Genomic DNA, 115343 nt, shown 5'->3' on the forward strand with positions numbered 1-115343 from the left:
GACGAGTTCAAACTTGCTGTTGATGGACTCTTCTAGATAGCTGACTTTTTTGCGTGTAAACTCATCAAGAAGAAATAGTTCACGTTCTGCATCTTGATTCTGAGCTTTCAAACTAGCATCTTCTTTTTTCAGTTCATCGATACGATTTTCATAGTCTGACAAACTGGCCAATCGCTGAAACTTCGCTTGTGCTTCTGCGATAAGTTGACGCTTTTGGCGAATCTGTTCTTTTAGTTCCTGTTCTTCAACTGCAGTATCAGTAGTTGCATTCAGAATCTTTTGCTGAACAATCTTAATCTGATTTTGGATTTTTTTATAAGGATCCGTATCTTCGAATTTCTGTGTCGAGCTTTCGATGAACACTAGCTCTGCATTGATTTTATTGAGCGTCTCCTCCGCTTCTACTAGCTTTTGTGACAACCGATTATACTCGCTTACGATTTCAGCGAGTTCCGTCTCTGCAGCGTTTCTACGATCCCTAGCCGCCTTGCCCTGTGCAACATTTTCTTCCAAATTTTGAGATTTCTTTTGTTCAAATGTAGCAACCATAGATTTAACTTGATCAGCAGGCAATCCTTGCGCACAGGTTGGGCAGACTTTTTGATGCTCATCAAATGTTTGATTTTTTAGTGCGTAATATTCTTTTAAGTGATCCTCGATAAAGGCGGCCATTTCATCAATATGGGTGGATAAAAGGCTCTTTTTATGTTCGGCCTCAGCTACCAGAGATCGAATTTCGTTGACTATCCGCTGTTGCTTGTTCAGATCATCTTGCAGGGATCGCGTCTCCATGTTGGTACTGGATAAATAAGCGGATTGCGCTTCTGCTAGCTTGATTTTTAAGTTTGATAGCTCTTCTTGGTGATCAAGCGCCGCATTACCTGCAGCAATAGCATTCAATTTGCTTTGCAGTTCCGATACATCTGCCTCGTATTCAAATACTTGTTCTTGGATCTCGTCTGCAGATTGATCACCGATATCGGCTTTTGCCTTTGCAAACATTTCAGTAACTTCTTGAATTCGTGCTGGCAAGCCGTCGATTTGCCGCTTGATCTCTTTTTTTCGTGAAGCAAGCACTTTGCGGTAATCATCAATTGAATACTCCTTGATGATTTTTTCGATACCCTTCAACTCTGGATCTTTGGCAATGATCTCTTCGTCCGTCAATCCAGTCATGTTGACCAAGATTTCTCGGCGGTTTTTCCAGTTCATTTTCATAAAGTAGGTGGAATCAAATAGCATCTGCAGGATGTTCTCTGCTCCAATAGTTTCGAGGTATGCCTTCCATTCCTTTTCCATCTTAGGCACGCCATCAATTGTGTACTTCGTTGTATCGTTACCACGGACTTTTTCGAGTTGTCCTCGCGGTGTGTTCCATTTTTCTTCTTGGACACGTTTTAGCGTAACCATGGTCTCATTGATGATCAACTCTGCTTCAACAGTTGGCCCCAATCCTAACAACTCGTTGTTGTTCTGATCTAACGGCTTAGGATTTAATTTTGCGCCTCGTGTATCTTTCCCAAATAGCAGCCATAGCAGAGCATCGGCCAATGTCGTCTTTCCTGATCCGTTCTGGCCACTTACTGTGGCGTTATTGCCTAATGGCTCAAATTCAAATGTTTCAATTCCTTTAAAGTGTTTCAATGATAATCGGTTCAAGATAATTTTTTTCATGTCAGATCACCTCGCAAGAATGCAGCGAGCTTTTCCGTAAACTCGTTCACATTATTTTCTAGATCATGCTCATCTGGTTCCTCTTCATACAGTTCCTTTAGTCGTGACTTGCACTCAAGGCAGCCACAACTTTTCATATTCTTTTCCAACTGTTCCAATTGGTTGGCTATGGCCAGTTCTAACCGAGGATTAATCCCAACTTGCGTAAGAGCTCCATTACCTGTTTCATCAATTGCTGCTAAAGATAAAGTGACGTCTTCCTTACGACATTCCAATGCTAGTTCTGTGATCATTTTTTGAATTTTTCCGTTCATGATGTTATAATCTCCTTGAATGAATTTAATTAGTTATACTTTTGCCTTCACTAGCGGTAACTGGTGTTGGCTCTTTTTTTGCACCTTTATATAGAATGGCTAGGCTATAGTGATAGTCGTTTGCTTCTCGCAATGCCTTTCTTGCATTTAAACTGCAGGTTGTTCGATCAGGCATTACACCAATATCACCCGACTTGCGCATTACAGAGATTTTTCTTCCGACTTCTCGCTTTGGCCGCCCAATAATTCTGGCCAACTCATCTACGTTGGCTACATAGCCAAACCTATCAAATCTGACGTTCTCTAATAATTCTTCTTTTTCTTTTTTTGACCAAGGTTCACGGTGATAGGAAAATTCTTCTTTTTTTCGCAATCTTGATATCCTTAATTGAATTGCTCTAAAACTGCGGCCTAGAGCCTCTGCAATTTCTTGGTAAGTGGCGCCACTTAGGTATGCATTTTTGATAAATTTATCTTCTTGCTTCGAATATGACTTCCTCACAGGAAAAAGAATGTCATCATAATAAGGACGTGCCAACTTTCCTTGAGCACGAAGTTCCTTAATTCTAGTTTGAGTTCCCTTTTTCGAACGACCTATTTTCTCAGATACTTCTAAAGCATTTACTACAAATCCTCGATCATCAACTTGAACCATTTCGATAATAGTTTTATCTTCCTCCTCGGTCCATTTAACATATGACATTTTTTCCACCTTCCTTTAGTTTGTCCTTGGCTCCATCAATGCTTCCGCTTCGTAATAACATTCCTTCCAATCAATTGTCCGGTAAAATAAGTCTAAAATTTCTAATTTAGTCATTTTCTTTCCACCTCCGAGAACGGTGCTCAAAGATCGCTTCATCATATGCAATCAGCCAAATCATCACGGCTGATGGATATAAGATTTTTAACCACGTAGGAACTTCTCCTGCAACCAATGTTCCCATTGCGAAGACAGTAAGTAAAAACGCTGTACGTCTAAGCCAATAGATTTTTCGCATATACTCCTCCTGTATATTTATTTGGCGATTAGGCCTATTGTGATACTGCAGTTCTTGATCGAATCTATAAGTCATTTCTTCCCACCTAAATACTTCCCAAGTTCTTCATCGATAAATTTGATGAGCCCTTTAGCGTTGAACAACCAACGATCACTTTGAGAATGCGGATAGTAAACGAAACCTCCATTTTCGATATTCAATTTCTTTACCAATTGAGGATTGTTCAAAATATTATCCTTTAACCATTTACTCGATCGGTTACTTCGTTCAGCAAAATCTTTCATAGTAAAAATTTTTCCAGCGAACTCGTTGGCTTCCAACTCTTTCAAACGAGTCTTGTTTATCAGTATCATTTCTTCTGGTATAGGAATTTTTATTGACAATTCTGCTTCTAATTGCTGCATTTTACTCGCCTCCTATCAAAGTCCATATGCTTGTAGCAGCTTAGAAATAATGATATTTGATTTTGGATTGGTACGTGCTCCAACCACAGCTTGATATACTTCTGATTTATTCTCTTGAATCAGATTAGCCATAGTTTGATATGAAAGTTTTTCTCTCTCTTTGAAATCCAAAATCTTTTTACGCAAATCTGTTGTATCAGGCATTTCTCATACCTCCTTGCCGATTAAATTGTTAGCAAATTCGTTAGCAATTTTAATTCACGTTGACTTTTTTACGCAAATGTTTTAAAATCTAAACATAGCTAAATAAGCGCAATGAACCTATTTTTACGTTGGGGAACGGTGATTAGGTCTTTTTAGTTGCTTTTATTTTGCTAACGAATTTGCTTACATGAACTATATTAAAACATATGCATAATTTTGTAAAGTATTTTTAAGCATATATTTTAATTAGTTTATGCAGCATTAAGGAGAATGCTGATATGACACTATTTGAAAGATTAAAATTATTAGCAAAAAAACAAGGTAAGTCTATAAACGATATCGAAGAAAATATGGGATATTCAAAAAACACTTTGTACAGATTAAGAACAACAAATCCAAGTGCAAAAAAACTACAAGAACTAGCTGACTATTTTTGTGTATCTACAGATTATCTTTTAGGTAGAACAGACAATCCGTCTTTGGATAAAGACAAAAAAGATGAAGTCGCGGCCCTATTTCGAATAAACACAGCAAACATGGATCCAGATACAGTAGAAGAGATCGAAGAAGAGCTAAAAAACTATTCTGAATTTTTAATTCAAAAAGCTTTGGAGAAGAAAGCACGTAGAAATAAAAAGTAGGTGATGGGCAGTGTATTATGTTGATGAAGATATTTACTTTGAGGCATCAGAATTTGCAAATAATTTAGCAAATGAAGTTAGTTTCTATACTGACTTGCCAATCTATAGAGTAAAGTGTATGCACGTGAAGAAGTACATGCAAAACATAGAAGATGTTGATTTTTTAGAAATTGAATTTGAGGAACATCTAACAGAATTAATAATTGGATCAATAGCTAAGATATATGGGGAAGTTCTTATCACTATAAATAAGAACACTATGTATGAAAGAAAATGGTTCACAACTATGCATGAGGTGGCTCATTACTTCTTTGATTTAATAACATTAGAAGATGGCATGTCACTATCGGATATGGTTACAGATGAGGGATATCTACCTGAAGATCTACCACGTGAATATCGGGCTAATGTTACAGCTAGTATTTTAATGGCTAACGATGAAGCCTTGGCTTATGCCATTAATAAATTCAAATGTTATCATTCAGTCTGTAATTATTTCTATATGAGTAAAGCCGCTCTGCAAAACAGATTAGTAGAACACTTAGTCTACGTTAAGAATTGCTCCCCGCAGTATGCTTTTAATCTAGTAAGCAATTATAGATATTCAGATGGAACACAATTAAAAAAAATATTCTTTAATCGACAGGACACTGTACAAATCAGCGAATAAAAATATCTTAAAATAAACATGATTGGAGGTATTTGAATGTGGCCATTTAAAAAGAGACAACTAAACAGCACCTCAATTGATAGTGACATAATTAAAGAAAACGAGATTTTTGAGCACAAAAAATATATAAATGAACTTGTGAAGTATCAAGATTCTTTGGAAGAAGAAATATCGACTCTTGAGCGTGAGGCAAAAGAATCGTTATCTGAAATTTCAGTTGCCATTGATAATTCGCTAAAAAAAATTAAAGCTATAATTGAAGAAGAAAAGCAGCTTAAGAAAATACTGATAAAAAATGAGATGGAGATTCTAGATCAATCTACCGGCCTCGAATTTGAAAATGAAATTGCTAAAATTCTTCCTTTAGTCGGATTTGAGGAAGTTACAGTTTCAAAGGGTAGTGGTGATCAAGGCATAGATATTTTCGCAAAGAAAGATGGAGAGAACTTTGGTATTCAATGCAAGAACTATTCGTCTTCAGTGGGAAATAAGGCTGTTCAGGAAGTTATTTCAGGTAAAGAATTCTTCAACTTAGATAAAGCCATAGTCATAACAAACAGTTCTTTCACAATTAGTGCAAATGAATTAGCTCATAAAGCGAATGTTACACTCTGGAATAGATTGAACATCGAACAAATCATTTCAGAAAATTTAGTTGATAAAAGAATAGGTACAATATTAGCCACTCTATCAGGAATTCAAGTAACATCCAAAGATTTGGGTATGTCAAATAATTTTGCAACCCATTCGCAAGATATAAGCAACTATGGTAAACCACAAGATGACCTTTTTGAAGATGCCAAATGTCTTGTTATAGAAATGCAAACCGCCAGCGTTTCACTCTTACAGCGTAGATTTCGAATCAGCTATAACCGGGCTGCACAGTTAGTTGATGAACTTGAAGTTCAAGGGGTTGTCGGTCCTTCTGAAGGCAGCAAGCCACGGAGAGTCTTGATTGAACAGCAAGTGGAATCACTATCTATTCTTGATGAACTACAAATGCAACGAAAAAGGTTAATAAAATAAAAAAACATCCTACCGATCAGAGTGAGAGTGTGAACTGAAATAAACAGAAAAAATTTTTACACATATTTTTGTATATTAGTTGATTTGTGATATAGAAACCTATAGAATGAACTTAAGAGATCAGTGTTGGAATCTCCACGGGGACCAACGCGAAAACCTTCATTCTATTAGGATGGAGGTTTTTTTGTTGAAAAATTTTGAATACTTACATGGACAAATAGCAATTCTTAATAGCCGCGGACTTATTGTACCTGATTACAAACAAGCCAAACAATACCTACTTACAAATAATTACTACAACATAATTAATGGATATAGTAAATACTTCATGAATGGTCAAAATACTTATATAACGGGTGCTACTTTTGACGAAATAACCCATCTTTACTATTTTGACAAAGAGATTAAATATACTCTTTTCCGTGCTATCACTGAGGCGGAAAACCATATTAAAAGTATCTTGGCTTATAGATTTTCCGAAGTTTATAACAATAAACCATATGCGTATCTTGATATTAATTGTTATGATAACTCAAAAACATTAGAACTTGGATGGTTAATCTCGAGACTAACTAGAATTATAAACAATAATAAGAATAGTAAAAATAATAATTCTATAAAACATCATGTAAAAAAACATAACGATGTCCCTATATGGGTTCTTATAGACTATCTTGATTTTGGTGAAATGAATGCATTAATAAAAAATTTACCAGTCTCAGTACAAAACAATATAGCAAAGAATAGCTGTAGTTTCGTATCAGACAACATTTCTATGACTACTCCATTTACTCCTGAAACAATGATTTCTTTTACAGAAAACATAAGACAAGTTCGTAATATTTGTGCTCACAATAACAAATTACTAGATTCTAAGTGCAAAGCTGATGTTAAATTTTATCCTGATCTACATTCTATTTATGGAATTAGTAGGAACTCAAAAAGAAACGATGTTTACAATGTTTTTATTAGCTTGCAGTGTTTTCTCAGCAAAACCCAATATGCTCAATTACACAATACTATAAGGAAACGGATAATCACACTAGACAATAGATTAAATACTATCAAGGTTAATACTATTTTAAATAGCTTAGGTTTCCCGAAAGACTGGCATAGAAAAACACCATCTTTAAAGCAAAATTAAAAAGACACGCCCCACCGACCAAAGCGAGAGCGTGTACTGAAATAAACAATAGGTCTATTTGCTATGCCTATTGTATCAAAGAAAGTGAGTCGATTCAATCATGGCTAGATATATAAAGCGAGGTAACTCATGGCAATATGAGATTTCTTACAAAGACGACGATGGAAAATACAAAAAACTTAGAAAAAGTGGCTTTCCCAAAAAGATAGATGCTATTGCAGCCGCTGCAGATATTGAATCAAAACTAACCAAGGGGCTACGCGTTACTACAAAAGATATCTTTTTATGCGATCATTTCGAGCAATGGATGAACGTATACAAAAAAGGAAAGGTTTCAAATGTCACTTTCAGAAAATACGAAAATACCTTGATGAATATCAAAAAGTATTTTCCAAACGACACTTTAAAAAATCTAACAAGAACATCGTATCAAGCAAAATTAAATAGTTTTGCTCTAAAACACGCAGATGCTTCAGTAGAGAGATTTAATATTCAAATCAGGGCAAGCCTTAGAAATGCAGTAGACGAAGGTGTCATCCCCTATGATTTTACACAAAGAGCAGTAATCAAAGGACATGCCCCATCAGTACGAGAAAAAGACAAGTTTTTGAATTACCAAGAGTTTGAGCAACTTATAAACCTAGCTTCACAGAAACTGGATCCAAGATTTGCTTCGAGATTTATGTTGGTCGTTGCTGGTGCAACTGGACTACGCTTTGCCGAGTTATTGGGCTTAACATGGGATCGTGTTGATCTTGATCATGGAATTATCACAGTCGATCGTACATGGGATTATATGGATACAAAAGCATTTTCCTCGACTAAGAACGAACAATCAAATCGTAAGGTCCCAATAGATCAAAAGACTGTCCGCATCATGAAAGTCTTTAAGAGTGCCCAGAAACAGCTCTTTACTAGTTTAGGTGTCAAACCAAAGTTTGACTTTGTTTTCTACAATGTTAAAGAAGGCCTCATTTCAAATAATGCAGTAAACAAGAAATTGAAAGAATTACTACGCCAATTAGATATAGACACGCCATTGACTATCCACGGATTAAGACACACTCATGCCTCAGTATTGATTTACAAAAGTATAAATATAATGGCAGTATCGAAGCACCTCGGTCATAAAAATTTGGCTGTTACCATGGAAACTTACAGCCATGCTATCAAAGAGTTGGAAGAGCGAGAAGACGAAAAAATAAAGCTAGTATTTGATGATTTGTATAAAGATAAATAGCGTTTGGCACATCGTTGGCACAAAAAAAGCCCTAAAACCTTAATAAAACAAGATTCTAGGGCTAATTTAAATGCCAGCTGCAGGATTCGAACCTGTGACCTACGCGTTACGAGTGCGTTGCTCTACCAACTGAGCTAAGCTGGCGTTGTATGGCACAAAGAAAATTATATGCAAAAACGGTTGTTTTGTAAAGAGGTCTGCTGAAAAAAATCTACTTACTGAAATTTTCCGAAAATTGTGATATAATAGAAGTATCAAGGAGGTTTTTACATGGCAACATTTGGTAAATTCGAAACAACAATTGTCCCGTCACAAGAAGGTTCAACGTTTGAGGTCGCTACTCCTGTCATGTTCACGTTCCATGGGAAGAAACAAACTGGTACCATCACAAAGCAGTTGAAAAACTCTGCGGTGGTCGAGCTGAACGAAACCCCAGAAAACCAGAAATTAGTTTCGCAAAGTAATGGTGTATTGATCATCAATTACAAACAATTAACCAAACTATAACCCGTTTAATGCAAGGAGAAAATCAGTTGATTTTCTCCTTTTTTCATTGTCTGTTTTTTTGAAAAACGCAAAAAAAGCCATGGATAACCGATCGAACCGTTTTGGCTGTCGATCTTCTTCCATGGCGTCATTGACGAGGCAAAACTTGAAGCAGTTGCCGTTGTCGTATTTGTATTGATTTATTTTGTACCGAATAGACGGTCACCGGCATCGCCCAAACCAGGAACGATATAGCCGTGTTCATTTAGGCGTTCATCAAGATTTGCAGTGTAGATGTCAACATCTGGATGGGCATCTTGCAATGCTTTCACGCCTTCTGGTGCAGCAACTAAGCAGACGAATTTCATGTTTGAAGCACCACGTTTTTTCAGTGCATCGATCGCCATGATCGCTGACCCACCCGTAGCTAACATTGGGTCAACGATAAATAATTGACGTTCATCGATATCTTCAGGTAATTTTACGAAGTATTCGTGTGGTTCTAGCGTTTCTTCATCACGGTACATCCCGATATGACCAACTTTTGCGGCTGGGATCAATTCAAGGATACCATCAACCATGCCTAGACCTGCGCGCAGGATCGGAATGATCGCTACCTTTTTACCAGATAGTGTTTTTTGTGTTGATTCTTCAATTGGTGTTTCAATCACTAGATCTTCAAGCGGCATGTCGCGAGACACTTCATACGCCATCAACATTGCGATTTCATTAACAACTTCACGGAAAACCTTTGTTCCACAGTTCTTGTCGCGGATCATTGTTAATTTGTGTTGGATCAGCGGGTGATCGATTACTTGAAATTTACCCATTTAAAAAAATCTCCTTTGGTTTTTCTCTTATTTTAAAGCAAATCGGCTCTTGTTACAACCATCTGCCCCAGGCAATGCTGCTTTTCCTCAAAAAAAGGATTGTGTTAGAAGGAAGGAGACAAGACGGCATGTAACACGCCTCTACGTTCATTCTAGCCCCTTTTTCACTTTTGGTGATCAAAAAGAGCTGGAGCGCAGGAAAAACGCGTGAGACGTCTTGTCTGACCTTAACTTCTGTCACAGTCCCATTTTATTTGTTTTTGTAAAGTGGATAGTTGTCCGTCAATTCTTTGACTTGCGCCGCTACTTCTGCCAAGACGGCTTCATCATTTGGTTTTTCTAAAACTTTGACGATCAATTTCGCTACTTCGACACAATCTTCTTCTTTAAAGCCACGACTAGTGATCGCTGGTGTCCCCACGCGAATCCCACTCGTTTTGAAAGGACTTAATGATTCGAAAGGAATCGAGTTTTTATTGACGGTAATATTGACTTGATCCAGCAAGGCTTCTGCTTCTTTTCCGTTCAAATCAAAGCCACGCACATCGATCAATAATAGGTGATTGTCTGTTGCACCAGAGACCAAGCGGGCTTGTGGTGCTTGGTTGAAGACTTTCGCCATTGCTTGCGCATTGCGGATGACTTGTTCAGAGTACTCTTTGAACGACTCATCTTGTGCTTCTTTAAAAGCGACAGCTTTCGCTGCGATCACGTGCTCTAATGGTCCGCCTTGGATGCCAGGGAAAACGGCACTATTGATTTTTTTCGCTAAGTCTTCATCATTTGTTAAAATCAAACCGCCTCGAGGGCCGCGTAATGTTTTATGGGTCGTAGAAGTCGTGATGTCCGCATAAGGAACTGGGTTTGGATGAAGACCAGCCGCTACTAAACCAGCGATATGCGCCATATCCACCATCAATTTTGCGCCAACTTCATCAGCGATTTCACGGAACTTCGCAAAATCGATTGTACGTGAGTAAGCACTGGCACCAGCAACGATCAGTTTCGGTTGATGCTTGCGCGCCAAAATACGAACGACATTGTAGTCAATGACTTCTGTTGCAGGATCAACACCATAACTAACAAAATTATAGGTCTTGCCGCTGAAATTCACTGGTGAGCCATGGGTCAAATGACCGCCTGCGGAAAGATCCATCCCTAATACTGTATCGCCTGTTTCGATCAACGCTAAATAAGCTGCTGTGTTGGCTTGAGAACCAGAATGCGGTTGAACATTGGCATATGCCGCACCGAAAATACTTTTCGCCCGTTCAATTGCTAAGTTTTCTACCACATCAACAAATTCACAACCGCCATAGTAACGACGACCTGGATAACCCTCAGCGTATTTATTTGTCAAAATACTACCTTGCGCAGCCATTACACCTTCTGAAACGATATTTTCAGACGCAATCAATTCCAAATTGTTTTGTTGACGATTCGTTTCTTTTTCGATCGCTTGCCACAATTCGGGATCAAACGTTTGATAATCCATGCTTACAACACCCCTTTACCTTAATGGTAGCATTGTATCACATTTCTTCATAAGCTACCTATAATGAATTCTGGTTTTTTGCTAATTTTCTTGAAAGAAACTTTGATTTGCAGCTTTTTTCAACCGATTCATATAAGCAGCCCCTAAGCCGCTTTCTGGAAACGTGGGTGCAAATAAGATATCTAGCTCAGCAATCGATTCATCTAACGCCCGTAACCCCGCAAACAGCCCTTTTGTCGCGGCTTCCACACTGTCATCAAAAAATAAATAAATGGCTGCCGCTTCAAAGCGGACTTGCTCGGCGATCGTCGGTCCAGCTAAAACACCTACCTTAAGCTGCTGTTCTTTTGCCCAAGCCATGGCTGCCGACCAATCTTGGTCATTGACCATCATGACGTTAGTATTCGGTGCATAGTGCTTGTATTTCATGCCCGGCGCTTTGGGTGCTTCACTTTCTGTTACTAAGTGCTGATCGACGAGGACTTTCGTTTGTAAGACTGCTTCAAGCTGTTCTTTAGAGATCGCACCAGGACGTAAGATGATCGGCGGCGCCTTTGGGTCACTCAAATCTAAGACTGTTGATTCGACACCGATCTGCGTCACCCCATCATCCAAGATGCCAGCGATTTTGCCTGCCAGATCATGCTGAACATGCGCAGCTGATGTTGGGCTTGGTTTACCAGATGTATTCGCGCTAGGACCAACCAATGGCTGTTGGGCTTGTTTGATCAACGCTAACGTCTTGGTGTTGTTGGGCATCCGAAACGCCGCTGTGGATAAGCCGCCAGTAACGATGCTAGGTAAACTGTCTTTTTTGATAGAAAAGATCAAGGTTAAGGGCCCCGGCCAGAAAGTTTCCATCAATTTATCTGCGAAGGGATGCTTGTTATCCACAAACGGTTCCAACTGCTCTGGCTCGGCAATATGAACGATCAAAGGGTTGTCACTAGGTCGTCCTTTGACTTGATATACTTGCGCAACAGCATTGGGCAAAAGCGCGCTAGCCCCTAGTCCATAGACGGTTTCCGTCGGGAACGCCACTAATCCCCCCTCAGCTAAAATAGCTGCTGCTTCGTTTAACTGTGATTGATCAAAAATTTTTGTTTCCACAATTTATCCACATCCTTTTTTGAGAAGTTTCCACACTTATCAACATTTTCTGGTTTCTTTTCCACATTTTGTGGATAAGTCGTTTGTCAAGTGTGGATAACCCTGTTTATAACTCGGTTTATTTAGAAGTCGTTCATTTCATAAGGTTTTTGCAATTTTTCCTGTGTAAAAAAAAATTATTTATCCACATCTTGTGGATGACTGACGAACACCATCCGGTCTTGACCCGCAAGATCTTTTACTACGGTGACTTCTTTGTTGGGAAAAGCGGCTGCAAACAGTTGTTGAACGGCGGGTCCTTGCTGAAAGCCGATTTCTAGCGCCATTTGCCCACTTGGCGCCAAACACCTCGGTGCTTGCTGTGCTAATTGCTTATAGATCGCTAATCCTTGTTCTTGAGCAAAAAGCGCCATTTTAGGCTCTTTTTCCCGTACGCTGATATCCATCAGCGGCCACTCTTCAGCGCTGATATACGGCGGGTTGGAAACGATCAGATCCCATTGCTGATCTGCCACAGGCTCTAAGGTATTTCCTTGGAAAAAGCGGATCTCTGCGCCTAAGGTTGCCGCATTTTCTTTAGCAACGGCTAATGCCTCTGCTGAAAGATCCACGGCACTTACGGCCCACTGGGGACGTGCCAATTTCAAGGCAATGGCGATCGCTCCAGTACCTGTGCCGATGTCTACGACTCGTAGTGGCTGATCTGCTGGTAATTTTGCCAAACACTTTTCCACCAGCTCTTCGGTTTCTGGACGCGGGATCAAGGTTGCAGGAGTCACTTTTAAGCGATGCCCATAAAATTCTTCATACCCCAGTAAATATTGCGGGGGTTCATGCTGTAGCAACTGTTCAAGATCTGCTGCGATCTGTGCCTCATCTTCCCTTAGGATGGGTTGGTCCATCTGCAGCAGCCAATCGAGTTGCTGCCAGTTTTTTCGCTGTAAAAACAGGTATTGGATCGCATACCCGTCCAGCCCTTTCGTTTCTAAAAAAGAAGAAGCCCGTGAAAGGACTTCTCGATAGGTTTTAGCCATTTTGCATCTCATCTAATTTTGATGTTTGATCGTAAACGATCAGTGCATCAACAATTTCATCGAGTTTTCCAGCTAAAATTTGATCCAATTTTTGAATAGTTAACCCGATACGGTGATCTGTTACGCGGTTTTGTGGGAAGTTATAGGTCCGAATCCGTTCAGAACGATCGCCGGTACCCACTGCTGATTTACGGTTTGCATCGTATTCGCTTTGTGCTTCTTGCTGCATTTGGTCATAGACCCGTGCCCGCAAGACTTTCATCGCTTTCTCACGGTTTTTCAGCTGTGAACGCTCATCTTGCATCGCAACAGCGATCCCTGTTGGCAAGTGCGTCAAACGAACAGCAGAAGCTGTTTTGTTGACGTGCTGACCACCAGCACCAGAGGCATGGTAAATATCGGTTCGAATATCTTTGTCTGCGATATCGATTTCGACTTCTTCAGCTTCAGGCATAACCACGACCGTTGCCGTAGACGTATGGATTCGGCCTTGCGATTCGGTAGACGGTACCCGCTGCACTCGGTGGGCGCCGCTCTCATATTTCAATTTTGAAAAGACGTTGTCGCCAGTGATCATCATGATGACTTCTTTGTAGCCGCCGATTCCAGTGACGTTGGCATCCATGACTTCGACTTTCCAACCTTGGTTTTCCGCATATTTTTGATACATATTGAAAAGATCGCCAGCAAATAAGGCTGCTTCATCGCCGCCTGCTGCACCACGGATCTCCATGATGATGTTTTTGTCATCATTCGGATCTTTTGGCAATAACAAAATTTTGATGCGTTCTTCTAAAACATCTTTTTCTTTTTTCAAATCAGAGAGTTCTTCTTTGGCCATCTCTGCCATTTCCGCATCAAGGTTTTCCCCCAGCATTTCTTCGGTATCCTTGATTCCCTCAACGACTTCTTTGTAACGTCGGTAGACTTCCACCGTTTCCCGTGTATTGGCTTCTTCTTTTGAAAGCTGCATGAAGCGTTTGGTGTCAGAGATCACGGCTGGATCACTTAGTAATTCGCCTAATTCTTCGTAACGGTCTTCGATTGCTTGTAACTGATCGTACATTGATTATTCTCCTTCTTTTTTCATTCCCGGGTGAAAGTAATGCTTGCGGCAAACTGGATAATACGCTTCATTGCCGCCGATTTGTACTTGATCGCCCTCGTAAACGGGTTTTCCGTCGATATAGTGCAAGTTCATGGTTGCTTTTTTATGACAGAACCAGCAGATGGTTTTCATCTCTTCGATTTTATCTGCGTAAAGCAGCAAGTATTTTGAGCCTTCAAATAATTCATTGCGGAAATCATTTTTCAAACCAAAGGCCATCACAGGGATACCTAACTCGTCCACGATTTTGGTGAAAGCCAGCACGTGATGCTTCTTTAGGAACTGTGCTTCATCGATTAAAATACAATAAGGTTTATAACCCAGGTCTTTGATCAAATGGAACAGATCCGTTTCATCAAAAATCGGGATCGCGTCTCGTTCTAAGCCGATGCGACTCGAAACATTTCCCACGCCACTTCTCGTGTCCAATCCGCTTGTCATGATCACGACTGGTTTGTCTTGTTCTTCATAGTTGTGAGCAACTTTCAGTATCTCGATCGTTTTCCCACTATTCATTGCGCCATATTTAAAAAAAAGCTGTGCCATCTCGCCCATCCTTCCTCATACTCCTTTGGTATTATACTTGAAAAAGGAGAATTTTTACAGACTTAAATTCGACACATGCCGCCTTTTACGCAAGAGTTTTACGAAAAGTTAACGGATTTTTTTCCGCCAGCATCTCTTACTCGTTTCTGGCTTTTTGGGCCACTTCTGCCAATACCTGACAAGCCAGTGGATATTCTGGATTTTCAGCCCCATTGATATCTGTTGCAATGATCGCAAATCCAAGCTGCTGATAGAGCTTGATTGCTGCGTGGCTCCAGGTTTGCGTATGAAGGTACATTGGTTCGTTGGCTGCCTCCAAGACAGCAACGACTTGCGTGACCAAGCCGCGAGCGATCCCTTGACGCTGGGCTTGCGGCATTACTGCTACCCAATGGACTAGTGGAACCAGTGTGCCGTCTTGCTTGGCTTTTTTCCAAGCGGTAGCCGTACCGACCGGTGTACCTGATTGATCAAGGGCAAAAAACATTCGCTGTCCTAGCTGTGCTTGCTCGGGCATAAATTCCCTTTCAAAATATGCCAATGCCTCGGCCTCATTGTCAAACTCTCCGACGGATGTTTCGATCCGTGCCCAGTGCCTTTCGTCTCCTGCTTGGTAGCTGCGTAGCGAATAGTTATCGGATTGAAGGGGCTGGATCGGTGTGTTTTTGTGCGCTCGCTTCATCCAGATTTCTGCATATGGAATTGATTTATCTAACATTGGTTGTGCCTCTCTCTCATTGGTTTTTTCCTTGTTCAAAGGTTTATTTGAGAATCAATTTGGAATCAATCATGTAATTTCTTTACTAGAAAAATTTCTGTTAGCTGATTTTGCGTATGGGCGATTCTCCCAATTTCGTCATAACCCATTCGCTGATAAAAATCTGGCGCTTGAAAATCAAAGGTCGCCGTCTGACAGTTTTCACAGCCAAATGCTTTCAACTGCTGTTCAAGATCCGTAAGAATCTGCTTGCCATACCCTTTTCCCCGCTCGGATGCTTTGACCCACAGGGTGTCAAGATAGCCGATATGATACATTGAGGCGTAGGCAATGCCACCAGCAATCACCACACCCTCTTTTTTGATTACACTGCTAAAGTTCTGATAGGTCTCTGTTTGTGTAAATGGTTTTTGATGCTTTGTGTATGCTGTTAATGCTGTTTCTAACGCAGCCAATTCTTGGTCTGTTCCTTGTTCAATGATTCGCGCCATATTCAATCACTCCTTCTTGTTTCTTGATAATCTGCGATGATCTGATCGACCGTTTCTGCTATCGTTAAGCCTTCTTTGATCAGTCTTTCCTCTGAAGATCCTTTTGGGAAAAGCAAGTCTCGCTCAAGCCACCATTTACGCATCGTTTCCTCGGAAAAATAGTCTCGCTGCATTCGGGTCTGATGTCTTTTGACCGTTTCCTCGAAAGAAAGATCAAAATAATAAACTAGCTTTTTTTTGGGAAAGAGTTTCATTAGAAAGTCGAGAAAGTCTTGGTATTTTTCACGAGAATAAATCCCCTCAACAAGTATCATTGGCACTTTCCCCTTCGCATATAGGACAGCTTCTTTCATCAAACCGCTGGCTAAATTATTAGGGGTATCTTTGACACAAAAAATTTCTCGCCGAAAAACATCTTGTGAAATCAGCACTGCCTCTTCCCCAAAAACGTGCTGAACAGCTTTGGCAATAGTGGTTTTGCCGCTGCCAGAATTACCTCGAAGTAAAATCAAAATACTTTCCATGCAAACTTCCTTTCTTCATTGCCCTGTTTTCTAAGCATATCTCTTGTTTTTCTCTACTAGAAGCATACCATAGAAGCAAAGGAGGAATACCTATGAAAGATACGGCAATTTTTGCTGGCGGTTGTTTTTGGTGCATGGTGAAGCCTTTTGATTCGCTGCCAGGCATCCTCAAAGTGGTTTCTGGCTTTACTGGTGGCCATGTGCCTAACCCAACCTACCAACAAGTAACGACAGGTACCACCGGTCACACCGAAGCAGTTGAGATCACCTTTGATCCTGAAGTCATCTCTTATGAAGAATTGGTTGCCATCTATTGGCAACAGACAGACCCCACAGATGCGTTTGGTCAGTTTGCCGACCGTGGTGATTCCTATCGTCCAGTGATTTTTTACAATAGTGAAGAACAAAAAGCGATTGCGGAAAAATCAAAGGCGCAGTTGCAAGCTAGTGGCCGCTTTGACCGTCCGATCGTAACGAAGATCGAACCAGCAGAACCTTTTTATCCTGCAGAAGACTATCATCAAGATTTTTACAAAAAAAATGCAGCCCATTACAATGCTTATAGCGAAGGCTCCGGTCGAGCCGGCTTTATTCGCCAAAACTGGGCTTAACTTTTTGGGGAACGTTCATTACAATTCATCACTAACAGCCGATCTGCCTCGTCAGCAGATCGGCTGTTTTCTGTTTTTTTTTGCCAAAAGGAAATTGACAGTCAGGGCATTTTCGCGATACACTGATTAGAAAATTCTGACGATTATAAAGGAGTGTTTGTTTGATGTTAGCCAATGAAGTCCGTCCAGGTCCAAACCGTTATATTACGGGCGATGGGGTCTTAGCTGATTTGCCGGAGTATTTACGAGAGTTCCAAGAGGTAGCAGTAATTACTGGGGAGCAGTCATTCGATGTGTTTTCGAACTATTACCCTCATTCATTCGACTACCCGATCTACCGTTACGATGGATCATCGAGTTATGAAAATGCGCAAACCTTAGCTGAAGCGATCCAGCAAGCAGATGCCGTGGTGGCAATCGGCGGCGGCAAGATCGCTGATACAGCAAAAATCACCGCCCAAACCCTTGGTGCAGAATTGATCGTGATCCCTACATTGGTTTCTAACTGTGCCCCCTTCACCCCGGTGATCGTCGCCTATTACCCCGATCATACGATTTGTAAAATCGACTATGCCAAAAAAGGTGCCTACATGACGATCGTCGACACCCGTTTTTTACTAGCCACACCTGTTGATTACTTTATCGCAGGGATCGCTGATACCTTAGCCAAATATTATGAAATGGAAGCCATCGTCCGCAACATGGCAGAAGACGACAAGACTGCCTTAGTACGGCTAGGTTTCCAAAGCGCTCTTTTGATCAAAAACTTGCTGATTGCCGATGCGATCCAAGCCGTCAAAGACTTAGAAACCGGGCAGCTGACCCCCGCCTTTGCCCGCATCACCGATGCAATCATTGCTTTGGCAGGCGAAGTTGGCGGTTTTGCAGTCGAGTTTGGCCGCACGTCCGGTGCGCATGCGCTGCATGACGGCTTGTCTTATTTGAATGAGACCCATAGTGTCTTGCACGGCAACAAAGTCGCCTACTGCATTTGGGTCCAGCTTGCCTATACCAATGATTTTGATGTGATTGAAGAATTACGGCCATTTTACGAAGCTTTGCACTTGCCAATGAAGCTGAAGGATCTCCACGTGACGCGCCTTGATCGGGATTACTTCGCCTCGGTTCTGACCTATGCTGTCAAAGAAGAAGAAACCTTTGTTTTGATCGATCCTGCGATCACACCTGAAAAAGTCTATCAGGCGATTGAAGCGGTGGAGGCGCTGTAAACCGTACACATTGCTAAACAACTTTATATCAAAAAAACTGTTTCCCTAATGCATTTCGGAAACAGTTTTTTTATTTGATGAAACAGACACCCAGTAGCGATCCTGGCGGCGCATGTTCTTAGTGGGCAACCACAACTGGCGCATTGCCCATCACTGCACGGCTTCACCCAGCAACCCATTTTCTAAGCAGTATTGATAAATGCCTTCCTCGGCTACGTGACCGATCACTTCGTCGGCGATTGCTTTTAACTCGTCCGAAGCATTGGCCATTGCGAGACCCCAGCCGACTGCCTCCAGCATCTCAATGTCATTGTTGCCATCGCCAAAGGCAATGGCTTCGGATTTATCCAAGCCATAGTAAGCCAGCATTTTGGCAATGCCGCTTCCTTTTCCGCTGCTGACTGGAATAATATCGACTGCCCGATCCCACCAGGCGGTGATTTTCGCCTCTTTGGTATTTGCCATCACTTTGGCGTAGTCTTCTTTCCCTGAACCTAACATCACTTGGAAAATGTCTTGCTGTTGGATCAACTCTTCAAAATCTTCTGCCACGATCACTTCTTGGTGAGCAAAAGAAAAATACTCAACTAAATCAGCATCTTTACCATTGGCAACGGTTCGATCCTTCGTAGCGATTGCTACTGGACGCTTGAGCGCCGTGGCATTTTCAATGATTTGCTGAACATCTTTTTTAGGAATGGGGTTTTGGTGGATCCCCTCGGCTTGATTAAAACAATACGATCCGTTAAAGGTCAAAAACGCATCGAAGGTCACGCCTTCAAATTGCGGCAACGCGATGGGACTTCTGCCAGTCGCAATGCACAACAGGATCCCTTGCTTCTTCAAGGCTTTTAATGTGGCTAACATTCTTTCAGAGATTTGCTTTTTGCTCATATCGATCAGTGTGCCATCAACATCGAAAAAAATAATTTTTACGTCTTTCATGATCTTCCCCATTTCCGTCTCGATTTTCAAAAAATTTGATACGCTTTTTTGTCCGCTTTCTCGCTATTGTTCCGTGCGGATCGTCGCTGTTATCTTTTACTTCTTTTATCTTCTCATAAATTGCTAGCGATTTCTTCTGAAATCGCGAAATCCTTACTGATTTGCTTCGAGTTTTTAAGTTTCTTAAACAATCAAGCTGCCGCAAGAACCACAGCCTGATCATTTCTTCTCAACGACACTTTCCAAAAGCTTTTCCTTGCACAATTTCTGCCGCTCATAAATTCTATCCTGCTTTCTTTCAAATCTACTTGGTTCTTTGGTATACTGGGGATAGTTTATTTAGTGAGGGGTTTTTTGTAATGAACTTTACCCGCTTTGCTCGCTTGACACAGCGTAGGAGCAAAACATTTATTTCCCAGAATGTGTCTTCGATCCAAGTGATCGTTTTTTATTATATCGTGATGACGGTGGTCTCTTTGGGGCTTTTTTCACTCCCCTTTTTTCGAGAACCCGGCTCTCATGTCGCGTTTATCGATCTGTTCTTTATGGCAGTCAGCACGGTCAGTGTCACAGGGTTGACCACCTTCCCGATCAATGACGTATTTAACGACCGCGGGGTCATTTTACTGGAAGTCCTCTTTCAAGTCGGTGGTTTAGGGATCATGATGATCTCGACCTTTTTTGCGATCGTTTCACGGCGCAAAATCAGTTTAAAGCAGCGCCAGTTGATCATGACGGATATGAACCAGCCGAAGCTTAGCGGGATCGTTCGGATGATTCGAACGACGTTTACCATCATTTTAGTTTGTCAGTTGGTAGCAGGTACGATCTTCGCTGTTTATTTTCATCTTTACGGGTATTATGACAATTGGCGTGACGCGATCTTTTATGGGTTTTATCAAGCGATCTCTGCTGTGACCAACTCAGGGTTTGATGTGACGGGCAATTCCATCTTGCCGTTTTCCCATGATTATTTCTTCCTGACGTGTATCATGATTTTGATTTTTATCGGGGGAATCGGATTTCCAGTGATCATGGACTTTCGGGAATGGGTCCTTTTTAAAATGAAAAAACAACGCCGCCGCTTGCCGTTTCGCTTTTCTTTATTCACAAAAATTGCTGTTTTGGCTTTTGTGATCCTCTTTGTCGGCGGCACATTGGCGATTTTTTTCCTTGAGAAAGATTATTTATTCAAAGATTACAGCTTTAGTGGTATGTGGATGAACAGCATGTTTTATTCTATGACAACGCGGAATGCTGGCTTGCAGATCCATGACTTAGGCAACTTCCAAACCACGACGTTGATCGTTTTCTCCTTGCTAATGTTTATTGGTTGTAGTCCCAGCTCTGTTGGTGGCGGGATTCGGACGACGACCATTGCCATCATTGGGCTGTACCTCTATGCCTTCTTAAAAAGTGAGGACAATATCAATATCTTTGGTCGCCGCATCGATCAAGATGACGTCCGCAAATCGGTGGTAGTCTTCATGCTTTCGATGGGCATGTGCTTCTTTTGTGTCTTATTCTTGACCGCCATCGAGGATATTCCTTTGATTGCCATCATTGTTGAAGTTTCCTCGGCCTTTGGAACCACAGGGCTTTCTTTAGGAATCACGGGCGATTTATCAACTATTGGCAAACTCGTGATTGCTCTTTTGATGTTTATTGGCCGTGTCGGTATGCTGTACACTTTGATGTTATTCGTACCAAAAGAAACACGTGACTTAGGTTACGAGTACCCAACGGAAAAAATCATTATCGGTTAAAGCAGCAGCAAACCTGACAGAAGGTTTGCTGTTTTGCTTTTCAAGCCTTTGATCAGCGCAAGTAAAAGAGCCATTTATCAGAATGGTCTTTGCAGAAATTTAAAGAATCGCAAAAGCAATTTAACCTTTTTCTTGGTATATGGTATGATAAATTGAATTTGCACAATGAAAGCATTCGCTCTAATGGAGGGTTACATTATGGGAATACGAAGTCATCTGGCTGTTTCAGTCGGTAAGACCTCTCAATGGGTATTAAAGAACTTTTTCAAAGGCGGCTCAAGCCTGCCTGGTAAATTAGCATTAAAAGTTGATCCACATATATTAGATCATTTGGCGAAAGATTACCAAGTCGTCGTGATCACAGGCACCAACGGCAAAACATTGACAACTGCCTTGACTGTCAATATTTTGCGCCAAGAATTTGATGAAGTATTGACGAACCCCACCGGCGCCAATATGGTCCAAGGGATCGTTTCAACCTTTCTATCGGCACGCCCTAAAAAAGGCAAAAAATTTGCGGTTTTAGAAATTGATGAAGCCAGTCTCAGCAAAGTAACGAAGTACATCAAACCGGAATTGTTCGTTTTCACCAATATTTTCCGTGATCAAATGGACCGTTATGGCGAGATTTATACGACCTATAAAATGATCGTTGAAGGTGCCGCAAACTCACCGGAAGCAACGATCCTCTGCAATGGGGATTCGCCACTGTTCAATTCGGTGGCAACTGTCAATCCGCGAAAATACTATGGATTTGATCATTTGCCAGATGAAGAGCAGATGGCCCATTACAATACGGATGGCGTGTTGTGTCCTGAGTGTCATCACATTTTGCATTATAAAATGATCACCTATGCCAATCTTGGAAAATACTACTGCCCAAATTGCGGCTTCCATCGACCAGAATTGGATTATAAACTGACGGAAATGACCGCAATGGACAACACCTCTGCTGATTTTGTGATCGATGGCAATGACTATCGCATCGAAGTCGGTGGGATGTACAATGTCTACAATGCGCTGGCGGCAACTGCGGTTGCGGAATATTATGGCGTAGCACCTGCAAAAATCAAAGCTGGTTTGGCCTATGACGAAAAAGTCTTTGGTCGCCAAGAAGTGATCCGCATCGGGGACAAAGAATGTACGTTAGTCTTAGTTAAAAACCCTGTTGGTTTGAACCAAGTCATTGATATGATCGGCCTGTCACCCTATCCTTTCTCGCTAGTCAGCTTGTTGAATGCCAACTACGCAGATGGGATCGACGTCAGCTGGATTTGGGATGGCGACCATGAAGCGTTTGCCGATATGGGGATTCCTCAAGTGATCGCTGGTGGTGATCGTCACAAAGATATGGCGTTGCGGCTAAAAGTTGCGGGGATCCCTGAAGAGAAAATCATTGAAACCCCTGAACTTGATGACGTCATCAAGCAAATCGCAGACTTACCTACAGAAAAAGTCTATATTTTAGCGACTTACACTGCAGTCTTGCAGCTACGCAAAAAGCTTGCGGAAAAAGGCTATATCAAAGGAGGAATGAGTCGTGACTAAGTATCAACTGAATGTTGCCCACTTGTATGGAAATCTTTTGAATACTTATGGCGACAACGGCAATCTCTTGATGCTGCGCTACGTGGCCGAAAAACTAGGCGTGACCTTCAACGCAGAGGTCGTCAGCATTCACGAGCCCTTCGATCCTGAAAGATATGATCTCGTCTTTTTCGGTGGGGGACAAGATTTTGAACAAGTGATTGTTTCACAAGATATCCAATCAAAAAAAGAAGCCTTGACCAGCTATATCGAAAATGATGGCGTCATGCTGGCGATCTGCGGTGGCTATCAATTGCTAGGTCATTACTACATCGGTGCCAACGGCGAGAAAATCAAGGGGATCGGCGCCTTGGATCATTACACCTTGAGCCAAGAAAACAACCGGTTCATCGGTGACATCGTGATCCACAATGAAGAATTCGATGAGACCTATTATGGCTTTGAAAACCATAATGGCCGTACTTTCTTAGGTAAAGGGGAAAAACCATTGGGGAAAGTCATCCAAGGACAAGGAAACAATGGCGAAGACCAAACCGAAGGCGTGGTTTACCGCAATGTGTTCGGCTCTTACTTCCACGGACCGCTTCTCGCAAGAAATGAGCATTTGGCAGAGCGCTTGATCCGCACCGCCCTTGCCAATCGTTATGGCAACGTCGAAATTTAAATACACGTACTTAGCAAACAAACCTGTTTTTCGCAGGTTTGTTTTTTTATGGGAAATTTCCCCACAGTTGCCACCTTTTCTCTTTGTTTGCTTCTACGTTCCTATGCTGCCTCGTTTTATTGTAACCGCTATCTTTCTTTTCTATACTGAGGTTGTAGTAAAAATTGAAAGGAGATGTTAAGAAATTATGATGGAAAAAGTTCAGCGGTTTGGCGGTGCGATGTTTACCCCGGTCCTCTTGTTTTCCTTTTCAGGGATCATGGTCGCGCTGTGTATTATCTTTAAAAATCCGATGCTTGTGGGGAGCATCGCCACTGAAGGCTCTACTTGGTACAACATTTGGACGATCATTGAAAACGGAGCGTGGACGGTCTTCAACCAAATGGAATTATTATTTGTCATTGGATTACCGATCGGTCTCGCAAAAAAAGCCAATGCGCGAGCGGCAATGGAAGCCTTTGTCGTCTATATTACTTGTAATTATTTTATTTCTGGCATGATCGAGTACTTTGGTAACTTCTTCGGTGTCAACTTTGCAGCTGATCCCGGCGGTGAGAGTGGCTTGAAAATGATCGCTGGCATCAAAACATTAGATACTGGTATTATCGGAGCAATTTTTATTTCGGCGATCGTCGTCTATCTTCACAACAAGTTTTTCGATACGAAGCTGCCTGATTTTCTCGGAATCTTCCAAGGCTCTTCCTTTGTCGTGATCCTCGGTTTCTTTTTAATGCTGCCAGTTGCTTTCTTGATCGCATTGATTTGGCCGAAAGTCCAAGCTGGCATTGGGTCCATGCAAGGGTTTCTAGCAAGTGCTGGGGTCTTTGGGGTCTGGCTCTATACTTTCTTAGAGCGAATATTGATTCCCACAGGTCTCCATCATTTCGTGTATACCCCTTTTGTTTTTGGTCCCGCTGTCGTCGAAGAAGGAATCTCCAAATACTGGATGGCACATTTACAAGAATTTGCCCAATCCACCAGACCATTGAAAGAGCTTTTCCCTGAAGGGGGCTTTGCTTTACATGGCAATTCTAAGATCTTTGCTGCTCCAGGGATCGCTGCTGCTTTTTATTTCACAGCCAAGCCTGAGAACAAAAAGAAGGTCTTAGCGATTTTGATCCCTGCCACTTTAACTGCCGTTTTAGCTGGTATCACCGAGCCATTGGAATTCACCTTCCTCTTTATCTCACCACCCCTCTTTGCGGTGCACGCTGTTTTAGCAGCGACCATGGCGGCAACGATGTTTGCCTTCGGGGTCGTTGGAGATATGGGGGGCGGCTTGATCGATCTGTTGGCGAAGGTCTGGATTCCGCTATTTCAAAATCATCGCAGTATGATCTTCACGCAGCTGGTGATCGGGTTAGCCTTTACTGCCCTTTATTTCCTTGTTTTCCGCTTCTTGATCCTCAAATTTAAGTTAGCCACACCAGGACGGGAAGAAAACAATAGCGAAGTCAAACTGTACACCAAAAAAGATTACAAAGAAAAACAAGCCAACACTGGAACTCCAGTGATTGCTGGTGCCAATCGCTACACCGAACAAGCCGCAGTCTACTTAGAAGGGTTTGGCGGTCGCGACAACATTGATAAAGTCACTAATTGTGCCACTCGCCTAAGAATCACCGTCAAAGATCAAGACCAAGTGCTGCCAGATGATATCTTTAAAGGCGCTGGTGCCCATGGTGTCGTTCGCAACGGCAACGCCTTCCAAGTGATCGTTGGCCTGGATGTGCCACAAGTGAGAGAACAATTCGAAAAATTATTAGCTGTATCAGACTAAGGAGGAAACAAAAATGAAAAAATTTTCAATCGTGATCGCCGGAGGCGGCAGTACTTTTACCCCAGGAATCGTCTTGATGCTTTTGGAACACTTGGATCGTTTTCCGATTCGCCAAATCAAGTTTTACGACAATTTGGAAGAACGACAAGAAAAAGTGGCACAAGCTTGTGAGATTTTATTGAAAGAACGTGCACCCGAAATCAGCTTTTTAGCAACCACTGATCCCGAAACCGCGTTTCAGGATGTCGATTTTGTGATGGCGCATATCCGAGTTGGCTTGTATGCAATGCGCGAAAAGGATGAAAAAATCCCTTTGAAATATGGTGTGGTCGGCCAAGAAACTTGTGGTCCTGGCGGGATCGCTTATGGGATGCGTTCTATCGGCGGTGTATTGGAGTTAGTCGATTATATGGAAAAATATTCTCCTGATGCGTGGATGTTGAATTATTCCAATCCTGCAGCGATCGTCGCAGAAGCTACTCGTAAATTACGCCCTGATGCTAAGATCATTAATATTTGTGATATGCCAGTGGGAATCGAAGAGCGGATGGCGCAAGCGATCGGCTTAGCTTCTCGCAAAGAATTGGTGGTTCGCTATTATGGCTTGAATCACTTTGGCTGGTGGACAGATATACGAGACAAAGCTGGCAATGATTTGCTGCCACAGATCCAGGCGCATGTGGCAAAATACGGCTATTCATTGCCAGAAGAAATCGAAGCGAGCCAACATGCTGATGCCAGCTGGATGCACACCTTTGCCAAAGCAAAAGAAGTGTACGAGGTTGATCCATCCACTTTGCCAAATACCTACTTGAAGTATTACTTTTTCCCTCAAGATGAAGTGGCGCACACCAACCCATCTTTTACACGGGCAAATGAAGTCATGGCTGGCCGCGAAAAACACGTCTTTGGTGAATGCCAACGCATCGTAGAAAACCAAACAGCGACTGACACCACGCTTGAAGTGGATGAACACGCCAGCTACATTGTTGACCTTGCACGAGCGATTGCTTATAACACGCAAGAACGGATGCTGTTGATCGTGCCTAACGAAGGAGCGATCGTCAACTTTGATGAGCAAGCAATGGTAGAAGTGCCTTGTATCGTCGGCAGTAACGGAGCAGAACCAATCACACAAGGCAAGATCCCTCGCTTCCAAAAAGGATTGATGGAACAACAAGTAGCCGTAGAAAAATTAGTCGTGGAAGCTTGGGCAGAGGGTTCTTATCAGAAGCTATGGCAAGCACTGATTCTTTCAAAAGTGGTCCCAAATGCCCGTGTAGCCAAAGAATTACTCGATGAATTGATTGAAGCAAATCAAGCCTTTTGGCCAGAATTACACTAGCCAGCGTTCTTCGCCTCCCCTCCTGGCTTTTCAGCTATACTTAATCCATAAGGAGGGGTTTTTGTGAAATTACAGTATTTGATTCAACAGCACCAATCGGAGTTAAGTGAACTTGATCGTGGCATTCTGAACTATATTCTTTCCAACGGCGATACCGTTTTATCTATGGGGATCGTCGAGCTATCCGAGCAGGTTCACGTCTCAAAGTCATCTATTTTACGGTTGACGAAAAAACTTGGTTTTTCTGGCTATTCCGAGTTCAAATATTTTTTACGGCATCAGCAAGAACAGATAACAACGATTTCGCAGCAAAAAACGATTTTTGAAAAACAACAAGAGGATATTTTCGCCACCCTCAACTATTTAAAAACGGTAGACTTAGCTGCCCTCAACCGCTTGTTTGACCGCAGCAAAACCATCTACTGCTACCCAACTGGGTTTTCCCAAAAGAAAGCACTGGAGGAGTTTTCCAAAATGATGCTTTCTATGGAAAAACGAGTGATCGTATTGCCGAACAAAACGGAATTTGATATGGTCATGCCGATGATCACTGCCGAAGATTGTGTGATCATCGCCTCACTCAGCGGCGAAACAGAAAACGTCAAAGAGAATCTGACGACTTTTGCGATTCGTCAGATTCCCGTTTTGACATTGAGTGCGCCAGGAGATAATTATTTTGCTCGCCATTCAACGTTCCATCTGACCTATTATTGCGATTTTTTTCAAATCGGCCGCAAGAAAATCCCTAGTCAGTCTTTGATCGGACTGAGCTGCTTGATTGATTATTTAATCCGTTCCTACGGACTATTCACTTTACAGGAGGGCAACTATGACTAAACGAAAATGGGCGTTTCCATTGATTTTACTGAGTTATTGGCTTTTGATCGCCGGTGCTTACTATCTTTATCTTTCCTTGACTGCCTTCAACCATGGGATGACCTTTGCCCAGTACCTCAACTCGCAACCGTTAGCCGCTTTAGGGGTCTTGTTAAGTAGTCTCCTTTTGCTACAAGGGGCTTGCCTGTACTTTATTCAACGGTTTTCCATGAGTAAAAAAGGCCTTTTGGGACAGTATTTATTCCTGATCTTCTTCCAGCAGTTACTGACAGCGAATGTCATCGGCGCAGGACTCGTCTTTTTTACAAGAAGAAGTCTTTCGAGTCAGGAGGAAAACGCAACTTGGGGCGAAAAGAGTTTTACCTATGGGGCATTAGCATTCATTCTTTTATTGAGTTTATTCTTTTTCCTCCTTGTTCGATCAGCGATTTAACTTCCCCAAAAAGAAAAGCAGTGCCGGTTGGGTTGGCACTGCTTTTTGCTGTCGTTTCTGCTAGTTTGGCTCTGTTTTTGAAGCAAAAACCACTTTGATTCCAAAGTGATCGCTGACGATCGGAGTACGCGTTCCGTCAAAAACGACTTCATATTCCGTTGCTTGCAGGTCATTTGAAGCAAAAACATAATCGATTCGCAACGCTTCTCGATTGTCTTACCAACCATCAATGGCTTTAACGACAGAGGCTTCCCCGATCGTTTCAGCAGCCGTTAAAAAGCTGTCTTGCAGCTGTAAGGAGCTGTCAAGGACCAGTTGATGCCCAGAACTGGCGGCATCGTTGTTGAAATCACCTAGGATCAATAAGGTATCAGCCCGTTCTGCTAAAAATGCTTCTGTCTGTTGCCACTCGTAGGCAAATTTACCGTCTTGCCACCAAGAAAAATGACAGCTAATGACTTGTACGATCTGTCCATCGGCTTCAGTCACGCCGCTCAGGTTTTTGCGTGTGGTATGATCCCAGACATCCGTGGCTTGTGAAGCAAGGTATTCTTTGGCAATGATGGGCTGTTTGGACAATAAGGTATTGCCTTCGTGGTAAATGTCATAGCCTACATGACTGTAAGTCCATGACCAATAGTAATCACAGTCTAACAGTTGCAGTTCTTCCACTAGGCGTAAAGCAAAATTGTCCTCCTTGATTTCCACCAGCGTATCTGTTGGGCAATAAAGCCCATCAGGAACGATGGCTTGAGCAGCGATCGTTTGGTTGACTTCTTGCAAGGCGATGATGTCATAGTCGCCTGTTGCAATCTCTTGTGCGATCATTTTGCATTTTTCTAGCTGATTTTCTTCTAACCAGCTATGGGTGTTCAATGTTAATACCTTCATGAATAAGGCTCCTTCTCTCGGTTTGCTTGTACGATTCCATTTGAAAATAAAAGAGAGCGGGTCAACAAAAGAGTCGACCCGCTTGTCATTTTATTATAGTTTTACGATTCCAACAACTGCGGCTGCTTGTTGCTTGCCGATTTGGGTCAATTCAAAGGAATCGATTTGATCGCTGTTGGTCAACACTACAACGATGGTGGTATCTTTGCCAGCAGCACTTACTGCAGCGAGATCCATCTCCGCTAACTTGTCACCCACCGCCACTTGTTGTCCTTCAGTGACAGCTACCGTAAAGGGTGCACCGTTTAAGTCAACGGTATCTAATCCCATGTGAACCAATACTTCGATGCCTTCATCAGAAAGCAAGCCGATCGCATGTTTCGTAGGGAAGATGTTGGTGACTTTCCCGCTGATTGGTGCGACAACTGTCGTCTGCTCTGGACGTATACCATAACCGTCACCCATCATTTTTTCCGCAAACACTTGGTCTTTGACAGAGGTAATCGGCATCACTTCTCCAGTGGCAACAGCAGCTAGTTCAGCGGTCACGCCTTGGCTTTGATGGGTAGTCGTTTCTACTGGTGCTTGACTAGCAGTCGGTTCGGGAATCGTGACACCAGAATCTAAGATATCTTGAATGTCTGATTTTAAGACATCTGCTTTCGGTCCATAGACTGCTTGCACGCCATTGTCTTTTACGATCAAGCCTAACGCCCCTGCGGCTTTCCACGCTTTTTCATCGCCGACCGCTTCTCGATTTTTCACAGAGACCCGTAAACGAGTCATACATGCATCAACGTCGGCGATATTTTCACGTCCACCTAATAAATGAATGATTTTCACGACTTGCGAATCTGGGTTCAAATTGCCATCCGCCGAAGCAGTTGCTGGCGCATCGCTGGCCCCTTCTGTTTCATAGTTGCCGTTTCTACCTGGTGTTGCAAAGTTGAATTTTTTGATCAAGAAGTTTGCCAAGAAATACATCCCGACACCAAAGACGATGGTCACTAACACAAAGTTGATCAAATCTTGTCCTAAACCGGCATTGATCGCCATTGGGGTACGGGTCAACAACTCGATATTCCCAAAAGAATGGACCCGTAAGTTGACGATATCCGCCATCGCAAACGCCGCCCCTTGTACGACTGCATAAACGATGTAAAGCGGTACGGCAGCAAACATAAACATGAACTCCAACGGTTCCGTTACCCCTGTCAAGAAGACAGCGATGGCAGCTGATAAATACATAGAGGTATATTTGTGACGTTTGTCCGCATCGACATTGCGATACATGGCATAAGACAAGCCCATCAAGATCCCAGATGAACCAATCATTTGTCCAACTTTAAAGCGGGCAGGAACAAAGTTTTCCAATAAAAATTGATATTGTGACGTATCGCCAGCATTGCGCATGTTCACTAGATCCGTTGCCCAAGCAAGCCATAAGGGGTCTTGTCCAAAGACTTGTGTGCCGGCTTGTGCCCCAGAAAGAATCGTGTAGGTTCCACCTAATTCGGTGTAATTGATCGGGATCGTCAACATGTGATGCAGCCCGAATGGTAAGAGCAGCCGCTCCAAGGTTCCAAACAAGAACGGTGCTAAAACTGGCGCACTTTCTTGTGATTGCGCGATCCATAAACCGAAATTATTGATGCCGGCTTGAATGTAAGGCCAAACGATCGATAATACTAATGCGACGACCACTGAACGGGCAATCACCACGAAAGGGACGAAGCGTTTGCCGTTAAAGAAGGAAAGCGCATCCGGTAATTTGCGGAAATTATAGTATTTGTTGTAAGCTGTTGCCCCCACAAAACCAGCGATGATCCCGACAAAGACGCCCATGTTCAAAGCCGGTGCTTCTAGTACACTAGTAAAGAAGCCGTCGATCATGATCTTTGTCCCAAACAACGTATGGGTGAAGGCGCCTTCTTCGGTTAACATCGCGCTTGTCACGCCAAAGATCGAACCAGTGATCCGGTTGATCAAAATAAAGGCGATCCCAGCAGCAAATGCCCCACCAGCTCGCTCTTTTGCCCAACTACCACCAATAGCTAATGCAAATAATAAGTGCAGGTTACCAATAATTGCCCAACCAATGTTTTCAATGACGCCTCCTGTAGTGATCAAAAATGCCCAGTCGGCATTGATCATTGGGATCGTTTTCCCAATACTGATCATCAAACCAGCGGCTGGCATAACAGCGACAACCACCATTAGCGCTTTTCCGAATTTTTGCCAAAATTCGAAGCTCAATAATTTTTTCATCTTCCTTCTTCCTTCCCTGAATCGATTTACGCAATCGGTTTCTTAATGATTTCATTCTAACGGAGAAAAAAGATTTTGTAAACCCAGAAATATCAAAAGGTATTCTATTCGCTTTTTCGCCTTTATCTAACTGAATCTTTCCTTCTCTATGTTTCCCAACAGGAAAATCTACAAACGCAACAACTTTCACTTGACGATGCAATCGTTTGCGCTTATGATAGAGATATCAAAAAGATTCTGGAGGGACTTTCATGAAAAAAATCCAACGATTGTTCGAGATCGATCCATGGAAAATCGCGACATCTACCTTAGATAAAGAAAATCGTCGACTGCAAGAGTCGCTAACAAGCATCGGGAATGGCTACATGGGAATGCGCGGCAACTTTGAGGAACAATATAGCGGCGACCATCACTTAGGTACTTATATCGCAGGTGTCTGGTACCCAGACAAAACCCGTGTTGGCTGGTGGAAAAACGGCTATCCTGATTATTTTGGCAAAGTGATCAACGCGGTCAACTTTATTGCGATGGACCTATTTGTCAACGACCAGTTAGTCGACTTAGCAAAAATCAGCCCAAGTGATTTCTATTTAGAACTAGACATGGAAACTGGGATTTTGCGCCGTAACTACACTGTGTCTTTGGCAGGTGCAACGGTTAAATTCTCTTTTGAACGCTTCTTGAGCATCGTAAAACGTGAACTTGCCCTCATTAAGATGGATGCTGAGATCATTGAAGGCGACGCTGAGATCAAAGTCGTTTCTAAACTAGATAACAACGTCCATAACGAAGACAGCAACTACGACGAACGTTTCTGGGAAGAATTAGATCATGGCCAAACCGAAACCTTCCATTACTTGACCACTCGGACTGTAGAAAATAATTTTGACATTGAACGCTTCACTGTCACTTCTGCTATGCGTCATAGCCAAACACCGATTGATTCCGTGAAAAGCGAACTTTGCGTCGCTGATACCTTTGCCTTTTCTGGGGCAGCCGGTGACACCTTCTCATTGATCAAAGAAGTCTTGATCGTTACGAGTCGTGATGTTCCCGCTCATGATCATCCAGCAAAAGTCACCGAATTAGGCACTTTATACAAAGCAGATTATGATGCGTTGCGTGCAGAACAAGTCGCTGCTTGGAAAGCCCGCTGGGATTTAGCCGATGTGATCATTGAAGGCGACGCTGCGGCGCAACAAGGGATTCGTTTCAACCTGTTCCAATTGTTCTCAACCTATTATGGTGAAGACGAGCGTCTGAACATTGGACCGAAAGGCTTTACTGGTGAAAAATATGGCGGTGCGACTTACTGGGATACCGAAGCCTATGCAGTCCCATTGTATTTGGCATTAGCAAAACCAGAAGTGACCCGCAACTTGTTGAAATACCGTCACAACCAATTGCCGCAAGCCCATATCAATGCGCAAAAACAAGGCTTAGCAGGTGCCCTTTACCCAATGGTGACCTTCACTGGGATCGAATGCCACAATGAGTGGGAAATCACTTTCGAAGAAATCCACCGAAATGGTGCCATCGCTTATGCCATCTACAACTATACGAATTATACTGGCGATACAAGTTACCTGAAAAAAGAAGGATTAGAAGTGTTAAGCGCGATCTCACGTTTCTGGGCAGATCGTGTCCACTATTCAAAACGCCAGCAAAAATACATGATCCATGGCGTTACAGGACCAAACGAATACGAAAACAATATCAATAACAACTGGTACACCAATAAAATGGCTACTTGGGTCTTAGCTTATACCTTAGCCAGCTATGAAGCCTTCAAAGACGAAGCGACTGTCACGATCTCAGACGAAGAACAAGCTAAATGGCAAGACATCATCGACAATATGTACTTCCCAGAAGACCAAGAGCTTGGTGTGTTCGTCCAGCATGATACCTTCTTAGACAAAGACTTGATGCCCGTTTCCGATCTTGATCCAAAACACTTGCCGTTAAACCAAAATTGGTCGTGGGATCATATCTTGCGCTCTTGCTTTATCAAGCAAGCCGATGTTTTGCAAGGGATCTACTTCTTCGGCGATCAATTCAGCAAAGAAGAAAAACAACGGAACTTTGATTTCTATGAGCCGATGACAGTGCATGAATCTTCCCTTTCCCCAAGTATTCATGCGATTTTGGCAGCGGAATTAGGTATGGAAGAAAAAGCGTTGGAAATGTATGAGCGGACTGCTCGTCTTGATTTGGACAATTACAACAATGATACCGATGATGGCTTGCACATCACTTCTATGACCGGCAGCTGGTTAGCGATCGTTCAAGGCTTTGCTCAAATGAAAACCGATCACGACCACTTAGGGTTTGCGCCATTCTTACCTAAAACGTGGAGCCGCTATGCCTTCCACATCAACTATCGTGGACGTCTGCTCTTCGTTTCCGTCAATGGGTCGACGGTGACTTTGAAAAAAATCAGCGGTGAGGCATTGCCAATCAAGGTGTATGGCAAAGACTATGTTTTAGAAGACGAAATCAGTACAGCGATCAACTAAACAAGCCTTCTGAAAGAAGAAATGTCTGCATTTCTTCTTTCTTTTGATTGGCTCTACCCTTGTGCCGACACTTTGTGATACTATAAGCTAAAAAAGGAGGGAAATCAGTGAGCATTACGGTCAAAGATGTCGCCAAAAAGGCTGGCGTCGCTACATCCACGGTTTCTCGTGTCGTAAACGATCATCCCAGCATTTCTGAAGATACCAAGAAGAAAGTGCGCAAAGTAATGGCAGAAATGGGCTATGTCCCCAATCTTGCAGCTCGAAATCTCGGCAAACAGATATCCAGTGCCATCGGCGTGATCTTGCCGCCTCTTGATTCGAAAGAACGACTAGGAAACCCCTTTTATTTAGAAACGATCGAAGCCATCAATGAAGAGGCCCGCCATCATCAAATGACGGTTGCCGTTGCCTCCGCCCGTGACTTTGCTACATTACTAAAAAACGTGGAACGGATGCACCTGCAAAAACAAGTAGATGGCTTTATTTTGGTCTATTCCGATGAAAAAGACCCCATCATCGATTATCTGGTCGAAAAAGAAGTCCCCTTTACCTTGATTGGTCAACCATACAGCAATGAAGACAAAATCGTTTTTGTCGATAATGACAACCAGTTGTTAGGCAAGCAAGCAACCGAGCATCTGATCGCCCAAGGGCATACGAAGATTTTATTTGCTACTAATACGACCCATGAAAATCTGTATTTCGAGCGTTTCTTCGGCTACCAAAAAGCCATGATGCTGGCAAATCTTCCCTTTTATCCAGCATTGACCTTTGAAAAAGCAGAAGATTACGTCACGTTTGAAGAAACGATCAAAGAATCCCAAGCAACGGCCATCGTCGTGATCGATGATCTGTTTGCTGTGCGGATTATTCAATTAGCGACGATGTATGGCTACAAAGTTCCCGACGATTTATCCATCATCAGTTTCAACAATTCGATCTTTGCTACTTTGACCCATCCGTATTTGACTAGTATCGATATCAACGTGTTGTCCTTAGGAAAAATCGCTACCGAACGGCTGATGGCGCAATTGAATCATGAAGATTCAAACGGCGTACAGCTGGTCGTACCACATAAGTTGATCAAACGAGAAACAGTCTTGAACCGCAACCAGTTGAACTGATCCGCTGGGTCTGGTCCACTTCCCCCACACGCAAAAGCACCCGCTGTCCCTAGGGATAGCGGGTGCTTTTCATATTTTTATTTATACTCTTTGCTTTCCAAGCGGAACAATGGACTCATTGGTGTATTTTCGTGAATGCGGCGAACGGCTTCCCCCATCAATTCAGCACAAGAAATGTAGTGCAGTTTTTCTGGATGGCGTTCTTCGCTAGTCCAGCAAGAATCGGTGACACAAATCCTTTCAATCGCTGATTGATCCAAAATTTCTTTAGCTGGCGGTGAAAGCAAGGCGTGAGAGACACAAGCATACACTTCGCTGGCACCAGCTTCCTTCAACAAGTCTGCCGCTTTTGCCAATGTATGGCCGGTATTTAAAATATCATCAACCAAAATACATTTTTTCCCAACAACATCACCAATCACATAGCCGCCATCGGCTTCATCTTGATCGACGATCGCGATCGCTGTATCTAGGTATTCTGCCAAACTACGGGTCCGTTGAACACCGCTGTTTTTTGGTGAAACCACGACATAGTCGTCACCAGTCATTTTTTGTTCGCGATAATAATGGGCAAACAATGGAATCGTAAAGAGATTATCCACTGGGATGTCGAAAAAGCCTTGAACTTGGACGGCATGCAGATCAAGCGTCAAGATCCGAGAAGCTCCTGCTTCCACCAGCATATTGGCAATCAATTTTGCAGTGATCGGCTCATGCGGGTTGGCAGTTCGGTCTTGCCGTGCATATGCGTAATAAGGCAAAACGACATTGATGGTCTTCGCACTAGCCCGTTTCATGGCATCGATCATGATCAGCAACTCTAAATAATGATCATTGACGGGTTCATTCGTCGATTGAATGATATAAATATGGTCGCCCCGCACACTTTCTTCAATATTGATGGCAATCTCTCCATCACTAAACTGTGTCACTTTTGACTTCCCTAGTTCTGTACCGAAAACTTTCGCAATGTTTTCTGCTAATGGTAAATTTCCATTTAAACTAAAAATTTTCAACGAACTATCTTTATAACTTTCGCCCATGATTGCCTCCAATGAATGTGGTTGTTTTCTTCTATTCTAGCACAAAGTGACTTTTTTTTTAACCGTCTCGTTCAAGGAAGTGTGACGGTACCGTTTACCCAACTGGCGGGAATCACTTTTTTGTAGTTGCCCCAGTTGTCATGAACTTTAAAATAGCGTTCTCCGCTGGCGGTTTCAGCGTAGGCGTAAGCCACGACCCAATGATTGCCATATGTGCTGCCTAAAGGCTTCAAAATACCGATGATCACCGGTTTGCCTTCGTCGATTCGTTTGCACGCTCGATGCCAACCGCCAACAACGGTCGCACGTCCGCGGTAAGGCAATTGGAATTGATCGAAAAACCGAGTCAATCCATGACTGACTTGCCAAGCGATCGTCGGCAACCCAAGAGGCTGAATCAGCACACGCAGCATTTCCGTCACTACTGTCAGATCCCGCTGTTTTTTTCTGCGAAACGCTTTCGGGATGATCGTTTCATCGATGTAATCTTGATAGTAGGCCAAAAAGACGGCTGCCGCATAGGTGCCGCATAAATACCCTGAAGGAGTGACCCACTGTTTATACGGACGAAACCGCTCTTCGGCGATCCCTTTCCACTCTAGTTGTTCCATCTCGTTCACCTGCCTTTTTTCTTATTATACCTTAGATTCTCCTCCTATTTGGATCAAAACCCTTTTTCGTCTAGAAAACTTTTCTTTGCGTCCTTACAGATTTTGTTTCATAATAGTAGAAAGCGAGAGGAGCGAAAGACATGACAACCTTGTTAAAAGATGATTTTTATGACTATGTAAATGGCGAGTGGCTGGAGACCGCTGTTATTCCAGCAGATAAACCCGCTACGGGTGGATTCCAAGATCTCGTTGACGGAATCGATTCCTTAATGATCGCAGAATTTGAAAATATGGCACACGATCCCCATGCTACGCCAAAAGGCCGTATGAAGGATGCTGTGGCTTTTTACCGCTTAGCCAGCGATTTTGCCCAACGAGAGGCAGCGGGCGCTACTGAAGCAAATGCACTATTAGCAAAAATCGAAGCGTTGCGTTCTTATGAGGAATTGAATCAGCAACTGGCAAGTTTCGTTTTAGATGGTATTGCCTTGCCTTTTCAACTAGATGTCGATGCAGACATGAAAAATGCGCAAATGAATACTTTATCGGTCTATCCGCCTGCTACTATTTTGCCGGATAAAACCTATTACACAGAAAATCCCCAAGCAGGCGAAATGCTGCAAGTCTACTTTGAGATGGCCGTCAACGTGTTAGTTGCTTACGGAAAAGACCAAGCAGAAGCGGAAGCGTTGGTAGAGCAAGCGATCGCATTTGATAAATTGATCGCCCCTCACGTCCGCAGTGCGGAAGAAAGTGCGGATTATAGCAAAAACTACAATCCTCGCTCCTTGGAGGAATTTGCAAAGCAAGCTAGCAAGATCGATTTTAGACAACTCTTGACGGCCCTTTTACCAGGTACACCGGAAGAGCTGATCGTAACGGAACCCGCTTACTTTGAAGCCTTTGACATTATTGTTTCTGATAGCCATTTCGAACTCTTGAAAGGCTGGATGATCGTCAACCAAAGCTTGCGCTATACTAGCTATCTGAGTGAAGAATTGCGTCAGTTAGGCGGAACCTACAGTCGCTACTTATCAGGGATCGATGAAGCGGCTCCCCAACAAAAAGCGGCTTATTACTTAACGATGGGTCATTTCAGTCAAGTGATCGGTGATTATTATGGACGCAAGTACTTTGGGGAAACGGCGAAAAAAGACGTCAAACACATGGTGGAAACAATGATTGCTGTCTACCAAGATCGTTTGCGCAACAACACGTGGTTAAGTGAAGAAACCCGCCAAAAAGCGATCATCAAATTGAATCGTTTAGGCATCCATGTCGGGTACCCTGATCAAGTTCCTGTCATTTATGACCAGTTGCATACCGATGAAGAGAAAAGTCTGCTGGCAAATGCCCTGCATTTCAATCGTTTGTTCCGAGAAGATGCCTTCAAAAAATGGCAGCAGCCCGTGGATCGCGAGGAATGGGAAATGTCCGCCGCTACCGTGAATGCCTACTATCACCCATTTAAAAACGTGATCGTTTTCCCAGCGGCAATATTACAAGCACCCTTTTATAGTTTGGAGCAATCCACCAGCGCAAATTATGGGGGGATCGGCGCGGTCATTGCTCATGAGATCTCCCACGCCTTTGACAACAACGGGGCAAAATTTGATGAATATGGTAATTTAAACAATTGGTGGACAGAGGAAGATTTGGCCCACTTTGAACGCTTAGCTCAAGCGATGATCGACGAGTTTGATGGCCTGCCCTTTGCCGGCGGTACCGTCAACGGCACATTGACTGTTTCTGAAAACATCGCCGACGCAGGCGGACTAAGCTGTGCGCTAGAAGCCGCGCAAAAGGAAAGCGATGTTTCTTTACCAGACTTCTTCACCAATTGGGCGAAGATCTGGCGTACAAAAGCCAAAGAACAATACCAACAGCTCTTACTGTCGATCGATGTCCACGGACCAGCTAAACTACGGGCCAATATCCAAGTTCAAAATATCGATGAATTTTATACAACCTTTGATATCAAACCTGGTGACCCTATGTATCGCGCGCCGGAAGATCGTGTGCAGATTTGGTAAACAAAAGCGCAAGCAGATTTTTCTGCTTGCGCTTTTTCTTCGCCAATTGTTTATTTCTGCAAAGCTTTTTTCATCATACTGATCACAGAATCGAATTGAGAATGCTCATTGACGACTTGATCGGCTTTTTGCCGATTGGGGCGGTCTTTTAGAAAGTCGAAGATTTGGTTTTCATTCTGGATGCCTAATTTAGCCATAAACTCATCCAAGTTCTGAAAATCCGTATACTTTTGTAAGAAGTCATTGTTCAACAATGCCTTCACATCAAGATCTCCCTTTTGATACGCTTGATAAAGGCTAGTCAGTTCACTGAAGCTGAAATTTGCTTTTAATTGATCCATCCATCCCATTTACGCTTCCTCCTTCGCAGAAATGATTTTCGCGCCAAGGGTATTTTCAAAATGGCGCAGTGCCCATTCATGTCCGACCGCGTCAAAGCTGGCAACGGTATCTGCATCGATCACCAGTTGGTAGCCTAAATTATAGGCATCCACTGCTGTATGCAAGACACAGATATCGGTACAAACGCCGGTCAAGTACAATTCCGTGATCCCTCTTTCTCGCAGTCGGATGTCCAAGTCAGTACCGCTAAACGCTGAGTAATGGCGCTTGTCGATCCAATAGACATTTGGCGCTTCCTGATAGTTTTCATAAAGCGGGGCTAAACGGCCGTAAAGATGTCGACCTGCACTGCCCGCAAGATTATGGGGTGGGAACAAGCGGTTTTCAGGATGATAGTTGTCCGTTTCCTCATGACGATCAATGGCAAAAACGACATACTCACCGGCTTCGATAAAGGCTTGCGTGCGAGCCACTAAGGCAGCTTCAATCGCTTGCCCAGCAGCCCCCGTGGTCAATCGTCCCTCATCTGCAACAAAATCAAACGTATAATCAATCGATAGTAATGCTCTCATGCTTCCTTCCTCCTCTTACGGATCGGCTCTCCTGTTTTTTAAGTTATTTTAATGTTTCAACGAATGCCAAGACCATTTCAGCGGAACGCTTGCCAGCTTCTAAGATAAACTCATCAAAAGAGACAGTCGCTGCATGGTCGGCGGTGTCGCTGATCGCGCGCACGATCAAGAAAGGAATATTGAATTGCTGTGCGGTCTGTGCGATCGCGGCTCCTTCCATCTCACAAGCCAAGGCATCTGGAAAATGTCCTAAAATCTCCTGTACTTTTTGCGGGTCATTGATGAAACTGTCGCCGGTAACGATCAATCCCTTTTTCACGGTATGATGGGTCGCCTCTGCGGCTTTCGTCATCTCACTGATCAAGTAGCGGCTGGCTTCATAATACAAGGGCATCCCGCCAGGCAGCTGGCCATATTCATAACCAAAGCCCGTCACATCGACATCAAAATACGCCACTTTATCTGAGATCACTAAATCCCCTACTTGTAAACCGGCACCAATCCCACCAGCCGATCCAGTATTGATCACCATATTGACCCCATATTGTTGGATCAGTAAGCTAGTGGTGATCGATGCCAGAACCTTGCCGATACCTGAACGAACAACGATCACTTCATGATTGCCGATACTTCCTGAAATAAATAGTGCGCCGCCGCGTTCCCAAGAAAGCGGTGAAATCAACTGTTCCCGCAACGCCTTGATTTCTTCCTCCATTGCACCAATAATACCAATTTTCATGTGTTTGCCTCCTGCTTCTCGTTTATTTTTCATCCTTTGAAATGAAAAACAACAGAAATTCCCACGTATCTACTGACGTGTTTTTCTCCTTTCATGATAAACTAGTTTTGACGAAACGAACAGTTTTTTGTCATTATAAAAGGAGGCACTTATGTCTGAAATTTTCAACGCCATGGCAGCAAAATACGATACCCCTGAGCGAATCGCGTTAGCACACTTGGTCACCCGAACCCTTGACCCTTATTTTAAAGACAACCAGCACCAAACCTTGATCGATATCGGCGGCGGTACCGGCCTGGTAAGTCTGCCCTTAGCAGCTTATGTCCAGCACTTAGCCATCTGGGATACTGCCCCTAACATGATCGAGGTTTCTGAAAAAAAAATCAACCAACTGCAGCTGTCCAATGCTTCTGCAACTGTCCACGATCTGCTGCAAGAATCCTTGCAAGCAAAAGCAGATGCTGTGCTGCTATCCCTCGTCTTGCTGCATATTCCTGACACAGCCGCTATGCTGGAAAAACTATACGCCTTACTGCAGCCAGGAGGAACCCTTTACCTAGTGGATTTCCTCAAAAATCCCGCCGTGTCTCACCCGCTGGTTCATAATGGGTTTGACCCTGCTGCATTGACTCAACTGACAGAGGCGATTGGGTTTACCGACACTTCCTTTACCGTTTTTCATGAAGCGGATCATTTGTTCATGAATCAGCCAGCTGCCATGTTTTTAGCTATTTTGAAAAAGCCGACCGAATAACAAAAAAGCCGCACTTGCAGAAGATGCAGGGGCGGCTTTTTCTTAGTACTAGATGAATCACAACAAAAAGATCGCTAAACCGACGACGACTAACAATAAAGTGACGATCACGATGGCTTTCATTAAAAAGCGATTCAGATCCCGAGATTTTTGGTTCTCGCCCGCACGGGTCTTCGTGATTTCTTTGTTTTTCTTGCGCACTTTTCGGTAGTGGTTATCGATTTGTTTTTCTTTTTGTTTCCATTCTTTCTTGCTTTGTTTTTCTACGATTTGCTGATTGCGTTCAGCTGCCGCTTGTTCTTCTTCGCGTCGGCGTCGAAGCTCACTGCGGGTGATCAATGGTTCTTTAGGCAAGTCCGTTCCTCCGTTTCAATTCCAGCAACTCCCAAAATTGGATTGCAAACACGGTCTTCGCATCACAGATCGTTCCATCAGCGATAGCGGCTTGTGCCTGCTCTAAGTTCAATTCATAGACTTCCAGCACTTCGTCTTCGTCTTGCGGCAATGGATTTGTCACTTTTTCCAGCTCTTTCGCATAATAGACGTGCAAGATTTCATTCGCAAAGCCTGGTGAAAGGTACATAGAAGAAACGTGCTCCAGCGTTTTTGCACGATAGCCAGTCTCTTCTTCTAATTCCCGGGCGCCAGTCAAATCCGGACGAGCACCTTCTCCTGGATCGATTTTTCCTGCTGGTATCTCTAAAATCACTCGCTCTAATGGTTTTCTGAATTGGCGAACGAACAGCATCTTGTTCTCACTCGTCAAGGCGATCACGGCCACACCGCCTGGGTGAAAGACGAGTTCTCGTTTGCTGGTCCCGCCATTTGGCAAGGAGACATCATCAACCACTACATCAATGATTTTGCCATGGAAAATTTCATTTCGTTGGATCGTTTTTTCTTCAAAATCTTTAAATTCTAACATCTATCGACACCTAACTTTCCTCATACGTCTTATCTATCAAACACTTTAGCATAATTTAGAAAAAATATCTTCTTAAGAAATAGCAAGAAAGCTTATGAATTTACTAAATATCGGAAAATCCACCCCAAGTCTGATATTTTTCTTTTAGTGAACATGCTAAAATAAAGATGTCGAATAACCCAATCTACTTGTCCAAGAGATTTTTAGGAGGAGGAAAAATGAAAAAAAACATCTGGCTGATCGTTGGTGCGATCGTCCTCATCAGTATTATTTTTAACGTAGTAGGCGATTCATTTGCGAGCCTATTATTAATCGTCGGTGCGATTTTAGTCTACGTCGGTATCAGAGGACGCAAAGTTCCAGCAGCCGATCCACAAGTTTTGCCTTCTTTAACGAGAGAAAGAGAAGCCCATTACTTGAAAAGCGGGATGACTACTCGTGAGATCGAATTGTTCCGGGAAACGATGAATCAGACGAAACACCAAATCGATAAATACCAAAAAAATATCACTAGCAATAACAAGTTAAAAGCCATTGACTTGCGTCACGATGCTTTGCGTGCCTCAAAAGCTCTTTTCAAAGAACTCGTAAAAGAACCAACCAAACTGCCTTTGGCAAGTCATTTCCTTTATACCCACTTGCCCAATATGGTCGATTTGACCGATAAGTTCATTGAAATCAATAGCCATGAGATCAAAAGTCGTGAGACCTATGATAAAATCGAGGAAAGCACCCAAATCATCGAGCAAATGGCTTCCTTGATCGCCAAAGACTATTCCCAATTTGTAGCAGACGATCTTGATGACATGGATGTTGAGTTATCCATTGCCAAACAAAGCATAAAACGAGATAATGAATAGGGATAGATTCTGATTGGCAACAAGAAAAGAATCTAAAAAAAAATCTAGCCCAGGCTAGATTTTTTTCGAAAGTAGACACTTATTAGGAGGAGTTATTATGAGTGAAACACCAAATCAAGCAAAACCCGTAACGGATACGCTTGACGATTTATTGAACAACCCATTTTCAACCCCTGTCGACACTTTGACCACCACTCAACAAGCGGAGATCAGTCAGCTGAAAGAACAGCAAACAGCACCGCGTTTGATTGACAAATTACCGCCAGAGCGTCAAGCACAGGCCCAAGAATTAGCAAGTAAAATCGATGCCACTGACCAACAAGCGGTCATCACCTATGGTGCAGCTGCCCAAACCAAACTTGGAGAGTTTTCCCAATCCATGTTGAACCATGTCCAAGCAGCTGATATCGGCCCTGTGGGCGACTCATTGACGGAGTTGATGTATCGCTTGCAAGAAGCCAATCCAGACGAACTGCGTGCAGGTGAAGGCAACTTATTCAAGCGGATGTTTGGTAAAGTCAAACAATCCATTTTTGAAATCACCGCTAAATACCAAAAAATCGGTGCCCAAATCGACAAGATCGCCGTCAAATTGGATAAAGAAAAAGACGGTTTGCTAAAAGACAACCTGATGTTGGAACAATTGTATCAAAAGAACAAAGATTACTTCGATGCATTGAACATCTACATTGCCGCTGGCGAGTTGAAGATGCAAGAATTGCAAACCAAAATCATTCCTGAAGCTATGAAAAAAGCAGAAGAAACGAATGATCAAATGGACGTACAGATCGCCAACGATTATACGCAATTCCTAGATCGTTTAGACAAACGGACCCATGACTTGCGTTTGGCCCGCCAAATCACGATCCAACAGGCACCACAAATTCGCCTGATCCAAAACACGAACCAAGCGTTAGCAGAAAAAATCCAAGCTTCTGTCAATACAGCGATCCCACTGTGGAAAAACCAAGTAGTGATTGCCTTGACTTTATTGCGTCAAAAAGATGCAGTTACGGCACAGCGTCAAGTTTCTGAGACCACCAATGATCTATTGAAGAAAAACTCAGAAATGTTGAAAGTTTCTGCTATTGAAACAGCGAAAGAAAACGAGCGCGGCATCGTCGACATCGAAACATTGCAAAAAACACAAAACGACCTTGTGGAAACGATCCAAGAAACATTACGGATCCAAAAAGAAGGAAAAGAAAAACGTCGGGCTGCCGAAGTGGAATTGGGTCATCTAGAAGAAGACTTGAAAGACCGCTTATTGGATTTAACTAGCAACAAGTAAATTTCACCTATCAAAAGAGGACTTCCATTCATGGAGTCCTCTTTTTTCGAAAAATTTTATTTAAGTGAAGCAGCGATCCAATCTCAATGAAATGAAACTTCAAAGTGATTGACGCCGTCTTGATCCACCGTCAAACTGATTTGCGCCTGCAACATTTCTGTGATGGCTTTGGCGATGGCTAAACCTAACCCATAGCCACCGTCTTGATGGTTGCGAGAAGGATCCCCGCGGTAGAAGCGGTCAAAGACATAGGGAATTGTTTCTTCTGGGATCGGACAACCACTGTTGGAGACTTGCAGCACCGTTTTTCGTTGGCGTTCAACGAGTGCCACTGTGACGGTTTCTCCAGCGGGCGTGTATTTCAAGGCATTATCTACCAATATCATGGTCAATTGCCGCAAGGCTTGCTCATTGCTTTCAAGGCTCACCTGTTTAGCGATCTGTTCCTGATAGTGGATCCCTTTTTCCAGCGCAATGGCCTCCATGCTTTGATAAACACTTTGCACGACTTGACTGGCATCAATCACCGAACGCACGACTTCTTGCTCGGCACTTTCGAATTTGGTCAATAGCAGTAAGCTATTCACTAGCTCATCCATCCGTTCGGAACCTAACTGAATGTTTTCCAGCCATTTCATTTGGCTTTCCAAGGTTTCTTCTGGACTGCCAGCTAATACTTCGGCATTAACTTGAATGATTGCCAGTGGTGTTTTCAACTCATGGGAAGCGTTAGAAACAAACTCTTTTTGTTTGCGCCAAGCCAGTTCAACTGGTCGCAAGGCTCGATTGGCGACGTAAAAACTAGCGATATAGATACTGGCTAAAGCTAAAACGCCGATGAGCAAAAGCGTGTTTCTTAGATTTCTCAGACTGGTCTTATAATCGGTGACATCAAAAAACATTACTTGGTAATATGGCTCATAGCTATTGATACTGGTGGAGTACATTCCCATTGACTCATTATTGATGGAATAATGGCTGAAAGAAGCCACCAAAAAGAGGGAATAGCGCCAATAACGATCATTCAACTTCACCTCGTTTGGTACTGCTCCTTGCTTCGTTGCTGTATCGACCAAAGCGCCATACAGTTCGCTCTCATCGACACCCTCATCATCACTTTGGATCTCAACGTCGACTTGATCGCTGACAACTAAGCCAATTTCTCTGAGATCGCTGGTACTATTGATGACGGTCAAAATCATTGGATATTCTGGATCGATTAGTGATTGCCTTATTTCGTCCTCCTCTAGAGGTGCCGCACCTAAACTATTTGCTTCTTGCGAGATTAGTGATTGAATCTCATTTTCGATTTGCGTGGCATTCAAAATATAGATAAAGGTAAAGGCACCTAAGACAATAATCGAGGTCAATGCCATATTGAACCATAGCATTTTATTTCGCAATTTTTTTAACATGGCGGCTCCTTGCTCTGCAAAATGTACCCGGCATTGCGGATCGTACGAATGCCGATATCCGCTTCTAGCAGCGTCAGTTTTTTTCGCAGCAAAGATACATAGATCTCAACACGGTTTTCTTCCACATCGGGATCAAAGCCCCAAATCTTATTGATGATGGTTTCTTTTGATAAAATCACTTTAGGTCTGGCTAAAAATAGCTCCATCAGTTTCATTTCTTTTGGTGACAGCACCACTTGATTGGTCTTCGTAGCCAACTGCAGCTCATTACGCGCCAAGACCACATTGCCAAAGGCTAACTGGTCTTCTTGGTAATCCAAGTCTTTTCTTCTACCTAGCGAACGGATCCGCGCCAGCAGCTCTTTCATTTGAAAAGGCTTCGTCAAATAATCATCGGCTCCTGCATCTAAGCCAAGCACTTTGTCATCGACTTCGCTTTTGGCCGTCAACATAATGATCGGCGTCCGGATGTTTTGCTTGCGTAACGTCTTTAGCAATGTGATTCCATCGATTTTAGGCAGCATGATATCCAAAACGAGAATGTCATATACACCACTCGTAGCATAATCTAATCCGGTTTCGCCGTCAAAGGCCAAATCAACGGAATAATGGTGTTTCTTCAATAAGCTGGCAACCGCTTCTGCGATCGATGGCTCATCTTCTACGAATAAGATCCGCATCGGTCAGTCCCCCTTTTACACTCATCATTTCTTTTTTCAATCACTTTTCGGTAAGCACAATCATTCCTGTAGGATCATTCCAATTGTTCTCCAATAAAACGTTCTGTTGAAACGATCCGCATGTGTACACTTGATTGATGAATCCACATGTGTAGCAACAATGCTACCATACCGCTTAGTAAAAAGACAAACAGCTTTTTCCTAAGTTCTTGAAAATTCTCTTGATGACGCATGGGTTTCCTCCTTTTGCAGGTTGACTAAAAAAATAAAGCGACTATTCAGGATCAGATGCCGCTGGGGCTGTCTGATTGCCTAAACTGATATCAAAGGTGATCGTATCTTCTAACGGCAGAAACTGATTGAACTTGCTCATCCCCACGATCGTTCCGTAGGGTTCTGCTGAGTTGACGTAACGGACTTGATAGCTGATGTTCGCCCCTTTTGAACGGAATTCATCAAAGAAAAGCTTTTGCAGATCTCCTTCAAGGTATTCTCCTCGACGATAATCTCTGATATACGGTTGACCTGCGGAGTAGACGACGTCAATCCCTTGGTCATCTTTGCTAGTCAGGACTGTCCCGGCGGACTCGCTTTGGGAAATCAGCTGTCCGTAAGCCAGACTCTGAGTAAACTGCATCCGCACCCGTACATTGACGCCCTCAACAGCGTCTTGGGCATCATCTGGTAAAATCGTTGAAAAGTCCGGTACGGTGACTCCTTTTCCTAGGGAAATCGTTACTTGAAACGCATCCCGTTTCGCGATTTTTTCTTTTGGTGCCACGCTTTGTTCAATGACTTTGCCTTCTTCCACAGTGTCTGAAGCCTGTTCTTTGACTTCTAGGTCCAGCTCATGGACTTTCCCCCATGTTTCTACCTCTGAACGGGTTTTATCCTTAAAGTCAGGTACCTCAATATCTTTTTCAAAGGTTTCTTCGCCTTTTGAATAAAAGACTCGTCCGACATCTCGACGATGATAGTTTTCTCGCGAGACTTCCTTATTGGTAAATTCTACTCGAATCGGTGCTTTTTCCTCGATCTCATCGTGGTATTCATCGACGATCGTCAAATTGCTGGCTTGATTTTTTTCGATCCACTCTGCTGCCTCGTCCCTGGTCATTTCCATAAAGTCTGGCAACGCCAATTTCTCTTCTGGATCTGGTCCTTGGCTAACCGTTAGATGCAACGTGCTTCTTTTTCTGACTCGGCTTCTGGCAGCTTCTTCTTGGGCAATCACTTGATTGGCTGGGGCTTCATTATAGGCTGGTGTGACAGCAACCGCAAGATCATGTTCCGCCGCCCATTCCCTGACCTCTGAGATCTCTTTGTCCATAAAGTTATCCAACCGGACATACGCCAACTGGAAAAATAAAAAGCCGCTGAATATAAGGAGTCCGAGCAGGGCAGCTAACCCTAGCAGTCGTTTTTTCCGCCGCTTCTTTTTGAAGGAGGGATCGTGTTCGATCCCCTCTTCTAAAGAAGCTGAACCTTTTTCTTTGCGGGAAGCACGGGAAGAAGGTGCTTTAGCTGTAGCTGATTCCTTGTCTGGCTCTTTCGGTTCTTCTTCAAACTTCGATAAAAAATCACTCATAGGCTGTCAACGCACCTTTTTTTAAATAAAATGTCTGATCTGACTGCTTGGCGATCTCAGTCGAATGGGTCACTACGATGATGCACTTGTTGTGGATCGCCGCTAGTTCTTTAAAAATATCCACGATTTCTTGTTCCATGCCTTCATCCAAATTCCCGGTAGGTTCATCGGCTAAAATGATATCAACGTTGGTCGCTAAAGCACGAGCGATGGCGACCCGCTGCTGTTCCCCACCGGAAAGCTGATTGACGAAACGATCGGCTTTCGTGGAATTGATGCCGATATAGTCCAGCAAACGATACGCAATTTGATCGTGCTGATCTGGTAGTTTGTTGTCTGAAATCGCCATTGAAACAAGGACGTTTTCTAAAGCCGTCAAATAAGGGATCAAGTTGTAACTTTGAAAAATCAAACTGATCTTGTTGCGGCGATATTCTTCATAACCGATCGTTTTGATATTTTTTTCTTCAAAAAACACTTCCCCATCGGTTGGCTGATCCAATGCACTGATCAAGGAAAGAAAAGTGGTCTTTCCTGAGCCTGATTTTCCTAAGATCGTGTAAAATTTACCTTTTTCAAAGGAGATATTGGTTTTATCTAAAATTTTCCGGCGATTCTCGCCATCTTGGTAGTAATACGTCATGTCTTTTGTTTCTAAAATTGCCATGTTCATCGCTCCTTACAGCATGATTTTTTTCGGATTCAACCGTAAAATATACAACAGCGGCACCACTGCCGAAAGCAAGATCGTCACGATCCCAGTCGCTAAAAAGGCGATCACATAAGATAAGGTATATTGAACGCGAAACGCCTCGTTGATCGTCGCTTGGTCGATTTTCGGTGCACCCGCAAAGAATTGTTCCATCCCTGCCTGGTTTGCCTCTAGCATACTGCTGGCTAACAAAGATTCAGAAACCATCTTGCCCAGCATGTTGCCGGTGACTAAGGAAATCAACATCGCACTGATACCAATCAGCAGGAGTTCGATCACGATTTGTGCAAACACGTATTTCCGACGTTCTCCTAACGAAAGGTAGATGCCTAATTCATATTTACGATCTCGGGTAAACAACACAATAATCAAGGAGATAATAATCAAGGAAGCAATCACCGCAATCACTACGACATACGAGGAAATTTGTGATAAGCGATTCATACTGGTTCCCACACGGTCATACTCATCCGTAGAAGCATTGACCTTATAGCCATTTGGCAAGAGTGGTGTCACCTCTTGTTTGAATTGTTCTGCATCTTCTGGTTGATTCAAAATAAATTGCGGGGTAAAGAAATCCTCGTCAGAACCGGGGTCTGTCGCTGGAAACGCCGCTTGTCGCCCCACACGTTCCTCTTCAACAATCGTTTTCACAGCATCATTTGGCATATAGATCCGATTGAAGGGACTATCATCAAAAAAGGACGAACTCGAATTATCATTTTTTTCATTCGCTTTTTCTAAATTTGTGTTTTTAAAGATCCCGACGATTTCAATTGGGTAATCATTGCCTTTTTGTTTCTCTGGCTCCTCACCAGATGAATAGTCGATAAACTGTCCATCTAAGACCATGGTGTCACCAACGACTAAGCCGTTTTCCTGAGCCAACTCTTCAGAAATCAACCCCACACGTTTTCCGGTACGCTGTTCCTCTTCAGTGAAGAAGCGTCCCTGTGTTAAATTCACCGTGCCTTCTTCAAAGTCTAGCGGCTTTAAGAGATTGGTTCCTGCTAAATGGATCAAGGAAAGCATGCCCCCAACGATCATGACATTGTCATCATCTTCTTGAGGACTAAAACGATAAGGTTTGAAGTTTTCAACAGCAATCGATGCTTCTCGCAAATAGTCATACTGTTTGACTTCCGAGCGCTCGCCAATTTGTTTGATCAGCTCCTCCGGCAGCGGCTGAATCTCCTCCATACTTGCGCCGCCCTCACTATTTGCCATCAAGGCTTCATAGTCGATATCGATCGTTGCCAGTGAGCCTAATTGGTTTTTGATCTGCTTTTCGACATTTTGAGTCGACTGATTGACCGCAATTGCGCCAGCGATCACATTTCCTAAAATTAGAATAACAGCAAACAATATTGCAGATTTTCCTCGCTTTCTCGTCACACTCAGCCATGCCCGTTTCATATAATTCAATTGCCAACATCCTCTCTTTTTTTCTCTAACAAAAGCATACTGGATGAACCTTTAGTGAATCTGTCATTTGGAAAATTTCTCAAAAAAAGCAGATTCATAGAGGACGTTTGATCAAGAAAGACTGTCGTTGCAATGAGCAGCACCAGAAATGGCCACTATTTGAATAACAAAAAAAGCCTCCTAAAACGCTGCTTATAGGAAGCTCGGCTATATTTACACAAAAAAGACAAAGACCGCATCCGGGTCTTTGCCTTTTCACAATCCTATTCGTCAATGTTCTCATTTAATTCGCTGTTACGATAGCCATATACAAAATAGATCGCGATTCCGATCACTAAGGAGATCCCAAAAACGATCCAAGTCGCCGTTTTCAGGCGTGTCATCAAGAAGAGACAGCTGGCAACGGACAACAAAGGCAATAACGGTACCAGTGGTACTTTGAATTCGCCTTTAGCAGGGGGGCCCATCATCTTCCGCAGCTTGATGATCCCTAAGGACATCAAGATCATATACGACAATGCCGCAATGTTGGTCAATTCTGCTAAGATATTCAATGGGAAAGCTGCTGCAAAGAAGAAAGCAAAAACACCGGCGATATAGGTCGCTTTCTTTGGTGTTTGATGTTTTGGATCGATGGCTTGCATGGCTTTTGGCAATAACCCATCTTTACTGATGGCATATAACAGACGCGCCAAGGAGTACATCATAGCGATCGTCACTGTTAATAAGGTCAAGATCGCCCCTACGGAAATGATTGATCCGACAACCCCATGACCGACATAACGCATAGCAAAAGCCACCGGATCATTGACTCCTAATTCAGCAAACGGCACGATCCCTGTCATGATCAGGGTAACAACGATGTACAGTACCGTTGCGATCGCAATCGAACCAATGATCCCCCGAGGGACATTTTTCTTGGCATCTTCGACTTCTTCCGCCGCCATTGCGACAGCATCGAAGCCAAGAAAAGCAAAGAAGACTAACGCTGCACCATTAAAGACGCCTGAAAACCCAAAGGGCATAAAAGGCTGCCAGTTGTCTGGTTCCACGAAAAAAGCACCAAAGACGATAAACAAGACGATCACGCCGAATTTCACCCATACCATGGCATTGTTCAAACGTAACGCTTTTTTCGCTTCTTGGCTAACCCATAAGGTTACAAAAATAATGACTAAACCAGCGATCAAATCAATGTAGGTCCCTTTGCTTGGGTCATAACCGCCAGTCAAAGCGGTTGGTAAATGGATATCCGCACTGGCCAAAAAGCCTTGCACATAGCCTGACCAGCCAGATGCCACCGAAGAAACGGCCAATAAGAACTCGCAAATCAAAAACCAGCCTGCCAGCCACGCGGTAAATTCACCAAAAACGACATATAAATACGAGTAGGCGCCCCCTAAAACAGGGATCCGAGAAGCAAATTCCGCAAAAGAAAGCCCTGATAACACAACAACGATACCAGCTACAACAAAGGAAAGAATCAATGCCGGTCCGGCATATTCAGCAGAAGCAGTCCCTGTAACAACAAAGATACCTGTGCCGATAATGGCGCCGATCCCCAACATAATCAAATCTTTTAACTTCAACTCTTTTTTTAAATTCGTCACACTTTCCCGTTGTATGACTTTTTTTCGAAATAAATCCATAATTCCTCCTCAAACATATACGTTTATGTTGCTTTCATATACCCTAGCAAAACACCGCCGATAATCACCAGCAGACAACCAATCACCACATACCGCAGTTCTTTCTTGGTTTTCTTTTCGCCGAGAATAAAAATCCCGCCTAGCGTTGAAATGATGATCCCCATCTGTGACAATGAGAAGCCCACCGCTAATCCGACTTGCTGAACCGTGATCAGCATGCAGACATTGCCGATGCCCCATAACAACCCTGACAAAGTATTTTTTCCTACAAAACGATCGACCTTCGTCTTTCTTAAAGCAAACAGACTAGCTCCGATCAGCATTCCGATACTTTGCGGCAAAATGATCGCTAGCGGATCCAATCCTGCCCAAGTAATCAAAATCGTATAGGCGCCGTAACCGATCGTTGATGAGATCAAGGCCCGAAATCCTTTAGGAAAATCAAGCATCTTGCTGCCGGCTTCTACCGGACTTTCGCCATCTTGGCGAGCGGTCAGATACGCCCCGATCACCAACAAGATCAATGCGCTAACACCTAATGCATAATCGCGGGTCTGGGTCCATTCCGCAAAAAACAATGCACCGGCGACCGTATTTAAAATTAGCTGCATGCCGGTTGAAAGTGGCAGTCCAACAGACACACCTAAATATTTCATACCATGGAATTGACCGTTTTGACCGACGGACCAAAAGAGCCCAGACAAAAGACCGATCAAAATCACCTTTCCATCAATCACTGGCATCGTCACAAAAAATACGACCAGAGAAAAGAAAAAGGCACCAATCGTCATTCCTAGCGTTTGCTGGTTCGCATCCCCGCCAAGTTTGGCACTTACCAAACCAATGCTGCCCCAAGCAAACATTGGTACTAATGCAACGAGTATCTCCATTTCATTCATCCTTACCATTCAATTTTAAACACAGGCTTTAGTGTATCAGTGAAAACGTTCTAGGGACAAGTGATTTTTGTCAATAAACACAAAAAGATACTCGAAAAAAAGCAGATTAGCGTTTTTCCTCATAATAACTTAGTAACGGGAAGAACAGCGTCATGGTGGTTCCTTTTCCAACCGTCGACGAAGCCGTTAGCTCGATGCCTAATTCCTTCGCTAAACTTTTCGCTAAAAAGAGCCCCAATCCCGTCGAGTGGGTGTCCGTTTGGCGCCCATTTTCGCCCGTAAAGCCTTTATCAAAGATGCGCCGCATATCTTCTTTAGGAATGCCGATCCCACTATCTTGCAAGTGGAGATAGGTCCCTTGGGCATCTTTTTCGATCCGAATCGTCAGCTGTCCATTTTGTGGTGTGTACTTCACAGCATTGCTGACCAGTTGGCGAAAGATAAAGCCGAGCCATTTTTCATCGGTCAACACTTGCTGGTCCTCGCCTTCAACAGCATAATGCAAGTTCTTTTGGATAAAATAATTGGCCTGACTGCGCAAAACCGGCTGAACGACGGCTTTCAATGAAATTTCTTGGACCAGATAATCTTTTGAAAAGCTATCCAAACGGGCGACGTACAAGACTTGCTCGACGTATTCATTCATACGGTTCAATTCATTTTCTAGTAAGATAAATTTTTCATCAGGAATATCAAATTCGATCGAATGCAGCAGTAACCGCGAGGCGGCTAACGGGACTTTGATTTCATGGACCCACGAATCGATGTATTCCTTTTGCTCTTCTTGATTGCTGACCACTTGCTGCATCAATTCTTGGTGCTCTCGGATCAACTGATTGATGTAGGATTCGATCCGTTCTTCTTCTGCCGAGCGTGCTCCTTGCAAGTAGTTTTGCAGCAAGCTGTCTCCGGGCTTGGGGGTGATTTTTTGCCAAAAGCGCCGCTTAGACAAGTAGCTGATTGCTAAAAAGAACACCATCAAGACACTTTGCATCAAAAAGAGATACCCGACTGTGCCCCAATCCATTGGGGAATGAGGAGTCAGCCAAAAAACTAAGACCGTCAACACGAAAAAGACCAGCCAGCCAATAAACAGCAGCCAACGATCTTTCAAAAAACTGCGCAAAACCCGCCACTTTGTCATGGTACGATATACCCTTGACCAACCTTGGTTTCAATGTAGCCATTCATCCCCGCTTGTTCGATTTTTCGTCGCAAACGATTGATATTGACCGTCAAGGTATTGTCATCTACAAAACGCTCGTCATCCCATAAGGCCCGCAAGAGTTTTTCCCGACTTAAAATCTTGCCGTGATTTTTCATCAAAATATACAGCAGGCGGTATTCGTTTTTGCTAAGATCGATGCTTTCGCCATTGATATACATGCTGCTGTTGTCGATATTGAGGGTCAAACCGTTATGCACTAACGTCTCGCTGCTGCTTTCTACATAGTTGTAGGAACGGCGCAATAAGGCATTGATTTTTGCAATCAGAACGTCGATCTCAAAAGGTTTTGTCACAAAATCGTCCGCTCCCATATTCATGGCCATGATCATATCCATATTGGTGTTGCGGCTAGAAATAAAAATGATTGGTACTTTGGAAGCTTCGCGGATTTTTTGACACCAATAGTAGCCATCAAAAACCGGCAAGTTGATATCCAGTAAAATCAGTTGGGGCTCTTGTTCTTCAAAGTCAGTCAACACTTGATGGAAATCCGTGGTGCCAAAGGTCTCAAACTGCCATTTTTCTAGTTCTTCGATAATTAGTTGGCGAATCACCGCTTCATCTTCTACTACCATTATTTTTGCCATATCCGTGAATTCCCTCACTTTGCGTAATTTTCTCCTCTTTACTTTATCAAATATCAAAAACGAATGCGAACATTAATCGCCGTTTTTAGCAAACCCTAAAAAACCTCGCCACTGACGGTAGAAGCCAGTGGCGAGGCAAAGCAAAAACGTCTATTGGGTTATTCGATGATCTCTACCGTCTCGATCAGTAATTTACCGATAAACAATAAGATCCCATCGAAAAAAAGCACACTCATGTTGACACCTAATAACATCGATAACCGTTCAACGACATCGATTTTTGGTCGTTTGTTCAAGTAACGAAACAAGAAAAAATTCACACCATATGTCACTGCCATGATCAGCAGCATCAAAATCACCATTTTAGTTCCCTGCTTTTCTTCAAATTTTTGGTTGCTGTGCTAAAAACTGTGTCAGCTTGCTTTGATCGATGGCTTCATACTGCGATAGGAAGCGACCGATTGCTTGAACGACTGCCGGTAGATGACCTGCTTCGTCATTTTCAATCTGCAGCACGAGCAATGGTTCGTGCAGGCTCATTCGTAGCAAGAACCAGCCTTGACCATAGGGACCCGTTAGATTGATACGAATGCCTTCCTCGTTTTCTGGATCGATCTGCCAGCCTGGAATCAAATGATTGGCTAAATTAGCGATCACTTGGCGACCATAGTCTTGATAGTCGGCTTGTTGGATCGCAAAGCGCAATTCTTGGGTCTCAGCGGGTTGTTGCAATGCTGCGATCAGCTCATCCAGTGTCGTGCCTTGCTGTTGTAATTGTGGCAGCATCATCAAGAGCTTGGCGATCACGTACGCCCCGTCATCTAAAAAGAAATTTTCTTTAAACGCGGCATGCCCGCTGGTTTCGATGGCTAACTGTGTGTCCAGTCCTGCTTCATTCAGTTCGATCGCTTTGTTGATCACATTACGATAGCCAGAAATATAGCGTACTTGCTGTCCCCCCAGTGCTTCGATAAAGGTTTTTAAATGATTGGAGGTTGGCGAATTGGTGACGATACGTGTGCCAGGGTGTTCCGCTAAGATGATCTTGCTTAATACAGCGATCATATTGTTGCGGTTCAATGGCTCACCGCTTTTGGTCACGACGGCTGAACGGTCGACATCGGTATCGAAAATAATGCCTAGATCGGCTTGTTCTCGTAAGACGGCTTCACGGATACTCGCCATCGCCTCTTTATTGTCTGGATTGGGAATATGGTTAGGAAAATGCCCATCTGGTTCTAAAAATTGCGAGCCATTCGTATCTGCCCCTAGTGGCAGCAACACCTTTTCAGCAAAAAAGCCGCCGGCACCATTGCCTGCATCAACAATGATCTTTAATCCAGCCAAAGGTTTTTCGGTATTAGTTCCCATCCCTTGGCGGATTTTTTGCAGCAGATCTTGGGCATAAGGCGTCAGCAGGTCTTTTTGCTGATAGCTTCCTTTTTCCGCTGCCTCATGAACGGTATTGTGGGTCAAAATATAGTGGATATCGGATTTTTCGGCACCGCCTTGGCGGCTGAAAATTTTTATTCCATTAAAGTAATAAGGCAAATGACTCGCTGTCAGCATCACACCGGCATCACAGTCAAAATCTTCAAATTGTGTACTCATAAACATGGCTGGTGTCGTTGCCAAGCCACAATCGATCACTACCACGCCTTCTTGCTGCAGCTGTGCCATCAACACTTCTTGCAGTGCTTCGCCACTCAAGCGACTGTCACGACCGACTGCCACGCGAAAAGGTCCGCTGCCCTTTGTTGCCAACCAGCTGCGCAAGCCTGAAGCAACTTGCCGGACCGCTTGCTCCGTCAGTGTCACCTGTTCTTTTTCAGTGGCGATCGCAATTCCCCGAATATCAGAACCATTTTGTAATTCAACGATGTTCATTTCCTCCACCCCTTCTTGTAACCGGAATCAATTTTATTATACCAGAGAAATAAGGAAATGAAATTGCTTTTTAGTATTTTTTACTATAAACAATTTGCTTCATCTATTCTTTAAAAGGAATCCCTTCCAGTTGCAGTAATCGGCGTTTGGTTGCTAACCCGCCCCGATACCCCGTCAAGCGGCCGTTTTTTCCTAACACACGATGACAAGGAACCACGATCATCATCGGGTTACGCCCCACTGCATTGGCGACAGCTCGAACAGCGGTCGGACGTTGGATGCGCAGCGCCAAGTCACTGTACGTAGTCGTTTGTCCATAAGGAATTTGGGTCAGTGCTTGCCAAACGGTTTGTTGAAACGGCGTCCCGACAAAATCAAACGCAAAAGTAAATGTCACTGGTTCCCCTGCAAAATAAGCTTGCAGCTGCGCTTCAATTACTGGATCAAGGTCAGCTGTATCACTGATTTCAGCCAGCGGAAAGAACTTGAGTAACTCATGATGATCCTGCTGTCGACCAAAATAAACCATTCCTTTTTCCGATTGGACCACCTCATACCATTCTTCTTCTAAAACGATCTTTGCCAATGCTAATTTCATGTTTTCACCTCATGGAATCCATTTTTCGCAGCACAACTGCTTACGTGCAGCCGCCATTGTGCAGCTGTCTCAGTGACAGTATACCATTTTTTCGAGCTGCGCAAAAAAACCGATTGGCTTATTGCCAATCGGTCGTTGCAAATAGTGGGAAAATAGGTTACTCTCCAACTGCTCCAACTTTGAGCCATAGCAGTGGCAGGATCAATCCAATTCGATTTTTCCAGTATATAGCTGATAATAGGTGCCTTTTTCAGCCAATAGTGTTTCATGGGTCCCCCGCTCAATGATGCGGCCATGATCCATTACCATGATGACATCGGAGTTTTGGATCGTAGACAATCGGTGGGCGATCACAAACACGGTCCGTCCAGACATCAAACGGTCCATCCCTGATTGGACGATCCGCTCTGTACGGGTGTCGATACTTGAGGTGGCCTCGTCTAAGATCATCACTGGTGGATCAGCAATCGCTGCGCGAGCAATGGCCAACAGCTGCCGTTGCCCTTGGGAAAGTCCTTCGCCATCTCCCGTGATCACGGTATCGTATTTTTCTGGCAAATGATTGATAAACATGTCGGCATTGGCTAGCTTCGCCGCTGCCAGCACTTCTTCATCACTAGCATCCAGTTTCCCAAAGCGAATATTCTCGCGAATCGTTCCAGTAAACAAATGGGTGTCTTGCAAAACGATCCCTAAGGAGCGGCGCAGGGATTCCAGATGGATTTTTTCTATATTGATACCATCATAGCGAATCTTCCCATCTTGGATATTGTAGAATCGATTGATCAGATTGGTGATCGTTGTCTTACCAGCACCTGTGGCACCGACAAAGGCAACTTTTTGTCCGGGTTCTGCATAAAGATTGATATCCTGTAAGACCAGTTGATTGTCGACATAACCAAAATCAACGTCTTCAAACCGCACGTCTCCCGTCACTTCCGTATAGGTAATGGTTCCATCCTCGTGGGGATGTTTCCACGCCCACGTGCCAGTTCGTTCTTTGGTTTCAACTAGCTGACCTTGGGACCATTTGGCATTGACCAGTGTGACGTAGCCATGATCGATTTCTGGCGTTTCATCTAATAGGTTGAAAATTCGCTCAGCACCGGCTAACGCCATGATCACAAAGTTGATTTGTTGTGACACTTGGCTGATGGGACCATTCAATGAACGGCTCAGTTGCAAGAAAGAAGCGATCATCCCGACCGTTAGTCCAGAAACACCATTGATGGCAAACAGGCCACCAATGATGGCGATCAAGACATATTGGACATTCAGTAAGTTCATCATGATCGGCATCAAGGTATTGGCATTGACATTGGCTTTAGTGGCACTTTCTTGTAGTTGGTCATTTAAGGCATCAAATTCTTCCATGACGATCTTTTCATGATTGAAGATCTTGACGACCTTTTGCCCGTGCATCATTTCTTCGATATACCCGTTGACAGCGCCTAAATCTCGTTGCTGGGCGCCAAAGAAGCGGCCGCTGCGGCGAGAAATGATGCGGATCACATTTAGCATCAAAATAACCGACAGCATCACGAACAGAGTCAATGGGACACTGATGGAGAACATGGCGATAAAGACGGAACAAAAGGTCACTGCCGCCATCATCAAGTTCGGAATACTTTGAGAGATCATTTGACGCAACGTATCCGTATCATTAGTAAAATGGCTCATGATGTCGCCATCTGAGCGGGCATCAAAGTAGCCGACGGGCAGAGACTGCATATGCGTGAACATTTGGTCCCGGATTTTTTTCTGTGTCCCTTCACTGATTTTGACCATCATAAAGTTATAGGTCAGTGCGGCCAAGATTCCAATCAGGTAGATGATCGCCATTTGAACGATCGCCCGAAACAAGCCGCCAAAATCAGGATGGACTTGCCCTAAGAGGGGTGTGATATGATCGTCGATCACGACTTGTAAAAACAACGAACCGCGTACGTTGGCAAAGGCACTTAACAAGATCATGACCACGACGAACAGGAGTTGTCCTTTGTAGTCGCCAAACATCGTTCGCAATAAACGTTTCAATGTGCGCTTGGGATTTGCTGCTTGTCTATTCTTCACCTTCACCAAATCCTTTCTGCTGCGAATGGTACACTTCTTGATAGATGGCATTGTTTGCCAACAATTCTTCGTGGGTACCGATGCCGTTGATTTTTCCATCATCCATTACGATGATCCGGTCGGCGTCTTCGATCGAGTTGATCCGTTGAGAAATAATGATCGTCGTCGTTCCCGGAATTTCTCGTTTCAAGCCTTCGCGGATACTGCGATCGGTTTTGGTGTCGACGGCACTAGTAGAATCATCGAGAATCAAGATTTTCGGTTTCTTCAGCAAGGCGCGAGCAATCGTCAACCGTTGTTTTTGCCCACCGGAAACATTGTTTCCTCCTTGCGAAATCTGTGTTTCATACTTGTCAGGAAACTCTTGAATAAAGGGATCGGCTTGTGCGATCGTTGCCACGCGCTGGATCTCTTCATCCGATGCCTCTTCATTGCCCCAACGCAAATTGTCGTTAATAGTGCCGCTAAAGAGTACGTTGTTTTGCAAGACCATACTTACTTGGTCCCGCAATGCTTCTAAATCATAGTCGCGAACATCATGACCGCCGACGATGACACGCCCTTCAATCACATCATATAAGCGCGGGATCAGCTGGACGAGGGTGGATTTCCCACTCCCGGTTCCACCAATGATTCCAATGACTTCACCGGATTCGATGTGTAGATTCGCATCCGTCAGCGCCAACTTATTTTTGTCATTGGCGTAACTAAAGCCAACATTTTCAAAAACGATGGAGCCGTCTTTGATCTCTTTGACCGGATCGGCGGGATTTTTCAAGTCACTTTCTTCATCTAATACTTCCACGACCCGTTCTGCCGACGTTCGTGCGATCAAAATCTGCACGAAAGCCATCGACATCATCATCAAGCTCATCAAAATCTGCATCGTGTAGTTGAACATGCTGACTAATTCACCCGTCGTCAGGCTACTTTGTTCCACGATCAGCTGGGCACCAAACCATGACAAGAGTAGCATACATGTATAGACTGCAAATTGCATCAATGGCATATTAAAGGAAACGATCCGTTGCGCCAGCGTGAAATTCCGATAAACATCGGTGGACACTTCGCCAAACAGTTCTTCTTGCTGTTCTTCCCGGACATACGATTTCACGACACGAACCCCTTGTAAATTCTCTTGTACCACATTATTCAAGCGGTCATAAATGCGGAATACTTTTAGAAACAGTGGGTGGGCAAAACGAATCACTAAGGCAAGGCCAATCGCTAAGATCGGCAAAACAACTAAGTAGATCGTCATAAGTTCTGGGCTGATGGTGCTAACCATTGCAAGTGAGAAAATCAGAACTAACGGACTGCGGACCAGAATACGAATAATCATTTGATACGCATTTTGGACGTTGGTCACGTCAGTGGTCAAGCGGGTGATCAAACTGGAGGAAGAAAAGCGGTCAATGTTTGAAAAGGAAAAATCTTGGATTCGGCGAAACAGATTGTGCCGCAGGTTGCGGGCAAAACCAGCCGAAGCGATCGCTGCGGTTCGTCCACCAAGTGTTCCTAAAAGTAACGCGATCAAGGAACATAAAAAAAGCAAGCCGCCATCTCTTAGAATCACACCGGCGTCTCCTTTTTCGATCCCTTGGTCGATCATCATGGCCATGATCAGGGGCATAATGACATCTAAGGCAACCTCTCCTGCTACATACACAGGGGTCAGCAAGCTGTCCTTCTTATAGCTGCCAACATTCGCGAGTAATTTTTTTATCATTTGTTTCGTCCCTTCTATAGATGGCACTGCGGAGCCATTTTTTATCGTTACCATCAAGTTTACTTTATCGATCCAGCGATTTCAAGCGGCTCGCTCGTGTTTTTTTTACAATTAGTAAGTAAAAACACCCTTCCAAGGAAGGGTGCTTACCTTTTGATACTGTGTGAAAAAGTGTTGGTTGCGAGATTATTCGGCAGTAGATGAACCAGCGGTACTGACCGGTTCATCGGTATCGTCACCGCCATCATCTGCCGGCGGTGTTTGGGTACTGCCTTGCAGATTGCCACGACTGATCCCGATAGTGATCCACGTTTCTAAGGGAATAAACTCGCCGTAACGGCTCATTTCAACGACGGTTCCTTTCGGTTCCGCCGAATCGACATAGTAGATTTCGTAATAGACATTGGCGCCTTTTGATTTGTATTCATCAAAGAATAGTTTTGGCAAGTCGCCTTCCGTTGCTTGGAAACGGATGTCTTTCAAATACGGTCGGCCTAATGAGTAGACGACTTTGACAGTTGGCAAAGTATCGCTTTCGCTGTATTCTTTGCCTGCTTCCTCCGACTGACTCAAGAAACTACCATACGCCACTTGATCGGAATAGACCGTGCTGACTTGCAGCGGGATCTTCGATTCTAGACCTTGGGCTTCTTCGATCGTGTATTGTGAAAAATCTGGAACGGTCAAAGCCTGGCCTTTTGAGACCTTCACCACAAATTCTTCTTTTTTCGCAAGTTTGCTGCCTTTGACTGGTTCTTGTGAAACCACCAGGTCTAGGGCGACACTGTCAGAAAAGACGGTTTCTTCTTTGTATTTCAAGTCATTCTTTTTCGCCCATTCGGAAGCTTCACTTTTGGCTTTGCCTGTAAAATCAGGTACTTCAATATTTTTTTCAAAGACTTCTTTGCCCTTTGAATAATAGACACTCAAACGGTCTTTGCGTTTGTATTCGGCTAAATCAAGCTCTTTGTTGGCCGCCTCTTGTTTAATAAAAGCTTCTGCTGCTACGTTGTCGTCAAATTGTTCGATCAAAGAGAGGTTCTCGGCTTTATTGCTGGCGATCCATTCTTTTGCTTCGGTCACTTGCATCGCTGAAAAATCTGGCAGCTCTAAGCGTTCTTCAGGATCAGGCCCGAGACTCGCCGTCAGTGTCAGTGTGGCACCTTTCTTGATCTTTTTGTCAGGGTCAACACTTTGGTCGATTACTTGGTTGACGTCTTTGTCAAAGTCATATTCTTGCTCCACTTTAATAGCGACGCCTTCTTCCACGCCCCACGTCCGCGCTTCTGACAAATCTTGGGCAGTGAAATCTGGCACCTTGACATGGGTCATTTGATAGTAGACGATCCCGATCACGGCAACTGCCAAAGCGGTCAACAGGGCAATCAACAAGATTTTTTTCTGCCGACGCTTTTTGTAGGTCGGATCAAATTCCGTTTCTTCTTTCCCAAAACGGCTGACTGGTTCCTTTGACGCTATCTTCTCCGTCGAAGAACTCGCTGCTTTTGCTTCAGTCGTCTGTGTTTGTTGACGGGCTGCCGAGCGACTCATCGGCTCACTAGCTGTCGGCTCTTCTGATTGGTGAACCGTCGTTGGCTCCGCTGGTTTGCTCGCTTGCTCAGCGCCGCTTGCATTTTGATCTCCGACAGGTTCGTTGGTTTTTTTCTCGCTATTGCCAGCAGGCTTCTTTTTGCCATCATAGTTGTCCGGGCTGAAATTTGATAAAAAATCACTCATGCTTACTCAACACACCTTTACGTAAATACAAGACTTCATCTGCTTGTTGGGCGATCTCATTGGCGTGGGTCACGACGATCACACATTTGTTGTGGACGTGTGCCAGCTCCTTAAAGATATCGATGATCTCTTGTTCCATTTCTTCATCCAAATTCCCGGTTGGTTCGTCCGCTAAAATGATATCGACATTGGTGGCTAATGCCCGCGCGATCGCTACCCGTTGTTGTTCACCACCAGATAATTGATTGACGAGCCGATCAGCTTTTTCCTTGGTGATGCCAATATAATCCAGCAAATTGTACGCCACTTCTCGTTGATTGTCAGGCAACTGATTTTTCGTGATTGCCATCGGCACTAAGACATTCTCGACTGCACTCAAATAAGGAATCAGATTATAGCTTTGGAAAATAATACTGATGTCGTCGCGGCGGTAATTCTCATGCCCGATTTTTTCGATATCGGTGCCTTCATAAAGTACTTGTCCACTTTTCGGACTATCCAGTGCACTGATCAAGGACAAAAACGTCGTTTTTCCCGAACCAGATTGACCTAAGATGGCATAAAATCGGCCTTTTTCAAAAGAAACAGAAGTCTCTTTCAGTATATAGCGACGCTGATCGCCGTCTTGGTAATAGTAATCGACTGCTTTGGTTTCTAATAAAGTCATCGTTGGTTCCTCCTACATCATGATTTTCTTTGGATTCAGGCGCAAAATATACAATAGCGGTAAAATCGCTGAGAGTAAGACAGTTCCTAGACCTAACAGCAGATACGTGATGATGTAGCCGGCTGAGAAGGACACTTGATAGGCATTCTTGATATCCATGTAATCAATATTAGCTGCCATCAAACCGCCAGAATAAACACCGCCCATATCATTTTGATTGCTCATCCAATCGTTTTGCATCAAAGTATTTGAAACGGCCCCACCTAATAAGTTCCCGGTCACTAATGACAATAGCAGTGCGGCTAAACTAACCAGCAAGACTTCAATTACGATCTGTCCAATGACTTTCCCGCGGCTTTCCCCCAAGGAGAGATAGATCCCTAATTCTTGTTTCCGATCTCGTAAGAAAAGTAGGACCACTAAGGAAATGATAAAGATGGTTGCGATCGATGCAATGATCACGATGTAATTTGCGATCACCCCTAAACGAGTAAAGCCACCGGCGATCTGCTCGTATTGATCCGTATTGGCAATGACACGATAGTATTGGGGCAATAAGGCACCGGCTTCTTGTTTAAAGGCTTCGACGTCATCCGTTGAATTTAGGACAAAGATCGGCTGATAATAGGCGTCTGACTCTTCTTCGATCACTTCTTGACCCCAAAGCTTTTCAGACTGCAATTTGTTAAAATCTTGCACTAAATTATTGCTAGCATAAAAGGTGTTGATTTGATCCATCACTTGCCATATCTGATCACTATTTTGAGAATTGCTCTGATCTGATGAATTGCCTTGATTGCTTTGATCCTTTTTAACGACAGAAAAGATCCCTGCAATGGTCACGGGATAATCAAAGGTTGCGACACGATTGCCACTTTCAGCTGTTTCGTCCGTCGCATCCTCACTATCGTCACTCACTGCTTCGCTTGAGCCTTCTTCCATCATGACTTCTGCCCGTGTATCCCACACCAATTGATCACCGACACTCAGGTTATTCAATTCTGCGATCTCTTTACTGATCAATACCGCGTTCGTCAACTCACTGACATCTTTTTCTGTCAATCCCTCGCCTTCCTCCAAGCGAATCAAGCCTTCTTGCATGTCTAATGGCTCAACCAAATTTCCACCCTTCAAGGTGAAATAGTTGCCCCCCATGCCGACCGAGCCATCCTCTGGCGTATAGGCTTTCAATTTTGTTGTTTCTAACCATGCTTGATTTTGGTAATCAAAGTATTTCACATAGCTTAACTGACCGATTTGCTCATAAACATCCAATGCTGGTGGTTTCGGATAAAAATCCTCTCGAGACCGCTCTTCATCCGAAACATCTGCGTTGTCTTTTTCAAAACCTTCCCAATCCATTTCCACCGTAGCTACGTTCCCCATTTTGCGTTTCGTCTCACGCTCCACGTTGGCAGTGGATTGTTGAATTGCTACAGCACCAGCGATCACATTGCCTAAAATAAATAGAACTAAAAATAAAATAAATGATTTCCCTTTTCTTCTGGTGATACTTTTTAATGCACGCTGCCAAAAGTTCATTGTTATTTCCTCCAGTGACATTATTTTTTAACAATTATTCCATACTTCTCCCTTAAGAACAATCGCAATAAAGGATCGTTTTTCGAATTTGAAACATTAAAAAACGAGCGCAAACGATATTTTCATTTAAAAACCCTTATAAAAGAACAAGAAAAAGATGTTAAATAACAAATAAAAGAATGGGATTTTTGCTAACAGTTTTGTAAGATTTCCCGATTTCAACTTAGATTTCACATAGAGTCCATCAAAAACGCTTGGCGCTTTCGAGAGGATAAAAAAACGAAGGAATTCTCTCACTATTTCCCAGCGAGAAAATCCTTCGTTTTGTATCACTTATTTTTCTTTCGTATCGATCACGATCGTCACCGGGCCATCATTGACCAAGGCGACTTGCATATCTGCGCCAAATTTCCCGGTAGCAACAGTGATCCCTTCGGCCTTTAAGCCTTCATTAAAGGCTTCGTAAAGCGGGATCGCAATACTTGGCGGTGCCGCTTGAATGAAGCTGGGGCGATTGCCTTTCTTAGTCTCCCCATAGAGGGTAAACTGTGAAATACTCAAGACGGAACCGTTTATGCTTTCCAGTGACCGATTCATTTTGCCCTCTTCGTCTTCAAAAACCCGTAAATTCTTGATTTTTCTTACGAGATAAGCCACATCGTCGCCTGTATCCTCATGGGTGATCCCCAATAAAACCATAAACCCTTGTTGGATCGCACCGACGATATTCTCCTCAATCGACACACTTGCTTGACTGACTCGCTGAATCACTGCCCGCATTCTTTCTCATCCCTTCGTACGTCTGACGCTGTAAACATCTGGAATCTGCTTGATCTTATCAACGATCGATTTCAAATGAGTCAAATTCTGAATCGCCACCGTGATGCGGATCGTTGCCATTTTGTCTTTGTTGGTTTTGGCTTCGACACTCACTAAGCGCTTCGTGACAGTGTTGACTGTCTGTAAGACATCATTGAGCAACCCAGAACGATCATAGCCGTAGATCTCAAGATCGGCATCGTATTCTTTGTTGATGTCGGTGGCATCTTCCCACTCAACATCGATCAAACGGTTCGCGGCGTCTTTGTTTTGAACATTGGGGCAATCGCTGCGGTGGATCGAGATCCCCCGGCCTTTGGTAATGTAGCCGACGATCGAATCTCCAGGGACTGGATTGCAGCAGCGGGAGATGCGGATCAACAAGTTATCGACCCCTTCAATGACAATGCCGCCTTCGTGACGAACCTTCATTTTTTCTGGTTCTTTTTTCGCCGGTTGATTGATCATCTCTTGGACTTGCTGTTTTTGCTTCTCGATTTGTTTCTCCCGCCGTTCTTCTTCGGTCAAACGGTTGGCTAAGGTCGTGGGACTGACTTCCCCATAGCCGACAGAGGCAAACAAGTCATCTTCTGTTTGATAATTGAACCGTTCGCAAGCTTCCGCCATTTTGCTTTTCGTCAAAAATTCTTTCGGCACAAAGCCCATATCTTGTAAAGTACGAACCACTGCCTCATGCCCTTTGATGATATTCTCATCACGATCTTGGGCTTTAAAAAATCGTTTGATTTTGTTCTTCGCTTTGCTGGTAGCCACTAGTTTGACCCAGTCGCGGCTTGGCCCAAAGGAATTTGGTGAGGTCAAGATCTCGATAATGTCCCCATTTTTTAGCTTGTAGTCCAATTGGACCATCTTGCCATTGACCTTGGCGCCGGTGGTTTTGTTACCGATGTCGGTATGGATGCTATAGGCAAAATCCAGTGGACTGGAGCCTTGAGGCAACTCCGTCACATCACCTTTTGGCGTAAAGACATAGACTTTGTCGCTGAAAATATCGCCTTTGACACCTTCCATAAATTCAGAAGCATCATAGCTTTCGTCTTGTAGTTCCAAGATTTCGCGGAACCAACCAACTTGTTGGGTCATCTTGTCGGCTTTGACTTTTTCCGTCTTGCCTTCTTTATAGGCCCAGTGCGCAGCAACCCCAAATTCAGCGATCTCATGCATTTCATGGGTCCGAATTTGGATCTCGACAGGATTGCCTTTTGGACCAATAACCGTCGTATGCAGTGATTGGTACATGTTGGCTTTTGGCATCGCGATATAGTCCTTGAACCGCCCTGGCATTGGTTTCCATTTTGTATGGATCGTTCCCAAAACCGCGTAACAATCTTTGATGGAGTCAACGATCACTCGGATCGCCAACAAATCATAAATTTCATTGAACTGTTTCTTTTGGTCTTTCATTTTGCGATAGATCGAGTAAATATGCTTTGGTCGACCATAGATCTCAGCATAGATATCTAGTTCTTCCGTAGCGATCCGAATCTCTTCCACAGTTTCGGAAACGTAGGATTCCCGTTCCTCTCGTTTGGTCTGCATCAAATGCACGATTCGGTAATATTGCTGTGGATTCAAGTAACGCAAAGAAATATCTTCTAATTCCCATTTGATGCGGCTGATCCCTAAACGATGAGCCAATGGGGCATAGATTTCCATCGTTTCTTGGGCGATACGGCGTTGTTTGTCTTCCCGCAGATGTTTCAACGTACGCATATTATGTAAACGGTCAGCCAGTTTGACCATGATGACCCGTAAATCTTGCGCCATGGCGATCAACATTTTCCGATGATTTTCTGCTAATTGTTCTTCATGAGATTTGTACTTGATCTTACCCAGCTTGGTCACGCCATCCACTAGCATCGCTACATCGGCACCGAATTCTTCTTTCAGATCGGCTAGCGTCACATCAGTATCTTCGACGACATCATGCAAAAAACCTGTTGCAACGGTATGAGGATCCATCTGCAATTCTGCCAAGATCCCCGCAACTTGGATTGGATGAATAATGTAAGGCTCGCCGGATTTACGGAATTGTTCTTTGTGGGCTTCTGTCGCATAGTCTAATGCTTTTTGGACAAAGGCAACGTGTTCTTCACTCATATAATGAGCGACCAATTTGATGACATTGGGCCCGGTCAATATAACTTCTTTTGCCATTCATTCCGCCTCCTGCTCTTCTTTTTTGTGCTATCAAAAAGGCAGACAGAAGTCACTGTTAACGTCTCGTCACGCACCCAAAGCCTTGCGGACAAACGTTCTAAGCATGGGACTCCTGTCTAACCTGCAGTTCTTATTTAGTAGTATTATTATACAAATTTTTCAGCTATTTTTCAATCGCTGTTGTTCAAAGCATATCGGGTGCTGGCTGGTCCTTAAGCAATTCTTCAAAAACATGATACGAGAGCCCGATTTTTTCGGCGCCGGCAGCTCGTAATGATTCCAGAGCTTGTTCATCGACCGTATCGGGATTGATCTGGATCGACAGTTGGCTGCCACCATCTAAGGAAAACAAGCTCACGTCATGCAATGCTTCTGCTAGTGGTTGTTTTTGTCCTAACACAATCTTTGGCCAAGCTTCTTCTTTCAAGCGCTGTGCCACTTGGATCTTCGTCAATTCATTCATGATTTCGGTCTGTACAGCTAAGCGGATCTCCCCTCCTGTCAAGGTCAAGGAGCGGATCGTTTCGGTCAACTCTGCAAAGCCACGATCATTTTCCATGAAGGAAGAAGCCGGTAGCCAGACTTCTAAAAAATCGGCACCTTCCATAAACGCCCGACCGATTTCAAACGCTACCTTTGCCAGTGTTCCTTGGGCAAGGGGGTAATCGATCACTGCGCCGATTTGTAGGGAAGAGCCTTGTGCCAAGATTTTCGCCCGCCGAATGGCACTAGGCAAAACGACGACTTCCTTTAAGGTCGTCTTATATTGATTGATAAAATCCTTCAAGACCCAGTCGGTCAGATCGGCCGTCAACAAACGGACACTGATTGCTTCTTGGTTCTTATTCATCAACTCACATCCTCTTTAATTCCGTTAACACACTGACAGCACTTAAAAAATAAAACGGTGCTGTTTCTGTTCGTAAAATCCGAGGGCCTAACCCGCATAATTTGGCGTTGTTTTCCTGGGCTTCTTCGATTTCGTAGGGGGTCAGACCGCCTTCTGGGCCAAAGATCGCTAAAACTTTGCTACCAACGGGCAATGCGGTGATCACTTGCAGCAGCATCGCTGCTTCTCCTTGCTTGGCTGATTCTTCATAAGCCACTAGGACCGCATCATACTGACTGAGGCTTTGCCAAAATGCTTTGGCGTTATCCAGCAGTGTGATGGCTGGTGCGATCTGCCGTTGGGATTGCTCCGCCGCTTCTTGGGCGATTTTTTGCAGCCGCTGCTGCTTTTTCTGCAACTTCTTTTGATCCCATTTCACGACCGAAGTTTGCGCAGGAAAACCGATAAAGGCTGCTGCCCCAAGTTCCGTGCCTTTTTGAACGATCAGGTCCAGCTTGTCGCCTTTCGGGTAGCCGCTAGCGACCGTGACCTGCAGCGGCAATTCCTTGTCCTGCTGTTCTTTTTCGACTTCCTCTAAGTAAACCGTTTCTTCATCGGCCTCTTTGATCTTGGCGATGATCGCCAAATGATCCTCAAAGACTAAACCGACTTTCGTGCCGGGCGTCATGCGCATCACTCGGATCATATGGTGGAAAGGTTCTCCCGAAACGGCAAACACCGCTTTTGCTTCATAAGGCTCCTGTAAAAAATATCGTTGCATCTTACTCTACCTCTGATTTTTTAAAGGCGATCGCATACCAGTCTTTTTGATTGAACAATTGATCGATCTCAAAGCCTTGTGCGATCATGGCATCGATCACTAATTGTTTTTTCGTCTCAATAATCCCAGAAACGATCAAGGTGCCTTCTTGCTTCAATAGACGCCACGCATCAGGGATCATCAATAAAATGATGTCCGCTAAAATATTGGCAACGATAAGATCAGCAGGGACTGTCACTCCTTGCAAAAGGTCATTGGCTTGGACAGTCACATCGTGAGCAATGGGGTTCATCGCCATATTTTCTTGAGCGGACCTCACAGCGACTTCATCTAGATCATAAGCGAACACGTCTTTGGCACCTAAATATTTACTGGCGATACTCAACACGCCTGAGCCCGTCCCGACATCTAAGACGGTTTCGCCGCCTCGCAAGTAGACTTCTAGGGCTTGTAATGTCAACCGTGTTGTAGGATGTGTGCCGGTCCCAAAAGCCATCCCCGGATCAAGGGTGATGATCTTTTCCTCTTCTTGCAGCGGTTGATAGTTTTCCCAGCTCGGCACGATCGTCAGATAGCGGGAGATACGGACTGGATGGTAATATTTTTTCCAGGCCGTTGCCCATGCTTCTTCCACGACCTCGCTCGTTGTGATGGTGTTTTTGCCGATCGCCAAACCATACTCTGGCAGACGGTCAATGGCTGCTTTGATCGTCGGTAGCACTTCTGGTAAAAAGATCGTCTCTGGGAAATAGGCACTGACTTGCGCGCCTTCTTCTAAGGTCGTATAGGTTTCTTTATCCAAAATTTCGCCATATGCATCGCTTTTAAAATTTTCGATATCTAAAACGTCCTCGATCGCTACCCCACTTGCTCCGTGTTCCATTAAAATATTGGCGACTGCTTCCACTGCTTCGCTAGCTGTCGCTACGGTTACTTCATTCCACTTCATGTTCGTTCTCCTTAGTAACTAGGGTACGGGATCATGGTTTCCCCAGACCCGGCTTGATAGTTCGTCATTTTCTCCACAAATGCTTCTTCGTTGAATCGCAATTCAAAGATCGCTTCTTCACTGTCATCGTTCAAGAAATCAAGCAGATCGCTTTGGCCTTCTTCTAAAATTTCTTGAATGTAATCAACCAATCCGTCTAACAACGCTTTTTGGATCCCTTTTTTCCCTGCATAAGGGATCGTCGCTAAATAATCTTCTTCATCAAACGTTGATTTTTGTGGATCATACAGCAAAATCCCATCTTCAAATTCAATGATCGCTTCTTCTGATGCCACACCTTGCGCATCGTCGATCTGCACGTGGTGAGGATTTTCAGCAAACAAGCGCAGCACCAATTCGATCGTATGATTTTTGGCATCCCAATCGATCGCCACATCATAGTCGGTGATTTTTTTCGTTAATCGCTGATCTAAGTAAGTCAATATCGTTTCTTTCGCCATCACTATTCCTTCTTTCTTAACACCATCCATGGTCTTGCTGAACAGCGGTTTTTCGTATATTTGTCAAATAAGGATTGCCAGCCACTGCAAAACGAAGCGGCATCTGGGTCCATTCCCCTTTGTTCGGGATACCGATCCGAGGCAATGCCAAAATTTCTTTTGGGGTACGTCGGCGCTCAGGAACCAAATGCAGCGGACTCGTAAAAATCGATTTGCCGTAAAGCTCCGCTGGAATCTGTAGTGCCTGCACTAGTTTCCCGGGGCCATTGGCTACATCCGGTCCCGTCTTTTGTCGCTGTTGTTCCATCAAGTCAATCCCATCCACCGGTTCTAGCCCGCGAATCATGACTCCTTGCGGGATGCCTTTTGGCTGCGTAATAAAGTTGACGATTCGATGCGTGTGCATCGTATATAAATAAATCGTACCTGGTTCCTGATACATCGCCCGAACCCTTGGTGTGTTTCGCATGCCCACACTATGAGCCGCCAGATCATCGGGACCTAAATACGCTTCACAATCCACGATATACCCACCTAATGTTCCTACTGGGGTCTCATGTTCCAAATACATCCCTAATAAGGCACGTGCGATGGTCGTTGTCGGCTGTGTCGCAAAAAGTGCCATTAATTCATCCATTCTCATCACCCTCTTTATTCTACACAATTCTCGGCGAACTTACTATCTTTGACTACAGAGTTACGACGATCTCAACGATTTCTTTTCAACGATCCTGATTTTTGCTGACTGAGTGGAAAATAAGGGCCCTTTTGTTTCCGTAAGGGCGCAAATCAGCTTGTTTATGAGAATGTACGTTCTTATGTTATACTTACAGGAAAAGGAGAGGATCGTTTTATGCAGCAGCCACTTGCTTATCGAATGCGGCCACGGAACTTAGATGAAGTCGTCGGACAGCAGCATTTGGTTGGCCCGGGGAAAATCATTCGCCGAATGGTCGAAGCCAAAATGCTTTCTTCGATGATCCTATACGGACCGCCGGGAACCGGAAAAACCAGCATTGCCAGTGCGATCGCCGGCTCGACACGCTATGCGTTTCGCATGCTGAACGCCGCCACAGATACAAAAAAAGACCTGCAAATCGTGGCAGAGGAAGCCAAAATGAGCGGTACTGTCATTTTATTGCTGGATGAAGTCCATCGACTAGACAAGACAAAACAAGACTTTTTACTGCCCCATTTAGAAAGCGGCAAGATCATTATGATCGGTGCCACGACGGAAAATCCCTACATTACGATCAATCCAGCGATTCGCAGTCGGACACAGATTTTTGAAGTCAAACCGCTCCAAGAAGAAGATATTTTGACCGCCATTGATCAAGCCTTAGCAGATGAAACTCGCGGACTTGGATCAGAAACCATCGTATTGACCGATGATGCCCGCTTGCATCTCTCGCGAGCGACCAACGGTGATTTACGAAGTGCGCTAAATGGCTTAGAACTCGCTGCCCGTTCCACACCAAAAGGACCAGACGGCATTATTCATTTGACCTTAGAAATCATCGAAGAGTGCGTACAGCGTAAAGCATTGACCCACGATAAAGATGGGGATGCGCACTATGATGTGATCTCTGCTTTTCAAAAATCGATTCGTGGCAGTGATGTGGATGGTGCGCTGCATTACTTAGGTCGTTTAGTAGAGGCAGGCGATCTGGCGATCATTTGTCGGCGCTTGATGGTCATCGGCTATGAAGACATCGGTTTAGCTAACCCAGCAGCCGCTGCTCGAACCGTCAATGCTGTGTTAGCCGCTGAACGTTTGGGCTTACCGGAAGCTCGGATTCCGTTAGCCGATACAGTGGTCGATCTATGTCTGTCACCCAAATCCAACTCTGCCTACATGGCATTGGATGCAGCGATCGCAGATATTCGCAGCGGCAAAGCTGGCGATGTCCCGGATCATTTACGAGACAGTCATTACAAAGGTGCCGAAAGCTTGAATCGGGGTGTTGGCTATCAATACCCGCATAATTTTGATGATGCCTGGGTCGATCAGCAATACTTACCTGATAAGCTGAAAAATACTCATTATTACCAACCAAAAGCCACCGGTAAATATGAGCAAGCACTAGGCCAACGGTACCAACAATTGCAGCAACGAAAGAAAAAAAACTAGGTGCTTAGGAAAAATAGCGACTTTTTGGTATCGTTTTCAAACAACTTTATTGCACCTTCGTCATTCCTATGCTACTATAAGGGTGGGAATTCTGTGATGTACGAGTTGTCCCTTTTGTGTGTTGACCGAACATTTTTATTGATATCTTGGGATCCGTCTTGTGTCAATGCTGGTAACATGCCTTTTCCTTTGGTAGTTCGAAGCTTAGACCGTGGAACCCACCTGCTAGAATTTGCGGGATCAATACTATGGGAAAAAGAACGGCATCAACGGATATTACCCATTCTTTTTAGAATGTGCCATCTGTTTTTAACAGATGGCTTTTTTGCGTTTTCTAGCCGTTAGAAACCGTACAACGTCCTTCATCTGATATCAAAGTAAGGGTGGCTTTTGCTATTCTTTCTAGGGTTCGCTATACTAAACCTATCAACTTAGGACAGGATGGCGTATGTTTATGATTCTTCTATTATTTACGATCGTGGCACTCGTATTATTCGGCACCAGTTATTTGCTTTATGCCAAACAAGCGATTTTTTTCACTTTGATCCCTACTACTGAGGCGAATAAAGTCTTCTTAAAAACCTATAGCCTCATTCATTTCCTTTTAGGTGTAGTGGCATTGGTTGTGGGCTTTGTCGATAGAGAGCTGATTGCCTTGTTTTATTTGGCGTTGCTGTTGCTCTCTTCCGCATCTTTCAGCATCTTGCTGGCACAAAAAATGAAAAAAAAGGAAGATTAGGTTTTCTTTTTCCAGAAAAAAGCATTACAATAAAAGTAGAAGATAACAGATGGGAGTGTTTCTTATGTTACAACAATATCAACGAATCATGGTAGCCGTCGATGGGTCCAGCGAGTCCGAATTAGCCTTCAAAAAAGCCGTGAACGTGGCACAGCGGAATGATTCTGAATTAGTTTTAGCACATGTGATCGACACTCGGGCCTTTCAAACCGTTTCTTCTTTTGACGGCATGCTTGCTGAGCAAGCAACCGAAATGGCCAAACAAACCTTGAAAGACTATGAGGATTATGCCCGCAAGCATCAAGTAACTGCGGTCAAAACGGTGATCGAATACGGCTCGCCAAAACCGATCATTGCCAAACAATTGCCAGAAGATCACGACATCGATTTGATTATGATCGGTGCCACTGGTTTAAATGCCGTGGAACGAATCTTTATCGGTTCCGTTTCTGAGTATGTCATTCGCCATGCCGGCTGTGATGTGTTAGTTGTACGGACAGACCTAGAAAACAAAGTCCCAGCAAAAGACCACACGAAAGCTTAATAGTGAGACGACCTGCCGCTGCTTGGCAGGTTTTTTTTGTACAAAAAAAACCGTGACAAAAGCAAAAGAGGCAACGAGCGCTCAGGTCTCATTGGTCTTTTTGACTTTGGTCACAGCTCTTTGACAAGTCGGTTATCCAAACTTGTACAGCAAAAAATGAAAGCAAAGTAATAGGTACTCCTATCTAACCATGTTTCCGCTTGATTGTAAATAGTTTTTCTGAATTTTCTGAATAAATAGTTAATTTACCCATCCTTAAATAAAAAAAGCAAAGCGTCGCTTCCCTTAGAAAAAACGACGCCAAAATCTATGGTGATAATGGGCTATCCAAAGGACGCTGGTCAAGAGGATCACAAAGAAAATCGGACCATTCAATAACCAAAAATCAACCGAAGTCGCAGCAAAGCCGTAAAGGATGATAACAATGATGGAAAGAAACAGCGTTGCGATCGTTCCAATGGCTAACCCAAGACTCCCCGCCCCTCTCGTAAACAATTGACTGATGTTGGTCCAATCCAAAAGCAGCAGCCGATAATCACGAGCAAAATATTTCAAGCACAAAAGAAAACTGCTCCAAAGTGCCCCGATTAAAAAAGAGACAGCCAAAATCAGCGGCATTTTGAACAGAAGGACTGCTGCCAGCACGATGACTGCCGTTAAGCTCAGCTGCAAAACGACGCCAAAGCGGAATTTTTCCCGCAAGTAGCGCTTCATCGATAGCGGCAAGGAGCGGACAAACAAGAAATTCTCCTGATCCAGTGAGATCAAATTACTGATAAAAGAAGTCGGGTTGACCATCAATGCTGCCAAGGCGATCCCTGCCACAAAAACGACACCGATAAACCGCTCATCCAATTCACTTAACTGAATCGCTCCTGTAAACACAAAGGACACTAAGAAAATAATGGGCATCAGCAACGAAGAAGAAAAGACTTGCATGATCAAATTCGGATCTCGGATCAACTGCGAATTGTAATTAAACAACAGCTGGCCCAAGCCTTGATTGGGTTTATGCTTCCGACGAACACTCCCTTGGTTGGGCGCCGCGGCTGCCACTTGCTCATAAAACTTCGGCAAGATCAACCGATAGAGGGCAAAAAGCAACACGCCTGCTGTGGCGATGATCCCTAGCAAGCTAAGCAAACCAGTTGTTTGAAACGGCGCCACCATCACATAATAAAAGGGCAATAAAAAGCTGATCGCTCCTCGGTCTACCACGTCTGCCTCGTAGGTATTCACCTGATTCATCATTAAGACCCCGATCACAACAACCAGCATCGTCACGCCTAGCAACAAACTAGTGACCAATTTTTTATGCTTCAAGAAAAACTTAGTCCGCGTCAGGCTGAAGACGATCAAGCTGCAAATGCTGAAGATCAAGACTAAAAACAAGCCGAACAGCAAAAACGCCCATAAGATCGTCAGCAAGAAAAAGACGTTTGCCCGAATCCCTGTCAGGAGAAATAAGACCAACAGAGGAAAAATAAACGGCGCAACGGTGAGAAATACCACCACGATTTTTGCCAGAAAAATTTCACTCTGTCGAAAGGGCAGCGGCAAATACGCTGGCAGGTCTTGACTCTCGAAAAAGACATTGTAAATAGACGAAATCCCTTGGGAAAAGCCTAAAATCCCGAACAAAGCGACATAAGCGGTAAAAAATCCCGGCATCTGACTAAAATCCAATGTGATCATCGTCAACCCATAGACGAGCAAAAACACTACCCCAGAAAGCGCATATTGAAACAACAAATAACTGGTCAAGGTCGAACCAGCCTTGCCTTTTTTGCGGGCTTTGTCTGTTAGTTGGGGATTGGCATACCGCAAATTAACGGAGGTCAGCGTCAGAAATTGTTGTTTTCGCATCTACGCTTCCTCCGCTTCTGCAAGAATCGCTTCTTCTTGACTTCTCCCAGTCATTTGCAGATAGATCGTTTCCAAAGAAAGCGACGGATGCTGTGCCAGCAAATCTGCCACTGAGCCATTGTACAGTAGCTCGCCTTTTTTCAAAATCGCCAATTGATCACACAACTGCTGGGCGGTGTCCAAGACATGGGTGGAAAAAATCACGGTCTTGTCCTTGGCAGCGTGCTGTTTCATCATTTCTTTTAAATCATACGCCGCTTGGGGATCTAAGCCTTGCAACGGTTCGTCCAAGATCCAAATGTCCGGATCGGGGATCAATGCCCCAATCAGCAGTGTTTTTTGCCGCATTCCATGGGAAAAGCTGGCGATGGTCTCTTCTTCATGAGACAGCATATCAAACAAGCGCCCTAATTTTTGCAAACGCTCGGCCTTTTCCGCTGCTGGCACCTCATACGCTGCGGCAATCAAGTCCCAATATTCCCCTGCCGTTAGCTGTAAAAACAAATCTGGCGTGTCCGGCACATAAGCAATTTGTTTTTTTATCGCTTCGCGATGTTCCACGAGGGATTGGCCATCAAAATAGATTTCCCCACTCGTCGGTTGCAAAATACTCACTAAGCTTTTGATCGTGGTCGACTTCCCTGCTCCGTTGTGTCCCAGAAAGCCAAAGATCTCCCCTTGACGGATCGTCAGGGAAAGATCAGACAACGCTTTTTTTGGTCCATACTGTTTCGTCAGATTCTTGATCTCAATCATTTTCCTGCCTCCTTATTCCATACCTATTGTTATCTTACGCTGAAAAGCAGGAAATGAAAAATGTTTATTGCCATTTTTAACAAATCAATTGACAGGAGCTGTAAAAACAAAGATAATAAGAGCACTTTAGGGGAGTAGCACATGGATCGTTCCATGATCTTAGATCAACAGCAAGCGGGAATCCGCTGGTTTAAGATGTTTCTTGCAAGACCTAAGTGGCAAGGGGCCGCTTAGGTCTTTTTGCAGTTTAAAATGGAGGGAAAACAGTCAATGAGTTCAAGCAAAATGAAAAAAGTGACCGCCGGCGGACTTTTAGTCGCCATGGGGGTGGTCTACGGTGATATTGGTACGAGCCCACTTTACGTAATGAAAGCCTTGGTGGAGGACAATGGCGGACTACGCACCTTAACACCTGATTTTATCTTAGGCAGCGTCTCGCTCGTCTTTTGGACGCTGACCTTGTTAACGACGATCAAGTACGTCTTGATCGCATTAAACGCGGATAACCATGGAGAAGGCGGGATTTTCTCCCTTTATACCTTAGTTCGTAAAAACAGCCGCTATTTGATTATTCCAGCAATCATCGGGGGCGCAGCCCTGCTAGCAGATGGCGTGTTGACGCCGGCCGTGACGGTGACCACTGCCATCGAAGGATTACGAGGGATTCCAGTCTTTTTTGATCGCTTCGGCAATGACCAATCGATCATCGTCGGCATCACCTTAGCAATCTTATTGGTCCTCTTTGCCCTGCAGCGCTTTGGGACTGAGTTTGTCGGCAAAGCCTTCGGACCGATCATGCTAGGCTGGTTTACCTTCTTAGGCATCGTCGGGGTGATGAACTTTGCCGGTGACCTTTCGGTGATTCGCGCCCTTGATCCCCGGTATGCAATCAATCTGCTCTTTAGTCCCGATAACAGTTCCGGGCTCTTTATTCTCGGCAATATCTTTTTGGCAACGACTGGTGCAGAAGCCCTCTACTCGGACTTAGGTCACGTGGGTAAGAAAAACATTTATGCCAGCTGGCCCTATATCAAAATCTGCTTGATGCTGAATTACTTTGGTCAAGCGGCGTGGTTGCTGCAAGTCTATCAAAACCCGACTTATCAAGAAATCGAAAACTTGAATCCATTTTTCCAAGCGTTGCCGCAAGGATGGACAGTCTTTGGTGTCAGCTTTGCCACCCTCGCTGCCATCATTGCTTCGCAAGCCCTGCTGTCTGGCTCCTTTACCTTGGTTTCTGAAGCCATCAAGTTGAAACTATTGCTGCGGATGCAAATCATCTATCCGGGGGCGTCTATCGGGCAAATGTATATTCCTGCCTTGAACACCTTGCTGTGGATCGCCTGTTCTGGCGTGGTCTTATTCTTCAGGACTTCTACGCATATGGAAGCCGCTTATGGATTGGCCATTACGGTAACGATGTTGATGACCACTGTTTTGCTCTATTTCTACTTGCACCAAAACAAGAAGACCCGTTTCTTGGCACCGTTCATCACGCTCTTTTTTGCAGTGATCGAGGGCATTTTCTTTATCTCCAGTGCGACCAAATTTTTCCACGGCGGTTACGTTGCCATCTTACTAGCCTGCCTAATCATCGGCGTGATGCTGATTTGGGAATGGGGCAATCGTATTCAAGAAAATGCTGCCGAAGAAGTTGCACTTTCTACCTACATCCCTCAATTGAAACAGTTGCGGGAAGATGATTCTTTGCCATTATCTCAGACGAATGTCGTCTTCATGGTTCCTAAACTGCAAGACGATCAGATCGGTCAGCAGTTCCTCTATTCCATTTTAGACAAACGGCCGAAGCGTGCCAAAGTGTATTGGTTCGTCAATGTGGAAGTCACCGATGAACCCTATACGAAAAAATATGAAGTTTCGATGGCAGATACCGATTTTATCGTTAAACTAAAGCTTTATCTCGGCTTTCGGGTGCCGCAAGAAGTCAATCTCTACATTCGCCAAATCATTCAAGAATTGATGAAAGATGGTCGCTTGCCGCTGCAGCCGCAACGCTACTCCTTAACGCCTGGTCGCAATGTGGGTGATTTCCAATTCGTGATGATCGAAGAAGAGCTGTCGAATGCAACGGCATTAAGCAAATGGCAGAAGCAAGTCATGCAGACGAAGCTTTTTATCAAACGCCATACGATTTCGCCGGAACGCTGGTTCGGTTTAGAATATAGTGATGTGGTTCATGAGACCGTTCCATTGGTCATCGGTCAGATGAAAGAAAGCTCTCTGACAGAATTACGCATCGAGGAACGCTAAGAAACCGCCAGTCCTGGTTGAACTTTCTGATACTTTCAGGTACACTGAAAAGACAAAGACACAAAGGAGGGAAAACGACCATGATGCGCATGACTAAAATAACAAGTAATGAAAATTACCAACGATACCATATCGCATTTAGCCATGCAATTGGTTTTACAGTTGCTGTTGAAGGGACGAGTCTGTCCAAAACAGTGAAATTTACGTAAAATCAATGGCCATCTCAAGGTATTTTTCTCGAAAGAATCTGAGTTTAAATAACACTGGCCATGGATATCCATGGCCTTTTTGAGTGGTCTCAAGGAGAGAGATCATGATCATACAAGCAATTGCTATTAAAAAAACCATCGGCGGGAATCCGTTATTTGAGGAGTTATCCTGCCAAATCGAAGCTGGGGAAAAAATTGCCCTAGTCGGCATCAACGGAACGGGCAAATCAACCTTTTTACAAATCTTGACTGGCGCTGAAGGCGTCGATAGCGGCGTTATCAGCCGCCAAAAAGGCTTAAGGATCGGGACGGTCGAGCAAGAGCTGACCGTTTCTGAAGCAACCGTTATCCACTACCTGCTCCATTCTGCTGCTAACATTCAAGAACTCAAACAGCAGATGAGCCATTACGAAGCCTTGATGGCAGAACCCAATACTGATTTAGAGAAGTGTCTGATCCGTTATGGCGAGTTGCAGCAGCGCTTTGAAGAGTTGGGCGGTTATGGATTAGAAGACCGAATTTCCGCGATCTTACAAGGCTTAGGAATTCCCCATCGACAGGACGCACGGCTAACAGAGCTTAGCGGTGGTGAACGGGTCAAAGTCGCTTTAGCCAAAGTGCTAGTTGCCGATGCTGACTTGCTGTTACTGGATGAACCAACCAATCACTTGGATCTTTCAAGTATCCGCTGGTTGGAAATTTATTTACAGAATACGAAAAAAGCGGTCCTAGTCGTTTCTCACGATCGGCACTTTCTTGATCAAGTCACCACCAAGACCTGGGAACTGGAAGAAGGCGCCTTGATTGAGTATCCCGGGAACTATAGCCGATTTCGTGTCTTGAAAGAAGCTCGCTTGGCGGAGTTGACCAAAAATTACGAACTGCAGCAAAAAGAGGTCCAGCGACTGAAAGTCATGATTCGGCGATTTCGTCAGTGGGCCCATGAAGGAGACAATGAGGCCTTCTTCAAAAAAGCCAAAGAATTGGAGCGCCGCCTAGCGAAACTAACCCTGGTCAAACCGCCAGCGCCCCCGAAAAATCGGCTGCAAGGCTTGGCGAATGGCGAAAAATCGGGCAAAGAGGTGTTCATCGTTCGCGACTTGCACCAGCAATATGCCGATCAGCTCCTATTCAAAGACAGTAGTTTTGCAATCTACCGTGGACAGCGTCTAGCCATCATCGGCGACAATGGTACCGGAAAATCAACCTTACTCAAGTTACTCCTCGGTGAGGAAATTCCCAGTGGCGGCACCATCAAGCGCGGCAGCAGCTTACAAATCGGCTATTTGCCCCAGCAACTGCAGTTTGCCGCCCCCGAGAGCCGTTTGTTGGCCTACGTACAGACGTTCACAGGAAACGAAGAAACGGCTCGCCGACAGTTAGCTAAAAGCGGTTTTTATCAAAGTGATGTGGCCAAACGAATCAAAGATTTATCTGGTGGTGAAAAAATCCGTTTGGCGTTACTGAAACTCTTTTTAGAAAAAATCAACGTCCTGATTTTGGATGAACCAACCAATCACCTCGACAGCTATGCCCGAGAAGAAATTGAAGAAATGTTGCAAGAATATCAAGGGACCCTGCTGGCAGTCAGCCATGACCGCTACTTTTTACAGCAGCACTTCCAAGAAGCCTTAGTTATTGAACAGCAGCAGATCACGCGCCAATCTCTGAGTCCCTTGATTGACTAAGACATTGATTCACAACAAAAAACTTGATTTTCCGCCTATGCATTGATTGAACAACCAATGCATACGGTAGGAAAATCAAGTTTTTATTTTTTGATCAATGAATGTTGCCAATCAAGTTGCGGATCGGTTTTCTAGCTAAATACAAGATGATGCCGACAACAACGGCTACTCCGCCGACGATGCCATAATACATCCCTTCTGTTTGCGGTGTATAGAACCGAGCGATTTGCGCATTGATGGCTTGTGAAGACGCGTCTGCTAGCAGCCAAATCGCCAAGGTTTGTGCTTCAAAGGCTTTCGGCGCAAGTTTGGTCGTCACCGACAAGCCCACCGGTGAAAGACACATTTCCCCAGCAATCATAATGAAGAAGCTCAATACTAACCATAATGGGCTGACCCGTTCTTCTACTCCAAACAAAAGGCTTGGCAGCATCAATAAGAGAAAAGACAAACCGGCTAAGACTAAACCGATGGCAAACTTCACTTCTGTCCGCGGTTGACGAGAACCTAGTTTGGTCCACAACCAAACAAAGACAGGTGTCAGTAAGACAACAAAAAGTGGATTTAAGGTTTGATACAAACTTGCTGGAATATTGATGCCGAATAACGTTGATTGCGTACGGTCAGCTGCAAACAATGCCAAGATCGATGAGCCTTGTTCTTCTAAGGACCAAAAGACGATCGCTGACAAAAACAGCGGAATGTAGGCCAATACTTTTTTCTTTTCATCTGGTGTGACATCTTTCGAACGCAGCATTTTGGTAAAGTAGTAGATTGGTAAGAAAATACCTAGAACACTGATAAAGTTGATGAAGAAATCAACCGTCAGATGCCCCGTTGCAGCTGCTGCGCCAAACAATACTGCCAATGCGAGAAGAACCAGAACGACTGCTCGGAAGAAGGTTTTCTTTTCGGCTGCCGATAAAGGATTCGTTGGCGCGATCGCTACACTTTTCAACGTAGTTTTTCCTTGCACATAATACTGCACCAAACCGATAAACATCCCGATAGCAGCAATCGAAAAGCCTAAGTGGTAGTTAACTTCTTGTCCTAAGATCCCGACGATGATCGGTGCTAACAAGCCGCCGATATTGATCCCCATATAGAAAATCGAGAAACCAGCATCCCGACGGATATCGTCTTTGCTGTACAAATGCCCCACCATACCCGATACGTTGGATTTCAATAGTCCGGTTCCGATGACGATCAGCATCATGGACACAAACAACGCTGGAATCCCTAAAGGTGTTGCCAAGACGATGTGTCCTAACATGATCAAGATCCCACCATAAAAAACGGATTTATTTGATCCTAAAAGACGGTCCGAGATCCAACCGCCAACAATGCTTGACATATACACTAAGGAACCGTAAATCGACATGATCGCCACAGCCGTTCCTTTTGGCAACCCTAAGCCGCCGTTGGCAACTGCATCGTACATGAAGTACACCAAAATCGCCCGCATACCATAGTAACTGAATCGTTCCCACATTTCCGTGAAGAATAACGTCGACAGCCCACGCGGCTGACCTAAAAATGTTTTTTCTTTTTCCATATGAATGGCCCCTTATAAAAATTAGTGAAAATAAAATAGCGGAATTTTTCTGAAAATTCACAAATGCCAGTTTATTCCCATTTGGCAACTTTTACAAGGGTATTTCCCTGAGAACATCCTACAAAAAAGGAGGGAAATTTAAATTCAAATGAAAGTAAAATGAGAAGCCTTCTAAATAAGTCCAGTATGAACCACTTTTCATATGTATAATTATTAAATATTCTGTTTAAAAAATTAGAAACTGGTCTTCACCAATTTTTACCTCTGACACCATTTTTTTTGATTTTCCTACAAAAAAGCACATGCAAGTATTTTCTCTTGCATGTGCTTCCTCTTCTATTTAAGGATTGCTTTGGCTTAGCCGCGTAAACGTTCCACATCGCGAGCGATCATTAATTCTTCATCTGTTGGGATCAAAAGCACTTTGACTTTTGACTCTTCAGTTGAGATCACTAATTCTTCGCCGCGTTTTGCATTTTGATCGGCATCTAATTCGCAACCAAACCAAGTCATGCCTTTGATGACTTCGCTACGGACGTGGGCATCATTTTCACCGATACCAGCAGTAAAGACGATCGCGTCAACGCCATTCATGGTTGTGACATAGCCACCGATATATTTACGGATCCGGTCAGTAAAGACGTCATAAGCAACTTTGACTTCTTCTTTGTCGTAGTTTGCTTCTAGATCGCGCATGTCACTTGAAATACCAGTTAAGCCTAATAGACCAGATTTTTTATTCAAAACATCCACCATTTCATCGATGTTCAAATCTAATTTTTCCATTAAATATGGTAAAACAGCAGGATCGATGTCACCTGAACGTGTGCCCATCGTTACACCAGCTAATGGCGTGAAGCCCATTGAGGTATCCACTGATTTTCCGCCGTCAACCGCAGTGATCGACGCACCGTTCCCTAGATGGCAAGTGATGATTTTTAATTCTTCGATTGGTTTGCCTAACATTTCTGCTGCACGCTCAGAAACATAACGGTGGCTTGTACCGTGGAAGCCGTATTTACGTACTTTAAACTCGTTATAGTACTCTAATGGCAAGCTGTATAGGTAATTGTGTTTTGGCATCGTTGCATGGAAAGAAGTATCAAAAACAGCGACACTAATGATTTCTGGCAAGATTTTTTTGAAAGCAGTGATCCCCATCAAGTTTGCTGGGTTGTGTAATGGCGCAAATTCAGCCAATGCTTGGATGCGTTCCATCACTTCGTCTGTAATCACAACTGAATCAGGGAAATCTTCTCCGCCGTGAACGACACGATGGCCGACACCAGTGATTTCATCATAGGCACCTAAAATGTTTAATTCGATCAGTTGATCCAACAACATTTTTACCGCTACTTCGTGATCGTTGATGTCGATGATTTGTTCGAATTTTTGATCTTCCCCATATTTGATAGTAAAGATAGAATCTTTCAAACCGATTCGTTCAACGATTCCTTTAGCGACAACTGTTTCCTCTGGCATTTGATATAATTGCCATTTTAAACTTGAACTTCCAGCATTGATTGCGATTGTTTTTGACATGATGATCTCCTTATCCGAATTATATTACAGATTTGCTGCTTTCCAAGCCGCAAATTGTTCAAAAAGTTTTGTGATGTTCTTTGGTTCTTTCAGTGAGGCTAGCTTAACCAGCAAGACTTCGTCTGCTTGTTTGCTTGTCCCTCCATGGTTTTGTAAAAGCAAAATACTTTTACGTGAATGTTCATTTTTAAAGAGTTCTTCAGGAAGCTGAATCATTCCTTGCAAATAAACCTTTTCTTTCAGCCATTTTTTCAAAAATTCACTCTGTTCCGTTTCCAAGAAGTTGCTTGGTACTAAGAACAAACCGTAACCGCCAGCTTTGACATAGTTCATCGCTTGTTCCATCAACAAATGATGGGCGTAACTGTGCCCTTCTGGAGCCGCCGTAATGAAGCTGCGGGCTTTTTCATCTTGTGGGTAATAGCCCACCGGTAGATCGCTGATTGCCAGATCCATTGGTTCGATCAATAGCTCTTGTAAGCCATCTTGATGGAACAAATGCAAAGGCGCTTTGGTCCATTCCCCCGTTGCAGCTGCGATCGCCAACAAGGTTTCGTCAATATCCACACCGGTTCCTTCTACTGGCCGCTTGGCTAATTGTAGATTCAGCAAGACTGTCAATAAGAGATTCCCCATGCCTACCGATAAATCCAGAAGTTTCACTGGTTGATCGGCACTGCTTAGTTGCTCGATCAGATAAACGAATAAAAACCCAAGACTATCTGGTGTCAGTTGGTGATTGGCCTGTAAGCGCTCCGTTTGGCTGCCTTTGAGCAAAACCAACTGCGCAAGCTTGCGTTTTTCTTCTGCCGATAGTTCCATTGCTCGAATTTCTTGATAGATGGTTTCTAAACGAGCAGCAGTTGCTTCATCAGGTACCCCATCGATCACACGAACTTGGTATTGATCAACAAAATTTTCGATCGTCTCTACGTAAGCATCAAAAAAAGACGTTTCCAATGCGTTTTGAAGCAATTGGATCGCTTCAACGGTCAAATGAAAAGACGTTTCCATTTTTTCTGCGGACATCTTGCACCTCTTTTCAAAACTATAACAACATATATACCTGTTTAATTTTAGCCGATTCATCCAAAATAATCAATCGCTTTCGTTTAGAATAATTTGTGAAGCTGTAAACATTCTTTTTCTATTTCTGTATGAAAAAGGATGGTCGAAACAACCATCCTTTCCCTGTACTATTCCTCTTGATCTTCTGTGTCTATTTCAGGCTGTTCTTCGGGTAACAAAAAGGTAAATGTAAAGCGGCGGCTTTTGACATGGCACTCGATCTGTAAGACCTGTCCTTGCCGTTCATAGGTCAACTTTCCCACATTATAAAGACGTGACCCTTGATCAGCCATTTCGTTTTGCAAGAATTCCGCATGGAACAGTTCACTCATGATGCGAGCTTCATAAGTTTCAATGGTTTTTGTATAAAAAAGTGCCGTTGTCCGACTATTTTCTAACACCAGTAATAGCATCAAACTCATCAGCTGTACAAACAATAGTGCTGTCAATAAAATACCGCCCTTATGCCGCCTCTTGTGTGTGAATTTTCCATTGCCCAATTTTTTGCTCTCCATTCTCAAAGGAAACGGTAAAGCGGATCGCTGCGCCAATTTTCTCAAAAGACACATCCGCTACTTCTGTCAATAGTGGTTGATAGCCATTGTTGTCCCGTTTCCGCAGCACGCGATTGATGCGATCGATCGTTACCGAATTGTTTTGACTGCTTCGCAAATATAGCGTCGTCTCGCTGACTGATAGATAGGTACAGGTACTTAATTCCCGTTCCAGCTGAAGCAAAAACACATGCCACTCTTGATCTTTGCGAGCCATGATCTGCTGATTGACCGGTGCCAGGTGCTTGACGATCCCACTGATCATCAATAAGCAGATCGCCAATACCCATAAAGACAACAGGCACTCCCACAAAGTAAAGCCTTTACTCTTCATACAAAATCTCCCAGAGCTGTTCGCCACTTTGGATGCGTGCCTGTTGATGCTGCGCTGCTTGCCAAAAGCGAACTTGATAGACCGCCTGACGCTGCGTCGTGTAGGTGATGGCTGCAGAATCAAAGGAATGGTTCTGGACTTCTTCATACAGCACCCTCATCATCTGGGCTTTCTCCTGCAATGCCGCACTTTGAGCAAGTACAGCAGCCTGCATCACTAAAAACAATAAGATACACGTTGCTAACACCCCAAACCCCATCAGGCTTTCGGCCAAGATATACCCGCTATTCAACGATTTTTTCATAACGGCCACTCCCAAATAAAAACTTATAGCTGATGGTTTGCTTTTTCTCCTGCCAATAAAAAACGATCTTTCGCAGACTGCTGTTGTTGCCAGATTGACTACTGAACAGGATGTCGGGAAACGCCTGCACCTCTAGCTGTGAAGGAACTTCAATCTTGGTGACCGGCTCAGTGGTAGCTCCGTGAAATGAAACAGTTGGCGTTGGCGCTGCTTGATAGACGGCCCGGGTTTGTGTGTTGTCGATGATGGCCGTTTGCTGTAAAGTGTAGAGCCCTTTTTCTAAGCGAGCACAAAAGCCTAAGACTTCGGCAGATTGCTGATAGTATTCAATGGCCACAACAGGGAAAAAGAGAAACATACTACTGACAAGAAGGACCAAAAGGCTTTCTATTAAGGTAAACCCAGCAAAAGAGCGCCATTGACAGTCCTCAGTTCCCCTGCTCATAAATCGCATATTGTTCCTCAGATACATACCCTTCAGCAATCAATTCTTCTCTCGAAGGCTCCCGATTTTCATTCAGACGGAAGAGTTCGATCTGGGTTTCCACTACTTTCACGATCGCCGCATTTCCTTTCTCATCAATGATTCCTCTTTGACTGGCAAGATTTGGGACAAACAATAAAACCAAAATACTAATCACTAATAAAACGACTAGCATTTCAACCAATGTAAAGCCTTTTTTGACACGCCAAATCCCCTGCTTGCGAGGAGATGCTACTTTCTTTTCTATCATTCGATCACTCCTTGGATATTTCCATAGATTGGTAAAAACATAGCGGCATAGATCCCAACGATCATTAAAGCAACCAACAAAAAAATCAGAGGCTGAACCCAGTGAATGGCTTTTTCGATTCGTTGAAACAAGCGTTCCATCAATAATTGACTGTATAAAAAAAGCTCTTCTCCTAACTTTCCTCGTACTTCTCCTTGAAAGACGATCAAAGAAAATTCTGGTGTGAGAAACGAGAAATGACGAAGTTTTTCTGGGAGTTCTCCACCCAACGTCAAAGTTACTCGTAGCTCCCGTGCTAATTCTTGGATCAGCGTGGCTTTGCTGGTTTGTTCCATGCACTCAATAATTTGTTGGATATCTAATCCTTGCTGAAACAACTTGCCCCATTCCAATGCGAAAAAACTCGTGTGATAACTCGTGTACAATGCTCCGAACAATGGCAGGCGGCTGAAAAACACAGCTTTTTGCAAGGCAGTGCGGCGGGCAAACACCCAGCGGCTGGTCACAAAAAGCAGCACACTTAACAACAAGAAGAGGATAAGTACTGCGGGTGCCCAAGTGATGGCGCGAATGCCCCAATGACCTTCGTCGATCATGCCAGAGGCTAACAATTGGGGCAATAAAAAGCGGTGCATCCCAAAAAGCGCAGCTAGTAAAAAGACCAGCAACAAAAGCGGATAGGCAGCTACTTTGTACAGCAGCTGTTTTTGCTTGTTGACCAATTTATGGTAGTCGACCATCCGCCGCAAGGTCGCCGTGAGATCCCCATGATTTTCTGCTAAATGAAGCTGACTTTTTTCAGTAGCTGATAACGACAACGGCGCTACCGCTGCTGCAAAGCTTTGCCCTTGGGCGAGATGGACAATTAGCTGTTCGATCACAGGTTCAGAAAACTGGCGGCTGCGCAGCAGCACTTGGAGGCTTTCTTGTAGGGAAAAGCCACTCTCCAATAACACCGTGAAGGTGACTAAGAGGGCTTCAGTTGCACGGCGTGGTAGCTGGGGCTTCTTTTTCATAAACTTCATCGGTGATCCACCCACTTTCTTTCACTCGGTTTAGTACGTGTTGCCACTGTTTTTCCACTTGCCCCTCATAAAAGTGATACGCCAGCAATCCATGAGGTTCATTCGCTTCATTTGGCAGCAATCGCTGATAAATGATCCCTTGCAGCGCATGTGCCAGACGATCGTCTGTCCCGAGCAATTCCAGCAGCCGCGTCTTGGTTTCTGCTACACCTCGGGCATGGATCGTGGCAAATACTCGGTGACCTGTCAGAGCGGCTCGAACAGCGGCTTGCGCCGTTTCTTTGTTACGGATCTCGCCGATCAAAAGCAGGTCCGGACGATGCCGCAAGGACAAGCGAATCAATTCATCATAATCTTGCCCGATCTTCAAATTAGTTTGTAGCTGCAAAAAGCGCGGCTCTTCGATCTCGACGGGATCTTCAATGGTAATGATTTGCCCCTTGGTTGCCCGAGCTAATTGATACATGAGGGTCGATTTTCCTGAGCCAGTGGGGCCAGAAAACAAATACAGCCCTCTTTGTTTGGTCCCCTGCTGGATCTGCTGGACGTCTTCTGCAAAGAAATAGCGCAGATGCTCCTGAGTCAAGGGATAAAGAAACCGCATCACGAGACTTTCACGCCCTTGGTAGTCACCGACTGTTGAGATGCGCAGCCGCTGCAGCTGATCGCCTAACGGATAACTGACTGCGCCTAACTGAGCTTTACGCCGCTCTCCCACCTCCATTCCTCCTAAAAATTTGAAGCGAGTGATCAGCTGCTGGGCTTCTTCATTCGTCAACACTTGATAGGTCTTTCTGAGATAGCTTTTACTGAAAGTCACCTCCATCTGTGAACAGCTAGGCAAAATGGCCAGATCCTGCATGCGTTCTTGTCTTCCATAAAGAATCAACTCGTCTGAGAATGCTTGAATATCCACGACTTATCCCTCCTAAAAAGAAATACGCAAACGCTTTGAGAATAGAAAAAAAGATGAAGCAAATTTGCTTCATCTTTCATCATTCGTTTATTTCTGTGGTTCTTTTGCCACAAATTGGGCTTCCACCCGATAGATTCGCTGACCGCGACTTGAGAATTTTTCTTCATATTCCGTCATGATATTGTTCTCAAAGGTACTGTTATGCAGGTCCAACCAAACTTGTTTGATGATCATGCCATATTGAGAAAAGCTCGCTAAGGAATACTCAAACAATCCTTGGTTGTCCGTTTTGAAATGGATCTCGCCATTAGGTCGTAAAATTTGCTCGTCCACCGCTAAAAAGGCTTTGGAAGTCAAACGGCGCTTCTCATGCTTCTTCTTAGGCCATGGATCAGAAAAATTCAAGTAGATCTGGTCTACTTCATTGTCCGCAAAATAGTTGGTCAAAGCCGAACCATCCACATGCAGCAGTTGCAAGTTTGGGATCTCCTGCTCGATCATTTTATCCAATGCGATCGAAACGACACTGATCTGCATCTCTACCCCAATATAATTGATCTCGGGATGAGCTTTCGCCATTTCCGTAATAAATTGGCCTTTGCCCATGCCGATTTCGATGTGTAGCGGATGATTATTGCCAAAGCGTTCATGCCAACGCCCTTTCCATTCGGTAGGCTCTGCAACGACGTATTGTGGATGAGCTTCAATCAGCTCTTTTGCACCTGCACGTTTTCTTACTCTCATGTTTCTTCCTTTCCGAAAAAACAAGATGGAACCAAATTGCCTCGCTCCATCTTCTCTTCATTCACTATAAATTCGTTTTAATTGTAAAATCTCTGCATTCATGGCTTTGTAATCGCCCCGCAGATAATATTTTTTGACCTCTTGCAGCATACTCAACAATGCATACCAATAAATCTTTTCGATCACTTCGCTGCTGCTATGGATACCATAGCGCACCAGCCAATGGGACCAGCTGGATAGCGGCACATAGTGACCTAAAATAGTCCCGATATCGATTGCTGGATCTGCAAACATCACGGAATCCCAATCGACTAAATATAAATAATTTTGACAAACTAGCCAATTTCGATAATTGACATCGCCATGGACGACCGCGGCTTTTTGCTCGTCAAAAGCTGGAATATTAGCTTTTAAATACTCGGTGACCAAATGAATAAAACCGTTTTGGGCGACCGCAGAAGGCAGCTGATCCTGATAATCCATCAGCATCTGTTCAGGCGATCTGACTTGTCCCCCTATTTTACTTAGCATCTGTGCCAGTGTTTTTGAATGATGCAAGTGATACAACACATCAATGACGTCATTTCTTTGGCCGATTTCATCGGGATCTAAGACCCGTCCATCCAGCCATTCTTGTGCGGAGAGCGTATCGCCATTTCCCGTCCGTTTCGTCCAGACGAGTTTGGGTGCAATGCCCTCTTTAGAGAGTGCCGCAAGCATCGGGGTCGTATTTCGTTTGATAAAGACTTTGTCGTTGTCCTTGAGCCCGATATAGGCTTTCCCGGTGTCGCCTTTGATCGGCCGCATACGCCAATCTTGATCCAAGCGAATATCCATCCTAGCTTCTCTCCTTATTTCGCAGTACCTCTTATTCTAGCTTCCCAAAGGGTCGCCGTCAAGCGCATATGCGTTCGCTTTTTGTAAGAGAAGCCACTTGTGGATCAAGCATGCATTTTCTTTAATCGCCCTGGTAAATAGATGCCTAAAAAGAGACCCGCAAACCCTAAGAAGCCAAGAAACGCGATACCGCCTTGCCAAACAAAAGGCAAGCGCAAGCAACAGATCACGCCGAAAAGAACTGCGGTCACCAGTAAGAGTGCCCCAAGAATTTTTTTGATCGCTGCGGCTTTTTGTTTTTCTGGCACGGGATACAGATGGGTCAAAACCATGTATTGAAATTCATTGATCAAGGGAATCAGTTGGAAACCGATCAGATAAAGAAACAAGCAGCCGATCAGCAGACTGATCCAAAGCTCATCGACAAAGAACAAGACGAACCCACCAATCAAGGATAAGCGGACATAAAGGCCGCCGTATTGCCCACCACGAATCACTCGGCGCAAGTAAAGATAGAGATACGTGTTGCTGTGCACTGGCTTGATCTTTGCCAGCAACCAATCGAGGTATTTGCGCCGTTTGGCTTCCGTCGTGATTTGGGGAACATCTGTAAATAAGTTGATAAACCGATAGATCCGCATTAAGCGCGACTGTTCGGCTTGGATCATATAGTCCCAATCTAAAAGCTGACGATTAGATTTCACGCCAAAGAGGAACCAGATTGCTTGGAGGATGCTGATCACCAACCCTAGCCAAGGTACTACATAAATACTAGCAAATGCAGCAACTAGCGCACTGACCAACCAGATGCCTCGCTGCTGTTTGACTTGCTGCTTAGTTTCTTGATACAAACGGATCCGTTGTAGTGAAAGATCCCCCAGTTTTAAGAGCCACATCATCCCTAAAAAGTATGGGAATGAGGCAAAGGTGCTGTTTGCTGTGACCACGACCAAAGGCATTGTTGCCCCTACGGTTAAAAATAAAACCCCAAAGGGCAGCCAGAGGGAATAACGTAACGCTTGGCTGAGGTAACTTGTCATGTGTCCTTCCTTGGCTAAAAGAAAAATCAAGTCTGCCGGTTTTGTCAATGTCGCTAAGCGTCCTAACGGTAAAACAAATAACCAAACAGCCACCACGATGACGCCGCCTAAGGGAAACGGCCGCGGCAATGTTTTTAATAACTCCGAATAGTAAAGACCGAGGCCTCCGACTAAAAAGGTGCTGATCAAAGCAAAATGATCATTGAAGACATAGCGCAAATAGCGTGTCATCTGTTTTTGATGCCGCTGTAAGCGTTGCGAGAAAAACTGCTTCATGCTTGACTCTCCTTTGTCAGTGCGAGGTACAGATCATCAAGGGAGGCTTCCGGTGCTTGAAATTGGCTTCTTAGTTGCGCCAAAGTCCCTTGTGCGCGGATTTCACCGTTATGCAGTAGAATGAATTTATCACAATACTTCTCTGCGGTTGCTAAAATGTGGGTGGACATCAAGATCGATGCTCCAGTTTGTTTCATCTCATTCATCAGTTCCAATAATGCATTGATCGCTAAAGGGTCCAATCCTAAAAAGGGTTCGTCGATGATGTAAACGCTTGGTTCAATCAAAAAGGCACAGAGCACCATGACTTTTTGTTTCATTCCTTTTGAAAAATTTGCTGGGAACCAATCGAGTTTGTTTTCTAAACGAAACGTTTTTAACAAGCGTTCTGCTCGCTTCATGGCTTCTCCTTGCGGAAGATCGTAGGCCATCGCCGTCACTTCGATGTGCTCTCTTAAGGTCAATTCTTCATATAAAGAAGGGGTTTCAGGGATATACCCGATTTGTTTGCGGTATTGCTCTGGGTTTTCTTTCAGGGTCAGGCCATCGATCGTGATGGTGCCGCTGTGAGGTTGCAGTAACCCGATGATCTCTTTGATCGTCGTACTCTTTCCTGCCCCGTTCAAGCCGATCAAGCCGACGAGCTCCCCATCGCCGATCGTAAAATCAATATTTTTTAAGACTGGCAGCTGATTATAGCCGCCTGTCACGTTTGCTACTTGTAAAGTCATTTTTTCCTCCGATTCACCTAATTACGACACTTTTTCAACGTAGGCTCTTTTTGTTCAATTCAGTCAGCTGGCAAAACAGTTATTTATTTTTCTTTATTCGTAACTTGCAAGATAAATTCGTTTTCTCCCACTGTAATGGGTTCTTGCGGCAGTTCTTGGCTGCCAAAGCGCTCTTGCCACGTTTGTGCTTCGCTGGCTGGAAAGACGACCATTTGGATCGCACCAGCAGCAAGACGGGTGGTAAAGGCTTGGACAGCGGCTGGTTCGGCATAAGAAACCAGACTGATCCTCAGCTCTTCTTTTTGATACCCTTGGTCGATCGCCCATGCTTCAACGGTTTCTTCCAATTCACTTTGCACTGCAGGGTCCATTGCTGTTTCAGTGACAATGGCGACATTGACTACTTCTTCTTGCGGACGTGTCAGAGAATAAGTGATTGAACCAGCAAACACCACAAACAGCGTGATCGCGATCAACCACTCTTTATAGGCATAGGCTAAGTAGCGAAGCTTCGCTGAAGTCGTTGTTTTTTTCTGTAAGGTTTCTCTAATGATCGGTTTCATAGGTTCCTTCTTTCCAAATGATTTCTGATATTAAGTCTAGGGTTGTTGGAATCTAAATGCAAGCGTTTCTCGCTCGCTTTTCGCATTTCTTTAAAAAAGCGCCTTTGTTGAAGGAACAGTTGCCTTGTTCCGACTTTTTCAAAGAGGAAACCAGACGAAAAAAAGCAAAATATGGTAAAGTAGAGGTACTAGATCAAGGAGGTTTTTTTACAATGGAAAATTGTATTTTTTGTAAAATCAACAATCGTGAGATTCCTAGCTACAAAGTCTACGAGGATGAGCAAGTCTATGCCTTTTTAGATATTTCCCAAGTCACCCCGGGTCATACATTGGTGATCCCCAAAACTCATGTGACGGATATTTTTGAGTACGATGAAACGTTGGCAGCAGCGGTTTTTGCCCGCATTCCTAAGATTGCTCGAGCGATCGAAAAAGCATTCCCTGAGATCGAAGGCTTAAATATCATCAACAACAATAAAGAATTGGCGTACCAATCGGTCTTTCATTCCCATGTCCATTTGATTCCTCGTTACAGCAAAGACGATGATTTCAAGATCCATTTTGGCAATCACGCAGACAACTACACGGGGGAAGAACTAGCGGCAATCGCCGAAAAAATTGGAAAGCAGGTGGATTAAATGATCGGCAATTTTCTTAAAGGACTATTATTCGGTTCCATCGCCGGCGGCTTAGGTGGTTTGCTTTTTGCACCGAAAAGCGGCAATGAAACTCGTGAAGAATTGATTCGCTATTTAGATGACACGACAGAAGCGACCTTAGAATTCAATGACAGCGTTAAACAGCTAAAGGATGCTGTGATGGTGACCCGCAAAACGATCGACGAAACCATCCCCGTTGTGACCGAATCTTTTACGAAAGATCTGGAAGCCTTCAAATTCCAAGCGCAACCGCGCCTTGCTCGGATCAAAACCCAAATGGAGCAGTTGAATCAGCACATCACGACGATTCAAGCCCAAAGCGCAGAGGATACCAAACAAATTGAAAATTTGTAGTTTTTATGAATTTTGTTTGAAACATCCACTGTTTTCTTCCCAACCATTTCTAGAAGTGGTATAGTAGGTGCAGTGATTATTATGAATCTTTTTTAGAATTAGGAGTGCTTAAACGAATGAAGAAAAAATTAATTTTAGTAGCAGTCAGTGCAATGAGTCTTTTTGCATTAGCGGCTTGTGGTAATTCAAGTGAGGAAATCGCAACAATGAAGGGCGGTAAAATCACTGTTCAAGATTTTTATGACCAAGCAAAAACAAGTTCAGAAAACCAAAATGCGTTGCGTCAAATGATCGTCTTAAAAGTCTTTACTGAAAAATATGGTGATGATGTTACCGAAGACATGATCGATGAGCAATTCAACAATATGGCTGAACAATACGGTGGGAATGATTCCTTTGAATCAACCTTGACTGCCTCTGGTTATACGGTGAAGTCTTACCGGGCAGAATTGAAGCAACAACTTGCTTTACGTGAAGGCTTAAAAGCCAACATGGATATTACTGACGAAGACATGAAAACAGCATGGGATTCTTTCCACCCAGAGGTAGAGGCACAAATCATCAAAGTAGCAAGTGAAGATGATGCCAAAGATGTCTTAGAAGAAGTGAAAAAAGATGATGCTGATTTTGGTGAAATTGCCAAAGAAAAATCAACCGATGCAGCCACAAAAGAAGATGGCGGAACGATCAAATTCGATTCTACTTCATCAGCTGTACCGAATGAAGTAAAAACAGCCGCTTTTGACTTAAAAGATGGTGAAATCTCTGAAGTGATCTCTGCCACCAACACATCAACTTACACGACAGAATACTACATCGTGAAAATGGTGAAAAACCAAGACAAAGGCAACGATATGGATAAATACAAAGATGATTTGACTGAGATCGCTCAAAACACCTTATTGAATGATCAAACATTCGTGGCAGCAACGATCGGTCAAGAATTGCAAGCAGCTAATGTGAAAATGAAAGACTCTGATTTAGCAGACCTGCTTTCTGATTACATCACAGCGGCCGAAACAGAAGATTCAACTGCTGACTCTTCTGCAACCGATGCAACGGACAGTTCTGCAGCAGATTCTTCTGCTACTGATGCAACCGATGACTCTACTGCAACAAGTGAAAGTGCTACAGATTCTTCTGCTGAATAATGAAAAAAGAAGTGCCGTCATAGCGGCGCTTCTTTTTTTGTACCGATTAGATTTCTATCTACGATTCAAATTTTTCCAGCAGCTAACAAAAACCACGCTAAGCAAGCCTAGCGTGGTTTTTGTTCTTTCCGTCATTCACTTTGGTTGATCGTGCTGCAACGTCGCTGCTACACTTCTTTCGGTACATAAAAACTCCGATTGTCCATGCCAAAAATACGATCCGTGTATTGACCAGGTTCCGTTAAACGGATTGACGTCAGCATCATTTGCATGGAAGCATCCAAGTTATCGATCTGATGGAGGATTTCTGCTTCCATTATGCGGGGCCGAACAGGTGACCCATATTCTAGCAACCCGTGATGAGCTAAGACCATATGCCGCAAAACAACGATATCTTCTTCTTTATCATCAAATTTCAAAGCAATACAGGCTTGTGTGATTTCTTCATCCACTAAGACGAGATGCCCTACTAGATTCCCTGCTAAGGTATACTCTGTCGTCATGGGACCTGTCAACTCGATTACTTTTCCTAAATCATGCAAAATAATGCCCGCATACAGCAGTGACGCATTTAATTCAGGGTATTCTTTGACGATCGCTTTTCCTAACCGCAGCATAGTTGTCGTATGATACGCCAATCCACTGGCGAAGGCATGGTGATTGCGCTTCGCAGCTGGAAAGTCAAAGAATTCCTTTTTATACTTGTTCAACAAGAAACGGACGATGCGATTCCAGTGAGGATTTGTGATCTCAAACAAGGTTTGACTGATTTCTTCTTCCATCTCTTCTTTTCGCAAGGGCGCTTTTTCCATGTATTGGCTTGGTTCATGAGGTTCTTCCGGCTTCGCTAAGCGCAAATGCATGATTTTGACTTGGGGATTGCCTTGGTAGACTTCCCGTTTCCCATCTAGCAGTACTACTTTCCCGGGTTCAAAACGGGCGATTTCTTCATCTGATGCATCCCAGAACTTTCCGTCGATCGTACCAGATGTATCTTGAAAGGTGAAGGCAATAAATTTTTTACCGTTTTTCGCGATTCGTACATCGGCATTCTTAATCAGTAAGAAAAGTTGAAACGTTTCATCAACAGTTAATTCACGAATTTTTTTCATGGGCTTATTTGGCCGATCAGCCAAATCTTTCACTTCCTTTACTCAGATCCTGGATAGGCTGCTGGTACTTCTGATAATAGCTTACCATTTCTTGGTCAGAAGACAAACAAATTACTTGATAACTTTGACCAAACTCTTTTAACAGCGCAGCGAAGCGTTCCTTACGAACACTGTCATAATGCAACCAACCATCATCAATAATGATCGGGCACAACGGATGATTTTTTTGCAGCGCTAGATAACCGAAACGTAACGCCATGATCAACTGATCCTTCGTGCCTGTGGACAAGTCGATGATCGAAAAGGTCTCGCTGGCATTTGCCGCTACTAACAGACCATTTTCCAGAAGAATCTTTTGATAACGTCCGTTTGAAAGCTGTTCAAAATAAGTCGAAGCGGCTGACAATAGCTGCGGCAATTGCTGTTCTGACAATTCGGTCGTGACATCCGTCAAAATTGAAGCCGCCAACTGACGACTGCCCCATGCCACAGCGAGTTCTTCAATGACCGCCTTCAGCTCACTTTCTTCTTGATAAAGCTGATTCAAGGTCCCGTTTTTTTGACTGGCTGCTGCTTCTAATTCCAAGCGCTGTTTTTGCTCTGTCAACTGCTGTATTTGTGCTTGAAGCTGTGTTTGCTGCTGCTTGATCTGGTCTTTTTGCTGCAGCAATTCTGCTTGTGTCACTGGTTTGGGATAGATCGGTGTTAACATCTCCGCCAATTCTTCTGCTCGCTGCTGCGTGCGTTGCGCCGCTTCCCATTGCTTCAACCAGAGGCTGATTTCTGCGGGGTGATCTAAGCCTTGCTGCTGCAAGAGATCACTGGCCTGGGAAAGTAGTTGGTCGCGTTCATTGCGGGTGCGGTTCAATTGTTGAGCCAGCAGTGTGCTAGGTTGTTGCAGCCGTGAAAGCTTGATCGTTTGCATCTCTTCATGAAATTTCTGTAAGATCGCTGCTTTTTCTAACACTGTTTTGTTTTGCAGCGGCAGCCACTCCGCATACGGACGGTACTGCTCGTCAAAGGGGGCCAGTTCTTCTGCGACGGCTTGCCGTTCTTGATAGGCTTGTTTGCGTTGTTGCGAGTAGTCTTGATAGCTAGCAACATCTTCATCATAGGCCAATAGATACGCCTGCCAGCTTTCCACCGGCAAATCACCAAAAAAGGGTGTCAACGCTTGGTAGGCACGATCGATCTGCTGCTGCTTTTGCTGCTGTTCATTTTCCAGTTGTGCCAACTCTTCTCCCAGTAGATCCAGCTGCATGAGGATCGTCTGCCATTCTTGCTTTATGCCTTGCTGCTTGTTTGGCGCTGCTTTCATCAGCGGTAAAACACTGCCGATGATCGCTGCGATCCCCGCACCTAATGCAAGCCAGCGCCAGGGACTCGGCAAAAAGATAGCGATCACTGCTAGCAGCCCACCGACGATTCCTAGCGGCCATAGCGGGCGAGAAACCGGCTTGCGGCCAATCAATTGAGGATGCTGCTGCTCTAAGCGAGCTGCGGTGGCTTGCAAAGGCTGCGCTTTTTCTTCTAAACGCATCATGCGCTTTTCGAGCTCTTCTAACTGCACACGTTCTTGTAGTAAACGTGTGGTTTGTTCATGGATCGAAGCCGTTACTAGCGGCGGCGATTCTCTGCTCCATTGGCGCTTTTCAATCAAGCGATTCAGCTCCGTGATAGCGACGGCTTCTTGTTGATTGGCCGCTGCTTCACGATCTGCCAAACGCGCCATCGTCACTTGCTGCTGCAGCAAGTGATGGATTTGGTGCTCATGATCAAGATAAAAGAAATACTTATCTGATTCTTTTCCTTGCTCCAACTGATCTAATTCAGCTTCTTTTTTGCGAATTTCTTCCGTCAGCTGCTGATACTGCTGATAAAACTGTTTGATGGCTTGGACTTGCTGAGGATCGGCTAACGTATCTGCTGGTGCCATTTGCTGCCACTCTTCATAAAGACCCCAATGACTCAGCTGCTGCTGATTTTCCTGATAGGCGTCATTCAATGCTTGATACTGGTGTCGCAAGTCTTGGATCTGTTCTTGCAGCTGGGCGATCTGCTGATACTGCTGTTGGATACGGCTTTCTTCGCTTTCTTTTTCCGCAATCGTTTTTTGCAGTTTTTCTAATTGTTTTAACGCCTGGTTCAAAAGCAGCTTTTGCCCCCGCGGCTTGTATTGCTGCTGATTGGTGGTTTCATATTGCGCCACTTGCTGCAGCATTTTTTGACTGCCGCTGATCCCTAGAGAAATCAACGCTTGGTGCAGCTCATTTTCTTCTAGCTTATCGATCTGGGTCAATTGCTCTTGCTGAAAAGTAAAGACATCGAAGAACAACGCTCGATTGAGGGGCTGCAAGTGTTGTGCCAGCCATTGCTCATCAACCGTCTGACCAGCGACATGGACTTTGGCACGACCACGGTCCACTTGCCGATAGCGTTCGACGATCACTTCGCCGAAGGGTTCCAGCGCCAACCATAACTTGCCACCGTAAGCAGCACCGTTTTTGGGGGTATAGTCTTTTTTCTTGGCTGTCTTTTTCGGAAAGCCAAACAAGATGGCGGCAATAAATTGATACAACGTCGATTTTCCGATCTCATTGTGCCCAAAGAGCAGCTGATTTTGCGGATGAAAGGCAAAGCTTTGTTCATGGTATTTCCCAAAACCGGTAATCTCTGCTTTTAAAATTTTCATGACTGCTCCTCCCATTGAAAGTCGTCTTTCAACAATTGTTTAGCTTGCTGCAAGACTTCTTCTTGAAATGATTCATGGGTGATCCCTCGCTGGATCAGCGGATGCTGCAATAGGTCCGACAGTCGGTCCGCAAACATCTCTGGTGACTCATACATCGCTAAAAACTGCAGCATATAATCTTCTGATACCGCCAATGCGATCTTGTCTTCATTGGCTTGCTCGACTTCAAGGGCATAGATCACTTGCAGTGGCTCTGTTTGCGCCAACCGTTCATTGAGGTAGGTTAGCCATTCATTTTTTTCCGCAGCTGGGAACCAATCTGGCGGCAGCTGCTGCACATCGGTCAACACCAGATGCAGCAAGCGCGAACGAGGACTTTTTAAACGCTCGATGATCGCTGGCAATACGGCATTCGAGGCAGTCACATCCGCTAAGGAGACCACTTGCTTTTGCCAAGCGATCTCTGCGATCTCCAAGCGCTCGATCGTTGGTCCCTGCGGTGATAAGTCTGCCAAAATCACCCCAGTCGCCTGTTCTTTCTTGGTCTTTCCTTGAGGTGTACCGGGATAGAGAATCGGTGGCTGCTCTGAGAGCGTCTTAGGTACATGGATGTGCCCCAAGCCCCAATAATCATAGCCTTTTTGCTTCATTTCACTGATTGAAAAGGGGGCATACCGTTCACCAGCTTGGTCCCCGTGGTAAAGCCCGATATGGTAATCCACCGCTGCTCTTGCAGGAAATTCTGTTACTTTATTTTCAGTGATCCAAGGATGTTGGTAGCTAAATCCACTGATTGCATAGGTTTCACCGTTTTTCGTTGTTCCTTGAACCGTTTGAACTTCTTCTGATGAAAAGAGAATGACATTTTCTGGAAAAGCAAACCAATACCGTTGCGGATCATAATAATCATGGTTGCCGAAAATCATATAGACTGGGATCTGTGCTTCCCCTAGTCGTTGCAGTTGGGCAAAAAAGTCATGCTGCACTTTTAGACTCGGCCGTGCTTGATGGAATGTATCCCCAGCCAGCAAAACAAAATCGACCGCTTTTTCTAAGGCAACATCCACCAAATTACGGATGATTTTTTGATTGATGGCAGGGAGTTGGGTCTTCACTTTTTCAGATAACAAATGAACCCCTTCAAATGACCGGTCGATATGCAGGTCTGCACTATGTAAAAATCGCATTTCTTTCTCCCTCCTTAATGCTTCTATCATAACATTTCTCAGGCATTCCGTCAGCAAAATACGAAAATTTGTTCGCCTTTTTCATAAAAAAAACCAAAGAAGCGCTTTTGAAACTTCTTTAGAAACGGCTCTTGCAGTTGCAGCCGATTGCTCTGAAGATTCACTTGCTTCTTTGGTCTTTGTTTGTTGGCGATTACGCTTCGTATAGATCTCTTACAGGGCCCATGATGATGCGGTTCAAGTCATTGGCTACTAAGCTGAAGGCTTGCTCTTTTTGCATCAAGTCAGAAACGATGCCGTCTTGTTGAATTTTTTGCGATAATTCTTGGGCTTTTTGCGCTTCTTCTTCTGTCATTTCTTCGCCAGCCATCATTTTTTGTTGCAGGCTTTGTTGCAACTCTTGAAACTCTTTGAATAACGCATACGCTTCTTCATTTGCTTTCAAGCGGTCGAAAGAACCTTTTAAATCTTGAAACTGTTCTGACTCCCGTAATTCACGTTCTAATTGGTTTGCTGTATCATAAATATTTGCCATTTTGACGCCTCCTCTTTTTTTCTAGTATACCATTCTTCTCAGGTTCTAGACTAGCAGTTGCGTAATTCCTTTAATTTCCGCTGATGGAATTCCACAAGCCACCAAACAGTTCTTTCGTTCCTTCTTTGATCTTGCTGCCGAATTCCTTCATGCCTTCTTTGGCGCTTTCGGCAAAGTCATCGATGGTTTGCTGCCAATCATTGCTATTTTGTGACGTACTGCTCTCAGGATCTGGTACTTCATCGGCTGCCATCAATTTTCCGCCTGTCCAATAAGCGTCTGCAACTTGGAATTGGGTGCCTTGACTATAAGGCAGTAAGCTTTCGGCCTCTGCTTTGAATATTTTCCCAACGACTTGTCCGCTAGTTCCCGTTAAGTAATGATCTTCACTCACATGTTCAAATCCTAGCCAGGTTGAAAGAACCATATCAGGGGTATAGCCGACGATCCATTGGTCATTGACCTTAGAAGCATCAAAGTTGGTCTCTGTCGTACCCGTCTTACCGGCGATCGTAAAGCCGTACGGACTAGCACTAACACCCGTCCCGTTAGAAAAGGTGCCCAGCATCATGCTCGTCATTTTATCAGCGGTCTCTTTAGAAATCACCCGTTTGCCTTGCACAGACGTATTGTCAACGATCACGGCACCAGTTGAATCAACGATTTTGGTGATCAAATGCGGTTTGTAGTAATACCCACCATTTGCGAAAACGCCATACGCTGCTGCCATCGTCATGGGTGATTCCCCTTTTTCCAAACCACCTAATGCTAAGCCATAATATTTGTCGGATTCAGTCAAGGAAAGTCCAAACTCTTGTGCTTTGCTGTACCCGCGATCTAAGCCGATCTCATGCAGCAGCCAAACTGCTGGCAGATTCAAGCTTTGGGCGAGGGCTTGATACATGACTGCTTCGCCAGCATAGGTCCCATCAAAGTTTTGAGCATCATAAAAATCCAGGGGCTCGTCTTTCAGGATACTATCGGGTTCAAACCCAGCTTCTAGGGCAGGGGCGAAGACGCTGATTGGTTTGATCGTGGAGCCTGGTGAACGTTTCATTTGCGTGGCAAAATTAAAGCCTCTAAAGACGTGCTCGCCACGACGACCCACCACCGCTTGCACCCCACCGGTATTCGGATCAAGTGCGACAGAGCCAGATTGCACCATCGTGCCATCAGCGGCATTCTCAGGGAACAAGGCATCGTTTTTATAGGCAGCTTCCATTTGTGCTTGGTAGTTTTGATCCAGGGCTGTATAGATCTTGTAGCCGCGATTCATGACATCATCTGCGTCCAACCCATAGGATTCGGCTTCATCGATGACCGCATCGAAATAATAAGGATACTTATAGCCAGATTCTGAATTGCCAAATCCATCATACAGTAAATTGGCTAAGGCAACTTGTGATTCTTGGTCAGCAACGGACTGGTCCAACTTGCCGTTATCCACCATCAAACTCAAGACGGTGTCGCGACGGTTCGTGGCGTTTTCCAGATTGTCGATCGGGTTATAGATCGAAGGACCTTTGAGCATCCCCACCAAAGTCGCAGCTTCTCCCACGCTTAGTTCAGAAGCATTGACACCGAAATATTTTAGCGAGGCATCTTGAATGCCCCAAACCCCGTTACCGAAATAAGAACTGTTCAAATACATTTCCAAAATCTCATCTTTAGAATATTTCTTCTCGATCTCGATCGCTAAGAAAAGCTCCTTGGCTTTTCGACTAAAGGTTTGATCCAAGGACAAATAGGCATTTTTGGCAAGCTGTTGGGTGATGGTACTTCCCCCACCGCCTTCGGCACTGCGGTTGACCAGCATGCGAAGGGCTGCCCGAGCGATCCCCTTGATATCAAACCCGTGGTGATTATAGAAGTTGCGGTCTTCGGTTGAGATCAAGGCGTTGACCACATCACTGGAGATGGCATCAAGAGAAACGTACGTGCCTTTTTGCGAGTACAATTGCCCTGCTTCATCGCCATTGGCATCAAAAATCACCGTCGATTCTTTCAGACCTGACTCTAATTCACTAACTTTCGTATTTTTGGCGATATAAAACAAATACCCGCTCATGATTAAAATAGCAACTAAACTAAGTAAAATAAAAATTTTATTTACGTGGTATTTTTTCCAAACCCGTTTGCGCCATTGATGAAATTGCTGCAAATATGGTTTTAACCAGCGCCAAAAGGTCAGCCAACCGGTTTTTATTTTGTGAAGGATGTGCTTCCAATCCATTACTTCACGCTCCTTTGGTTAAGTGTAGCATAAATGACTTTCTTTGTTATACGGCTCTAGACGTAATTTCATTCGAAAAGAATGCTTTATTATTCTAGCATTGAATACTCTGTTTTTTATTGTTTTTTTTATAAGAAAAGCTTAAAGATGCTATAATAGTCGGTAGCTAACAGCAAAGAAAGGACGTTTTTATGGAATACACCATGACTTTACCCGAACATCACCCGCCCATGCCGCTTCGCGAGTTGTTGGAACAGGAGTGGCTCGTCCCACGAAAAGTGCGCCATTTTCTGCGCACACGGAAAAATGTGACCGTCAATCAGCAGCCTGCGATGTTTCATCAAGAAGTTCGTGGCGGCGATCAAATCACTTTGATCATTGAAGACAGTAATTATAGCTACCAGCCGATCCAGTTAGGTCAAGCAGACAAAGTCGACGTACTTTTTGAAGATGAGCACTTATTGGTACTGAACAAGCCGGCCGGGGTCAAGACGCACCCCAATCAGCCATTAGAAGCAGATACCCTGTTGAATGATGCCGCTGCTTACCTTGCGCCGAAACAGCAGCAGCCTTATGTGGTCCATCGTCTAGACAAAGAAACCAGCGGTGTCGTTTTATTCGCAAAAAATCCCTTGGTGTTGCCGATCTTGGGCCGAATGTTGGAAAACAAACAGATTTTCCGCCGCTATCAAGCCACGGTTTGGGGCAAACTTACGCAAGATCAAACGATCGCCAAAAAAATCGGTCGTGACCGTCACGATCGGCGCAAGCGGATCATTGACCCCCGCAACGGTCAGTCCGCCGTCACCCATGTAACCATCGCCCACGCCCAACAAAAGACGACCGATGTATATTGTGTGTTAGATACGGGGAGGACGCACCAGATTCGCGTCCACCTTGCCAGCATCGGTCATCCAGTCGTTGGTGACCCGCTTTACCAAAACAAACCAGCGCCGCGTTTGCTGCTGCATGGCTACGAATTGCATCTAGAGCATCCCTTTACCAAAGAACAGTTAGTGATCATCGCTCAACCGGGCTTGTGGTAAACAAAAAAAAGCATGATGACTTGAGGAACCCCTCTTGTCAGTCATGCTTTTTGGTTTCAGATGATTGTTTTCAATGTTTCTACTCGGAGCTTTGGCTTATAGCGGCAAGTAAGCTGCTGGATCAACGAACTCTGACCACAACGTCTTACTCAATCCAAAGTGCAGATGGACACCAGTCGAGTTTCCAGTCGTCCCCATCGTACCGACTTGGTCGCCGACTGCAACGGTCGCCCCCTTCGAGACACTGACAGCTGTTAAATGAAAATAATACGAGTAAAAGCCGTTATCGTGAGCCAAAATCACGTAGTTTCCAGTGCTTGGGCCATAGCCAGCATCTTCTACCTGTCCATCACGAGCGGCGACGATCTTCTCCCCCGCTTGACCTGTGAAGTCGATCCCGTCATGCTGCGTCCCTGAAAAACCAGTTGGGTCAGCTCGAGTACCAAAACCGCTGGAGATCGACACGGAGCCCGTGATTGGCAGTGAAAATTCACTGGCTGCCGCTTTCTCTGCTGCTTCTTTGGCTTTTTGTTTTGCTTCTTCAGCGGCTTTTGCTTCTTTGTCCACTTTTTCTTGCAAGTCTTGTACTTGCGCTTGCGTTTGCTGCAGCTGTTCTTGTTGGTTCTGCAATTCATTTTTGGCTGTTGCTAGTTGTTCTTTACTATGTACTAATTGGGCTTGCGTCAAGGTTTGGTACGAAGTGATACGTTGTTGTTGGGCTTCTTTTTCCGCCAACTGTTGGTTCACTTCCCGTAAAGCTGCTTGTGTTTCACTAAACTTGCGTAGTTGCTGGATCGTGGCTTGCGGTCCATCGACTACCAGGCTGCTTTGCGCTTGGCTTCCTTGGTGCTGGGCTTTTTGGTCATTCAGAGCAGCGATCTGCGTTTGAACTTCCTTGCTTTCTTCTGCCAATTGGTTTAATTCTTCCTGATAATCTGCTAATTGACTTTCCAGCGCTGTGACTTTCTGTTGGCTAGTCGTGACTTCTTCTTCATAAGAGGCTAGTTCTGTGGTCAAAACCGTCAGTTCCTCGCTGCTCTTGGTTTCAGCAGCATAACTGACAGCTGGCTGGAAAAGGGGCAACGTAAGGGCGAGCAATAAAAAAATCTTTTTCTTCAATGAGGTAACTCCTTCTTTTTTTAGTAGCTTGGCTACTGTAACATGCTTATTCATGAAAAAAAAGAGGGTTTTTCCAACAGTTTAAAGTCTATTGTTGCAAATTTTCATGTAAATCACCTATAAAACGGGCTTTTTTTACAAATATTGCAGCCGAATAACAACTTTTATAAGAATTTCTTTAGCTCGCCGATCGTCTTATTCTCGCTCTTGCAGCTTCGCCAATTCCTCAGGAGTTAATTCCCGATACTCGCCTAATGCCAAATCATCTGGCAGGGACAGGCCTCCCATGCGAATCCGTTTCAAATAAACGACTTCTTTTCCTACTGCCTGGACCATCCGTTTGACTTGATGAAACTTGCCTTCATGGAGAATCAGTTTGATTTCGCTGCGCGTTTCTTCTTCATCGACGTTGAGGATCTGCAGTTCAGCCGGCAAGGTCCACTCGCCGTCTAAGTTGATGCCTTTGGCAAAGTTTTTTTGATCCTCCGCTGTCATGATTCCCTCGACTTGGGCATAATATTCTTTTTCCACATGCTTCTTAGGCGACAATAATTGATGCGCCAATCCGCCATCGTTCGTAATCAGCAAAAAGCCTTCGGTGTCTTTATCCAACCGTCCTACTGGAAACAAATCTTCGCGAAACGCTTCTTCAGAAAACAAATCTAAGACCGTCTCTTCATAGGAATCGACGGTTGCCGAAATCACTCCAGCGGGTTTATTTAGTAAATAATAAAACTGGCTTTGATAGACGATGGGTTCCCCCTCAAAACAAACGGTATCTTGTGTTTCTAGTACTTGCGCTTTGTCACTCTTGATGACTTGTCCATTGACGGTCACGAGACCTTTTTTGATCAACTGTTTCACTTCTTTGCGGGAGCCATAACCCATATCCGCTAAAAACTTGTCTAAACGCATTGCTTTCTTCCTTTCATGGAAAACAGCCGCCAAGGTCTCGCAATGGAGGCTCAGCGACTGCTTCTGGTTTTATTTGATGTGTAATTTCTGGCGCAAACGAACCATTGATGAGCCGAGCAGTTTTTCAGCTAAACGCAATTTCAGCGCAATGTAGATGTACACACTGCCACCGACTCCTGCTACTAGCAAGCTCAAGATAAAGGCTTGAACTTTTCTTTCAGAACTGAGGACAAGCCCAAAGAGTTGGCGGGCAATCAACGCTGCGATTACCATAATGATCGTCATCGCGCCAATCAATAACGTCCGTCGCAACGTCAAGTTTACATTGAAATGGCCTTTGCGAATCATCTTGCGAATATTTAGCCAGCAGACGATCCCTAGAGCAATCGTGGTGGAAACCAATGGGCCGTAAACTTGGAACAACCGAATCGCTGGGTATTGCAAGATCACTTTCACCAGCAACCCTACAAAGAAGAAAATAACGGCTTCTTTGTTGTGGTACATTCCTTGAAGCATACTGGAACTAAGCATAAACAAGCCTAAGACCAGTCCAGACAGACAGGCAGCGACTAGGACGCTCGCCCCTAACGCATCTGGGCGATAAAACAAGGTGTATAAGGGATAAGATAGTACGATCATCCCAAAGGTCGCTGGGAACATTACAAAGGAATACAATTGCAAGTTGTTGCTGATCAATTTAGCTAAGTTCTTTTTGTCTTTTTTGGCGACTGCTTCACTGATCAAAGGCAAGCCTGTTGAAGCCATGGAAGTAGCTAATCCGATAACGACCATCGTCAACTTATCAGGATTGCTACCGAAAATCGCCATTAATTCTAAGAGCTGGTCATTTGAAAATTCAGTAAAACTACTCATGATCCGTACAAAGGTGTACTGATCCACCAATTTTAAAATCGTGATCCCAGAACCAACGATAATAAAAGGGATCGCTTCTTTGATGGTCGCTAAAACCAATTCTTTGGTTTGCAGCACGGTTTCTTCTTTGCTCATATCGACTAAGACATCCATCCGCACCCGTTGCTTTTGGAAGTAATAGCCTAAAACCAAAATACTTGCTAAGACACCAATAAAGGCGGCAAAAGTCGATTGCGTCACTGCTGCCGTGTATTCGCCTTCGATGACCCGCATAATGATGAAGGTCGCCAAAAGCATATAGCAGACGCGGGCGATTTGTTCCACCACTTGCGAGATCGCAAAAGGTTTCATGTCTTGATTCCCTTGGAAGTATCCTCGCATGACACTCATACAAGGAAAGACCAATAGTGCAATGCTCAATGAGCGCATTGCAGGAATCAATTCTTCCCCGCCACCTGAAGCCGTTGCCAACCATGGGGCTGCCAAATACATGATGCCGGCGGTCACCACGCCAAAGCCTGCCATCAATTGGAAGGCTCTTAAAAAGAGTTTCTGGCTCGTGCGGTATTCTTGGCGAGAATTATAAAAAGAAATCTGTTTGGCAATTGCCGATGGGATCCCCGCAGTGGAGATCATTAAAAATAAGGCGTAAACATTATAGCCCATTCCAAATAACGCATTTGCTTTATCAGCATTTGCCCCCATCCAATAATACCAGGGTAAAATGTAAATGGCGCCAAGCAAACGTGAGCCGATATTTCCCATCGTCATCCAAGCAGATCCTTGAGCCATTTTTTCTTGTGTAGTTAATTCTTTTGACACTGAACGCATGTGATTATCCATCGCCATTATCTCCAACTTTCTACAAACATATCCCTTCCATTTTAATTCGAAAAAGGGTTGGTCGCAATCTATTTTTGCAACATCTTAAAGTTTCTTCAAAATAAGGAGAAAAAAAAGAAAACTTTTCTCTCCCAAACGGCGGTTTTTAGGAGTTATGCTATAATAAGAGAAATCTTTAGAGGAATGAAGGAGAACAACGATGCAAAAGGAACTCATTACCGTGCCCCAGATCCGCAAGCTCTTATTGCAGGAAAACCTATTGAAAGAAATCATCACCCCCACTGATTGGGTTTATACCGTGCCGCAAGAAATGACTGATCTTGCCTTTACCTCATTAAGCTACGACTCGCGAACAGCCGATGCGGCGACGCTTTTTTTCTGTAAAGGGGCTTCTTTTAAAGAAAGCTACCTGGCTGCCGCCATTGACCAAGGCATTCAATGCTACATTTCAGAAACACCTTATGACAGCTTCGCAACCTACGGGATCATTGTTACGGACATTCGAGAAACGATGGCAGTGATCGCCCAAGCGTTTTATGGCAACCCGCAAGAACAGCTGGTGACCATCGGCATCACTGGCACAAAAGGCAAAACCAGCTGCGCCTATTTTGCTCGGGCGATTTTAGCAGAATCGACGGGTCAAAAAGTAGCATTCTTTTCATCTGAGGAAAACTCAGTCGATGGAAAAACCTTTAATGAAGCAGTGTTAACGACCCCCGAAACACTGGATCTCTATAAAATGATGGCTGAGGCTGTCGCAAACGGCCTGACCCATCTTGTGATGGAGGTTTCTTCCCAAGCCTATAAAACCAAACGGGTCGCCGGTATTACCTTTGATATTGGCGCGTTCTTGAATATTTCGCCTGACCACATTGGACCGGTGGAACACCCGACTTATGATGATTACCTTTACTGCAAACGGGAACTGATCCGCAACAGCAAACAAATGATTTTAAATCGGCAAAGTGATCACTACCACTTGCTGCGAGAAACTTGTGAAGTCCATCAAGTTCCTTATATCACCTACGGACGTTCAGACGCCGATTATGTCGTTCAAGAAGGAATGGACCTAAAGAGTTTTGCCCTGACAGCTACTTCTGGTGTCTTGCAAGTCTCTGGTGAATATCAACTGGGGCTCTTAGGTTCTTTCAACCATGAGAACGCCGCAGCGGCGATTTTGGCTGCCTGCTTAGCGGGTGCCTCTCGTGAGGACGCCCAGAAAGTCCTGCCGACAGTGATCATCCCTGGACGAATGATCGTTTTAGAAAAAGAAAATGGGGCAGTCATGATTGTTGATTATGCCCACAATTACCTTAGCTTCCAATCACTAAGTGAACTTGCCCGTCAATTGCGCCCAGATGGCCGCCTGCTTTTTGTCACTGGTAGTGCGGGTGGCAAAGCCCAATCTCGCCGAGCAGATATGGGACGAGCGCTAGGAGAATATGCGGACAAAGTCTATCTGACTAGCGATGATCCTGATTTTGAAGAAGCATCGGCGATTGCCCAAGAGATCGCCGACGCTATCATCAATCCTGAAGTTGCCGTCATTCTTGAGATGGATCGGGAACAAGCCGTCAAATCGGCGATCGCTGAAGCAGACAGTCGTGATATCGTGATTATTGCGGGCAAAGGTGCCGAACAATACTTGAAAGTTGCCGGAAAAAAAGTCCCTTACATTGGTGACTTGACCTTAGCGCAGCAGCAAGCCAAGCATTAATAGCAATGCCTCAACCAAAAAAGCTTTCAGATGATCGGTTAAATCATCTGAAAGCTTTTTTCTGCGTGATTAAGGTTGTTCGTCTTCGTAAGTCTCATAGACATAGGGTGCGCCATCATAACGGAATTCTGTTGAAATGGCAGCGTCAAGGTCTTCGGTAAACATTCGCTTGCTGAAAGGAAACAAAAAGACTTGCCCTTCTTTGGCATCTTCGGCTGCTAAACGGTAAAACAGCTCTTCTTCTGTTAATTGTTGATTCAACTGTTCCAAGACATCGGCAGTGACTGCCTCTTCCTCATAGCCAGGTTTGGCAATCCGTGCATAATCTTCAAAAAAAGCCGTTTGGCCTTCAAATGATTGATACTCCATGTAAGTCCCCTCTTTCTTTTCTCTTTCTTTATTATACGAGAGTCCGTGAGGATCAGCGAATAATATGATCGCTAACAAGTGGAATTTTGGCTTTTTTGGCGCTTAAATATGTCAGAAACATTTCAAGTGTATTACGAATCAATTATTTGACAAAATCAGATTGAACACGTATCCAAATTTTGTATAATGATACATAGAGACTATAAAAGGGGCAAATGTAATGAACAACGCAAAGAAAAAATTATTCGTCGGTACTGGTGCTGCAATTGGTTTTGTCGCAATCGTTGCTATGATGGCTCAGTTCATGATTTCCAATCATCTATTTGGCGGAAGTGATGCTTCATCAGAAATTTTCACTCGCGCTACGTATCCAAACGGCTTTCTACTAGTGATCTTGATTCCATTGGTCGCAACAGCCGCTTTGTTCTATGGGATCATTCGCAAAAAATAACAAAAAAGTGTTGCTGAGAACCACTCAGTAACACTTTTTTTCTTTGTCGCTACCAAAAAGCTGCCTAACAGACTGTCGATCTGTTAGGCAGCTACTTTTTTAGCGTTTAGTTTGCAACAATATTGACCAATTTATTCGGTACGACGATCACTTTGCGGATCGTTTTTCCTTGGAGCTGTTCTTGGACAAGTTCGTTTTCTTGCGCCAATTGTTCAAGCACTACTTTTTCGGCATCCGCTGGCACCATTGCTTTGGCACGAACTTTGCCATTGACTTGAAAGACGACTTCGATCTCATCTTCCACTAGGGCACTTTCGTCATAGGTTGGCCATGGCACATATGAGATCCCGTTGTCATTTCCGAGGATCGACCAGAGCTCTTCCCCGATATGCGGTGCGATCGGAGCCAATAGCTGCACAAATCCTTCGACATATTCGTAAGGCAAGGCATCGGCTTTGTACGCTTCATTGACGAAGACCATCAATTGGGAAATCGCCGTATTGAAGTGCAGCTGCTCAAAATCTTCCGTCACTTTCTTAACTGTTTGATGGTACACTTTCGACAATTTGCCATCGTTGAATGTCGTGATGCGGTCGCGCATTTTGCCATTTTCATCGACGATCAAGCGCCACACGCGATCCAAGAATTTGCGACTGCCTTCGAGGCCGTTCTCATTCCAAGCGATCGATGCATCCAGTGGGCCCATAAACATTTCATATAAACGCAAGGTGTCCGCCCCGTATTGGTTGACGACATCATCAGGATTAACGACATTGCCGCGGGATTTCGACATTTTTTCATTGTTTTCCCCAAGGATCATCCCTTGGTTAAACAATTTTTCAAATGGTTCTTTCGTTGGTACAACACCGATATCGTACAAGAATTTATGCCAGAAGCGAGCATAAAGCAAATGCAAGACAGCGTGCTCTGCGCCACCGATATAAATATCGACTGGCATCCAGCGTTTCAATTTATCGTAGTCAGCCAAAACAGACTTATTATGAGGATCGATAAAACGTAAGAAATACCAGGAACTTCCAGCCCATTGCGGCATCGTATTGGTTTCCCGACGTCCTTTTTTCCCAGTTTCAGGGTCGGTGACATTGACCCAATCCGTGACATTGGCTAATGGCGATTCACCAGTACCGCTTGGTTTGATATTGTCGGTTTTTGGCAAACGCAACGGCAGCTGATCTTCAGGAAGCGTCGTAGTCGTCCCATCTTCCCAATGGATGATTGGGATTGGTTCCCCCCAATACCGTTGACGAGAGAACAACCAATCGCGAAGACGATAGCTGACTTCTTTTTTCCCAACATGGTTTTCTTCCAACCATGCGACCATTTTTTCGATGGCAGTCTCTTTGTCTAGCCCATCCAAAAAGTCTGAATTGATATGCAGTCCATCTTCGGTATAGGCAGATTCTTCCACGTTGCCCCCTGCCAATACAGGAATGATCTCTAAGCCGAATGTTTTGGCAAATTCGTGGTCACGTTCGTCATGGGCAGGAACCGCCATGATCGCACCTGTTCCATAAGAAGCCAAAACGTAATCGGCGATCCAGATCGGGATCTCTTTGCCATTCACGGGATTGATGGCATAGGCACCAGTGAAGACACCGGTTTTTTCTTTGGCCAAATCTGTTCGGTTCAAATCAGATTTTTTCGACGCTTCTTCTACATAGGCATCAATGGCTGCTTTTTGTTCAGGGGTAGTGATTTGTGCCACTAGCTCATGTTCTGGCGCCAATACGGCGTAGGTCGCACCAAACAAGGTATCTGGGCGAGTCGTAAAGACGGTAAAGTCTTTTTCCATCTCTGCCACTTTAAACGTTACGTTGGCTCCGACAGAACGTCCGATCCAATTGCGTTGCATTTCTTTGATGCTTTCTGGCCAATCAACTTCTTCAAGATCGTCCAACAAACGATCAGCATATGCCGTGATTTTCAGCATCCATTGGCGCATCGGTTTGCGGATCACATCATAGCCGCCCCGTTCACTCTTGCCGTCAATGACTTCTTCATTGGCAATCACAGTTCCAAGCTCTGGTACCCAGTTTACTGGAACTTCAGCTTCATAAGCTAACCCTTTTTCATAAAGCTTGGTAAAGATCCATTGGGTCCACTTGTAGTATTCAGGGTCTGTCGTGTTGATTTCACGATTCCAGTCATAGCTGAAGCCTAACGAATTGATCTGACGACGGAAGGTCTCAATGTTTTTCTTTGTGAATTCCGCTGGATCATTTCCTGTGTCTAGTGCATATTGTTCGGCAGGCAGACCAAAGGCATCCCAGCCCATTGGGTGCAGTACATTGTAGCCTTGGCTGCGTTTGAAGCGGCTCAAGATATCCGTAGCCGTATAGCCTTCTGGATGTCCGACATGTAATCCTTGTCCAGATGGATATGGGAACATATCTAGCGCATAAAATTTTGGTTTGTCCGGCTCATCATGGGTGTTGAATTCATTTTTCTTCGCCCAATATTTTTGCCATTTTTTTTCGATTTCTTTGTGATTGTAATTCACGATGGACTCCTCCTAAAAATTGGTGTTTTGCTCGTCAAATCAACCAGCAAAACTTAAAAAAAGTCCTATAAAAATCGCTATGATTTTTATAGGACGTTATCAACGTGGTACCACCTAAGTTTATCTGCTCCTCAAAAAAGCAGACCTCGATGTTTTAACGGCCATCGCCGTATCTGCCTAGCCAAATCAGGTTCAGTCAGATATCACTCGAAGACGAGTTCGAAAGGTGTGCTGTGCATTTCCACCAACCATGCACTCTCTGAAAGTCCCACCGTACTTCTACTATTCCTTCTCAAACGTGAAAGTTTCTTTGCACTTATCCTAACAAAAATCATTAGGAATAGCAATCTATTTTACCCTAACTGTTTGTCCTGGGTAAATAAAGTTATTTTGAATATTGTTCCATTGGATAAATTGATCCGTCGTGATGCCGAACTTATCTGCGATTCCCCAAACAGAATCCCCCGATGCGACTTTGTAAGAACCATTTGTCGTGGAAGTACTGGTGGTAGCTGCCGTGCCGCCTTGCTTGACGACCACCTTTTGTCCTGGATAGATAAAATCATTTTTGATGTTGTTCCAGCTGCGGAATTGATCCATCGTAATCCCATGTTTATTGGCAACTGACCAGACTGAATCACCCGCTGCCACCGTATAGGTATTGCCTGCAACACTACTGCTGGTTTGGCTGCTGACGGTCGTGCTTGTTGTAGTGCTCGTTGCGGAACTACCGCTGACAATCACCTTTTGTCCTGGATAGACATAGTCGTTTTTAATATTGTTCAAACTGCGGAATTGATCCATGGAAATCCCATGTTTGTTAGCAATCGACCAGACCGAATCGCCAGCTGCCACCGTGTAGGTGCCGCCACTGCTTTGGCTAGCCGTTGATGCAGTGCTGACGGTCGTAGTACTGCTGGTATTCGTAGACGAACCACCGCTGACGACAACTTTTTGCCCTGGATAGACAAAATCATTTTTGATGTTGTTCCAGCTGCGGAATTGATCCATCGAAATGCCATGCTTATTGGCAATCGACCAGACCGAATCGCCAGAAACTACGGTATAGGTGTTGCCTGATGTAGTTGCTGAAGTATTACGATTAACGATCGATACTGTTGAAGTTGTCGAAGTACTTTGGGTGCTGCCGTTGACATTCAACGTTTGCCCTGGATAAACAAAATCGTTTTTGATGTTGTTCAAACTGCGCAACTGATCCATGGAGATGCCATGTTTGTTAGCAATCGACCAGACCGAATCGCCTGAAGCGACTGTATAGGTTTGACTGCCGCTCGTGCTAACAGCTGCCGTTGTAGTCGTGGTATTGGTTGATGCGCTAGCTGTGGCACCACCACCGGCATTGCCAGAAGCTGGTGTGTCATATTGCGTCAAACCAAATTGTTGGATCACGGCATTCAGGGAAGAAGCATAGTTTGGTGCAGTCGCATAGCGACCTGCTAGCCATGCGGTTGCATCAAGATATGAAGTCGTATTGCTCTTCCAAGCGCCAGAATAATACGCGACACCGCTTTGTAAAGAGGTTGAGCGTAAAGTACGTGCATTATCTTCGAATGATTGCGTGTAAGATGGGTAGCGCTTAAAAGGTTCATTCATAGTCAACCATTGATTGTTCAAGTACTCCAAGGTACTCATATAAACGGTTTGACCGTTGTAGCTGCCTTTGATCCCGAATAAATTATAATTTGGTGCTTTTGATAAACTGCTTCGGCCCCAACCACTTTCTAAAATGGCTTGTGCGATCATCACAGAAGCATATAAATCGTTGGCTTGTGCCACAGGCTGAGCGTACGTAGCGATTTCGGCAATAAATGCGGAAGTATTCGGCGCGGCAAAATTGCTAGTAGAAACTTGGGCGATCGAGGTCTCTACGGCTTCTGCTTGAACCGATGACACCAATGGAGCTACAACAGAGCAAGCAGTCAGTGTCGTTCCTAAAACAACTGCACTTTTTTTGATCACTCGATACTTATCGCCCGATTGGTCTGCTTGACGATGTACTTTTCTTGATTGACTCGTGTTCATGTCCGTTATTCCTCCGTTTTTTCCTTATAGTGAACGTAGATTTAGTATACAATTTCTTAAGAATTTATAAAAGGTATTTGAGCCGATTTCAGAAACTGTAAACTCTTTGTAATCAAACAAACATTTATTGAAATGAAGAGTTTGTATTTAACCAAACGAAAGCTATTCCTTGAAAGTGGGAGAATCCTTGATTGGTCCCCTGCTTTTTCCGTCGTGCGATAAATGCTATAATACCTTCTAGATGTCTCTTTGCTTGTAGGGACAGAAATTCTCTAGAAACGAGGCTTTTCCATGCATAAAAAACTATATTTTCAATTTGCCGGCAGCTGCTTTTTACTGCTGTTCGTTTTTCTCGGCTATCTCGTGAAATTTTATCCTACTTGGTTGGTCTCCTTTGACGAAACCTTGACTCGCATCATCCGCAGCGGCTACCCGTTTTGGACACCGTTTTTTCTATGGGTCACAAAATTTGCGAACCCTACCACGATCATCTTGCTCTTTCTCGCCGTTTTAGCTGTCTTAGTGATCAACAAATATTATGCAGAAGCACTATGGCTCAGTATCGGCACCATCGGGATTGCTGGGCTCTTTAATCCATTGATCAAACTCGTCTTTTTACGGGAGCGACCAACCCTTGAACACTTAGTCACGGAATCAAGTTTCAGTTTCCCCAGCGGACACTCGACGGGCAGTATGGTTTTTTATGGGACATTGCTCTTCTTGGTCCCGGTCTTCTTCAAGCAGCCGTTTTGGCAATGGGGACTCCGCATTCTGTTAGGCCTATTGATCGGTTGCATCGGCATTAGCCGCATCTATGTTGGCGTGCATTTTCCC

The 115343-nt window shown here is 44.2% G+C and carries 110 protein-coding genes, 1 tRNA gene, 1 other RNA gene, 3 pseudogenes and 1 other annotated feature (1 of these 116 running past the window's edge); of the genes and pseudogenes, 36 read left to right on the forward strand and 79 right to left on the reverse strand.

Annotation, left to right across the window (positions count from 1 at the left end):
* The 6 genes from IAE45_RS13590 to IAE45_RS13615 form a co-directional block, all read right to left on the reverse strand.
* Nucleotides 1–1674 (reverse strand): ATP-binding protein (locus IAE45_RS13590; protein ID WP_200126726.1); only part of this gene is annotated, 1674 nt, incomplete at its 3' end.
* Nucleotides 1671–1988, reverse strand: a complete 318-nt coding sequence (locus IAE45_RS13595; protein ID WP_200126728.1) for a hypothetical protein — start codon at nucleotides 1986–1988, stop codon at nucleotides 1671–1673. The genes IAE45_RS13590 and IAE45_RS13595, both read right to left, overlap by 4 nt.
* A gap of 25 nt (nucleotides 1989–2013) precedes the next feature.
* Nucleotides 2014–2691 (reverse strand): sigma-70 region 4 domain-containing protein, encoded by a 678-nt coding sequence (locus IAE45_RS13600; protein WP_200143135.1) that lies wholly within the window; start codon nucleotides 2689–2691, stop codon nucleotides 2014–2016.
* 106 nt (nucleotides 2692–2797) lie between these two features.
* A complete protein-coding gene (locus tag IAE45_RS13605; protein ID WP_200126731.1) occupies nucleotides 2798–2986 on the reverse strand; it encodes a hypothetical protein in 189 nt (62 codons plus the stop codon).
* Between the two features lie 71 nt (nucleotides 2987–3057).
* A complete protein-coding gene (locus IAE45_RS13610; protein ID WP_200126733.1) occupies nucleotides 3058–3390 on the reverse strand; it encodes a DUF771 domain-containing protein in 333 nt (110 codons plus the stop codon).
* Between the two features lie 15 nt (nucleotides 3391–3405).
* Nucleotides 3406–3594, reverse strand: a complete 189-nt coding sequence (locus IAE45_RS13615; protein WP_200126735.1) for a hypothetical protein — start codon at nucleotides 3592–3594, stop codon at nucleotides 3406–3408.
* Between the two features lie 278 nt (nucleotides 3595–3872).
* Here IAE45_RS13615 and IAE45_RS13620 point away from each other — a divergent pair, with 278 nt between their 5' ends.
* The 6 genes and pseudogenes from IAE45_RS13620 to IAE45_RS13640 all read left to right on the forward strand — a co-directional run bounded on the left by IAE45_RS13620 (nucleotide 3873) and on the right by IAE45_RS13640 (nucleotide 8315).
* Entirely contained in the window at nucleotides 3873–4235 is a 363-nt protein-coding gene (locus tag IAE45_RS13620) for a helix-turn-helix domain-containing protein (protein ID WP_200126737.1), read from the forward strand.
* A 10-nt stretch (nucleotides 4236–4245) separates the two neighbouring features.
* On the forward strand, nucleotides 4246–4905 hold the full coding sequence (locus tag IAE45_RS13625; protein WP_325123425.1) for an ImmA/IrrE family metallo-endopeptidase: 660 nt from the start codon (nucleotides 4246–4248) through the stop codon (nucleotides 4903–4905).
* Between the two features lie 300 nt (nucleotides 4906–5205).
* Nucleotides 5206–5529: pseudogene (locus IAE45_RS18985) on the forward strand (restriction endonuclease); the annotation flags it as partial.
* A gap of 147 nt (nucleotides 5530–5676) precedes the next feature.
* A pseudogene (locus tag IAE45_RS18990) lies at nucleotides 5677–5931 on the forward strand (DNA translocase FtsK); the annotation flags it as partial.
* Between the two features lie 187 nt (nucleotides 5932–6118).
* Complete coding sequence (locus tag IAE45_RS13635; protein WP_200126741.1) at nucleotides 6119–7075, forward strand: Abi family protein; 957 nt, start codon at nucleotides 6119–6121, stop codon at nucleotides 7073–7075.
* Nucleotides 7076–7175: 100 nt separating this feature from the next.
* Nucleotides 7176–8315, forward strand: a complete 1140-nt coding sequence (locus IAE45_RS13640) for a tyrosine-type recombinase/integrase (RefSeq protein ID WP_200126743.1) — start codon at nucleotides 7176–7178, stop codon at nucleotides 8313–8315.
* Nucleotides 8316–8386: 71 nt separating this feature from the next.
* Here IAE45_RS13640 and IAE45_RS13645 read toward each other — a convergent pair.
* Nucleotides 8387–8459: transfer RNA gene (locus IAE45_RS13645), tRNA-Thr, on the reverse strand.
* A 126-nt stretch (nucleotides 8460–8585) separates the two neighbouring features.
* Between IAE45_RS13645 and IAE45_RS13650 the strand changes: the two genes are divergently transcribed.
* Complete coding sequence (locus IAE45_RS13650) at nucleotides 8586–8822, forward strand: hypothetical protein (protein WP_005227896.1); 237 nt, start codon at nucleotides 8586–8588, stop codon at nucleotides 8820–8822.
* Nucleotides 8823–9001: 179 nt separating this feature from the next.
* Here IAE45_RS13650 and upp read toward each other — a convergent pair whose 3' ends face one another.
* The 9 genes from upp to IAE45_RS13695 all read right to left on the reverse strand — a co-directional run bounded on the left by upp (nucleotide 9002) and on the right by IAE45_RS13695 (nucleotide 16657).
* Entirely contained in the window at nucleotides 9002–9631 is a 630-nt protein-coding gene (gene upp, locus IAE45_RS13655; protein WP_005227894.1) for a uracil phosphoribosyltransferase, read from the reverse strand.
* 250 nt (nucleotides 9632–9881) lie between these two features.
* Entirely contained in the window at nucleotides 9882–11126 is a 1245-nt protein-coding gene (gene glyA / locus IAE45_RS13660) for a serine hydroxymethyltransferase (RefSeq protein WP_142437369.1), read from the reverse strand.
* 81 nt (nucleotides 11127–11207) lie between these two features.
* On the reverse strand, nucleotides 11208–12236 hold the full coding sequence (locus tag IAE45_RS13665; RefSeq protein WP_081117793.1) for an L-threonylcarbamoyladenylate synthase: 1029 nt from the start codon (nucleotides 12234–12236) through the stop codon (nucleotides 11208–11210).
* 176 nt (nucleotides 12237–12412) lie between these two features.
* On the reverse strand, nucleotides 12413–13270 hold the full coding sequence (gene prmC / locus IAE45_RS13670; RefSeq protein ID WP_200126745.1) for a peptide chain release factor N(5)-glutamine methyltransferase: 858 nt from the start codon (nucleotides 13268–13270) through the stop codon (nucleotides 12413–12415).
* On the reverse strand, nucleotides 13263–14336 hold the full coding sequence (prfA, locus tag IAE45_RS13675) for a peptide chain release factor 1 (protein WP_005227884.1): 1074 nt from the start codon (nucleotides 14334–14336) through the stop codon (nucleotides 13263–13265). Before prfA ends, prmC begins: the two co-directional genes overlap by 8 nt.
* 3 nt (nucleotides 14337–14339) lie before the next feature.
* The gene (locus IAE45_RS13680; protein WP_005227882.1) at nucleotides 14340–14924 is read right to left on the reverse strand and encodes a thymidine kinase; all 585 of its coding nucleotides are present in this window, start codon (nucleotides 14922–14924) and stop codon (nucleotides 14340–14342) included.
* 136 nt (nucleotides 14925–15060) lie between these two features.
* A complete protein-coding gene (locus IAE45_RS13685; protein ID WP_140966103.1) occupies nucleotides 15061–15642 on the reverse strand; it encodes a GNAT family N-acetyltransferase in 582 nt (193 codons plus the stop codon).
* A 65-nt stretch (nucleotides 15643–15707) separates the two neighbouring features.
* The gene (locus tag IAE45_RS13690; RefSeq protein WP_081117796.1) at nucleotides 15708–16133 is read right to left on the reverse strand and encodes a GNAT family N-acetyltransferase; all 426 of its coding nucleotides are present in this window, start codon (nucleotides 16131–16133) and stop codon (nucleotides 15708–15710) included.
* A gap of 2 nt (nucleotides 16134–16135) precedes the next feature.
* Nucleotides 16136–16657, reverse strand: a complete 522-nt coding sequence (locus IAE45_RS13695) for an AAA family ATPase (RefSeq protein ID WP_200126747.1) — start codon at nucleotides 16655–16657, stop codon at nucleotides 16136–16138.
* 92 nt (nucleotides 16658–16749) lie between these two features.
* Here IAE45_RS13695 and msrA point away from each other — a divergent pair, with 92 nt between their 5' ends.
* A complete protein-coding gene (gene msrA, locus IAE45_RS13700) occupies nucleotides 16750–17268 on the forward strand; it encodes a peptide-methionine (S)-S-oxide reductase MsrA (RefSeq protein WP_077452300.1) in 519 nt (172 codons plus the stop codon).
* 164 nt (nucleotides 17269–17432) lie between these two features.
* Nucleotides 17433–18497, forward strand: a complete 1065-nt coding sequence (locus IAE45_RS13705) for an iron-containing alcohol dehydrogenase family protein (RefSeq protein WP_200126749.1) — start codon at nucleotides 17433–17435, stop codon at nucleotides 18495–18497.
* Nucleotides 18498–18647: 150 nt separating this feature from the next.
* Here IAE45_RS13705 and IAE45_RS13710 read toward each other — a convergent pair whose 3' ends face one another.
* Nucleotides 18648–19442 carry an HAD family hydrolase gene (locus IAE45_RS13710; protein ID WP_325123426.1) on the reverse strand — a complete coding sequence of 265 codons (795 nt, stop codon included), beginning with the start codon at nucleotides 19440–19442 and terminating at the stop codon, nucleotides 18648–18650.
* A gap of 308 nt (nucleotides 19443–19750) precedes the next feature.
* Between IAE45_RS13710 and IAE45_RS13715 the strand changes: the two genes are divergently transcribed.
* The 7 genes from IAE45_RS13715 (at nucleotide 19751) to IAE45_RS13745 (ending at nucleotide 27815) form a co-directional block, all read left to right on the forward strand.
* Nucleotides 19751–21208, forward strand: a complete 1458-nt coding sequence (locus tag IAE45_RS13715; RefSeq protein WP_226818252.1) for a TrkH family potassium uptake protein — start codon at nucleotides 19751–19753, stop codon at nucleotides 21206–21208.
* A gap of 198 nt (nucleotides 21209–21406) precedes the next feature.
* Complete coding sequence (locus tag IAE45_RS13720) at nucleotides 21407–22756, forward strand: Mur ligase family protein (RefSeq protein WP_077452305.1); 1350 nt, start codon at nucleotides 21407–21409, stop codon at nucleotides 22754–22756.
* On the forward strand, nucleotides 22749–23420 hold the full coding sequence (locus IAE45_RS13725; protein ID WP_081117799.1) for a type 1 glutamine amidotransferase: 672 nt from the start codon (nucleotides 22749–22751) through the stop codon (nucleotides 23418–23420). Before IAE45_RS13720 ends, IAE45_RS13725 begins: the two co-directional genes overlap by 8 nt.
* Before the next feature lie 187 nt (nucleotides 23421–23607).
* Nucleotides 23608–25200, forward strand: a complete 1593-nt coding sequence (locus IAE45_RS13730; RefSeq protein WP_016609922.1) for an alpha-glucoside-specific PTS transporter subunit IIBC — start codon at nucleotides 23608–23610, stop codon at nucleotides 25198–25200.
* A 13-nt stretch (nucleotides 25201–25213) separates the two neighbouring features.
* Complete coding sequence (locus IAE45_RS13735; protein ID WP_008379332.1) at nucleotides 25214–26545, forward strand: 6-phospho-alpha-glucosidase; 1332 nt, start codon at nucleotides 25214–25216, stop codon at nucleotides 26543–26545.
* A 63-nt stretch (nucleotides 26546–26608) separates the two neighbouring features.
* Nucleotides 26609–27382, forward strand: a complete 774-nt coding sequence (locus tag IAE45_RS13740) for a MurR/RpiR family transcriptional regulator (RefSeq protein WP_081117800.1) — start codon at nucleotides 26609–26611, stop codon at nucleotides 27380–27382.
* Nucleotides 27375–27815 carry a hypothetical protein gene (locus IAE45_RS13745; protein WP_005233546.1) on the forward strand — a complete coding sequence of 147 codons (441 nt, stop codon included), beginning with the start codon at nucleotides 27375–27377 and terminating at the stop codon, nucleotides 27813–27815. Before IAE45_RS13740 ends, IAE45_RS13745 begins: the two co-directional genes overlap by 8 nt.
* Nucleotides 27816–27875: 60 nt before the next feature.
* On the opposite strand, the pseudogene IAE45_RS13750 reads toward IAE45_RS13745, so the two are convergent.
* A pseudogene (locus IAE45_RS13750) lies at nucleotides 27876–28706 on the reverse strand (endonuclease/exonuclease/phosphatase family protein).
* 93 nt (nucleotides 28707–28799) lie between these two features.
* Nucleotides 28800–30974 carry a PTS transporter subunit IIBC gene (locus IAE45_RS13755; RefSeq protein ID WP_086291620.1) on the reverse strand — a complete coding sequence of 725 codons (2175 nt, stop codon included), beginning with the start codon at nucleotides 30972–30974 and terminating at the stop codon, nucleotides 28800–28802.
* A gap of 251 nt (nucleotides 30975–31225) precedes the next feature.
* On the opposite strand from IAE45_RS13755, the gene IAE45_RS13760 reads away from it, so the two are divergent.
* Both IAE45_RS13760 and IAE45_RS13765 read left to right on the forward strand, forming a co-directional pair.
* Complete coding sequence (locus IAE45_RS13760; protein WP_200126751.1) at nucleotides 31226–33490, forward strand: glycoside hydrolase family 65 protein; 2265 nt, start codon at nucleotides 31226–31228, stop codon at nucleotides 33488–33490.
* A gap of 107 nt (nucleotides 33491–33597) precedes the next feature.
* Nucleotides 33598–34617: a LacI family DNA-binding transcriptional regulator gene (locus IAE45_RS13765; RefSeq protein WP_005227844.1), complete on the forward strand. Its 1020-nt coding sequence runs from the start codon at nucleotides 33598–33600 to the stop codon at nucleotides 34615–34617.
* A 77-nt stretch (nucleotides 34618–34694) separates the two neighbouring features.
* Here the strand turns inward: IAE45_RS13765 and IAE45_RS13770 are convergent, their stop codons facing one another.
* Complete coding sequence (locus IAE45_RS13770) at nucleotides 34695–35660, reverse strand: ribose-phosphate diphosphokinase (RefSeq protein WP_005233536.1); 966 nt, start codon at nucleotides 35658–35660, stop codon at nucleotides 34695–34697.
* A 71-nt stretch (nucleotides 35661–35731) separates the two neighbouring features.
* Complete coding sequence (locus IAE45_RS13775) at nucleotides 35732–36271, reverse strand: C39 family peptidase (RefSeq protein WP_200126753.1); 540 nt, start codon at nucleotides 36269–36271, stop codon at nucleotides 35732–35734.
* A gap of 140 nt (nucleotides 36272–36411) precedes the next feature.
* On the opposite strand from IAE45_RS13775, the gene IAE45_RS13780 reads away from it, so the two are divergent.
* The gene (locus IAE45_RS13780; protein WP_200126755.1) at nucleotides 36412–38304 is read left to right on the forward strand and encodes a M13 family metallopeptidase; all 1893 of its coding nucleotides are present in this window, start codon (nucleotides 36412–36414) and stop codon (nucleotides 38302–38304) included.
* Between the two features lie 50 nt (nucleotides 38305–38354).
* Here IAE45_RS13780 and IAE45_RS13785 read toward each other — a convergent pair whose 3' ends face one another.
* Genes IAE45_RS13785 through IAE45_RS13795 form a run of 3 tightly spaced genes read right to left on the reverse strand, consistent with a single transcriptional unit; the run spans nucleotide 38355 to nucleotide 39957 of the window.
* Nucleotides 38355–38654 carry a hypothetical protein gene (locus IAE45_RS13785; protein ID WP_005227832.1) on the reverse strand — a complete coding sequence of 100 codons (300 nt, stop codon included), beginning with the start codon at nucleotides 38652–38654 and terminating at the stop codon, nucleotides 38355–38357.
* Entirely contained in the window at nucleotides 38655–39218 is a 564-nt protein-coding gene (locus IAE45_RS13790; protein WP_074934050.1) for a cysteine hydrolase family protein, read from the reverse strand.
* 43 nt (nucleotides 39219–39261) lie between these two features.
* Nucleotides 39262–39957, reverse strand: a complete 696-nt coding sequence (locus tag IAE45_RS13795) for a 5'-methylthioadenosine/adenosylhomocysteine nucleosidase (RefSeq protein WP_081117805.1) — start codon at nucleotides 39955–39957, stop codon at nucleotides 39262–39264.
* A 151-nt stretch (nucleotides 39958–40108) separates the two neighbouring features.
* On the opposite strand from IAE45_RS13795, the gene IAE45_RS13800 reads away from it, so the two are divergent.
* Nucleotides 40109–40711 carry a class I SAM-dependent methyltransferase gene (locus IAE45_RS13800; protein ID WP_195266233.1) on the forward strand — a complete coding sequence of 201 codons (603 nt, stop codon included), beginning with the start codon at nucleotides 40109–40111 and terminating at the stop codon, nucleotides 40709–40711.
* A 57-nt stretch (nucleotides 40712–40768) separates the two neighbouring features.
* Here the strand turns inward: IAE45_RS13800 and macP are convergent, their stop codons facing one another.
* Nucleotides 40769–41065: a cell wall synthase accessory phosphoprotein MacP gene (gene macP, locus IAE45_RS13805; protein ID WP_005227820.1), complete on the reverse strand. Its 297-nt coding sequence runs from the start codon at nucleotides 41063–41065 to the stop codon at nucleotides 40769–40771.
* Nucleotides 41058–41636, reverse strand: a complete 579-nt coding sequence (locus tag IAE45_RS13810; protein WP_081117807.1) for an NUDIX hydrolase — start codon at nucleotides 41634–41636, stop codon at nucleotides 41058–41060. Before IAE45_RS13810 ends, macP begins: the two co-directional genes overlap by 8 nt.
* Before the next feature lie 218 nt (nucleotides 41637–41854).
* Here IAE45_RS13810 and IAE45_RS13815 point away from each other — a divergent pair, with 218 nt between their 5' ends.
* Entirely contained in the window at nucleotides 41855–42496 is a 642-nt protein-coding gene (locus tag IAE45_RS13815; RefSeq protein ID WP_195266235.1) for a 5-bromo-4-chloroindolyl phosphate hydrolysis family protein, read from the forward strand.
* Between the two features lie 97 nt (nucleotides 42497–42593).
* Nucleotides 42594–43787 carry a toxic anion resistance protein gene (locus IAE45_RS13820; protein WP_077452316.1) on the forward strand — a complete coding sequence of 398 codons (1194 nt, stop codon included), beginning with the start codon at nucleotides 42594–42596 and terminating at the stop codon, nucleotides 43785–43787.
* Between the two features lie 83 nt (nucleotides 43788–43870).
* Here IAE45_RS13820 and IAE45_RS13825 read toward each other — a convergent pair whose 3' ends face one another.
* The 25 genes from IAE45_RS13825 to IAE45_RS13945 form a co-directional block, all read right to left on the reverse strand.
* Nucleotides 43871–45202 carry a sensor histidine kinase gene (locus IAE45_RS13825; protein WP_200126757.1) on the reverse strand — a complete coding sequence of 444 codons (1332 nt, stop codon included), beginning with the start codon at nucleotides 45200–45202 and terminating at the stop codon, nucleotides 43871–43873.
* Nucleotides 45196–45882: a response regulator transcription factor gene (locus IAE45_RS13830; protein WP_077452321.1), complete on the reverse strand. Its 687-nt coding sequence runs from the start codon at nucleotides 45880–45882 to the stop codon at nucleotides 45196–45198. Before IAE45_RS13830 ends, IAE45_RS13825 begins: the two co-directional genes overlap by 7 nt.
* Nucleotides 45883–45956: 74 nt before the next feature.
* Nucleotides 45957–46115 (reverse strand): hypothetical protein, encoded by a 159-nt coding sequence (locus IAE45_RS13835; protein WP_170920075.1) that lies wholly within the window; start codon nucleotides 46113–46115, stop codon nucleotides 45957–45959.
* Between the two features lie 41 nt (nucleotides 46116–46156).
* A complete protein-coding gene (locus IAE45_RS13840) occupies nucleotides 46157–47470 on the reverse strand; it encodes a PASTA domain-containing protein (protein ID WP_200126759.1) in 1314 nt (437 codons plus the stop codon).
* On the reverse strand, nucleotides 47463–48137 hold the full coding sequence (locus tag IAE45_RS13845; RefSeq protein ID WP_008379303.1) for an ABC transporter ATP-binding protein: 675 nt from the start codon (nucleotides 48135–48137) through the stop codon (nucleotides 47463–47465). The genes IAE45_RS13840 and IAE45_RS13845 overlap by 8 nt, the downstream gene beginning before the upstream one ends.
* A 12-nt stretch (nucleotides 48138–48149) precedes the next feature.
* Nucleotides 48150–49598, reverse strand: a complete 1449-nt coding sequence (locus IAE45_RS13850; RefSeq protein ID WP_200126829.1) for an ABC transporter permease — start codon at nucleotides 49596–49598, stop codon at nucleotides 48150–48152.
* 272 nt (nucleotides 49599–49870) lie between these two features.
* Entirely contained in the window at nucleotides 49871–51256 is a 1386-nt protein-coding gene (locus IAE45_RS13855; protein WP_086291612.1) for an APC family permease, read from the reverse strand.
* A 23-nt stretch (nucleotides 51257–51279) separates the two neighbouring features.
* Nucleotides 51280–52146 (reverse strand): GRP family sugar transporter, encoded by an 867-nt coding sequence (locus IAE45_RS13860; RefSeq protein WP_077452324.1) that lies wholly within the window; start codon nucleotides 52144–52146, stop codon nucleotides 51280–51282.
* 115 nt (nucleotides 52147–52261) lie between these two features.
* On the reverse strand, nucleotides 52262–53299 hold the full coding sequence (sapS, locus tag IAE45_RS13865; protein ID WP_077452325.1) for a two-component system sensor histidine kinase SapS: 1038 nt from the start codon (nucleotides 53297–53299) through the stop codon (nucleotides 52262–52264).
* A complete protein-coding gene (sapR, locus tag IAE45_RS13870; protein WP_005227794.1) occupies nucleotides 53296–53970 on the reverse strand; it encodes a two-component system response regulator SapR in 675 nt (224 codons plus the stop codon). Before sapR ends, sapS begins: the two co-directional genes overlap by 4 nt.
* A gap of 158 nt (nucleotides 53971–54128) precedes the next feature.
* Nucleotides 54129–54332: a hypothetical protein gene (locus tag IAE45_RS13875; protein ID WP_005227790.1), complete on the reverse strand. Its 204-nt coding sequence runs from the start codon at nucleotides 54330–54332 to the stop codon at nucleotides 54129–54131.
* 19 nt (nucleotides 54333–54351) lie between these two features.
* Complete coding sequence (locus IAE45_RS13880; protein WP_200126761.1) at nucleotides 54352–55857, reverse strand: phosphomannomutase/phosphoglucomutase; 1506 nt, start codon at nucleotides 55855–55857, stop codon at nucleotides 54352–54354.
* A 103-nt stretch (nucleotides 55858–55960) separates the two neighbouring features.
* Nucleotides 55961–56455, reverse strand: coding sequence for a methylated-DNA--[protein]-cysteine S-methyltransferase (locus tag IAE45_RS13885; protein WP_200126763.1), 495 nt, complete (start codon nucleotides 56453–56455; stop codon nucleotides 55961–55963).
* A 201-nt stretch (nucleotides 56456–56656) separates the two neighbouring features.
* Complete coding sequence (locus IAE45_RS13890; RefSeq protein WP_233619071.1) at nucleotides 56657–58579, reverse strand: ABC transporter ATP-binding protein; 1923 nt, start codon at nucleotides 58577–58579, stop codon at nucleotides 56657–56659.
* Nucleotides 58518–60257: an ABC transporter ATP-binding protein gene (locus IAE45_RS13895; RefSeq protein ID WP_081117814.1), complete on the reverse strand. Its 1740-nt coding sequence runs from the start codon at nucleotides 60255–60257 to the stop codon at nucleotides 58518–58520. Before IAE45_RS13895 ends, IAE45_RS13890 begins: the two co-directional genes overlap by 62 nt.
* A gap of 186 nt (nucleotides 60258–60443) precedes the next feature.
* The gene (locus IAE45_RS13900) at nucleotides 60444–61994 is read right to left on the reverse strand and encodes a PASTA domain-containing protein (RefSeq protein ID WP_200126767.1); all 1551 of its coding nucleotides are present in this window, start codon (nucleotides 61992–61994) and stop codon (nucleotides 60444–60446) included.
* The gene (locus tag IAE45_RS13905; RefSeq protein WP_010749041.1) at nucleotides 61987–62661 is read right to left on the reverse strand and encodes an ABC transporter ATP-binding protein; all 675 of its coding nucleotides are present in this window, start codon (nucleotides 62659–62661) and stop codon (nucleotides 61987–61989) included. The genes IAE45_RS13900 and IAE45_RS13905 overlap by 8 nt, the downstream gene beginning before the upstream one ends.
* Before the next feature lie 12 nt (nucleotides 62662–62673).
* The gene (locus IAE45_RS13910; protein ID WP_200126769.1) at nucleotides 62674–64224 is read right to left on the reverse strand and encodes an FtsX-like permease family protein; all 1551 of its coding nucleotides are present in this window, start codon (nucleotides 64222–64224) and stop codon (nucleotides 62674–62676) included.
* A gap of 312 nt (nucleotides 64225–64536) precedes the next feature.
* Nucleotides 64537–64983 carry a D-aminoacyl-tRNA deacylase gene (dtd, locus tag IAE45_RS13915; RefSeq protein ID WP_200126771.1) on the reverse strand — a complete coding sequence of 149 codons (447 nt, stop codon included), beginning with the start codon at nucleotides 64981–64983 and terminating at the stop codon, nucleotides 64537–64539.
* A gap of 6 nt (nucleotides 64984–64989) precedes the next feature.
* Nucleotides 64990–67200: a RelA/SpoT family protein gene (locus tag IAE45_RS13920; protein ID WP_200126774.1), complete on the reverse strand. Its 2211-nt coding sequence runs from the start codon at nucleotides 67198–67200 to the stop codon at nucleotides 64990–64992.
* A gap of 187 nt (nucleotides 67201–67387) precedes the next feature.
* Nucleotides 67388–68053, reverse strand: coding sequence for a deoxyribose-phosphate aldolase (locus IAE45_RS13925; protein ID WP_096741829.1), 666 nt, complete (start codon nucleotides 68051–68053; stop codon nucleotides 67388–67390).
* 4 nt (nucleotides 68054–68057) lie between these two features.
* Complete coding sequence (locus tag IAE45_RS13930) at nucleotides 68058–68813, reverse strand: 16S rRNA (uracil(1498)-N(3))-methyltransferase (protein WP_200126776.1); 756 nt, start codon at nucleotides 68811–68813, stop codon at nucleotides 68058–68060.
* Nucleotide 68814: 1 nt separating this feature from the next.
* On the reverse strand, nucleotides 68815–69762 hold the full coding sequence (gene prmA / locus IAE45_RS13935; protein WP_200126778.1) for a 50S ribosomal protein L11 methyltransferase: 948 nt from the start codon (nucleotides 69760–69762) through the stop codon (nucleotides 68815–68817).
* 11 nt (nucleotides 69763–69773) lie between these two features.
* Entirely contained in the window at nucleotides 69774–70262 is a 489-nt protein-coding gene (locus IAE45_RS13940; RefSeq protein WP_200126780.1) for a DUF3013 family protein, read from the reverse strand.
* Nucleotides 70263–70278: 16 nt separating this feature from the next.
* Nucleotides 70279–70899, reverse strand: coding sequence for a DNA-3-methyladenine glycosylase (locus IAE45_RS13945; RefSeq protein WP_077452337.1), 621 nt, complete (start codon nucleotides 70897–70899; stop codon nucleotides 70279–70281).
* 216 nt (nucleotides 70900–71115) lie between these two features.
* Here IAE45_RS13945 and IAE45_RS13950 point away from each other — a divergent pair, with 216 nt between their 5' ends.
* The 4 genes from IAE45_RS13950 (at nucleotide 71116) to IAE45_RS13965 (ending at nucleotide 73676) form a co-directional block, all read left to right on the forward strand.
* On the forward strand, nucleotides 71116–72393 hold the full coding sequence (locus tag IAE45_RS13950; RefSeq protein ID WP_077452338.1) for a replication-associated recombination protein A: 1278 nt from the start codon (nucleotides 71116–71118) through the stop codon (nucleotides 72391–72393).
* A gap of 85 nt (nucleotides 72394–72478) precedes the next feature.
* A non-coding RNA gene (gene ssrS, locus IAE45_RS13955) (6S RNA) lies at nucleotides 72479–72673 on the forward strand.
* A gap of 168 nt (nucleotides 72674–72841) precedes the next feature.
* On the forward strand, nucleotides 72842–73132 hold the full coding sequence (locus tag IAE45_RS13960; protein ID WP_005233435.1) for a hypothetical protein: 291 nt from the start codon (nucleotides 72842–72844) through the stop codon (nucleotides 73130–73132).
* A 64-nt stretch (nucleotides 73133–73196) separates the two neighbouring features.
* A complete protein-coding gene (locus tag IAE45_RS13965; protein ID WP_010749033.1) occupies nucleotides 73197–73676 on the forward strand; it encodes a universal stress protein in 480 nt (159 codons plus the stop codon).
* Between the two features lie 285 nt (nucleotides 73677–73961).
* Here the strand turns inward: IAE45_RS13965 and IAE45_RS13970 are convergent, their stop codons facing one another.
* On the reverse strand, nucleotides 73962–75542 hold the full coding sequence (locus IAE45_RS13970) for an ABC transporter (RefSeq protein ID WP_200126782.1): 1581 nt from the start codon (nucleotides 75540–75542) through the stop codon (nucleotides 73962–73964).
* Complete coding sequence (locus IAE45_RS13975) at nucleotides 75543–76298, reverse strand: ABC transporter ATP-binding protein (RefSeq protein ID WP_200126784.1); 756 nt, start codon at nucleotides 76296–76298, stop codon at nucleotides 75543–75545.
* Nucleotides 76299–76568: 270 nt separating this feature from the next.
* On the opposite strand from IAE45_RS13975, the gene IAE45_RS13980 reads away from it, so the two are divergent.
* From IAE45_RS13980 to abc-f, 3 genes are all read left to right on the forward strand, one after another.
* Nucleotides 76569–78569, forward strand: coding sequence for a KUP/HAK/KT family potassium transporter (locus IAE45_RS13980; RefSeq protein ID WP_200126786.1), 2001 nt, complete (start codon nucleotides 76569–76571; stop codon nucleotides 78567–78569).
* Between the two features lie 80 nt (nucleotides 78570–78649).
* The gene (locus IAE45_RS19210; protein ID WP_260668507.1) at nucleotides 78650–78778 is read left to right on the forward strand and encodes a hypothetical protein; all 129 of its coding nucleotides are present in this window, start codon (nucleotides 78650–78652) and stop codon (nucleotides 78776–78778) included.
* A 104-nt stretch (nucleotides 78779–78882) separates the two neighbouring features.
* Complete coding sequence (gene abc-f / locus IAE45_RS13985; RefSeq protein ID WP_200126788.1) at nucleotides 78883–80466, forward strand: ribosomal protection-like ABC-F family protein; 1584 nt, start codon at nucleotides 78883–78885, stop codon at nucleotides 80464–80466.
* 94 nt (nucleotides 80467–80560) lie between these two features.
* Here abc-f and IAE45_RS13990 read toward each other — a convergent pair whose 3' ends face one another.
* The 15 genes from IAE45_RS13990 to IAE45_RS14060 all read right to left on the reverse strand — a co-directional run bounded on the left by IAE45_RS13990 (nucleotide 80561) and on the right by IAE45_RS14060 (nucleotide 92689).
* Nucleotides 80561–82021, reverse strand: coding sequence for a peptide MFS transporter (locus tag IAE45_RS13990; RefSeq protein WP_005227746.1), 1461 nt, complete (start codon nucleotides 82019–82021; stop codon nucleotides 80561–80563).
* A gap of 357 nt (nucleotides 82022–82378) precedes the next feature.
* Nucleotides 82379–83563 carry an acetate/propionate family kinase gene (locus IAE45_RS13995; RefSeq protein WP_005233419.1) on the reverse strand — a complete coding sequence of 395 codons (1185 nt, stop codon included), beginning with the start codon at nucleotides 83561–83563 and terminating at the stop codon, nucleotides 82379–82381.
* A 24-nt stretch (nucleotides 83564–83587) separates the two neighbouring features.
* Complete coding sequence (locus IAE45_RS14000; RefSeq protein WP_096741836.1) at nucleotides 83588–84592, reverse strand: class I SAM-dependent methyltransferase; 1005 nt, start codon at nucleotides 84590–84592, stop codon at nucleotides 83588–83590.
* Nucleotides 84593–84759: 167 nt separating this feature from the next.
* Complete coding sequence (gene comGG, locus IAE45_RS14005; protein ID WP_226818255.1) at nucleotides 84760–85080, reverse strand: competence type IV pilus minor pilin ComGG; 321 nt, start codon at nucleotides 85078–85080, stop codon at nucleotides 84760–84762.
* A gap of 13 nt (nucleotides 85081–85093) precedes the next feature.
* On the reverse strand, nucleotides 85094–85519 hold the full coding sequence (gene comGF, locus IAE45_RS14010; protein ID WP_077452346.1) for a competence type IV pilus minor pilin ComGF: 426 nt from the start codon (nucleotides 85517–85519) through the stop codon (nucleotides 85094–85096).
* Complete coding sequence (locus IAE45_RS14015; protein ID WP_200126790.1) at nucleotides 85509–85823, reverse strand: hypothetical protein; 315 nt, start codon at nucleotides 85821–85823, stop codon at nucleotides 85509–85511. The genes comGF and IAE45_RS14015 overlap by 11 nt, the downstream gene beginning before the upstream one ends.
* The gene (comGD, locus tag IAE45_RS14020) at nucleotides 85804–86277 is read right to left on the reverse strand and encodes a competence type IV pilus minor pilin ComGD (protein ID WP_200126792.1); all 474 of its coding nucleotides are present in this window, start codon (nucleotides 86275–86277) and stop codon (nucleotides 85804–85806) included. The genes IAE45_RS14015 and comGD overlap by 20 nt, the downstream gene beginning before the upstream one ends.
* Nucleotides 86252–86557, reverse strand: a complete 306-nt coding sequence (comGC, locus tag IAE45_RS14025; protein ID WP_077452349.1) for a competence type IV pilus major pilin ComGC — start codon at nucleotides 86555–86557, stop codon at nucleotides 86252–86254. Before comGC ends, comGD begins: the two co-directional genes overlap by 26 nt.
* Complete coding sequence (gene comGB / locus IAE45_RS14030) at nucleotides 86554–87582, reverse strand: competence type IV pilus assembly protein ComGB (RefSeq protein ID WP_194195259.1); 1029 nt, start codon at nucleotides 87580–87582, stop codon at nucleotides 86554–86556. Before comGB ends, comGC begins: the two co-directional genes overlap by 4 nt.
* Nucleotides 87536–88498, reverse strand: a complete 963-nt coding sequence (comGA, locus tag IAE45_RS14035) for a competence type IV pilus ATPase ComGA (protein ID WP_200126800.1) — start codon at nucleotides 88496–88498, stop codon at nucleotides 87536–87538. Before comGA ends, comGB begins: the two co-directional genes overlap by 47 nt.
* A gap of 87 nt (nucleotides 88499–88585) precedes the next feature.
* On the reverse strand, nucleotides 88586–89242 hold the full coding sequence (trmB, locus tag IAE45_RS14040; RefSeq protein ID WP_200126803.1) for a tRNA (guanosine(46)-N7)-methyltransferase TrmB: 657 nt from the start codon (nucleotides 89240–89242) through the stop codon (nucleotides 88586–88588).
* 57 nt (nucleotides 89243–89299) lie between these two features.
* Nucleotides 89300–90079, reverse strand: a complete 780-nt coding sequence (locus tag IAE45_RS14045; protein ID WP_077452353.1) for a phosphotransferase family protein — start codon at nucleotides 90077–90079, stop codon at nucleotides 89300–89302.
* Between the two features lie 104 nt (nucleotides 90080–90183).
* A complete protein-coding gene (locus tag IAE45_RS14050) occupies nucleotides 90184–91395 on the reverse strand; it encodes an ABC transporter permease (RefSeq protein WP_200126805.1) in 1212 nt (403 codons plus the stop codon).
* Entirely contained in the window at nucleotides 91392–92126 is a 735-nt protein-coding gene (locus IAE45_RS14055; protein ID WP_077452355.1) for an ABC transporter ATP-binding protein, read from the reverse strand. Before IAE45_RS14055 ends, IAE45_RS14050 begins: the two co-directional genes overlap by 4 nt.
* Nucleotides 92127–92209: 83 nt before the next feature.
* The gene (locus tag IAE45_RS14060) at nucleotides 92210–92689 is read right to left on the reverse strand and encodes a hypothetical protein (protein WP_200126807.1); all 480 of its coding nucleotides are present in this window, start codon (nucleotides 92687–92689) and stop codon (nucleotides 92210–92212) included.
* A gap of 212 nt (nucleotides 92690–92901) precedes the next feature.
* Between IAE45_RS14060 and IAE45_RS14065 the strand changes: the two genes are divergently transcribed.
* The 3 genes from IAE45_RS14065 to IAE45_RS14075 all read left to right on the forward strand — a co-directional run bounded on the left by IAE45_RS14065 (nucleotide 92902) and on the right by IAE45_RS14075 (nucleotide 94853).
* Nucleotides 92902–93327: an HIT family protein gene (locus IAE45_RS14065; protein WP_005227719.1), complete on the forward strand. Its 426-nt coding sequence runs from the start codon at nucleotides 92902–92904 to the stop codon at nucleotides 93325–93327.
* The gene (locus IAE45_RS14070; protein ID WP_077452358.1) at nucleotides 93328–93702 is read left to right on the forward strand and encodes a YtxH domain-containing protein; all 375 of its coding nucleotides are present in this window, start codon (nucleotides 93328–93330) and stop codon (nucleotides 93700–93702) included. It begins immediately after the preceding gene.
* A gap of 116 nt (nucleotides 93703–93818) precedes the next feature.
* Complete coding sequence (locus tag IAE45_RS14075) at nucleotides 93819–94853, forward strand: peptidylprolyl isomerase (RefSeq protein WP_077452359.1); 1035 nt, start codon at nucleotides 93819–93821, stop codon at nucleotides 94851–94853.
* A gap of 167 nt (nucleotides 94854–95020) precedes the next feature.
* Here IAE45_RS14075 and IAE45_RS14080 read toward each other — a convergent pair whose 3' ends face one another.
* From IAE45_RS14080 to IAE45_RS14100, 5 genes are all read right to left on the reverse strand, one after another.
* Nucleotides 95021–95965, reverse strand: coding sequence for a 3'-5' exoribonuclease YhaM family protein (locus IAE45_RS14080; protein WP_081117852.1), 945 nt, complete (start codon nucleotides 95963–95965; stop codon nucleotides 95021–95023).
* 16 nt (nucleotides 95966–95981) lie between these two features.
* Nucleotides 95982–98657 carry an AAA family ATPase gene (locus tag IAE45_RS14085; protein ID WP_200126809.1) on the reverse strand — a complete coding sequence of 892 codons (2676 nt, stop codon included), beginning with the start codon at nucleotides 98655–98657 and terminating at the stop codon, nucleotides 95982–95984.
* Nucleotides 98654–99844 carry a metallophosphoesterase family protein gene (locus IAE45_RS14090; protein ID WP_233619068.1) on the reverse strand — a complete coding sequence of 397 codons (1191 nt, stop codon included), beginning with the start codon at nucleotides 99842–99844 and terminating at the stop codon, nucleotides 98654–98656. Before IAE45_RS14090 ends, IAE45_RS14085 begins: the two co-directional genes overlap by 4 nt.
* Before the next feature lie 193 nt (nucleotides 99845–100037).
* Entirely contained in the window at nucleotides 100038–100379 is a 342-nt protein-coding gene (locus IAE45_RS14095) for a YlbF family regulator (protein ID WP_005227708.1), read from the reverse strand.
* Between the two features lie 70 nt (nucleotides 100380–100449).
* Entirely contained in the window at nucleotides 100450–102612 is a 2163-nt protein-coding gene (locus IAE45_RS14100) for a PBP1A family penicillin-binding protein (protein ID WP_140966133.1), read from the reverse strand.
* Nucleotides 102613–102803: 191 nt separating this feature from the next.
* On the opposite strand from IAE45_RS14100, the gene IAE45_RS14105 reads away from it, so the two are divergent.
* A complete protein-coding gene (locus IAE45_RS14105; RefSeq protein ID WP_200126811.1) occupies nucleotides 102804–103658 on the forward strand; it encodes an RluA family pseudouridine synthase in 855 nt (284 codons plus the stop codon).
* A gap of 96 nt (nucleotides 103659–103754) precedes the next feature.
* On the opposite strand, the gene IAE45_RS14110 is transcribed toward IAE45_RS14105, so the two are convergent.
* The 3 genes from IAE45_RS14110 to IAE45_RS14120 all read right to left on the reverse strand — a co-directional run bounded on the left by IAE45_RS14110 (nucleotide 103755) and on the right by IAE45_RS14120 (nucleotide 107408).
* Entirely contained in the window at nucleotides 103755–104831 is a 1077-nt protein-coding gene (locus IAE45_RS14110) for a M23 family metallopeptidase (RefSeq protein ID WP_144771238.1), read from the reverse strand.
* A 141-nt stretch (nucleotides 104832–104972) separates the two neighbouring features.
* Nucleotides 104973–105692: a pseudouridine synthase gene (locus IAE45_RS14115; RefSeq protein WP_200126813.1), complete on the reverse strand. Its 720-nt coding sequence runs from the start codon at nucleotides 105690–105692 to the stop codon at nucleotides 104973–104975.
* Between the two features lie 69 nt (nucleotides 105693–105761).
* On the reverse strand, nucleotides 105762–107408 hold the full coding sequence (locus IAE45_RS14120; RefSeq protein WP_077452367.1) for a putative polysaccharide biosynthesis protein: 1647 nt from the start codon (nucleotides 107406–107408) through the stop codon (nucleotides 105762–105764).
* A gap of 199 nt (nucleotides 107409–107607) precedes the next feature.
* Here IAE45_RS14120 and murE point away from each other — a divergent pair, with 199 nt between their 5' ends.
* On the forward strand, nucleotides 107608–109125 hold the full coding sequence (gene murE / locus IAE45_RS14125; protein WP_200126815.1) for a UDP-N-acetylmuramyl-tripeptide synthetase: 1518 nt from the start codon (nucleotides 107608–107610) through the stop codon (nucleotides 109123–109125).
* Nucleotides 109126–109194: 69 nt separating this feature from the next.
* Here the strand turns inward: murE and IAE45_RS14130 are convergent, their stop codons facing one another.
* Nucleotides 109195–109494, reverse strand: a complete 300-nt coding sequence (locus IAE45_RS14130) for a DUF5960 family protein (RefSeq protein WP_008382014.1) — start codon at nucleotides 109492–109494, stop codon at nucleotides 109195–109197.
* A 220-nt stretch (nucleotides 109495–109714) separates the two neighbouring features.
* Between IAE45_RS14130 and IAE45_RS14135 the strand changes: the two genes are divergently transcribed.
* Nucleotides 109715–109945 carry a hypothetical protein gene (locus IAE45_RS14135; protein ID WP_005233376.1) on the forward strand — a complete coding sequence of 77 codons (231 nt, stop codon included), beginning with the start codon at nucleotides 109715–109717 and terminating at the stop codon, nucleotides 109943–109945.
* A 106-nt stretch (nucleotides 109946–110051) separates the two neighbouring features.
* Here the strand turns inward: IAE45_RS14135 and leuS are convergent, their stop codons facing one another.
* On the reverse strand, nucleotides 110052–112466 hold the full coding sequence (leuS, locus tag IAE45_RS14140; RefSeq protein ID WP_200126824.1) for a leucine--tRNA ligase: 2415 nt from the start codon (nucleotides 112464–112466) through the stop codon (nucleotides 110052–110054).
* 86 nt (nucleotides 112467–112552) lie between these two features.
* Nucleotides 112553–112772: a binding site (T-box leader), on the reverse strand.
* A 42-nt stretch (nucleotides 112773–112814) separates the two neighbouring features.
* Nucleotides 112815–114509, reverse strand: coding sequence for a muramidase family protein (locus tag IAE45_RS14145; protein ID WP_200143136.1), 1695 nt, complete (start codon nucleotides 114507–114509; stop codon nucleotides 112815–112817).
* A gap of 291 nt (nucleotides 114510–114800) precedes the next feature.
* Here IAE45_RS14145 and IAE45_RS14150 point away from each other — a divergent pair, with 291 nt between their 5' ends.
* On the forward strand, nucleotides 114801–115343 hold the 5' portion of the coding sequence (locus IAE45_RS14150) for a phosphatase PAP2 family protein (protein WP_081117844.1). The gene runs 108 nt beyond the window's last position; the window shows 543 of its 651 coding nt (coding positions 1–543); the start codon lies at nucleotides 114801–114803; its stop codon lies beyond the right edge, outside the window.

It is taken from the genome of Enterococcus sp. S53, from assembly GCF_016516865.1.
Taxonomy (GTDB): domain Bacteria; phylum Bacillota; class Bacilli; order Lactobacillales; family Enterococcaceae; genus Enterococcus_D; species Enterococcus_D innesii.

Bases quoted from the DNA above. Each gene is read 5' to 3' on its own strand.
- abc-f (WP_200126788.1), top strand. From the start codon at position 78,883: ATGATCATACAAGCAATTGCTATTAAAAAAACCATCGGCGGGAATCCG.
- IAE45_RS13735 (WP_008379332.1), top strand. From the start codon at position 25,214: ATGAAAAAATTTTCAATCGTGATCGCCGGAGGCGGCAGTACTTTTACC.
- IAE45_RS13840 (WP_200126759.1), bottom strand. From the start codon at position 47,470: ATGAGTGATTTTTTATCGAAGTTTGAAGAAGAACCGAAAGAGCCAGAC.
- IAE45_RS13795 (WP_081117805.1), bottom strand. From the start codon at position 39,957: ATGAAAATTGGTATTATTGGTGCAATGGAGGAAGAAATCAAGGCGTTG.
- prfA (WP_005227884.1), bottom strand. From the start codon at position 14,336: ATGTACGATCAGTTACAAGCAATCGAAGACCGTTACGAAGAATTAGGC.
- upp (WP_005227894.1), bottom strand. From the start codon at position 9,631: ATGGGTAAATTTCAAGTAATCGATCACCCGCTGATCCAACACAAATTA.
- IAE45_RS13785 (WP_005227832.1), bottom strand. From the start codon at position 38,654: ATGGGATGGATGGATCAATTAAAAGCAAATTTCAGCTTCAGTGAACTG.
- IAE45_RS14000 (WP_096741836.1), bottom strand. From the start codon at position 84,592: ATGTCCGCAGAAAAAATGGAAACGTCTTTTCATTTGACCGTTGAAGCG.
- IAE45_RS13755 (WP_086291620.1), bottom strand. From the start codon at position 30,974: ATGAAAAAATTATTGAGCTTCGAATTTTGGCAAAAATTCGGAAAAGCG.
- IAE45_RS13875 (WP_005227790.1), bottom strand. From the start codon at position 54,332: ATGGTGATTTTGATGCTGCTGATCATGGCAGTGACATATGGTGTGAAT.
- IAE45_RS14115 (WP_200126813.1), bottom strand. From the start codon at position 105,692: ATGCGTTTAGACAAGTTTTTAGCGGATATGGGTTATGGCTCCCGCAAA.
- IAE45_RS13940 (WP_200126780.1), bottom strand. From the start codon at position 70,262: ATGGCGAAAGAAACGATATTGACTTACTTAGATCAGCGATTAACGAAA.
- IAE45_RS13980 (WP_200126786.1), top strand. From the start codon at position 76,569: ATGAGTTCAAGCAAAATGAAAAAAGTGACCGCCGGCGGACTTTTAGTC.
- IAE45_RS14055 (WP_077452355.1), bottom strand. From the start codon at position 92,126: ATGACTTTACAAGTAGCAAACGTGACAGGCGGCTATAATCAGCTGCCA.
- IAE45_RS14065 (WP_005227719.1), top strand. From the start codon at position 92,902: ATGGAAAATTGTATTTTTTGTAAAATCAACAATCGTGAGATTCCTAGC.
- comGF (WP_077452346.1), bottom strand. From the start codon at position 85,519: ATGAAGAGTAAAGGCTTTACTTTGTGGGAGTGCCTGTTGTCTTTATGG.
- IAE45_RS13910 (WP_200126769.1), bottom strand. From the start codon at position 64,224: ATGTCACTGGAGGAAATAACAATGAACTTTTGGCAGCGTGCATTAAAA.
- prmC (WP_200126745.1), bottom strand. From the start codon at position 13,270: ATGGCTAAAACCTATCGAGAAGTCCTTTCACGGGCTTCTTCTTTTTTA.
- IAE45_RS14080 (WP_081117852.1), bottom strand. From the start codon at position 95,965: ATGAAAAAAATTCGTGAATTAACTGTTGATGAAACGTTTCAACTTTTC.
- IAE45_RS13930 (WP_200126776.1), bottom strand. From the start codon at position 68,813: ATGCAACGATATTTTTTACAGGAGCCTTATGAAGCAAAAGCGGTGTTT.
- IAE45_RS13950 (WP_077452338.1), top strand. From the start codon at position 71,116: ATGCAGCAGCCACTTGCTTATCGAATGCGGCCACGGAACTTAGATGAA.
- IAE45_RS13720 (WP_077452305.1), top strand. From the start codon at position 21,407: ATGGGAATACGAAGTCATCTGGCTGTTTCAGTCGGTAAGACCTCTCAA.
- IAE45_RS13600 (WP_200143135.1), bottom strand. From the start codon at position 2,691: ATGTCATATGTTAAATGGACCGAGGAGGAAGATAAAACTATTATCGAA.
- IAE45_RS19210 (WP_260668507.1), top strand. From the start codon at position 78,650: ATGATGCGCATGACTAAAATAACAAGTAATGAAAATTACCAACGATAC.
- IAE45_RS13770 (WP_005233536.1), bottom strand. From the start codon at position 35,660: ATGGGCGAAAGTTATAAAGATAGTTCGTTGAAAATTTTTAGTTTAAAT.
- IAE45_RS13970 (WP_200126782.1), bottom strand. From the start codon at position 75,542: ATGCGAAAACAACAATTTCTGACGCTGACCTCCGTTAATTTGCGGTAT.
- IAE45_RS14015 (WP_200126790.1), bottom strand. From the start codon at position 85,823: ATGAAAAAATCGTTGAATAGCGGGTATATCTTGGCCGAAAGCCTGATG.
- IAE45_RS13995 (WP_005233419.1), bottom strand. From the start codon at position 83,563: ATGTCAAAAACAATCGCAATCAATGCTGGAAGTTCAAGTTTAAAATGG.
- comGC (WP_077452349.1), bottom strand. From the start codon at position 86,557: ATGATAGAAAAGAAAGTAGCATCTCCTCGCAAGCAGGGGATTTGGCGT.
- IAE45_RS13730 (WP_016609922.1), top strand. From the start codon at position 23,608: ATGATGGAAAAAGTTCAGCGGTTTGGCGGTGCGATGTTTACCCCGGTC.
- IAE45_RS13650 (WP_005227896.1), top strand. From the start codon at position 8,586: ATGGCAACATTTGGTAAATTCGAAACAACAATTGTCCCGTCACAAGAA.
- IAE45_RS13965 (WP_010749033.1), top strand. From the start codon at position 73,197: ATGTTACAACAATATCAACGAATCATGGTAGCCGTCGATGGGTCCAGC.
- IAE45_RS14090 (WP_233619068.1), bottom strand. From the start codon at position 99,844: ATGCGATTTTTACATAGTGCAGACCTGCATATCGACCGGTCATTTGAA.
- glyA (WP_142437369.1), bottom strand. From the start codon at position 11,126: ATGGATTATCAAACGTTTGATCCCGAATTGTGGCAAGCGATCGAAAAA.
- IAE45_RS13975 (WP_200126784.1), bottom strand. From the start codon at position 76,298: ATGATTGAGATCAAGAATCTGACGAAACAGTATGGACCAAAAAAAGCG.
- IAE45_RS13960 (WP_005233435.1), top strand. From the start codon at position 72,842: ATGTTTATGATTCTTCTATTATTTACGATCGTGGCACTCGTATTATTC.
- IAE45_RS14100 (WP_140966133.1), bottom strand. From the start codon at position 102,612: ATGGATTGGAAGCACATCCTTCACAAAATAAAAACCGGTTGGCTGACC.
- IAE45_RS14130 (WP_008382014.1), bottom strand. From the start codon at position 109,494: ATGGAGTATCAATCATTTGAAGGCCAAACGGCTTTTTTTGAAGATTAT.
- IAE45_RS13880 (WP_200126761.1), bottom strand. From the start codon at position 55,857: ATGAACATCGTTGAATTACAAAATGGTTCTGATATTCGGGGAATTGCG.
- IAE45_RS13905 (WP_010749041.1), bottom strand. From the start codon at position 62,661: ATGACTTTATTAGAAACCAAAGCAGTCGATTACTATTACCAAGACGGC.
- IAE45_RS13900 (WP_200126767.1), bottom strand. From the start codon at position 61,994: ATGAGTGATTTTTTATCAAATTTCAGCCCGGACAACTATGATGGCAAA.
- IAE45_RS13705 (WP_200126749.1), top strand. From the start codon at position 17,433: ATGTTAGCCAATGAAGTCCGTCCAGGTCCAAACCGTTATATTACGGGC.
- IAE45_RS13820 (WP_077452316.1), top strand. From the start codon at position 42,594: ATGAGTGAAACACCAAATCAAGCAAAACCCGTAACGGATACGCTTGAC.
- IAE45_RS14075 (WP_077452359.1), top strand. From the start codon at position 93,819: ATGAAGAAAAAATTAATTTTAGTAGCAGTCAGTGCAATGAGTCTTTTT.
- msrA (WP_077452300.1), top strand. From the start codon at position 16,750: ATGAAAGATACGGCAATTTTTGCTGGCGGTTGTTTTTGGTGCATGGTG.
- IAE45_RS13800 (WP_195266233.1), top strand. From the start codon at position 40,109: ATGTCTGAAATTTTCAACGCCATGGCAGCAAAATACGATACCCCTGAG.
- IAE45_RS13885 (WP_200126763.1), bottom strand. From the start codon at position 56,455: ATGAAATTAGCATTGGCAAAGATCGTTTTAGAAGAAGAATGGTATGAG.
- IAE45_RS13825 (WP_200126757.1), bottom strand. From the start codon at position 45,202: ATGTTAAAAAAATTGCGAAATAAAATGCTATGGTTCAATATGGCATTG.
- IAE45_RS13610 (WP_200126733.1), bottom strand. From the start codon at position 3,390: ATGCAGCAATTAGAAGCAGAATTGTCAATAAAAATTCCTATACCAGAA.
- IAE45_RS13890 (WP_233619071.1), bottom strand. From the start codon at position 58,579: ATGCCATCTATCAAGAAGTGTACCATTCGCAGCAGAAAGGATTTGGTG.
- IAE45_RS13640 (WP_200126743.1), top strand. From the start codon at position 7,176: ATGGCTAGATATATAAAGCGAGGTAACTCATGGCAATATGAGATTTCT.
- IAE45_RS13615 (WP_200126735.1), bottom strand. From the start codon at position 3,594: ATGCCTGATACAACAGATTTGCGTAAAAAGATTTTGGATTTCAAAGAG.
- IAE45_RS14110 (WP_144771238.1), bottom strand. From the start codon at position 104,831: ATGAATAAGCATGTTACAGTAGCCAAGCTACTAAAAAAAGAAGGAGTT.
- IAE45_RS13895 (WP_081117814.1), bottom strand. From the start codon at position 60,257: ATGATAAAAAAATTACTCGCGAATGTTGGCAGCTATAAGAAGGACAGC.
- IAE45_RS14085 (WP_200126809.1), bottom strand. From the start codon at position 98,657: ATGAAAATTTTAAAAGCAGAGATTACCGGTTTTGGGAAATACCATGAA.
- IAE45_RS13775 (WP_200126753.1), bottom strand. From the start codon at position 36,271: ATGGAACAACTAGAGTGGAAAGGGATCGCCGAAGAGCGGTTTCGTCCG.
- IAE45_RS13690 (WP_081117796.1), bottom strand. From the start codon at position 16,133: ATGGCGCGAATCATTGAACAAGGAACAGACCAAGAATTGGCTGCGTTA.
- IAE45_RS13945 (WP_077452337.1), bottom strand. From the start codon at position 70,899: ATGGATGAATTAATGGCACTTTTTGCGACACAGCCGACAACGACCATC.
- IAE45_RS13710 (WP_325123426.1), bottom strand. From the start codon at position 19,442: ATGAAAGACGTAAAAATTATTTTTTTCGATGTTGATGGCACACTGATC.
- IAE45_RS14050 (WP_200126805.1), bottom strand. From the start codon at position 91,395: ATGAAGCAGTTTTTCTCGCAACGCTTACAGCGGCATCAAAAACAGATG.
- IAE45_RS13845 (WP_008379303.1), bottom strand. From the start codon at position 48,137: ATGGCAATTTTAGAAACAAAAGACATGACGTATTACTACCAAGATGGC.
- IAE45_RS13850 (WP_200126829.1), bottom strand. From the start codon at position 49,598: ATGAAACGGGCATGGCTGAGTGTGACGAGAAAGCGAGGAAAATCTGCA.
- IAE45_RS13605 (WP_200126731.1), bottom strand. From the start codon at position 2,986: ATGCGAAAAATCTATTGGCTTAGACGTACAGCGTTTTTACTTACTGTC.
- IAE45_RS13695 (WP_200126747.1), bottom strand. From the start codon at position 16,657: ATGGAAAGTATTTTGATTTTACTTCGAGGTAATTCTGGCAGCGGCAAA.
- IAE45_RS13760 (WP_200126751.1), top strand. From the start codon at position 31,226: ATGAAAAAAATCCAACGATTGTTCGAGATCGATCCATGGAAAATCGCG.
- IAE45_RS14120 (WP_077452367.1), bottom strand. From the start codon at position 107,408: ATGGATAATCACATGCGTTCAGTGTCAAAAGAATTAACTACACAAGAA.
- comGD (WP_200126792.1), bottom strand. From the start codon at position 86,277: ATGCGATTTATGAGCAGGGGAACTGAGGACTGTCAATGGCGCTCTTTT.
- IAE45_RS13745 (WP_005233546.1), top strand. From the start codon at position 27,375: ATGACTAAACGAAAATGGGCGTTTCCATTGATTTTACTGAGTTATTGG.
- dtd (WP_200126771.1), bottom strand. From the start codon at position 64,983: ATGCGGGCAGTGATTCAGCGAGTCAGTCAAGCAAGTGTGTCGATTGAG.
- trmB (WP_200126803.1), bottom strand. From the start codon at position 89,242: ATGAGAGTAAGAAAACGTGCAGGTGCAAAAGAGCTGATTGAAGCTCAT.
- IAE45_RS14105 (WP_200126811.1), top strand. From the start codon at position 102,804: ATGGAATACACCATGACTTTACCCGAACATCACCCGCCCATGCCGCTT.
- IAE45_RS13925 (WP_096741829.1), bottom strand. From the start codon at position 68,053: ATGAATAAGAACCAAGAAGCAATCAGTGTCCGTTTGTTGACGGCCGAT.
- IAE45_RS13810 (WP_081117807.1), bottom strand. From the start codon at position 41,636: ATGTTAGAATTTAAAGATTTTGAAGAAAAAACGATCCAACGAAATGAA.
- IAE45_RS13620 (WP_200126737.1), top strand. From the start codon at position 3,873: ATGACACTATTTGAAAGATTAAAATTATTAGCAAAAAAACAAGGTAAG.
- IAE45_RS13780 (WP_200126755.1), top strand. From the start codon at position 36,412: ATGACAACCTTGTTAAAAGATGATTTTTATGACTATGTAAATGGCGAG.
- sapS (WP_077452325.1), bottom strand. From the start codon at position 53,299: ATGACAAAGTGGCGGGTTTTGCGCAGTTTTTTGAAAGATCGTTGGCTG.
- IAE45_RS13835 (WP_170920075.1), bottom strand. From the start codon at position 46,115: ATGCGTCATCAAGAGAATTTTCAAGAACTTAGGAAAAAGCTGTTTGTC.
- IAE45_RS13680 (WP_005227882.1), bottom strand. From the start codon at position 14,924: ATGGCACAGCTTTTTTTTAAATATGGCGCAATGAATAGTGGGAAAACG.
- IAE45_RS13990 (WP_005227746.1), bottom strand. From the start codon at position 82,021: ATGGAAAAAGAAAAAACATTTTTAGGTCAGCCGCGTGGGCTGTCGACG.
- prmA (WP_200126778.1), bottom strand. From the start codon at position 69,762: ATGAAGTGGAATGAAGTAACCGTAGCGACAGCTAGCGAAGCAGTGGAA.
- IAE45_RS14045 (WP_077452353.1), bottom strand. From the start codon at position 90,079: ATGGATATTCGCTTGGATCAAGATTGGCGTATGCGGCCGATCAAAGGC.
- IAE45_RS13855 (WP_086291612.1), bottom strand. From the start codon at position 51,256: ATGGATTTATTTCGAAAAAAAGTCATACAACGGGAAAGTGTGACGAAT.
- IAE45_RS13685 (WP_140966103.1), bottom strand. From the start codon at position 15,642: ATGTTAGATAAATCAATTCCATATGCAGAAATCTGGATGAAGCGAGCG.
- IAE45_RS13815 (WP_195266235.1), top strand. From the start codon at position 41,855: ATGAAAAAAAACATCTGGCTGATCGTTGGTGCGATCGTCCTCATCAGT.
- IAE45_RS14070 (WP_077452358.1), top strand. From the start codon at position 93,328: ATGATCGGCAATTTTCTTAAAGGACTATTATTCGGTTCCATCGCCGGC.
- IAE45_RS13790 (WP_074934050.1), bottom strand. From the start codon at position 39,218: ATGAGAGCATTACTATCGATTGATTATACGTTTGATTTTGTTGCAGAT.
- comGB (WP_194195259.1), bottom strand. From the start codon at position 87,582: ATGAAGTTTATGAAAAAGAAGCCCCAGCTACCACGCCGTGCAACTGAA.
- IAE45_RS14060 (WP_200126807.1), bottom strand. From the start codon at position 92,689: ATGAAACCGATCATTAGAGAAACCTTACAGAAAAAAACAACGACTTCA.
- IAE45_RS13595 (WP_200126728.1), bottom strand. From the start codon at position 1,988: ATGAACGGAAAAATTCAAAAAATGATCACAGAACTAGCATTGGAATGT.
- IAE45_RS13830 (WP_077452321.1), bottom strand. From the start codon at position 45,882: ATGCGGATCTTATTCGTAGAAGATGAGCCATCGATCGCAGAAGCGGTT.
- IAE45_RS14095 (WP_005227708.1), bottom strand. From the start codon at position 100,379: ATGGCAAATATTTATGATACAGCAAACCAATTAGAACGTGAATTACGG.
- murE (WP_200126815.1), top strand. From the start codon at position 107,608: ATGCAAAAGGAACTCATTACCGTGCCCCAGATCCGCAAGCTCTTATTG.
- IAE45_RS13920 (WP_200126774.1), bottom strand. From the start codon at position 67,200: ATGGCAAAAGAAGTTATATTGACCGGGCCCAATGTCATCAAATTGGTC.
- IAE45_RS14135 (WP_005233376.1), top strand. From the start codon at position 109,715: ATGAACAACGCAAAGAAAAAATTATTCGTCGGTACTGGTGCTGCAATT.
- sapR (WP_005227794.1), bottom strand. From the start codon at position 53,970: ATGGCAAAAATAATGGTAGTAGAAGATGAAGCGGTGATTCGCCAACTA.
- IAE45_RS14145 (WP_200143136.1), bottom strand. From the start codon at position 114,509: ATGAACACGAGTCAATCAAGAAAAGTACATCGTCAAGCAGACCAATCG.
- IAE45_RS13860 (WP_077452324.1), bottom strand. From the start codon at position 52,146: ATGGAGATACTCGTTGCATTAGTACCAATGTTTGCTTGGGGCAGCATT.